The 113,200-nt window shown below is 66.3% G+C and carries 98 protein-coding genes and 1 pseudogene (2 of these 99 only partly in view); 58 read left to right on the top strand and 41 right to left on the bottom strand.

The genetic code is table 11. The features are described from left to right. Positions 1-304: the end of a tetratricopeptide repeat protein gene (locus P5W99_RS02835; protein ID WP_434661703.1), read on the top strand. 482 nt of this gene lie to the left of the window's left edge; 304 of the gene's 786 nt are visible here — the last part of the coding sequence; the start codon falls outside the window, past its left edge; the stop codon is at positions 302-304. A gap of 123 nt (positions 305-427) precedes the next feature. On the opposite strand, the gene P5W99_RS02830 is transcribed toward P5W99_RS02835, so the two are convergent. Continuing rightward, complete coding sequence (locus P5W99_RS02830) at positions 428-688, bottom strand: hypothetical protein (protein WP_434661702.1); 261 nt, start codon at positions 686-688, stop codon at positions 428-430. 276 nt (positions 689-964) lie between these two features. Here P5W99_RS02830 and P5W99_RS02825 point away from each other — a divergent pair, with 276 nt between their 5' ends. Continuing rightward, positions 965-2,122: an MFS transporter gene (locus P5W99_RS02825; protein WP_434661700.1), complete on the top strand. Its 1,158-nt coding sequence runs from the start codon at positions 965-967 to the stop codon at positions 2,120-2,122. Between the two features lie 44 nt (positions 2,123-2,166). Here the strand turns inward: P5W99_RS02825 and fahA are convergent, their stop codons facing one another. Both fahA and hmgA read right to left on the bottom strand, forming a co-directional pair. Further along, positions 2,167-3,495 carry a fumarylacetoacetase gene (fahA, locus tag P5W99_RS02820; protein WP_421042474.1) on the bottom strand — a complete coding sequence of 443 codons (1,329 nt, stop codon included), beginning with the start codon at positions 3,493-3,495 and terminating at the stop codon, positions 2,167-2,169. Continuing rightward, positions 3,492-4,817, bottom strand: a complete 1,326-nt coding sequence (hmgA, locus tag P5W99_RS02815; RefSeq protein ID WP_421042665.1) for a homogentisate 1,2-dioxygenase — start codon at positions 4,815-4,817, stop codon at positions 3,492-3,494. The genes fahA and hmgA overlap by 4 nt, the downstream gene beginning before the upstream one ends. Positions 4,818-5,157: 340 nt before the next feature. Here hmgA and P5W99_RS02810 point away from each other — a divergent pair, with 340 nt between their 5' ends. Then, a complete protein-coding gene (locus P5W99_RS02810; protein ID WP_421042475.1) occupies positions 5,158-5,985 on the top strand; it encodes an EAL domain-containing protein in 828 nt (275 codons plus the stop codon). A gap of 27 nt (positions 5,986-6,012) precedes the next feature. On the opposite strand, the gene murB is transcribed toward P5W99_RS02810, so the two are convergent. Next, the gene (gene murB, locus P5W99_RS02805; RefSeq protein WP_434661697.1) at positions 6,013-7,086 is read right to left on the bottom strand and encodes a UDP-N-acetylmuramate dehydrogenase; all 1,074 of its coding nucleotides are present in this window, start codon (positions 7,084-7,086) and stop codon (positions 6,013-6,015) included. Between the two features lie 283 nt (positions 7,087-7,369). Here murB and P5W99_RS02800 point away from each other — a divergent pair, with 283 nt between their 5' ends. Next, entirely contained in the window at positions 7,370-7,855 is a 486-nt protein-coding gene (locus P5W99_RS02800; RefSeq protein WP_421023147.1) for a YajQ family cyclic di-GMP-binding protein, read from the top strand. Positions 7,856-7,971: 116 nt separating this feature from the next. Here the strand turns inward: P5W99_RS02800 and P5W99_RS02795 are convergent, their stop codons facing one another. The 8 genes from P5W99_RS02795 to queG form a co-directional block, all read right to left on the bottom strand. Then, a complete protein-coding gene (locus P5W99_RS02795) occupies positions 7,972-8,427 on the bottom strand; it encodes an SRPBCC family protein (protein ID WP_421042666.1) in 456 nt (151 codons plus the stop codon). A 55-nt stretch (positions 8,428-8,482) separates the two neighbouring features. Further along, positions 8,483-8,674: a hypothetical protein gene (locus tag P5W99_RS02790; protein WP_434661695.1), complete on the bottom strand. Its 192-nt coding sequence runs from the start codon at positions 8,672-8,674 to the stop codon at positions 8,483-8,485. Between the two features lie 198 nt (positions 8,675-8,872). Then, positions 8,873-10,672, bottom strand: coding sequence for a methyl-accepting chemotaxis protein (locus P5W99_RS02785; protein ID WP_434661693.1), 1,800 nt, complete (start codon positions 10,670-10,672; stop codon positions 8,873-8,875). Between the two features lie 171 nt (positions 10,673-10,843). Next, positions 10,844-11,464 carry a glycerol-3-phosphate 1-O-acyltransferase PlsY gene (plsY, locus tag P5W99_RS02780; protein WP_035526722.1) on the bottom strand — a complete coding sequence of 207 codons (621 nt, stop codon included), beginning with the start codon at positions 11,462-11,464 and terminating at the stop codon, positions 10,844-10,846. Positions 11,465-11,630: 166 nt separating this feature from the next. After that, positions 11,631-12,137 carry a Cys-tRNA(Pro) deacylase gene (gene ybaK, locus P5W99_RS02775; RefSeq protein WP_434661691.1) on the bottom strand — a complete coding sequence of 169 codons (507 nt, stop codon included), beginning with the start codon at positions 12,135-12,137 and terminating at the stop codon, positions 11,631-11,633. A 98-nt stretch (positions 12,138-12,235) separates the two neighbouring features. Next, a complete protein-coding gene (xerD, locus tag P5W99_RS02770; RefSeq protein WP_434662402.1) occupies positions 12,236-13,174 on the bottom strand; it encodes a site-specific tyrosine recombinase XerD in 939 nt (312 codons plus the stop codon). Positions 13,175-13,203: 29 nt separating this feature from the next. Further along, positions 13,204-13,677, bottom strand: coding sequence for a methylated-DNA--[protein]-cysteine S-methyltransferase (locus P5W99_RS02765; RefSeq protein ID WP_421073527.1), 474 nt, complete (start codon positions 13,675-13,677; stop codon positions 13,204-13,206). Positions 13,678-13,724: 47 nt separating this feature from the next. Next, positions 13,725-15,032: a tRNA epoxyqueuosine(34) reductase QueG gene (queG, locus tag P5W99_RS02760; protein ID WP_434662399.1), complete on the bottom strand. Its 1,308-nt coding sequence runs from the start codon at positions 15,030-15,032 to the stop codon at positions 13,725-13,727. A 182-nt stretch (positions 15,033-15,214) separates the two neighbouring features. Here queG and tsaE point away from each other — a divergent pair, with 182 nt between their 5' ends. Together tsaE and P5W99_RS02750 are read left to right on the top strand one after the other, a co-directional pair. After that, positions 15,215-15,784 carry a tRNA (adenosine(37)-N6)-threonylcarbamoyltransferase complex ATPase subunit type 1 TsaE gene (gene tsaE / locus P5W99_RS02755; RefSeq protein WP_421042481.1) on the top strand — a complete coding sequence of 190 codons (570 nt, stop codon included), beginning with the start codon at positions 15,215-15,217 and terminating at the stop codon, positions 15,782-15,784. Further along, positions 15,766-17,352: an N-acetylmuramoyl-L-alanine amidase gene (locus P5W99_RS02750; protein WP_434661688.1), complete on the top strand. Its 1,587-nt coding sequence runs from the start codon at positions 15,766-15,768 to the stop codon at positions 17,350-17,352. The genes tsaE and P5W99_RS02750 overlap by 19 nt, the downstream gene beginning before the upstream one ends. A 72-nt stretch (positions 17,353-17,424) precedes the next feature. Here the strand turns inward: P5W99_RS02750 and P5W99_RS02745 are convergent, their stop codons facing one another. Then, positions 17,425-18,342: an EamA family transporter gene (locus tag P5W99_RS02745; RefSeq protein ID WP_434661686.1), complete on the bottom strand. Its 918-nt coding sequence runs from the start codon at positions 18,340-18,342 to the stop codon at positions 17,425-17,427. Positions 18,343-18,528: 186 nt separating this feature from the next. On the opposite strand from P5W99_RS02745, the gene P5W99_RS02740 reads away from it, so the two are divergent. The 4 genes from P5W99_RS02740 to P5W99_RS02725 all read left to right on the top strand — a co-directional run bounded on the left by P5W99_RS02740 (position 18,529) and on the right by P5W99_RS02725 (position 21,671). Then, positions 18,529-19,413 carry a pirin family protein gene (locus P5W99_RS02740; protein ID WP_434661684.1) on the top strand — a complete coding sequence of 295 codons (885 nt, stop codon included), beginning with the start codon at positions 18,529-18,531 and terminating at the stop codon, positions 19,411-19,413. A 65-nt stretch (positions 19,414-19,478) separates the two neighbouring features. Further along, on the top strand, positions 19,479-20,327 hold the full coding sequence (gene trxA / locus P5W99_RS02735) for a thioredoxin (protein WP_421023106.1): 849 nt from the start codon (positions 19,479-19,481) through the stop codon (positions 20,325-20,327). An 802-nt stretch (positions 20,328-21,129) separates the two neighbouring features. Further along, a complete protein-coding gene (locus P5W99_RS02730; protein ID WP_035526739.1) occupies positions 21,130-21,372 on the top strand; it encodes a type II toxin-antitoxin system ParD family antitoxin in 243 nt (80 codons plus the stop codon). After that, complete coding sequence (locus P5W99_RS02725) at positions 21,369-21,671, top strand: type II toxin-antitoxin system RelE/ParE family toxin (RefSeq protein WP_421073523.1); 303 nt, start codon at positions 21,369-21,371, stop codon at positions 21,669-21,671. Before P5W99_RS02730 ends, P5W99_RS02725 begins: the two co-directional genes overlap by 4 nt. Positions 21,672-21,771: 100 nt before the next feature. On the opposite strand, the gene P5W99_RS02720 is transcribed toward P5W99_RS02725, so the two are convergent. Then, positions 21,772-22,653, bottom strand: coding sequence for a tRNA threonylcarbamoyladenosine dehydratase (locus P5W99_RS02720; RefSeq protein ID WP_434661681.1), 882 nt, complete (start codon positions 22,651-22,653; stop codon positions 21,772-21,774). A gap of 237 nt (positions 22,654-22,890) precedes the next feature. Between P5W99_RS02720 and pdxH the strand changes: the two genes are divergently transcribed. From pdxH to P5W99_RS02705, 3 genes are all read left to right on the top strand, one after another. Then, positions 22,891-23,538, top strand: a complete 648-nt coding sequence (gene pdxH / locus P5W99_RS02715; RefSeq protein ID WP_421042487.1) for a pyridoxamine 5'-phosphate oxidase — start codon at positions 22,891-22,893, stop codon at positions 23,536-23,538. A 204-nt stretch (positions 23,539-23,742) separates the two neighbouring features. Then, the gene (locus tag P5W99_RS02710; RefSeq protein WP_421073520.1) at positions 23,743-24,957 is read left to right on the top strand and encodes a class I SAM-dependent methyltransferase; all 1,215 of its coding nucleotides are present in this window, start codon (positions 23,743-23,745) and stop codon (positions 24,955-24,957) included. A 179-nt stretch (positions 24,958-25,136) separates the two neighbouring features. Beyond that, on the top strand, positions 25,137-26,513 hold the full coding sequence (locus P5W99_RS02705) for a DUF72 domain-containing protein (RefSeq protein WP_434661679.1): 1,377 nt from the start codon (positions 25,137-25,139) through the stop codon (positions 26,511-26,513). Positions 26,514-26,522: 9 nt separating this feature from the next. Here P5W99_RS02705 and msrA read toward each other — a convergent pair whose 3' ends face one another. Next, complete coding sequence (msrA, locus tag P5W99_RS02700) at positions 26,523-27,080, bottom strand: peptide-methionine (S)-S-oxide reductase MsrA (protein WP_421042490.1); 558 nt, start codon at positions 27,078-27,080, stop codon at positions 26,523-26,525. 273 nt (positions 27,081-27,353) lie between these two features. Here msrA and P5W99_RS02695 point away from each other — a divergent pair, with 273 nt between their 5' ends. Further along, positions 27,354-27,878 (top strand): flavin reductase family protein, encoded by a 525-nt coding sequence (locus tag P5W99_RS02695; protein ID WP_421042491.1) that lies wholly within the window; start codon positions 27,354-27,356, stop codon positions 27,876-27,878. Positions 27,879-27,915: 37 nt separating this feature from the next. On the opposite strand, the gene P5W99_RS02690 is transcribed toward P5W99_RS02695, so the two are convergent. Next, positions 27,916-28,419 carry an Lrp/AsnC family transcriptional regulator gene (locus P5W99_RS02690; protein WP_421042492.1) on the bottom strand — a complete coding sequence of 168 codons (504 nt, stop codon included), beginning with the start codon at positions 28,417-28,419 and terminating at the stop codon, positions 27,916-27,918. A gap of 131 nt (positions 28,420-28,550) precedes the next feature. Here P5W99_RS02690 and kynB point away from each other — a divergent pair, with 131 nt between their 5' ends. The 3 genes from kynB to kynA are packed head-to-tail and all read left to right on the top strand — an operon-like array spanning position 28,551 to position 31,481. Next, entirely contained in the window at positions 28,551-29,189 is a 639-nt protein-coding gene (kynB, locus tag P5W99_RS02685; RefSeq protein ID WP_421023095.1) for an arylformamidase, read from the top strand. A 47-nt stretch (positions 29,190-29,236) separates the two neighbouring features. Beyond that, positions 29,237-30,487: a kynureninase gene (kynU, locus tag P5W99_RS02680; protein WP_434661676.1), complete on the top strand. Its 1,251-nt coding sequence runs from the start codon at positions 29,237-29,239 to the stop codon at positions 30,485-30,487. Between the two features lie 10 nt (positions 30,488-30,497). Beyond that, entirely contained in the window at positions 30,498-31,481 is a 984-nt protein-coding gene (gene kynA, locus P5W99_RS02675; protein WP_434661675.1) for a tryptophan 2,3-dioxygenase, read from the top strand. A gap of 100 nt (positions 31,482-31,581) precedes the next feature. Here kynA and purM read toward each other — a convergent pair whose 3' ends face one another. Further along, positions 31,582-32,655, bottom strand: a complete 1,074-nt coding sequence (gene purM, locus P5W99_RS02670) for a phosphoribosylformylglycinamidine cyclo-ligase (protein WP_421042496.1) — start codon at positions 32,653-32,655, stop codon at positions 31,582-31,584. 188 nt (positions 32,656-32,843) lie between these two features. Between purM and hda the strand changes: the two are divergent. The 6 genes and pseudogenes from hda to panB form a co-directional block, all read left to right on the top strand. Further along, a pseudogene (gene hda / locus P5W99_RS02665) lies at positions 32,844-33,563 on the top strand (DnaA regulatory inactivator Hda); the annotation flags it as partial. Positions 33,564-34,183: 620 nt separating this feature from the next. Beyond that, entirely contained in the window at positions 34,184-34,870 is a 687-nt protein-coding gene (locus tag P5W99_RS02660; RefSeq protein WP_421073513.1) for an HAD family hydrolase, read from the top strand. Then, positions 34,867-36,483 carry a polynucleotide adenylyltransferase PcnB gene (pcnB, locus tag P5W99_RS02655; RefSeq protein WP_434661673.1) on the top strand — a complete coding sequence of 539 codons (1,617 nt, stop codon included), beginning with the start codon at positions 34,867-34,869 and terminating at the stop codon, positions 36,481-36,483. The genes P5W99_RS02660 and pcnB overlap by 4 nt, the downstream gene beginning before the upstream one ends. Positions 36,484-36,549: 66 nt before the next feature. Continuing rightward, a complete protein-coding gene (gene folK, locus P5W99_RS02650; protein WP_421073511.1) occupies positions 36,550-37,161 on the top strand; it encodes a 2-amino-4-hydroxy-6-hydroxymethyldihydropteridine diphosphokinase in 612 nt (203 codons plus the stop codon). Continuing rightward, positions 37,158-37,841: a deoxynucleoside kinase gene (locus P5W99_RS02645; RefSeq protein WP_434661671.1), complete on the top strand. Its 684-nt coding sequence runs from the start codon at positions 37,158-37,160 to the stop codon at positions 37,839-37,841. The genes folK and P5W99_RS02645 overlap by 4 nt, the downstream gene beginning before the upstream one ends. A gap of 58 nt (positions 37,842-37,899) precedes the next feature. Continuing rightward, positions 37,900-38,715, top strand: a complete 816-nt coding sequence (gene panB, locus P5W99_RS02640; RefSeq protein ID WP_421023087.1) for a 3-methyl-2-oxobutanoate hydroxymethyltransferase — start codon at positions 37,900-37,902, stop codon at positions 38,713-38,715. Between the two features lie 68 nt (positions 38,716-38,783). Here panB and P5W99_RS02635 read toward each other — a convergent pair whose 3' ends face one another. From P5W99_RS02635 to hrcA, 8 genes are all read right to left on the bottom strand, one after another. Continuing rightward, positions 38,784-39,935, bottom strand: a complete 1,152-nt coding sequence (locus P5W99_RS02635) for an acyltransferase family protein (RefSeq protein WP_434661669.1) — start codon at positions 39,933-39,935, stop codon at positions 38,784-38,786. 402 nt (positions 39,936-40,337) lie between these two features. Next, positions 40,338-42,245 (bottom strand): aminodeoxychorismate synthase component I, encoded by a 1,908-nt coding sequence (gene pabB, locus P5W99_RS02630; protein WP_434661667.1) that lies wholly within the window; start codon positions 42,243-42,245, stop codon positions 40,338-40,340. Between the two features lie 47 nt (positions 42,246-42,292). Then, positions 42,293-43,426, bottom strand: a complete 1,134-nt coding sequence (gene dnaJ / locus P5W99_RS02625) for a molecular chaperone DnaJ (protein ID WP_421023084.1) — start codon at positions 43,424-43,426, stop codon at positions 42,293-42,295. A 314-nt stretch (positions 43,427-43,740) separates the two neighbouring features. After that, a complete protein-coding gene (gene dnaK / locus P5W99_RS02620; protein WP_434661665.1) occupies positions 43,741-45,684 on the bottom strand; it encodes a molecular chaperone DnaK in 1,944 nt (647 codons plus the stop codon). A gap of 248 nt (positions 45,685-45,932) precedes the next feature. Next, entirely contained in the window at positions 45,933-46,505 is a 573-nt protein-coding gene (gene grpE / locus P5W99_RS02615) for a nucleotide exchange factor GrpE (RefSeq protein ID WP_421042506.1), read from the bottom strand. A 518-nt stretch (positions 46,506-47,023) separates the two neighbouring features. Further along, positions 47,024-47,431 (bottom strand): RNA-binding S4 domain-containing protein, encoded by a 408-nt coding sequence (locus P5W99_RS02610; RefSeq protein WP_421044412.1) that lies wholly within the window; start codon positions 47,429-47,431, stop codon positions 47,024-47,026. A 37-nt stretch (positions 47,432-47,468) separates the two neighbouring features. Beyond that, the gene (hemH, locus tag P5W99_RS02605; RefSeq protein WP_421042508.1) at positions 47,469-48,536 is read right to left on the bottom strand and encodes a ferrochelatase; all 1,068 of its coding nucleotides are present in this window, start codon (positions 48,534-48,536) and stop codon (positions 47,469-47,471) included. 235 nt (positions 48,537-48,771) lie between these two features. Further along, on the bottom strand, positions 48,772-49,791 hold the full coding sequence (gene hrcA / locus P5W99_RS02600; protein ID WP_421042509.1) for a heat-inducible transcriptional repressor HrcA: 1,020 nt from the start codon (positions 49,789-49,791) through the stop codon (positions 48,772-48,774). 221 nt (positions 49,792-50,012) lie between these two features. Between hrcA and P5W99_RS02595 the strand changes: the two genes are divergently transcribed. From P5W99_RS02595 to P5W99_RS02580, 4 genes are all read left to right on the top strand, one after another. After that, positions 50,013-50,924, top strand: coding sequence for an NAD kinase (locus tag P5W99_RS02595; RefSeq protein WP_421023078.1), 912 nt, complete (start codon positions 50,013-50,015; stop codon positions 50,922-50,924). 7 nt (positions 50,925-50,931) lie between these two features. Then, positions 50,932-52,611 (top strand): DNA repair protein RecN, encoded by a 1,680-nt coding sequence (gene recN / locus P5W99_RS02590; protein ID WP_434661662.1) that lies wholly within the window; start codon positions 50,932-50,934, stop codon positions 52,609-52,611. Positions 52,612-52,710: 99 nt separating this feature from the next. Continuing rightward, positions 52,711-52,992: a type II toxin-antitoxin system Phd/YefM family antitoxin gene (locus P5W99_RS02585; protein WP_421042511.1), complete on the top strand. Its 282-nt coding sequence runs from the start codon at positions 52,711-52,713 to the stop codon at positions 52,990-52,992. Further along, positions 52,989-53,309: a type II toxin-antitoxin system RelE/ParE family toxin gene (locus P5W99_RS02580; protein ID WP_421042512.1), complete on the top strand. Its 321-nt coding sequence runs from the start codon at positions 52,989-52,991 to the stop codon at positions 53,307-53,309. Before P5W99_RS02585 ends, P5W99_RS02580 begins: the two co-directional genes overlap by 4 nt. On the opposite strand, the gene glnE is transcribed toward P5W99_RS02580, so the two are convergent. Next, positions 53,287-56,136, bottom strand: coding sequence for a bifunctional [glutamate--ammonia ligase]-adenylyl-L-tyrosine phosphorylase/[glutamate--ammonia-ligase] adenylyltransferase (gene glnE / locus P5W99_RS02575; RefSeq protein WP_434661661.1), 2,850 nt, complete (start codon positions 56,134-56,136; stop codon positions 53,287-53,289). The genes P5W99_RS02580 and glnE overlap by 23 nt on opposite strands. Before the next feature lie 210 nt (positions 56,137-56,346). Between glnE and P5W99_RS02570 the strand changes: the two genes are divergently transcribed. From P5W99_RS02570 to aroG, 4 genes are all read left to right on the top strand, one after another. Next, positions 56,347-60,768 (top strand): YhdP family phospholipid transporter, encoded by a 4,422-nt coding sequence (locus tag P5W99_RS02570; protein ID WP_434661659.1) that lies wholly within the window; start codon positions 56,347-56,349, stop codon positions 60,766-60,768. 79 nt (positions 60,769-60,847) lie between these two features. After that, the gene (locus tag P5W99_RS02565; RefSeq protein ID WP_434661657.1) at positions 60,848-61,717 is read left to right on the top strand and encodes a carbon-nitrogen hydrolase family protein; all 870 of its coding nucleotides are present in this window, start codon (positions 60,848-60,850) and stop codon (positions 61,715-61,717) included. Positions 61,718-61,816: 99 nt separating this feature from the next. Then, on the top strand, positions 61,817-63,283 hold the full coding sequence (tldD, locus tag P5W99_RS02560) for a metalloprotease TldD (protein ID WP_421023072.1): 1,467 nt from the start codon (positions 61,817-61,819) through the stop codon (positions 63,281-63,283). Positions 63,284-63,669: 386 nt separating this feature from the next. Then, complete coding sequence (aroG, locus tag P5W99_RS02555; protein ID WP_434661655.1) at positions 63,670-64,743, top strand: 3-deoxy-7-phosphoheptulonate synthase AroG; 1,074 nt, start codon at positions 63,670-63,672, stop codon at positions 64,741-64,743. Between the two features lie 98 nt (positions 64,744-64,841). Here aroG and hmpA read toward each other — a convergent pair whose 3' ends face one another. Together hmpA and P5W99_RS02545 are read right to left on the bottom strand one after the other, a co-directional pair. After that, a complete protein-coding gene (gene hmpA, locus P5W99_RS02550) occupies positions 64,842-66,047 on the bottom strand; it encodes an NO-inducible flavohemoprotein (protein ID WP_434661654.1) in 1,206 nt (401 codons plus the stop codon). 167 nt (positions 66,048-66,214) lie between these two features. Beyond that, positions 66,215-66,871, bottom strand: a complete 657-nt coding sequence (locus tag P5W99_RS02545) for a cob(I)yrinic acid a,c-diamide adenosyltransferase (protein WP_421042518.1) — start codon at positions 66,869-66,871, stop codon at positions 66,215-66,217. Positions 66,872-67,088: 217 nt separating this feature from the next. Between P5W99_RS02545 and P5W99_RS02540 the strand changes: the two genes are divergently transcribed. The 6 genes from P5W99_RS02540 to proC all read left to right on the top strand — a co-directional run bounded on the left by P5W99_RS02540 (position 67,089) and on the right by proC (position 74,338). After that, positions 67,089-68,504 (top strand): FAD-binding oxidoreductase, encoded by a 1,416-nt coding sequence (locus tag P5W99_RS02540; protein WP_434661652.1) that lies wholly within the window; start codon positions 67,089-67,091, stop codon positions 68,502-68,504. A gap of 40 nt (positions 68,505-68,544) precedes the next feature. Further along, the gene (locus tag P5W99_RS02535; protein ID WP_421042520.1) at positions 68,545-70,050 is read left to right on the top strand and encodes an FAD-linked oxidase C-terminal domain-containing protein; all 1,506 of its coding nucleotides are present in this window, start codon (positions 68,545-68,547) and stop codon (positions 70,048-70,050) included. 203 nt (positions 70,051-70,253) lie between these two features. Then, positions 70,254-71,342 carry a glycolate oxidase subunit GlcE gene (gene glcE / locus P5W99_RS02530; protein ID WP_434662397.1) on the top strand — a complete coding sequence of 363 codons (1,089 nt, stop codon included), beginning with the start codon at positions 70,254-70,256 and terminating at the stop codon, positions 71,340-71,342. An 18-nt stretch (positions 71,343-71,360) separates the two neighbouring features. Continuing rightward, a complete protein-coding gene (glcF, locus tag P5W99_RS02525; RefSeq protein WP_421023066.1) occupies positions 71,361-72,590 on the top strand; it encodes a glycolate oxidase subunit GlcF in 1,230 nt (409 codons plus the stop codon). Positions 72,591-72,777: 187 nt separating this feature from the next. Then, entirely contained in the window at positions 72,778-73,500 is a 723-nt protein-coding gene (locus P5W99_RS02520; protein ID WP_421042670.1) for a YggS family pyridoxal phosphate-dependent enzyme, read from the top strand. A 22-nt stretch (positions 73,501-73,522) separates the two neighbouring features. Then, a complete protein-coding gene (gene proC, locus P5W99_RS02515; RefSeq protein ID WP_421023065.1) occupies positions 73,523-74,338 on the top strand; it encodes a pyrroline-5-carboxylate reductase in 816 nt (271 codons plus the stop codon). Positions 74,339-74,421: 83 nt separating this feature from the next. On the opposite strand, the gene ubiA is transcribed toward proC, so the two are convergent. From ubiA to recG, 7 genes are all read right to left on the bottom strand, one after another. Further along, the gene (ubiA, locus tag P5W99_RS02510) at positions 74,422-75,285 is read right to left on the bottom strand and encodes a 4-hydroxybenzoate octaprenyltransferase (protein WP_421023064.1); all 864 of its coding nucleotides are present in this window, start codon (positions 75,283-75,285) and stop codon (positions 74,422-74,424) included. 143 nt (positions 75,286-75,428) lie between these two features. Continuing rightward, entirely contained in the window at positions 75,429-75,917 is a 489-nt protein-coding gene (locus tag P5W99_RS02505; RefSeq protein ID WP_421023063.1) for a Dps family protein, read from the bottom strand. Positions 75,918-75,942: 25 nt separating this feature from the next. Further along, the gene (locus P5W99_RS02500; protein ID WP_421023062.1) at positions 75,943-76,128 is read right to left on the bottom strand and encodes a hypothetical protein; all 186 of its coding nucleotides are present in this window, start codon (positions 76,126-76,128) and stop codon (positions 75,943-75,945) included. A 91-nt stretch (positions 76,129-76,219) separates the two neighbouring features. Next, positions 76,220-77,677 carry a catalase gene (locus P5W99_RS02495; RefSeq protein WP_421023061.1) on the bottom strand — a complete coding sequence of 486 codons (1,458 nt, stop codon included), beginning with the start codon at positions 77,675-77,677 and terminating at the stop codon, positions 76,220-76,222. A 31-nt stretch (positions 77,678-77,708) separates the two neighbouring features. Then, positions 77,709-77,831 carry a hypothetical protein gene (locus P5W99_RS02490; protein ID WP_421023060.1) on the bottom strand — a complete coding sequence of 41 codons (123 nt, stop codon included), beginning with the start codon at positions 77,829-77,831 and terminating at the stop codon, positions 77,709-77,711. Between the two features lie 200 nt (positions 77,832-78,031). After that, entirely contained in the window at positions 78,032-78,991 is a 960-nt protein-coding gene (locus P5W99_RS02485) for a hydrogen peroxide-inducible genes activator (RefSeq protein ID WP_421023059.1), read from the bottom strand. 193 nt (positions 78,992-79,184) lie between these two features. After that, positions 79,185-81,482, bottom strand: coding sequence for an ATP-dependent DNA helicase RecG (gene recG / locus P5W99_RS02480; RefSeq protein ID WP_434661648.1), 2,298 nt, complete (start codon positions 81,480-81,482; stop codon positions 79,185-79,187). A gap of 243 nt (positions 81,483-81,725) precedes the next feature. On the opposite strand from recG, the gene queA reads away from it, so the two are divergent. The 5 genes from queA (at position 81,726) to secF (ending at position 87,893) form a co-directional block, all read left to right on the top strand. Further along, complete coding sequence (gene queA / locus P5W99_RS02475) at positions 81,726-82,799, top strand: tRNA preQ1(34) S-adenosylmethionine ribosyltransferase-isomerase QueA (RefSeq protein ID WP_421073496.1); 1,074 nt, start codon at positions 81,726-81,728, stop codon at positions 82,797-82,799. Between the two features lie 103 nt (positions 82,800-82,902). Next, positions 82,903-84,102 carry a tRNA guanosine(34) transglycosylase Tgt gene (gene tgt / locus P5W99_RS02470; RefSeq protein WP_421042529.1) on the top strand — a complete coding sequence of 400 codons (1,200 nt, stop codon included), beginning with the start codon at positions 82,903-82,905 and terminating at the stop codon, positions 84,100-84,102. Positions 84,103-84,396: 294 nt separating this feature from the next. Then, positions 84,397-84,726, top strand: coding sequence for a preprotein translocase subunit YajC (gene yajC / locus P5W99_RS02465; RefSeq protein WP_035526866.1), 330 nt, complete (start codon positions 84,397-84,399; stop codon positions 84,724-84,726). Positions 84,727-84,878: 152 nt separating this feature from the next. After that, complete coding sequence (gene secD / locus P5W99_RS02460; protein ID WP_434661646.1) at positions 84,879-86,927, top strand: protein translocase subunit SecD; 2,049 nt, start codon at positions 84,879-84,881, stop codon at positions 86,925-86,927. A 15-nt stretch (positions 86,928-86,942) separates the two neighbouring features. Continuing rightward, complete coding sequence (secF, locus tag P5W99_RS02455) at positions 86,943-87,893, top strand: protein translocase subunit SecF (protein WP_421042531.1); 951 nt, start codon at positions 86,943-86,945, stop codon at positions 87,891-87,893. Positions 87,894-88,001: 108 nt separating this feature from the next. Here the strand turns inward: secF and P5W99_RS02450 are convergent, their stop codons facing one another. Continuing rightward, the gene (locus P5W99_RS02450) at positions 88,002-88,484 is read right to left on the bottom strand and encodes a YceI family protein (RefSeq protein WP_421042671.1); all 483 of its coding nucleotides are present in this window, start codon (positions 88,482-88,484) and stop codon (positions 88,002-88,004) included. A gap of 585 nt (positions 88,485-89,069) precedes the next feature. Between P5W99_RS02450 and P5W99_RS02445 the strand changes: the two genes are divergently transcribed. The 6 genes from P5W99_RS02445 (at position 89,070) to P5W99_RS02420 (ending at position 96,986) form a co-directional block, all read left to right on the top strand. Next, on the top strand, positions 89,070-89,921 hold the full coding sequence (locus tag P5W99_RS02445) for a paraquat-inducible protein A (protein WP_421073886.1): 852 nt from the start codon (positions 89,070-89,072) through the stop codon (positions 89,919-89,921). Positions 89,922-89,955: 34 nt separating this feature from the next. After that, on the top strand, positions 89,956-90,618 hold the full coding sequence (locus P5W99_RS02440; RefSeq protein WP_421042533.1) for a paraquat-inducible protein A: 663 nt from the start codon (positions 89,956-89,958) through the stop codon (positions 90,616-90,618). Beyond that, positions 90,611-92,248, top strand: coding sequence for an intermembrane transport protein PqiB (locus P5W99_RS02435; RefSeq protein ID WP_421042534.1), 1,638 nt, complete (start codon positions 90,611-90,613; stop codon positions 92,246-92,248). Before P5W99_RS02440 ends, P5W99_RS02435 begins: the two co-directional genes overlap by 8 nt. Continuing rightward, positions 92,245-93,000 (top strand): PqiC family protein, encoded by a 756-nt coding sequence (locus P5W99_RS02430; protein ID WP_421042535.1) that lies wholly within the window; start codon positions 92,245-92,247, stop codon positions 92,998-93,000. Before P5W99_RS02435 ends, P5W99_RS02430 begins: the two co-directional genes overlap by 4 nt. 246 nt (positions 93,001-93,246) lie before the next feature. Further along, entirely contained in the window at positions 93,247-95,436 is a 2,190-nt protein-coding gene (locus P5W99_RS02425) for a site-specific recombinase (protein ID WP_421042536.1), read from the top strand. A 221-nt stretch (positions 95,437-95,657) separates the two neighbouring features. Further along, a complete protein-coding gene (locus P5W99_RS02420; protein ID WP_421023048.1) occupies positions 95,658-96,986 on the top strand; it encodes a THUMP domain-containing class I SAM-dependent RNA methyltransferase in 1,329 nt (442 codons plus the stop codon). Positions 96,987-97,024: 38 nt separating this feature from the next. On the opposite strand, the gene P5W99_RS02415 is transcribed toward P5W99_RS02420, so the two are convergent. After that, positions 97,025-97,819: a glycosyltransferase family 2 protein gene (locus P5W99_RS02415; protein WP_421042537.1), complete on the bottom strand. Its 795-nt coding sequence runs from the start codon at positions 97,817-97,819 to the stop codon at positions 97,025-97,027. Positions 97,820-98,124: 305 nt separating this feature from the next. On the opposite strand from P5W99_RS02415, the gene P5W99_RS02410 reads away from it, so the two are divergent. Together P5W99_RS02410 and P5W99_RS02405 are read left to right on the top strand one after the other, a co-directional pair. Then, positions 98,125-98,514, top strand: a complete 390-nt coding sequence (locus P5W99_RS02410; RefSeq protein ID WP_421023046.1) for a VOC family protein — start codon at positions 98,125-98,127, stop codon at positions 98,512-98,514. A 188-nt stretch (positions 98,515-98,702) separates the two neighbouring features. Continuing rightward, positions 98,703-99,389 (top strand): helix-turn-helix transcriptional regulator, encoded by a 687-nt coding sequence (locus tag P5W99_RS02405; RefSeq protein WP_421042538.1) that lies wholly within the window; start codon positions 98,703-98,705, stop codon positions 99,387-99,389. A 95-nt stretch (positions 99,390-99,484) separates the two neighbouring features. Here P5W99_RS02405 and P5W99_RS02400 read toward each other — a convergent pair whose 3' ends face one another. From P5W99_RS02400 to P5W99_RS02390, 3 genes are read right to left on the bottom strand one after another with little or no spacing between them, the layout of a single operon-like run. Next, positions 99,485-100,939: an NAD(P)(+) transhydrogenase (Re/Si-specific) subunit beta gene (locus P5W99_RS02400; RefSeq protein WP_421042672.1), complete on the bottom strand. Its 1,455-nt coding sequence runs from the start codon at positions 100,937-100,939 to the stop codon at positions 99,485-99,487. Then, positions 100,939-101,265: an NAD(P) transhydrogenase subunit alpha gene (locus P5W99_RS02395; RefSeq protein WP_413186317.1), complete on the bottom strand. Its 327-nt coding sequence runs from the start codon at positions 101,263-101,265 to the stop codon at positions 100,939-100,941. Before P5W99_RS02395 ends, P5W99_RS02400 begins: the two co-directional genes overlap by 1 nt. Positions 101,266-101,277: 12 nt before the next feature. Continuing rightward, positions 101,278-102,429, bottom strand: coding sequence for a Re/Si-specific NAD(P)(+) transhydrogenase subunit alpha (locus tag P5W99_RS02390; RefSeq protein ID WP_421023044.1), 1,152 nt, complete (start codon positions 102,427-102,429; stop codon positions 101,278-101,280). A 309-nt stretch (positions 102,430-102,738) separates the two neighbouring features. Between P5W99_RS02390 and P5W99_RS02385 the strand changes: the two genes are divergently transcribed. The 3 genes from P5W99_RS02385 to P5W99_RS02375 all read left to right on the top strand — a co-directional run bounded on the left by P5W99_RS02385 (position 102,739) and on the right by P5W99_RS02375 (position 106,338). Next, positions 102,739-103,242, top strand: a complete 504-nt coding sequence (locus P5W99_RS02385; RefSeq protein ID WP_421023043.1) for an NUDIX hydrolase — start codon at positions 102,739-102,741, stop codon at positions 103,240-103,242. A gap of 24 nt (positions 103,243-103,266) precedes the next feature. Further along, the gene (gene mnmA, locus P5W99_RS02380; protein WP_421042540.1) at positions 103,267-104,487 is read left to right on the top strand and encodes a tRNA 2-thiouridine(34) synthase MnmA; all 1,221 of its coding nucleotides are present in this window, start codon (positions 103,267-103,269) and stop codon (positions 104,485-104,487) included. 243 nt (positions 104,488-104,730) lie between these two features. Then, positions 104,731-106,338, top strand: a complete 1,608-nt coding sequence (locus P5W99_RS02375; RefSeq protein WP_421023041.1) for an FMN-binding glutamate synthase family protein — start codon at positions 104,731-104,733, stop codon at positions 106,336-106,338. 72 nt (positions 106,339-106,410) lie between these two features. Here P5W99_RS02375 and P5W99_RS02370 read toward each other — a convergent pair whose 3' ends face one another. Next, on the bottom strand, positions 106,411-107,022 hold the full coding sequence (locus P5W99_RS02370) for a glutathione S-transferase (RefSeq protein ID WP_421023040.1): 612 nt from the start codon (positions 107,020-107,022) through the stop codon (positions 106,411-106,413). A 199-nt stretch (positions 107,023-107,221) separates the two neighbouring features. Between P5W99_RS02370 and P5W99_RS02365 the strand changes: the two genes are divergently transcribed. The 5 genes from P5W99_RS02365 to purH form a co-directional block, all read left to right on the top strand. Then, complete coding sequence (locus P5W99_RS02365; RefSeq protein WP_421073487.1) at positions 107,222-108,700, top strand: aminopeptidase P N-terminal domain-containing protein; 1,479 nt, start codon at positions 107,222-107,224, stop codon at positions 108,698-108,700. A gap of 86 nt (positions 108,701-108,786) precedes the next feature. Beyond that, positions 108,787-110,085: a UbiH/UbiF/VisC/COQ6 family ubiquinone biosynthesis hydroxylase gene (locus P5W99_RS02360; protein ID WP_421073885.1), complete on the top strand. Its 1,299-nt coding sequence runs from the start codon at positions 108,787-108,789 to the stop codon at positions 110,083-110,085. Positions 110,086-110,312: 227 nt separating this feature from the next. Further along, a complete protein-coding gene (dusB, locus tag P5W99_RS02355; RefSeq protein WP_434661640.1) occupies positions 110,313-111,386 on the top strand; it encodes a tRNA dihydrouridine synthase DusB in 1,074 nt (357 codons plus the stop codon). Next, positions 111,383-111,616 (top strand): Fis family transcriptional regulator, encoded by a 234-nt coding sequence (locus P5W99_RS02350; protein ID WP_065065118.1) that lies wholly within the window; start codon positions 111,383-111,385, stop codon positions 111,614-111,616. The genes dusB and P5W99_RS02350 overlap by 4 nt, the downstream gene beginning before the upstream one ends. A gap of 77 nt (positions 111,617-111,693) precedes the next feature. Continuing rightward, on the top strand, positions 111,694-113,200 hold the 5' portion of the coding sequence (purH, locus tag P5W99_RS02345) for a bifunctional phosphoribosylaminoimidazolecarboxamide formyltransferase/IMP cyclohydrolase (RefSeq protein WP_421023037.1). Its footprint extends 59 nt past the window's final position; only the first 1,507 of its 1,566 coding nucleotides appear in the window; the start codon lies at positions 111,694-111,696; its stop codon lies beyond the right edge, outside the window.

Genomic DNA, 113,200 nt, shown 5'->3' with positions numbered 1-113,200 from the left:
GCACGCACGCTCGGCGGCCGTGCGCATGCATTGGGAAACGGGCGGCTACGATGCGGTGCTGCACTGGTATCTGGACGACCTGCTGGCGCGACGGCGCAGGCAATACACCTCACCCTTGCTGATTGCCGAGGCCTATGCGCGGCTCGCCCAGCCCAAGGAAATGTTCCAGTGGCTGGACGCGGCGCTCGCCGAGCGCAGCTCGCGCCTGTGCGAGTTGCGCATGAATCCGTGGTTCCAGCCGTATCGCGCAAGCGGGCGCATGCGGCACATCGAGCAGCACATTGGCGACGGGTCCATGCACTGAACTGCGCGAAGGAACGGCTCTTAAGCGGTCCTCACGGACGCACAAAGGGCGCTTTTTCAAGCGCCCTTTGTGCGTCTATTGGCCGGTTCGGCCGGGGTTTCGTTCGAGGTCTCCGTGCTCGTCTCAATTGCCGTGATAGAGGTCATTGTTCAGGCGGTCGCGCTCACCCGACTTGATCGAGCGTTCCAGGTCCTGATACACCTGCGCATGCGACATCGATAGCGGCGCCCCCGCGGCGCTAGTGGTCATGGGCATACCGCCCACGTCCTGCGAAGCCGACGGCCCGCCCTGGGACGGATCGGACGACGTATCGGCAAGCGCGATTCCTGCGAAGAAAGCGGCCGAGCAGGCCACTGCGATGCGTACGGTGCTCATCGTGTTCATGTCATCGCTCCAGGAGAAAAGCGCATGCACCCCACCCGCCATGCGCAACGCGGACGAAACCAGTAGTCCCCCCGCAAGCTGAAGAGTGGGCATTGCACCGGATAACGCGCACTGGATCGTAGGCCAATGGTGCGGCCCGTCTGCGGGGCGCACCATGGACGCAACCTGAAGAAATCGTCAAGGCCATCCGCAGCAGGACGCTGTTACGTAAGAAGAACGCAAGCCACGCGGAACGCTCGCGCCGCGCCAACCGCGCCCGTAGTAGGATCTCGCCCGATGAAAACCATCTTCACGCGCGACTTCCTCGCACTGATCCTGAGCGTGGCCGTGGTCGGCCTCGGTTCCGGCGCAACCCTGCCGCTCACCGCCCTCGCCCTCACCGACGCCGGCTACGGCACCGCCATCGTCGGCTTGCTCACCGCCGCGCAAGCGTTCGGCGGGCTGCTCGTGGTGCCGGCCACGGCGTGGATCTCCACGCGCTTCGGCTCGCGCCAGGTGATCGTGGGTTCGGTGCTGGCCGCCGCCGTCGCTACCGCGCTCATGCAGCTCGGCTCGAACCTGTGGCTCTGGGCGCTCTTGCGCATGGTCTGCGGCGCGGCGCTGATGCTGCTCTTCACCATCAGCGAAGCATGGGTGAACGAGCTCGCCGACGACTCCAATCGCGGCCGCGTGGTCGGCATCTACGCGACTACCTTCACGCTGTTTCAGATGTCCGGCCCGGTGCTGGTGAGCCAGATCGAGGGATTCACGGCGTGGCGCTTCGCGATCTGCGGCGCAATCTTCCTCGTCGCACTGCCGACGCTTGCCGCCATCCGCACGAGCGCACAGACCGCCGACCTGCACGAACCGCACGGCAGCTGGCGCCATATCCTGCCGAAGATGCCCGCGCTCATCGTCGCCACGGGGTTCTTCGCGCTCTTCGACACGCTCGCGCTCTCGCTCTTGCCGCTCTTCGCGATGGGCCACGGCATCGACAGCGAAACGGCGGTGCTGTTCGCCTCGGTCGTGCTGCTCGGCGACACGACGATGCAGTTCCCGATTGGCTGGCTCGCCGACCGGCTCGGCCGCCAGCGCGTGCACGCGCTGATGGGCGTGCTCGTGGCGGTGCTCTTGCCGTTGCTGCCATTGGCGGTCGCGGCGCCGTGGCTGCGCTGGCCCCTGCTTTTCGTGCTGGGCGCGGCGGCAGGCTCGATCTACACGCTCGCCATCGTGGCGTGCGGCGAGCGCTTTGAAGGCGTGGCGCTGGTATCGGCAAGCGCGCTCGTGAGCGCCTCGTGGAGCGCGGCGAGCTTCGGCGGGCCGATCGTCACCGGGGCACTGATGGAGCGCGCAGGTCGCGACGCCATGCTGTGGGTGCTGTTCGCATGTGCATTGGTGTTTCTCGGGACGCTGCGCTGGGAACGCGCGCGGGGAATCATACGCGCGAAGGCTTGATGAGCCGACGCTGACGCCAAGCCGGCGTCGGCGCGCTCACCTTGTTACTTCAACGCCGGCAAGATCTTGCCGACGCACTCTCCGAAACCCACGCGATAACCTTCGCCCTGGCACCAGCCCGCGAGCGTGAGTTCGTCGCCGTCTTCGATGAAGCCGCGCGTGCCGCCGCTCTTCAATTCAAGCGGATGCTTGCCGTTCCACGTGAGCTCGAGCAGGCTGCCGAACGAATCGGGCGTGGGGCCCGAGATCGTGCCCGAGCCCATCAGATCGCCCACGCGCGTGTTGCACCCGGCCACCGTGTGATGCGCGAGCTGCTGCGCCATCGTCCAGTACATGTGACGGAAATTCGTGCGCGCGATCGAGGTGGCCTCGCTCGCCCCTTCGGGGCGCAGCAGCACTTCGAGCGCGATGTCGAACGCATGATTGCCCGCGTGGCGCAGATAGTCGAGCGGCTGCGGCTCCTGCGCCGGCTGCGCGACGCGAAACGGCTCCAGTGCGTCGAGCGTCACGACCCACGGCGAGATCGTGGTGGCAAAGGTTTTCGCATTGAACGGCCCGAGCGGCACATATTCCCACTGCTGGATATCGCGCGCGCTCCAGTCGTTGAGCAGCACCATGCCGAAGATATGCGCCTCAGCGTTCTCGCATGCGATCGGCTCGCCAAGCGCATTGCCACGCCCGACGATGAAGCCCGTCTCCAGTTCGATGTCGAGCTTGCGGCACGCGCCGAACACCGGACGCTCCTGGTCGGGCAGCTTCAGCTGGCCATTGGGGCGGCGCACCGGCGTGCCGCTCACCACCACCGACGAAGCGCGCCCGTTATAGCCGATCGGCATCTCGGACCAGTTCGGCAGCAGCGCATTCTTCGGATCACGAAACATCGAGCCGACATTTGTCGCATGCTCCTTCGACGAATAGAAGTCCGTATAGCCGGGAATCTCCACGGGCAGATGCAGCTTCGCATCGGCGAGCTTCACGAACGCGCGTTGGCGCAGACCCGCATCGTCGCGCAGCGTGGCGCCGCTCGTCGTGTCGCGCGCGAGCAGCGACGAAAGCTGCACGCGCACGCTGCGCCACGCATCGCGGCCAAGCGCGATGAAATCATTCAGCGAGGCACGCGCGAAAACGTTCTCGCTCCCTGGGGATCCGGCCGGCACGCGCAGCAATCCGGCCTCGTTCAGCACCGCCAGGTCCACGACCGAGTCGCCGATCGCCACGCCCACACGCGCGCGCTCCTGGCTTGCCGTGCTGAACACGCCGAAAGGCAGGTTCTGGATCGGGAAATCACAGGCCGCATCGTTTGCGCTTTCGATCCAGCTCTTGCGCTGCGGATCGAGCGTTGCCTGCACATCGGCGGGAATGGGATTGCTCATTGCTGCTCCGGATTGAAGTGTTTCTTGAGGCCTTGCCAGCACTCGTAGTAATGCGCCTGCAGTTGCGCCGTTTCGAGCGCGAAGCGCGTCGGGCGAATCAGCGTGCGGGTTTCGAACATGAACGCCATCGTGTCGGCGACCTTGTTGGGTTTGCTCGTATCGATGCTCGAAGCCTTCTCGAAGGTCTCGGCATCGGGGCCGTGGCCCGTCATGCAGTTGTGCAGGCTCGCGCCGCCCGGCACGAAGCCCTCGGCCTTCGCGTCGTACACGCCGTGCACGAGGCCCATGAACTCGCTCGCGACGTTGCGGTGGTACCAGGGCGGACGGAAGGTGTTCTCGGCCGCGAGCCAGCGCGGCGGGAAGATCACGAAGTCGATCGCGTCGACGCCCGGGGTATCGGTGGGCGACTGCAGCACGAGGAAGATCGACGGATCCGGGTGGTCGTAGCTGATCGAGCCGATGGTGTTGTAGCGGCGCAGATCGTACTTGTACGGCGCGTAGTTGCCGTGCCACGCGACCACGTCGAGCGGAGAATGACCGATGTCGGCGCGCCAGAGCTCGCCGTTCAGTTTCGTCACGAGCTCGAACTGCCCTTCGCGGTCTTCATAGGCCGCGCGCGGCGTGAGGAAGTCGCGCGGGTTCGCCAGCCCGTTCGAGCCGATCACGCCCAGGTCGGGCAGACGCAGCAGCGCGCCGAAGTTTTCGCAGATATAGCCGCGCGCCTCGCCATCGGGCAGTTCGACCGTAAAGCGCACGCCGCGTGGAATCACCGCGATCTCGAAGGGCTCGACGTCGAGGCGGCCCATCTCCGTGCGGATGGCAAGGCGCCCTTGTTGCGGGACGATCAGCAGCTCACCGTCGCTGTTGTAGAAGAAGCGGTCGGTCATCGGGCGGTTCGCCGCGTACAGATGAATCGCACAGCCGCTCATCGAGGCCGCCGAGCCGTTGCCGGCCATCGTCACCCAGCCGTCGATGAAATCGGTCGGCGCCGTGGGCATCGGCAGCGGATCCCAGCGCAACTGGTTGGGCGGCGTAGGCGGCACGCCGCCGAAATCGGCGACGAGGCGCGACGCGCGGCCTTTGCCAGCATCGATGCCATCGACGCTCGTGCGCGCGGCAAGCGGCGTAAACGGCTGATGCACCGCGCCCGGGCGGATCCGGTAGAACCACGTCCGGCGATTGTGCGCGCGCGGCGCGGTGAAGGCCGTGCCCGAAAGCTGCTCGGCGTAGAGGCCATAAGCGCAGCGCTGCGGCGAATTCTGGCCATCAGGCAAGGCGCCGGGCAGCGCCTCGGTCGCAAACTCATTGCAAAAGCCGCTCATATAGCAATCGGCCGCCGTATCCGACCCGCTTTTTCCCGGTGCTGTCTGGGTTACGTCCCGCAAGGGTGCGTTCATCACTGTCTCTCCACGTTTTACCGGCGAAGTTTGCCGCGCAATTTACGAATAGTAAAACGGATTATGATTAGTGAAATTACATGTAAACCCTGGTCTCCTCGGACGCGGCCCGGAAATGCGTCTCTGCGTGGATATCGTTATCACTAATCGGTGCATGCCGAAGCGTCCCAGGCTGCTACCATCAGGCCATACGGCCCTGTCGCCGCGACAACCCAACCGGCGCGGGCCGCCCGCGCGTTCCCCGTTACGCCACATTCATCGCGTCATGATCGCTCCAACCATTCCTGAGCTCGTCGCCCGTGCTGCCAATCACCCATTTCTCGGCGAGCACCTGACAATGGGCAGCGGCACGCATCACGCGGAGGCCGTCGCGCACCGCAATGGCGTGGAGCTCCTGAGTGCCTACGAGCCGATCTACGACATCAGCGTGCACGGCGGCGTGCAGTCGCTCACAGCGGACCTCTCATTGGCTTCGCGCTTCGGCGACGAACTCGGCTTCCAGGCGGTGACGCTGCGCGAGCACGACGGCAAGACCGAGCTCTTCGATCCGTTCGCCACCACGGTCGACGACCGAGAGCTCGTCGCGCTCGACCGCTGCGTGCGCGCGCTCCACGCGATCAACTTTCTCGGCTCGCAGCAGCACGGGCTGCTGTTTCTGCGCGTGCACGAGCAACTGCTCAAGAGCGTGAAGTACGACCACGGACGGCACTTTTCGAATGTGCTGGTCTCGTTCGGGCTGAACCCGGGGCGCGTGGTGATCGAATTGCCGGCGGCGGCGGTCGCGCACCGGACCTTCGTCGGTTATCTGACGAAGAGCTATCAGCGCTATGGGTTCAAGGTGGCGGGCAATCTGCCCAATGCGGGGCAGATTCTTTCCGTGTCGGACATGGCGCGGCTCGACTTCCTGAAGATGGATGCGAGCGCGGCGCTGCGCGATTCGATGGTGAAGCCGCTGGTGAGCTACGCGGCGCGGCTGCGCATTCCGCTGATCTTCAATCGCGTGGTGGACGCCCCGCAGTTCGAGCAGTTGCAGCAGTACGACGTGCGCTTCGTGCAAGGGCCCGTCTTCGCCACGCAGCACAGCGCGGCGTAGTGCCGGTACACGAAGGGTTGCGAGGGTCTACAGGCTGAGAGGTTCCTGCTCCAGCTCCACGCCGAAGCGCTCGAACACGTCACGGCGGATCGCCTGTGCCAGCTCGAGGATGTCGTTGCCGGTGGCGCCGCCGAGATTCACGAGCACGAGCGCCTGCCGCTCATGCACGGCCGCCCCGCGCAGCGTGCGGCCTTTCCAGCCGCATTGATCGATCAGCCAGCCCGCGGCGAGCTTCACGCGGCCATCCGCCTGCGGGTACGAGACGATGCGCGGCTCGCGCACGACGAGCGAGTCGAACTGCTGCGCGTCGATCACCGGATTCTTGAAAAAACTACCCGCATTGCCAAGCGCGAGCGGATCGGGCAACTTCGCGCGGCGCACCGCGACCACGGCGTCGAATACGTCGCGCGCGCACCGCGCCTCCGACAGCCCGCGCTGCGCAAGCTCGCGCGCGAGGTCGGCGTAACCGGCGTTGGGCCGCCACGCCTTCGGCAAACGGAAGCTCACCGAGGTAATCAGGAAATGGTCGCGCCCTTCCTGCTTGAAAAAGCTGTCGCGATAGCCGAACCGGCAATCCGCGGCGTCGAACTCGTACGGCGTGCCGGACTCGATCTCAATCGCGCGCACGCTAGCGCAGCGCTCGGCCATTTCCAGTCCATAGGCGCCGATGTTCTGAATCGGCGCCGCGCCCACCGTGCCCGGAATCAGCGCGAGGTTTTCGAGGCCCGGCATGCCCGCGTCGAGCGTCCACGCCACGAAGTCGTGCCAGTTCTCGCCGGCGCCGGCTTCGACATACCAGGCGTCGCTGTCCTCGCGCGTCACGCGCTTGCCCGCCAGCGCGACGAGCAGCACGAGGCCATCGAAGTCGCGCGTGAGCACGACATTGCTGCCGCCGCCCAGCACCAGCCTGCGCAGGCCCTGGGCACGCGGATCGCGCACGGCGGCGGCCAGATCGGCCTCGCTCTCGATGCGGCAGGCAAAGCGCGCGCGCACGTCGAAGCCGAAGGTGTTGTGCTCGCGCAGCGGGTAGCCGGCGGCAAACCACACCGGGGACGGAACGACGGACGTGGGGCAAGCAGGCATCGAGGATGGATGTGACACGAAAAGACCGGAGACGAAAAAACGGGCGCTGAAAACGAACGACACACAAAAGACACAAGCCGGAAAACTCAAACCCGCGCGATGCGAAGCAGCAGGCACGCCGGCTGCGAAGCCGCCGGCACACAACGCCGCGCAGCCTTGGGCAAACGCGGCGGCGCCGGTAAAATGGCGTCGGTCCGTGATTATAGCGAGTACAGGGCGCCGCACCGGCGAGCCCCGCTGCGGCCCGCGAGCCGCACAATACGTGCCGCTCGTGCACCACTCGCACTTTTGGGAGAAAGCAATGCCATCGTTTGACGTCGTCAGCGAAGCCAACATGATCGAAGTAAAGAACGCCGTCGAGCAATCCAACAAGGAGATCTCCACGCGCTTCGACTTCAAGGGCTCGGATGCGCGCGTCGAGCAAAAGGAACGCGAACTGACCGCGTTCGCCGACGACGATTTCAAGCTCGGCCAGGTCAAGGACGTGCTGGTGTCGAAAATGGCCAAGCGCAACGTGGACGTGCGCTTCCTCGACTACGGCAAGATCGAGAAGATCGGCGGAGACAAGGTCAAGCAGGTCATCACGGTGAAGAAGGGTGTCTCGGGCGACCTCGCCAAGAAGATCGTCAAGCTCGTCAAGGAAAGCAAGATCAAGGTTCAGGCCAGCATCCAGGGCGATGCCGTGCGGGTAGCCGGCACCAAGCGCGACGACCTGCAAAGCGTGATTGCCATGCTGCGCAAGGACGTGACCGATACGCCGCTCGACTTCAATAACTTCCGCGACTGATTCGTCGCGCCTGGCCGCATGTTTTGCGGCCAGGCGCGGCTTTCCGCGGTTTTTCACACGATCGCTCGCCACGAGGCGGCACGCGCCGCCTCGCTCTCACGCCCCCTTCTGTCTGCCTAGTCGCTCGTCGTGACGAGCGGCATCAGCGTCTCGCCCGTCTCCAGCAGCGTCTTGAGATTCGACAGGATGCGCGGCCAGCCGCCCGACACGGCCTCGATGAACTTCGAGCCCGGACGCTCCATGCGATGCGTAACCGTGAGCTTCACGGCGTACTCCACCTGCTCGATCTGCAACGTGCACAGGGAATCGCCCTCGGCGTTCAGTTCCGGGCGGAACATGTTGCGCCAGCGGATCACGAGACGATGCGGCGCGTTCGACTCGACGATCTCGCCCGAATCGGACACCCGGCCATCAGAAAAGCGCAGCGACCACGGCGAGCCGGCCTGCCAGTCGCACTCGTGATGCATGCCGAACCAGTACCGCTCCGTGAACGCGCGGCTGGTGAGCGCGTCCCATAGCCCTTGTGGCGTGGCGCGCATGAACGTGACGTAGACGAACACGGATTCGCTCACCGAGCCGCTCGTGGCGCCCTTTTCGCTCTTTTCAACCTTGCCACTCACGTGGCCCTCACTGCTGCTCATGATGGCTACCTCCGTTTCCTTCGAGTGCGCGGCTGGGTGCGACGAGTGCATCCGCAGCACGCCAGTCGAGGTCTCCTGAGCGCACAAGGCAGGCGGCTACTTGTGCGGCAACCGCGGCCGGACTTTCCCGTGCCGCCCGGGTCGCGGCGTCGAACTGCTCGTAGCTGATATCGACCATGTGTGCAGTTCTCCATGCTGCAATACTTTGCCATTCCCTGCACAAGCGCCCGACTTCCGGTTCGATCGCGCCAGCAAGGCGCGCGGCCCGCGTCAACACGCAGGCGAAAAAAACGGCGCCGTAGCGCCGTCCCTTTCCTGCCGTTCTCTCGCACACCTTCCCGCGACTGGTGGCGTGCTCAGGCGTGCTCAAGCATGCTCAATCGAGCCTGAACTGCCCCACCGTCTGCGCGAGGTTTGCGGCCTGTCCGCGCAGCGCAGCGGCGGCGGCCGTCGACTGCTCGACGAGCGCCGCATTCTGCTGGACCATCTCGTCAAGCTGGCTCACCGCGCGGTTCACCTCCTGGATGCCGCGCGTCTGCTCGCCGGCTGCCTGGGTCACCTCGGAAATGATGGTGGTCACGTTCGACACGTTCGCAAGGATCTCGTCCATCGTCTCACCAGCGCTGCGCACGAGTTGCGAGCCCGAATTCACGCTCGCCACCGTCGACTCGATCAGCGCCTTGATCTCGCGCGCGGCCTGCGCGCTGCGCTGCGCGAGGCTGCGCACCTCGCCCGCCACGACTGCGAAGCCGCGCCCCTGCTCGCCGGCGCGCGCCGCCTCCACCGCCGCGTTCAGCGCGAGAATGTTGGTTTGAAAAGCAATGCCGTCGATCACGCCGATGATGTCGGCGATCTTCACCGAGGCGTGCTCGATCGCGCCCATCGTGTCCACCACGTCCGAAATCACCGCGCCGCCGCGCGAGGCCACCGCCGAGGCCGACGACGCCGTCACGTCCGCCTGCTGCGCCGCGTTGGCGGACTGCGCCACCGTCGCCGTGATCTGCTCCATCGAGGCCGCCGTTTGCTGGAGGCTCGCCGCCGCCGATTCGGTGCGGCCCGAGAGATCGACGTTGCCTGCGGCGATCTCGTCGCTCGCCTTGCGCACCGATTCGCTCGCATCACGGATGTGGCGCATCACGTCGCGCAACTTGTCCATGAACGCGTTGAACGCGCGCGCGATCTGCGCGACTTCGTCGTCGCCCGCCGCGGGCAGGCGCTGCGTGAGATCGCCCTCGCCCTTGCCGATGGCGTCCATCGCATCGCGTACGCGCGAAAGGCGCTGGAACGACACCGCCGTCACCGCGCCGACCACCAGCGCCGCCACCACCGCGATCACCACCAGCGCGGCGAGCGAGGCCGTGAGGAGCGAGCGCATGCCCGCCGTGGCCTCGGCGCGATCGAGCGCGACCACCAGGCGCCAGTCCGTGCCCGCGATCGGCTGCGCGCGCATCAACCGGGCATCGCCGCCCGCCTCGACCACGAGCGGCGCACGCGCCGCGAACAGCGCGGCCAGCTTGTCGCCCGTGAGCGCGGGCGCAATTTCGGTGACGGGCTTGAGCGTGAGCTTCGCGTCGTTGTGCGCGACGATCTGGCCCGCGCTGTCGATCAGCATGCCGAAGCTCGCGGGCGTCGGACGAATCGCGCGCACGTTGGCGATCACGCTGTCCATGACGACGTCGCCGGAAACGACGGCCTTCACGGCGCCCTCGCGAATCACGGGCTGCGCGAACGACACCACGAGCTTGCCCGTGGCCGCATCCACGTACGGCGGGGTCACCACGCCCTTGCCCGCCGCCACCGCCTGCTGGTACCAGGGCCGGCCGGTCGGATCGTAATCGGCGGGAATGCCGGCGCTGTTGGCGAACTTCGCGCTCTTGTCGGGGTAGCCCACGTAGACGTCCAGGAAGCCGCCGGCGGCGGCGACCTGCTTGAGCATGGGCACGGGATCGGGTTGCAGCACGGCGTCCTGCAGGGAATCGATCATGTGCGCATGGCTTGCGACCCATTCGCCGATGCCCCGCGCGTGGCTGTCCTCGACGGCCGTGAGCGTGGCGTCGATCGAATCCCGGTTGTGCGAATCTGCAACGATGTAGTCGAGCGCCGTGTTGGCCGCCAGCGCGGTGACGACGATAACGACGCATAGCGCGACGATGCGCGCCCGAATGGTGGTGAACATAGAACGAAAGGCGCCGTATGAAGATGAGTGAATCGAGCTGCGGTATCGATCTGCGATACCTGCGGCAAAAATCGAAGATCCACGCGTTTACGGCGTCCAGCGCACAAGACTTGAGCCCGGTTTATCGGAGCGCGCGCAACGACGCGGCCCCTTCCCGGTTTCCTTTCCGGTTTATTTGCTTGCCGCGGCTTTCTTCTTGTCGCCGATACGGCTCTCAGTGCCGCTCACGAGCTTCGAGATATTGGTCCGATGGCGCCAGAACAGCAGCACGCTCATCGCGAGAATCGCGAGCGCCATCACGTGTGCACCGAACATGAGCACGCAAAAGAACGGCGCGAACACCGCGGCCGCGAGCGCCGCCAGCGACGAATAGCGCGTGAAGAACGCGACGATCAGCCAGGTGAGCAGCGTGGCGCCCCCCAGCACCGGGCTCACGGCGAGCAGCACGCCCGCGGCGGTCGCTACGCCCTTGCCGCCCTGGAAACGGAAGAACACCGGATACAGGTGGCCGAGGAACACGGCAATGACCGACACGGCGACGGCCGTCTCGCCCAGACCGAAACGCGGCCCGAAGCGCATCGTGAGCCAGACCGCGAGCCAGCCCTTGAACGCGTCGCCGATCAGCGTGAGGATGGCGGCCTTCTTGTTGCCGCTGCGCAGGACGTTGGTCGCGCCCGGGTTGCCGGAGCCATAGGAGCGCGGGTCGTCGAGGCCCATGACGGCGCTCACGACCACGGCAAAGGAAATCGAGCCGATCAGATAGGCAGCAACGGCAACAAACAGGTTGTACATGCACGAAACCCGAAGGAAGAAAAACAAAGCGCGGCGCCCCGGTGCGGATAAGCGGGGGTTGCACGCGCGAAGACGCTCATTCTACCGAAGCGCGGGCGGCTCTTGCCGCCACCCCAGGGCAATCAGGGAACGCGGGGGGTGGCCTGCGCGTGCCCGGACACCGCCATCACTCAACTCCGGGCGTCGCTACGCTTGCGCACTGCACCGGTTTAGCCCCCAGCAGCGCCGTGAGCACGGCGGGCGCAAGGCTCACGAGATAGCCGCGCCGGCCGCCGTTGAGCCAGATCTGGTCGAGTTCGAGAATGCTCGATTCGACGTACACGGGCATCGTTTTCTTCGTGCCGAACGGCGAGGTGCCGCCCACGAGGTAACCCGAGTGGCGGTTCGCGACCTCGGGCTTGCAGGGCTCGACGCGCTTGGCGCCGATCTGCCGCGCGAGGTTCTTGGTGGAGACCTTGCGGTCGCCGTGCATGAGGACGATTAGCGGCTTCGCGTGCTCGTCCTCCATCACGAGGGTCTTGACGACGCGATGCTCGTCCACGCCGAGCTGGCGCGCGGATTCGCCCGTGCCGCCGTGCTCGACGTACTCGTAGGGATGCTCGCCGAACACCACGCCCGCGCGGCGCAGCATCTGCGTGGCGGGCGTTTCGGAGACATGTTTCGATTTGCTCATGGCGCGCATTTTAATGTGCAACGGCGCCCCGTGGTGGCGTTGCAAGCGGCGTTGCAAGCGGCGTTGCATGTGCCGTTGAAGGCCCGCACCACGGCACCCTACCCGCGCGGATGATGCGCTTCGTGCAGTTGCCGCAAACGCTCGCGCGCGACGTGCGTATAGATCTGCGTCGTGGAGATGTCGCTGTGGCCGAGCAGCAGTTGCACCACGCGCAGGTCCGCGCCGTGATTGAGCAGATGCGTGGCGAACGCGTGGCGCAAGGTGTGCGGCGAAAGCGGCGCGTGCACGCCCGCGTTGAGCGCGTGGCGCTTGATGATGTTCCAGAACTGCTGGCGCGTCATGCCCTCGGCGCGCGCGGTGACGAACAGCGCATCGGCCGGGCGCGCGCCGAGCAGCGCGGGCCGCGCCTCACGCAGATAGCGGGTGATCCATGCCGCGGCCTCTTCACCGAACGGAATCAGGCGCTCCTTCGAGCCCTTGCCGAGCACGCGCACGACGCCTTCGTTCAGGCCCACCTCGACGGTCTTGAGCGTGACGAGCTCGGTCACGCGCAGGCCGCTCGCGTACATCAACTCGAGCATCGTGCGGTCGCGCAGGCCGAGCGGCGTGGCCACATCGGGCGTGTTCAGCAACGCTTCGACCTGCGCCTCGGTGAGCGTCGACGGAAAGCGGGGCGCTTGCTTCGCCGAGCGCACGCGCACGGTCGGGTCCACGCTCACGCGCCGCTCGCGCAACGCCCAGCCGAAGTAGCGCCGGAATACCGAAAGACGGCGGTTCGCCGAGGTCGATTTGTCGTCCTTGCGGCACGCGCTGTAGGCGAGCAGATCGTCCTCGTGCACCGTGTCGAGGCCGTGCGAGCGCGCCTGCGCGAGCCACTCGGCAAAGAGGCGCAGATCGCGCCGGTAAGCGTCGAGCGTATTGCGCGAGAGGCCATGCTCGAGCCACATGGCGTCGCAGAAGGTGTCGATGGCGAGCAGGCTTGCGGAAAGCGCCTGCGCGCAGGCTGGAGCCAGCGCGGGAGCTTCGGCTTCCTGCATGCCGTTCATCGCGCCTGTCATCGCGCCTGTCATCGGATCTTTACGCCTTCATGGTTGAGCAGCCAGCGCTTCACGTCGCGAAAGAAGCCGTCGCCGCCGTGATGCGCGAAGCCGCCGATGCCGCTCGCCGACACCACGCGGTGACACGGAATCACGATCGGAAAAGGATTCGAGCCGCAGGCCTGCCCCACCGCACGCGCGCTGATGCTGCCGATGCGCTTCGCGAGCGTGCCGTAGGTGAGCACCTCGCCCGCCCCGATCGCGCTGATGCCGCCCCATACGCGGCGCTGAAACGCCGTGCCAAGCGGCGCGAGCGGCAAGTCGAAGTCTGTTTGCGCGCTCGCGAAATAGCGCGTGATCTGCGCGGCCGCGCGCTCGGCGAGCGGGCAGTCGGGCGCGAGCGCACGTGTGGATTCGGGCAGATAGACGATCTCGCGCACCGCGCCATCGCCGGTGCGAATGCCGACCTTGCCGAACGGCGCTTCGATTACTGCGTTGAACATCGCTTCTCCTTACCTCGATCCCGTGCAAGCTCGATACGTGCGCCAGTCTAAGCCGCTTCCAGCGCCCATTGCACATGCTCGCGCACCAGCGCAGAAGCATCGTGCTCGCGCGCGCGCAACGCCGCCACGATCGCCGCCCGGCCTTCCTGCCGATCCTGCCGATCCTGCCGATCCTGCCGATCCTGCCGATCCTGCCGATCCTGCCGATCCTGCCCGTCGTGGCCGTCACGCGGCGCACGCAGCGCATTGCCCATCGCCACGGCGAGATTGCGCAACCACGCCTCGTGGCCGATGCGCCGGATCGCGCTGCCCTGCATGCGCTCGTCGAACTGCGCGGCACTCCAGCCGAAAAGCTCGACGAGACTCGCCCGGTCGAGCCCGTGGCGCACATCGAAATCCGCGACCGGCGCGGCTTGCGCGAATTTGTTCCACGGACACACGAGCTGGCAGTCGTCGCAGCCGTAGACACGATTGCCGATCAGCTCGCGCAATTCCAGGGGAATGCTGCCCTTCAATTCGATCGTCAGATAGGAAATGCAGCGCCGCGCATCGACGCGGTACGGCCCGACGATCGCCCCCGTCGGGCAGGCGCCGATGCAGCGCGTGCAGCTGCCGCAATACGCGCCGGGCTGCTCGGGCGCTCGCGAGGCGCGATCCCGCACGCCCTGCACGTTCTGCACCTGCACGTTCTGCACCTGCACGTGTTGCGCCGCGTCCGCATCGGTGGGCAACGGCACGTCCACGTAGATTTCGCCGAGAAAGAACAGCGAGCCCGCATCGCGCTGCAACAGCAAGGTGTGCTTGCCGCGCCAGCCGATGCCGGCCTTCTGCGCGAGCTCGACTTCGAGCACCGGCGCGGAATCGGTGAACACGCGAAAGCCAAACGCGCCGATCTCGGCCTCGATGCGCTCGGCCAGCTGCTGCAGCCGCGCGCGCAGCACCTTGTGATAGTCGCGGCCGCGCGCGTAGATCGACACCACAGCCGCGTGCGGATCGTTCAGCCGCGCGCGCTCGTGCTGCCGCCAGTCCTCCGAAAGCATTTTGTCGGCGAGCGTGGCGGCGGGCAAATAGGCCATGCGCGCAGTGATGACGCGTCGCGTACCGGCCACAAGCTCTGCGGGCCTTGCGCGTTTCATCCCATGTTTGGCCATATAATCCATCTCGCCATGGCAGTCTGCTTCGAGCCACGCAGCAAGGCCCGCCTCGGCATGAGATAGATCGGTGTCGCTGATGCCGATCGCACCGAACCCCAGCTCGCGTCCCCATGCGCGGATGCGATCCGCGAGTGCGGCCAGCGCCGCTTCATCGAGCGGCGCAGTCTCATCGCGCGGCGCTAACCTGCCGGCTCCCGACATGGCAACGCCCGCTGCAGCCGCTTGTGCTGTCGACTGCGCAGCCAACGGCGCGGGCGAATTCGCCGACGTCTCGACCGGCGTGCGCGCATCGACCAAATCGTGCGCTTCGTGCTGATCGTGCGAATTGTCGTGCATCGGGTTCGAAGGGGAATGCGAGGGATTCATTACGCTATTTTACGAGAATGCCCGGAACACCCGACATGCCCGGACACGACCACGCGAGCCTGCCTGGCGCGCCCATTCTGCTCGAACGCCGCTTCGCGCTCGCGGATGAAGCCGCCACCGATGCGTTCGGCGCGCGCTTCGCGCACGCGCTCGAAAGCCTGCGCACGCAAGAATCTGACCCTGCGCAGTTCCGCGGCCTGCACGTGCAGCTTTTCGGCGACCTGGGCGCGGGCAAGACCTCGCTCGTGCGCGCCGCGCTGCGCGCGCTCGGCCATGCCGGACGGGTGCGCAGCCCGACCTATACGCTCGTCGAGCCCTATACGGTGGCCACGGCGAGCGGGGAACTCCAGCTCTATCACTTCGATCTCTATCGTTTCAGCGACCCGGCCGAATGGGCCGACGCCGGCTTTCGCGAATATTTCGCGCAAGGGGCGGTGTGTCTCGTCGAATGGCCGCAACGCGCGGGTGGCCTGCTCGGCGTGCCGGACCTCGTGTTCCATCTCGAACCGGGTCCGTACGGTGAAGGCCGCGTGCTCACCGCGTACGCATACAGCGCATCAGGAAAGGCATGTCTAGAAAGATGTTAATCAAACCGTTCCGCTCGATCGAATCCGCGGCCACCGCCACCCACAACTGGCGGCGCAGGCAGATTCTGAAAGCGGGCGCGTCCACGCTGATGCTCGGCCTCACGGTCGCGGCGCCACGTCTCGCGTGGGCAGCATCGGTGATCGGCGTGCGCGTGTGGCCCGCGCGCGACTACACGCGCGTCACCATCGAGTCGGATCAGCCGCTGCAGAACTCGCAGCAATTGCTGCAAGGCCCCGACCGGCTCGTCGTCGACCTGAACGGCCTCGACCTCGACGACGCGCTCAAGAATCTCGTCTCCAAGATCACGCCGAACGATCCGCAGATCCAGGCCGTGCGCGTGGGCCAGTATCAGCCGCACGTGGTGCGCATGGTGTTCGACCTCAAGGGGTCGGTCAAGCCGCAGGTCTTCAATCTGCAGCCCGTGGGTTCGTACAAGTACCGGCTCGTGTTCGATCTCTATCCGGCGGTCGCGCCCGATCCGCTCATGGACCTGCTCGCCCAGACCGAGCACAAGCAGCAGCAGCTCGACTCGCGTGAAGCGATGGGCAACCAGGCGCCGCCTGCACCGCCCTCCACGCTCGCGGGTCCCAACAACCCGCCCGTGCACGATAACAGCGATGCCTTTTTCGAGCGCTACGCACAGAACGATGCGGGCGCCACCCTGCCTGGCACGCCGGGCACGCCAGCAACGCCGTCCTCGCCGCGCCCGACGGTGCCGCCAGTCGTGCCGCCGGCGACGATCCTGCCGCGCCCGAAGCCCGCGCCGAAGCCGCCCGTCATCGCGCAGGACAACAACAGCGGCCCGGCGGACGACAACTATGGCTTCACCACGCCGAAATCCAGCAAGGGCGGCACCACGCGTCTTCTGACGGTGGCGATCGACCCCGGCCACGGCGGTGAGGATCCCGGTGCAATCGGCGGCGCAGGCACGTACGAAAAGCACATCGCGCTCGACATCGCGAAGAAGCTGCGCGTGAAAATCGACGCGCAGCCCAACATGCGCGCGATGATGACGCGCGACGCCGACTTCTTCGTGCCGCTGAACGTGCGCGTGCAGAAAGCGCGCCGCGTGGGCGCCGACCTGTTCGTGTCGATCCACGCCGACGCGTTCACCACGCCGGAGGCGCGCGGCTCGTCGGTATTCGCGCTTTCCGAGCACGGCGCGTCGAGCGCGGCCGCGCGCTGGATGGCGAACAAGGAGAACTCGTCGGACCAGATCGGCGGAATCAACGTGAAGACGGCGGACGCATACGTGAACCGTGCGCTCTTCGATATGTCGACCACGGCGCAGATTCGCGACTCGCTGCGCTACGGCGGCTTCGTGCTCAACGAAGTCGGCTCGATCAACAAGCTGCACAAGGGCTCGGTCGAGCAGGCGGGCTTCGCGGTGCTCAAGGCGCCCGACATTCCGTCGATCCTCGTGGAGACGGCTTTCATCAGCAATCCCGAGGAAGAGCAGAAGCTCAACGACAACGCCTATCGCGACAAGATGGCGAACGCCATCCTCAAGGGCATCACGCGCTACTTCGCGGCGAATCCGCCGCTCGCGAAGAGCCGGATGACGTAAGCCAGGCCACACGAGTTGCCGCGAACTTCCGAAGCGAGCGGCAAGTGGCGACCAAGCGGCGAACGTCTGCGTTCAGGAACGCGCGGCCAGCATCGACGCCAGCCGCGCCCCGACCCGCCCGCCGAACACATTCACGGCCAGCCCGGCCATCACGAGCGCCGCGCCGCCGATCTGGGCGGCGGAAAGTCGCTCGCCGAGCAGCAGCGCCGCGGCCGCCAGCCCGACGATCGGCACGAGCAGCGAAAACGGCGCGACCTGGCTTGCCGGATACTTCGAGAGCAGCCGGCTCCAGAGGCTGTAGCCGAGTATCGTGGCCACGAACGCGAGATAGATGATGGCGCCGATCGAATCGACGCCGATGCCGCCGAGCGCCGCCTCGATGCGCTGCGGCCCCTCGATAAGGTACGAAAGCGCGAGAAACGGTAGCGGCGGAATCAGGCTCCCCCACACCACGAGCCCGACGAGATCCATTTTCCCCGCCTTCTTCGTGACGATGTTGCCGAGCGCCCACATGCAGGCCGAGCACAGCGTAAGCAAGAAGCCGGCCACAGTCATTGCCTGCGCGCCCGGGCCCGCGGCCGCGGAAGACGATTGCAGGCCGATCACCGCCAGCCCGCACGCCGCGATCAGCAAACCGAACACGTTCTGCGCGCGAAAGCGCTCGCCAAGGAAAATCGCCGCGAACACGAGCGTGAAGAACGCCTGCGCCTGCAGCACGACCGAGGCGAGCCCGGCGGGCATGCCCACGTACATGGCCGTGAAGAGAAACACGAACTGGCCAAACGAGATCGTCGCGCCATAAGCGAGCAGCCAGCGCAGCGGCAATTTCGGGCGCTTGACGAACAGCACCGCCGGAAACGCCGCCAGCAGAAAGCGCAACGCGCCGAGCAACAGCGGCGGCACGCCGTGCAGCCCCACCTTGATCACCACGAAATTCACGCCCCACGCGAGTACGACCACGAGCGCACTCAGCAAGTCCTTCGGTGACATCTCCGGCTCCGCTTATTGTTCAGTCGAGACCGCAAGTTTACCGGCCAGCGCGCGCTCGTGCTCGCGTCGCGCGCGGCGCACCGGCGAGGCCGGCGTTAGAATGAGCGCCTGCTCGCGCGCCGCGCCCTCCGCACGGCCCTTCGCCGTGCCTCCATTCGTGCCGTCCGACTCATCAAGGAAGTGTTCATGTCCTCATCGATCAAAGCGGTTCTCAAGCCCCATCAGCGCGACATCGGCAATCTCTATGTGCGCCGCGTGCTGCCCGCGATGGCCGCGCGCCTCGTCGGCCCGTTCATCTTCTTCGACCACATGGGGCCGGCCACACTCGCGCCCGGCGCCGGCGTCGACGTGCGCCCGCATCCGCATATCGGTCTCGCCACCGTCACCTATCTGTTCGACGGCGCGCTCATGCATCGCGACAGCATCGGCTCGGCGCAGAAGATCGTCCCCGGCGACGTCAACTGGATGACGGCCGGGCGCGGCATCGTCCATTCGGAGCGCACGCCCGACGAAGCGCGCCAGACCGGCTTCACCATGCACGGCATCCAGACCTGGGTGGCGCTGCCGCTCGAGCACGAAGACACCGAGCCGTCGTTCTTCCATCACGCCGCCGACACGCTGCCGAACCTCGAGCGCAACGGCGTCTCGATGCGCGTGATCGCGGGCACGGCGTTCGGCGCAACCTCGCCCGTCGCGACCTTCTCGGGCACGCTCTACGTGGCCGCCGACTTCGCGCCCGGCGGCACCATCGCGCTCGACGCCGAGCACGAGGAGCGCGGCGTCTATCTCGTCGAAGGCGACCTGTCGATCGACGGCACGCCGCTCGAGCAATACACGATGGCCGTGCTGGAACCGGGCGAAACCGTCACGCTCGCGAGCACCGGCGGGGCACGCGTGATGCTGCTCGGAGGCGAGAAGCTCGCGGGCGAGCGCTTCATCGAATGGAATTTCGTCGCCAGTTCGCGCGAGAAGATCGAGGTCGCCAAGGACGCGTGGACACGCCAGGAAATGGGGCACGTCCCCGGCGAGACCGAATGGATTCCGCTGCCCGAAAAGAAGCCGCAGCATTGAAGCGCGCCGATCCGCCCTCATCTTATGCCCATCGTGCGTAATGGATTTTTCCCAACGAGGACCTGATGGATACCACCCTGGCCACTTTTGAAAAGGACGTGATCGAAGCGTCGGCGCTCGCGCCGGTGCTGGTCGACTTCTGGGCGCCCTGGTGCGGCCCGTGCAAGACGCTCGGACCGTTGCTCGAAAAACTCGAAGCCGAATACGCGGGCAAATGGAAGCTCGTGAAGGTCAACGTCGACGAGAACCAGGAGCTCGCCGCGCACTTCCAGGTGCGCAGCATTCCGCACGTGGTGGCGTTCGCCGACCAGCAGGCGGTCGACCAGTTCATCGGCGTGCTGTCCGAAGGCCAGCTGCGCGAATTCCTCGACCGGCTGATTCCGGATTCAGCGCTTGCCGCGCGCGAGGCCGCCCAGCAAGCGCTCGCCGAAGGCCGCCGCGAGGATGCTTATGAGGCGCTGCAAGCCGCGCTCGCATTCGACCCGGGCATGGAAGACGCCCGCATGGACCTGATCGAGCTGCTGCTCGCCGACAACCGCGCCGACGAAGCGCACAAGGAAGTCGAGCTGCTCTCGCCCAAGACCACGCAGGGCATCGACGCGCGCTTTAACGCGCTCAAGACGCGCCTCGACGCGATCGACGCCGCCGCCGACCTGCCGCCCACCGACGCGCTCGAAGTCCGCGTGGCCGAGCACCCCGAGGACCTCGAAGCGCGCTTCGACCTCGCGAGCGCGCTGATCGCGCGGCGCAAGTACGCGGGCGCGCTCGAACACCTGCTCGAGATCGTCAAGCGCGACCGCGCGTTCCGCGAGGACATTGGCCGCAAAACCATGCTCTCGGTGTTCGATCTCGCGTCGCATCAACCGCAGCTCGTGAGCGAATGGCGGCGCAAGTTGAGCGCTACGTTGAACTGAACTGAGGGAGTGGGGCCGGCCTGTCGGTGCAGCGCTCCAACAGGGAAGTTCCGGGACCGAAAACCTGGAGATTCGGTCGTTCCGCCCGGAATTCCCTAAGCCCGGACCAGAAATTGCGCCCCCATCCTTGCAATAAGATCTTGCGGGGTCGCCGGACGATCAGTTCCAGCTCCCGGAGCGAGCGTCCCCGTCAATATCCGAGGGCGCTAACGCAGTTGAGAACGCCTCGCGCACCACGTCCTCGATACGGGCGACGACCTCATCCGGCAGATGTTTGTACGTTTTGCGTTCGTTCGAGAAGGGCCGCCCACCCGGCGACGCCGTCACATGCGAAGCATCCTCGCCAGGCGCGTACTTCCACAGTCGTGTAGTTGGGCGGGAAAAGCCATTCAGCACATTCAGGGATCCATCTGCCCGACGCAGGAGGACTGCGGAGACCGGCACAATGGCCCCGCCCTTCAGGCGTCGCGCCCCTGTTAATGACGTGGTGGATAAGAAAGCGGTGAATGCGGCCATTGCCATCCAGAAATGCATGCAGGAAAACAATCCAAAGGCCCACAGGCGGGAGCACATCTGGACACCGATATCCGCCGGTGTCCGGATGGCGTTGATGAAAGCTGCCCATGTTCGTCCGACGCGAAAATGCCTTACAGGTACGCCAGTTGTCGGCACGTTCGACGCTGTTCGGTCCGATCCGAACAGGGTTCGGGCTGCCTTGCCGCATCGGTCCCGCGATCATGTTCGGGCAACGTCTGGCATCGAATACCAGAAATTGGTATTCTTCGCAGAGGAGGTGCGAGTCATGAGCAAAAGCACATCGTTCACGCTCGGTGAGCATTTTTCGGAATTCGTCGATGACCGCGTACGCAGCGGCCGCTACAGCACGGCCAGCGACGTTGTCCGAGCCGGCTTGCGCTTGCTTGAGACTGAGGAAGCGAGGCTGGAGGCGCTGCGCAACGCTCTGATCGAAGGCGAGCATTCTGGGCCGTCGCGACCGTTTGATTTTCGCAAGTACGTCGCGGGTAAGCGGAACAAGGCCGCATGAGAGCGTATGTTCTCTCTCCGGCGGCCGAGCGCGACCTTGACGAGATCTGGGATTACACGGTCGCCAGATGGGGAGAGTCGCAGGCTGAGCGTTACATTCTGAGCATCGAAAGCGCTATTGTCGGTTTGGCCGACGGCACTCAGCCAAGTCTGTCTGCCGAAGAGGTGCGGGAAGGCTACAGGAAAGCGCTGGTTGGAATGCATGTCGTCTTTTTCAAGCAATCGCCGGCGCTGATCGACGTGATCCGCATCCTGCATCAACAGATGGATATTCCAGCCAGGCTCGGGGACGACAATTAGGCGCAGTGTGATTACCAAAGTCACTGATGCGCAGGGTCGGAATGTATGGCGAGGCTGGGTGCGGCTTCGACGCAATCGGATATACGCGGTCAAGACGGCGTCAGCGCGCAGCCGCCCCATGCGCAAGCGCGCGCAGCACATACGCCGCCGCCGCAAAACCGAAGCTCGCCGTCACGCACACGCTCGAACCAAAGCCCGCGCAATTCAGGCCCACGGGACCGTGGTGGCCCGGCGAAGCGCTCACGTGCTCGGCCTCGTTGTCGATGTCACACACCGCCGCTTCGGGATAGATGAGCGGCTCGTCCGAATACACGGCGCTCACCTTGAAACGCGCCTTGGGGCCGCGCGGAAAACCGTGATGCTTGCGCAATTGCCCGCGCACCTTCGAGAGCAGCGGATCCTGAATCGTGAGCGCGAGATCGTCGATGCGAATGCGCGTGGGATCGAGCTGGCCGCCCGCCCCGCCCACCGTGATGAGCGGCACGCGATGCTCGACGCACCAGGCGATCAGCGCGGTCTTGGTGCGCACGCTGTCGATGGCGTCCACGATGAAATCGAAGCCGCCGCCGAGCAGCGCATCGAAATTCGAAGGCTCGACAAAATCCTCGACGAGCCGCACGTCGCAGGCCGGATCGATGAGCTTGATGCGCTCGGCCATCGCCTCGACCTTCGGCTTGCCGTAATTGCCGTCGAGCGCGTGAATCTGGCGGTTGGTATTGCTCTCCGCAACGTTGTCGAGATCGATGAGCGTAAGCGTGCCGATCGCGCTGCGCGCGAGCGCCTCCGCGACCCACGAGCCCACCCCGCCAATGCCGATCACGGCAACGCGCGCGCGCTCGAAGGCCGCCAGCGCGGGTGCGCCGTAAAGCCGCGCCACACCGGCGAAGCGGCGCGCCCGGTCGGCAACATCGGTTGAAGCGGGCGCGGTAAGATCAGCAAGGCCGGTCGAACCGGCTGCGGCGGAAAGCGGAGTACTGGACATGGCGATAGCGGGTCGAAAACGGACCGATCGCGCACTGCCACGGTCCCAGGCAGCCGGTATTTTGCCCGATCGCGACCAAACGCGCGCGCCCTGCCCATGTGCCACCGCCTTGCCACCGCCTTGCCACCGCCTTGCCACCGCCTTGCCACTGCTTTGCCACCGCTGTGCCGCAACCTTCGCAGAACGTTCGCGCCGTCTTCTATATACTTGTCCGCATTGAAGCGTTTGCATAAAAAAATGACCTCGCTCGCCCACCTCCGCAAGAATTACTCACTCGGTTCGCTCGACACCTCCGACGTCGACCCCGACCCGATCCGCCAATTCCAGACCTGGTTCAACCAGGCGCTCGATGCCAGGCTGCCCGAACCCAACGCGATGACCGTCGCGACCGTCGACCAGGACGGCCGCCCCGCCGCGCGCATCCTGCTGATCAAGGCCGTGGACGAGCGTGGCTTCGTTTTCTTCACCAACTACGAAAGCCGCAAGGGCCGCGAGCTTGCCGCCAATCCGCACGCGGCGCTGCTGTTCCACTGGATCGAGCTCGAGCGCCAGGTGCGCATCGAAGGCCGGGTCGAAAAAACCAGCGATGCGGAAAGCGATGCGTATTTCCACTCTCGCCCGCTCGGCTCACGCATTGGCGCGTGGGCCTCGGAGCAGAGCGAGGTGATCGGCAGCCGCGCCGAGCTCGAAGCGCGCGAGCGCGAGATCAGCGCGCAGTACGGCGAGCAACCGCCGCGTCCGCCGCATTGGGGCGGCTACCGGCTCGTGCCGAGCGCCATCGAGTTCTGGCAAGGACGTCCGTCGCGGCTGCACGACCGCATCCGTTATACGCGGGACAATGCACGGGACGGCTCAGCGTGGCACATCGAGCGGCTCGCGCCCTGAGCGGACCGGACAAACCGGCGTACGTCCCGAAGGTTCCATCAGCCTGATCCGCAATACCACGCAGCACTGTGCAGCACCCTGCAACACCCCAGCATCACGCGCGCCGCGGCGCAGCGCCGGTCAGTCGGTTTTGCCTCGTAACACGCCTTGCAATTCGCTTTTGTCTTTGAGCCTCAATCGTTCATCTGACACGGAGAGAAACGCATGTTCTGGGAGAAAAAACTCGCTCAATGGGTCGACGAAGTGCGCCACAAGGCCAACCTGCCCGCGCGGCTCGTGCTGTGGAGCGGCCAGCAGTATGACTTCGGCCACTTCGCCGCCCCGCAGGTCACGCTGAAGGTCAATAGCGCGGCAGCGCTGCCGCTGCTGCTCGAACCGAGCCTCGACAATCTCGGCGAGGCCTACGTGAAGGGCAAGATCGACATCGAAGGCAAGCTCGCCGACATCATCGCCATCGGCTACTCGCTCGCGCACAACACCATCACGAGCGCAGGCAAGCTCGCGCGGGTGCGCCGCTACTTCACGCACTCGAAGCACTCCGACCAGAGGGCCATCCAGTACCACTATGACGTCTCGAACGCGTTCTACAAGCTGTGGCTCGACGAGAACATGGTCTATTCGTGCGCCTACTTCGAGAACGGCGACGAAGACCTCGCCGCCGCGCAGCTCAAAAAAATCGACCACATTCTCACCAAGATCCAGCTGCAGCCGGGCCAGACGCTGCTCGACATCGGCTGCGGCTGGGGCGCGCTCGTGCTGCGCGCCGCGCAGAAGTTCGGCGCGCGCTGCGTGGGCGTGACGCTCTCGCAAAACCAGTTCGACCTCGCCACCGAGCGCGTGAAGGCCGCGGGCCTCGCCGATCGCATCGAGATCCGTCTGCAGGATTATCGCGACATTCAGGGCCAGTTCGACCGCATCACGAGCGTAGGGATGTTCGAGCACGTCGGGCGCAAAAACCTGCCCGGCTATTTCACCAAGGTGCGCGAGCTGCTCGCCGACGAAGGCATCGCCATGAACCACGGCATCACGTCGACCGATGCCGAGAGCGGCGAGGCGGCGCTGGGCGCCGGCGAGTTCATCGACCGCTATGTGTTCCCCGACGGCGAGCTGCCGCACATCGGCCTCGCGCTCGAAGCGGCGCAGCGCGGCGGTCTCGAGGCGGTTGACGTGGAGAGCCTGCGCCGTCACTATGCGCACACGCTCGGAATCTGGGCGGAGAACTTCGAGGCACACGCCGAGGAAGCGAAAATGCTTGTCGACGACGAGAAGTTCCGCATCTGGCGCGTCTATCTGGCCGGCTGCGCCTACGCGTTCGAGCACGACGACGTGTCGATCTACCAGATCGTCTGCCGCAAGGCCGGCCGCAACGCGAATACGCTGCCGTGGTCGCGCCGGTATATGTACGAGAAGCCGCTTTGACGCGGCTTTGGCGTCAGGCAGGTAGGGTGGCAGCCGCGCTACTGCGTTCGCGCCGGACGTAGCCGGACGTAACCGGACGTAGCCTGACGTTTTGCCGGACGGCGCGCATCGGCTCGGCCCACCCACGCGCGTCGCTGCGAGCGGCTTCGGCTACGCGATCGCCATCACGACTCACACGCATGAACGAAAGCGACGACGGCCTTTTCGGGGCATTGGAAAACGATAGCTCCGGCGCGGGGCGCAACCCGGCGCAGGCCTCGCCGCGAACGGGCGCCACCGGCCGCCGCACGCCGCGGAGCACGCGCGAGAACTCGCCACCCGATACCCAGACGGACCTGTTCGGCTTCGTGCCGCCCGAGCCATCGGCGGGGCGTGCGGCGCGCAGAAACACCGATGCCGACGCATCCGCGACAGAAGCCGACGACAGCGCACAGCAGACGATTACGGCAAAGCCCGCCAAAGCGCCGAAATCGACGCCCGCCGCCGACTCGCCCGCCCCGCGCCGCCGCGCGAAAGGCGTGCTGCCGGCGGTTCCCGGCCAGGACGTGCTCGACCTCGCCGCGGAGCTGCCGCCGGGTGTGCGCCTGGGCACGTCGTCGTGGTCGTTTCCGGGCTGGCGCGGCATCGTCTACGGCGACGACTACAGCAATTCGAAGCTCGCGCGCGATGGGCTCGCGGCCTATGGCGCGCATCCGCTGCTGCGCTCGGTGAGCATCGACCGCTCGTTCTACGCGCCGCTCACCGTCACCGATTACCTGCGCTACGCGCAGCAGGTGCCGGACCACTTCCGCTTCATCGTGAAGGCGCCCGCGCTCATCACCGATGCGAGCGTGCGCGGCGATCGCGGCGAGCCCGTCTCGGCCAACCCCTGCTTCCTGAACGCCGATCTCGCCGCGCGCGAATTCGTCGAGCCGTGCCTTGCGGGGCTCGGCGCGAAAGCCGGTGCGCTCGTGTTCCAGTTCCCGCCGCTGCCCGATCAACTGCTTGCGGATCCAGCCGCGTTCATCGAGCGTCTCGTGGCGTTTCTCGCCGCGCTGCCGCCACTGCCCGCAGCTGCTTCGGCACCGCCGGCAGACGCCGAAGCCGGCGAAGCGGCGTCAAGCGGCGCACTCCCCAGCGACCGCCCCTGTTACGCGGTCGAGATCCGCGACGGCATTCTGCTCACACCGCGTTTCGTGCGCGCGCTGCGCGCCGCGGGCGTGCGCTACTGCGTGGGATTGCACGCCCGCATGCCCGACCCGCTGCGCCAGGCGGCAGCGCTCGCGCTGATGGACGGCGAAGCGCCCGCAGGCCCGCTGATCGTGCGCTGGAGCCTGCACAGCGGCTTCAAGTATGAGCAGGCGAAGGCGCGCTACGAGCCCTTCGACAAGCTCGTCGACGAAGACCCCCACACGCGCGACGCCCTCGCCGAACTGGCCGCGCGCTATGCGATCGCCGGCCAGCCGGTGCTGATCACGACCAACAACAAGGCCGAGGGCTCGGCGCCGCTGACTTGCGCGAAGCTCGCGCGCGCCATCGTCGACGAGATGCTGCGCATGCGCGGCGACGGCGCCTGAAGCGCTACGTCACTCGGCCTTGAGCCGGTGCGCGAACTTCTGGCGGAACTTGGCCACCTTGGGCGCCACCACGAACGCGCAATAACCCTGATTCGGGTGCTGCGCGAAGTAGTTCTGGTGATACGCCTCGGCCGGGAAATAGTTGCCGTCGAGCGGCAGCACCTGCGTGACGATCTCGCCGTCGTACACACCCTCGGCTTTCAACTCGCGAATGGCCTGCAGCGCCGTCTCGCGCTGCGCCTCCGAGTGCGTGAAGACCACCGAGCGGTACTGGGTGCCGACGTCGTTGCCCTGACGGTTCAACTGGGTCGGATCGTGAATCGCGAAGAAGATGTCCAGAATCTCGCGATAGCCGATCTTCGCCGGATCGAAATCCACTTTCACGACTTCGGCGTGGCCGGTGTCGCCATCGCACACCTGCTCATAGGACGGGTTCGGGGCATGGCCGCCCGCGTAGCCCGATTCCACCGCCATTACGCCATCCACGCGCAGAAAAACCGCTTCCAGGCACCAGAAACATCCGCCGCCGAGCGTGGCGGTTTCGATCGTCTGAGTCGTCTGAGTCATGCTGAACTCTCCATTGTTGCCGCGCGGGCCCTCCCGCTTCGGGGTCCTCGCACATTTGCGGGGATTGCCGCTCCGTCCCTGCGCCGTCTCGCGCAACCAGGCCGATGAGCCGTCGCCCGCCGCTTTTCGTTAAAATTGGGACAATTCGCCGAAATTACACATGACGTTCACATCGACTTCCGCTTGCGCCGCCGGTACCGCTCACGCCGCGTGCGCCGCCATCCCCGTCCAGCCCGCGCCGGACACGCGCCCCAATGACCGGGGCCTGCGCTCATGACCCGCCGCGCCAGCCCGCCCAACTTCGACGACGGCGCGTTCCGCCGTGCGCTCAGCCAGTTCGCCACTGGCGTGACGGTCATCACGACGCGCGCGCCCGACGGCCAGCTGATCGGCATCACCGCGAGCTCGTTCAACTCCGTCTCGCTCACGCCGCCGCTCGTGCTGTGGAGCCTCGCCACGCGATCGGCTTCGATGCCGGTGTTCCGCAGCAACAGCCATTATGTGGTGAATGTGCTCGCCGCGTCGCAGCTCGACCTGTGCAAGCGCTTCGCCACCGTGAAGGGCGACCGCTTCGAAGGCGTCTCGCACGCGGCCGGCGACTCCGGCATGCCCGTGCTCGACGGCGCCATCGCCTGGTTCGAGTGCCATAACCGCAGCCGCTACGACGAAGGCGATCACGTGATCTTCGTCGGCGAGGTGGAGCGCTGCGGCGTTCGCGAACCCGGCAAGGACGACCAGGGCAGCGCCGCGCCGCTCGTCTTCCACGGCGGCGCATTTCACCAGCTGCAACCGCTCTAGACCCGCTCCAGGCACGCCAAACGCAACCGAAGCGGCGTTATGAAGCCTTCGGCTCGCCGCGATGGGCGATCAGGTCGACCGGCAGCCCCGCCTCGACCTTGAGCGTCGTGAGCACGATATTCGAGCGGATATCCATCACGCCCGGCGCCTTGTAGAGCTTGTTGAGCACGAAGTCCGAGTAGTGCTTGAGGTTGTGCGCGAGCACCCGCAGCAGATAGTGCGTCTCGCCGGTCACCACGTAAGCGCCCACCACTTCGGGCCAGTCGCGCAGCGCAGAGACGAAGCGCTCGTGCCAGCTCTCCTGGTCGTTGCGCATCGAGACCTGCACGAAGGCCTCCATTTCGAAGCCGAGCACTTCCCGATTCAGGCACGCGCGATAGCGCTCCACCACGCCCTGCTCCTCCAGCAGGCGCAGCCGCCGCAGGCACGCGGAAGGCGACAGCGAAATACGCTCGGCCAGATCGAGATTGCTGATGCGCCCCTCGTTCTGAAGTACGGCAAGAATCCGGCAATCGGTCGCATCGAGCGAGATAGCGTTCATATTTGGTCCCCTTTCCCCTTTTGAATCAAATTATGTGCCAAGAACTGTAGCGTACGACGTTTTTTTCGCAAGCACATTTCGCGACGAGTTGCCTATCATTCGAAAAACATTGAGACAACCTCGTCAACGCGATGAACGACCTCTGGGACATTTCCCCGCCCATCCGCCCCGAAACGCCCGTCTGGCCCGGCGACACGCCCGTTGGCGTCGAGCGCGTCTGGCGCATGGAAGCCGGCTCGCCGGTCAACGTGGCGCGCGTGACGCTTTCGCCTCACACCGGCGCGCACACCGACGCCCCGCTGCACTACGACGAAGCGGGCGCGCCCATCGGCGCGGTGCCGCTCGACGCCTATATCGGCGCGTGCCGCGTGATTCATTGCGTGGGCGCCGCGCCGCTCGTGCGGCCCGAGCATGTGCAAGCGGCGCTCGCTGGCATCCCGCCGCGCGTGCTGCTGCGCACCTACGCCAAGGCCCCGCAGGAGCGCTGGGACAGCGCGTTTTGCGCCGTCGCGCCCGAGACGATCGACCTGCTGGCTGAGCACGGCGTGCGCCTGATCGGCATCGACACGCCCTCGCTCGACCCGCAGGAATCGAAGACGATGGACGCGCACCACCGCATCCGCGCGCACCGCATGGCGATTCTCGAAGGCATCGTGCTCGACGCCATCGCGCCCGGCGACTACGAACTGATCGCGCTGCCGCTGAAATTCGCCACGCTCGATGCCAGCCCCGTGCGCGCCGTGCTGCGCACGCTGCACGAGCGCCAATGAACCTTTGCTACCTCCGACCCAACACCTCACTGCCCCGAAGAACCCCCATGAACGACCGTAACGAAGCCCTGGCGCTCGATCGCGCCGATCCGCTCGCCGCGCTGCGCGAGCAATTCACGCTCGCGCCCGAAACCATCTATCTCGACGGCAACTCGCTCGGCGTGCCGCCGCGAGCCAGTGCCGCGCGCGCACAAGCCGTGATTGGCGGCGAATGGGGCGAGGGCCTCATCCGCAGCTGGAACACGGCGGGCTGGTTCGCCATGCCGCGGCGCCTCGGCAACAAGCTCGCCCCGCTGATCGGCGCGGCGGAAGATGAAGTCGTGGTCACCGACACCATTTCCATCAATCTCTTCAAGGCGCTTTCCGCCGCGCTGCGCGTCGCAAACGCACGCGATCCCAAGCGCCGCGTGATCGTCTCCGAGCGCTCGAATTTCCCGAGCGACCTGTACATCGCGCAAGGCCTCATCGAGCAGCTCGACCGCGGCTATGAACTGCGCCTCGTCGACGACCCGAGCGAGCTGCCCGCTGCCATCCGCGAAGACGTGGCCGTCGCGATGATCACGCACGTGAACTACCGCACCGGCCAAATGCACGACATGCGCACGCTCACCGAGCACATTCACGCGCAAGGCGGGCTCGCGCTGTGGGACCTCGCGCACTCGGCGGGCGCGGTGCCCGTGGATCTGAACGGCGTGAACGCCGATTACGCGGTCGGCTGCACGTACAAGTACCTGAACGGCGGCCCGGGGTCGCCCGGCTTCGTGTGGGTGGCCAAGCGCAACCAGGACACGTTCTCGCAGCCGCTTTCGGGCTGGTGGGGTCACAAGTCGCCGTTCGAGATGAACCCCGTCTACCGACCGGACAACGGCGTCGGCCGCTATCTGTGCGGCACGCAGCCGATCGTTTCGATGGCGCTCGTCGAATGCGGCCTCGACGTCTTTCTGCAGACCGACATGCAGGCGATCCGCCGCAAGTCGCTCGCGCTCACCGACCTCTTCATCGAACTCGTGGAAACGCGCTGCAAGGCATACCCGCTTACGCTCGTCACGCCGCGCGAGCATGCACAACGCGGCTCGCACGTGAGCTTCGAACATCCGCACGGCTATGAAGTGATGCAGGCGCTGATCGCGCGCGGCGTGATCGGCGACTATCGCGAGCCGCACGTGCTGCGCTTTGGCTTCACGCCGCTGTATCTGCGTTACGTCGATGTGTGGGACGCCGTCGAGACCCTGCGCGACGTGCTCGCGACCGAAAGCTGGCGCAAGCCCGAATTCGCCGCACGCGGCGCGGTGACCTGAGGAGCCCGAGATGACTGATCACATGCACATTCCCGGCGTGCCCGACACCGATTCCGCCCGCACGCCTTCCAGCGCCCCGAATGCCAGCCCGAATGCCAGCGAGCCCGCGCGCGGCGGCTGCCCGTTCGGGCATGGCGCAGCGGCTGCCGCCGCGCCAGTCGCTGCGCAGCCAGGCGAAGGCTGGCACGACGCGCAGCTCGACTTCTCGAAGTCGATGAGCTATGGCGATTACCTCTCGCTCGACTCGGTGCTCAACGCGCAGCATCCGCTCTCGCCCGATCACAATGAGATGCTGTTCATCGTCCAGCATCAGACGAGCGAGCTGTGGATGAAGCTCGCGCTCTACGAATTGCGCGCGGCGCTCGCGTGCGTGCATCGCGACGAACTGCCTCCTGCGTTCAAGCAGCTCGCGCGCGTCTCGCGCATTCTCGAACAGCTGGTGCAGGCATGGAATGTTTTGTCCACGCTTACGCCGTCCGAGTACACGGCGATGCGGCCGTATCTGGGCGCTTCGTCGGGGTTCCAGTCGTATCAATACCGGCAGATTGAGTTTCTGCTGGGCAACAAGAATGCGCAGATGCTCAAGCCGCACGAGCATCGGCCTGAGGTGCTTGCGCAGGTCAAGGCCACGCTAGAAGCGCCTTCGTTTTATGACGAGGTGATTCGCCTGCTGGCGCGGCGCGGCTTTGCGATCGCGCCGGAACGCCTCGCTCGCGACTGGACGCAGCCGACGCTGCACGATGCGTCGGTGGAAGCGGCCTGGCTCGAGGTCTATCGCAATCCTTCGCAGTACTGGGATCTGTATGAAATGGCCGAGGAACTCGTCGATCTCGAGGATGCGTTCCGGCAGTGGCGGTTCCGCCATGTCACGACGGTCGAGCGGATTATCGGCTTCAAGCAGGGCACCGGCGGGACTAGCGGCGCGCCTTATCTGCGGAAGATGCTGGATGTCGTGCTGTTTCCGGAGCTTTGGCATGTGAGGACGGTGTTGTAAGGCCACGCACACCACCAGAAATGACTTCGCGCCGGCCGGCGGGGCTTTGGTAAGCCCGCCGGACCGGCGCGAATGTTTTGTGCCGCCAGGAGTGCGCGCGTCAAACCACTACAGTCTGCGCCTCGCCTTCCTTGCTCTCACGCACCACGCCAATCTTCCACACCTGCTCGCCCGCGGCAGCCAGCAGCGAAGCCGCCGCGTCGGCCTGATCGGCCGCCACGATCACGGCCATGCCGATGCCGCAGTTGAACACGCGGTGCATTTCCGCATCGGCCACGCCGCCATGCTTCTGCAGCCACGAGAACAGCGGCGGCAGCGGCCATGCCGCGTGGTTCAGCTCGGCGGTGAGGCCTTCGCGCAGCACGCGCGGGATGTTCTCCACCAGACCGCCGCCGGTGATGTGCGCCATGCCCTTCACAGCGATGGTTTCCATCAGCTTGAGCAGCGGCTTCACGTAGATGCGCGTGGGCGCCATCAGCGCGTCGGCCAGCGAGCGGCCGTCGAAGTCGGCGTTCATGTCCGGGTTCGCACGCTCGATGATCTTGCGCACGAGCGAGAAGCCGTTCGAATGGATGCCGCTCGACGCGAGACCCAGCACGACGTCGCCGGGGACGATCGTGCTGCCGTCGATGATCTTGCTCTTCTCCACCGCGCCAACCGCGAAGCCCGCGAGGTCGTATTCGCCGTCGGGGTACATGCCCGGCATTTCCGCCGTTTCGCCGCCGATCAGCGCGCAGCCCGAGAGCTCGCAGCCCTGGGCGATGCCCTTCACGACCGTGGCGGCCGTGTCCACATCGAGCTTGCCGCAGGCGAAGTAGTCGAGGAAGAACAGCGGCTCGGCGCCCTGCACGAGGATGTCGTTCACGCTCATGGCGACGAGATCCTGGCCGACCGTGTCGTGTTTGTTCAGATGAAACGCGAGGCGCAGCTTGGTGCCCACGCCGTCGGTGCCCGACACGAGCACGGGCTCCTTGTACTTCTTCGGCACTTCGAAGAGCGCGCCGAATCCGCCGATGCCGCCCATCACGCCTTCGCGCAGGGTCTTCTTCGCAAAGGGCTTGATGCGATCGACGAGCGCGTCGCCCGCGTCGATGTCCACGCCCGCGTCACGGTAGGAGAGGCCTTGCTCCTGCGCTTGGTCCTGATTAGCGGGGCCGGATTTCGGTTGATTCATGGGGAAGAGGCAGAAGGTCGGTAAAATGCGATTTTAACCGATTGACGGCTCCCCGCCGCCGCCTGCGTGAGGACACGCGAGTATTTTGGTAGTAGCGGCGCGGGCTCGTCGGCCGGAAACCACGTTTTGTCGCCGAACCTGCCTATTTTCAAGCGATAACTGACACACCGCCTTCGGCCAGACACACCGTGCAGCGACAGCTAACGCTCGATCTCGGCACCCCGCCGCCATCGACCTTCGACAACTTTCATACCGGCGCCAATGCGGAGCTGGTCGCGCGGCTGCGCGGGCTCGACGCCGCGCTCGCGGCGGGCCCCGACGTCGACCCGAAGACCGACCGCACGTTCTATGTCTGGGGGGAGCCCGGCAACGGCCGCTCGCATCTGCTGCACGCGCTCGCGTTCGAGGCGCCGCCCGGCCACGTGCGCTACATCGGGCCGACGAGCGGTCTCGCCGCCTTTACGTTCGATGCGCGCGTGCCGATTTACGCGGTCGACGACTGCGACGCGCTCTCGGGCGCCCAGCAGATCGCCCTGTTCAATCTCTTCAACGAGGTGCGCTCGCACCCGAACACGGCGCTCGTCGCGACCGGCAACGCGCCGCCGATGGGGCTCGCCGTGCGCGAGGACCTGCGCACGCGCCTTGGCTGGGGTCTCGTGTTCCACCTCGCGCCGCTCTCGGACGCGGGCAAGGCTGCCGTGCTCAAGCAGGCGGCGCGCGAGCGCGGCATCAATCTCGCCGACGACGTGCCCGCCTACCTGCTCACGCACTTCCGGCGCGACATGCCGAGCCTGATGCGCCTGCTCGATGCGCTCGACCGCTTCTCGCTCGAGCAAAAGCGCGCGGTGACGCTGCCGCTGCTGCGCACGATGCTGGCGAATAGCGAGGCGGGGCCGGGCGAAACGGATGATGCCGCCGTTGCGCGCATCGAAGCCGCAACGGCCGCTGACCATCTGGACGAGGCCAGCACGACGCCGCAGACGGAAGAACACAACGCGTCCGCGCCTGCCGGCGACCATGCGCAAGGCGTCGAGCTGGAGCTATTTCCGTCTCACGACACACCGAACGCTGCAGCCCCGGCGGAGCTGCCCAGCGCTGCGTACGAAGCGCCGCGCGCGCCCGCGCTGCAACCGCGCGCGCCGCTCGGCGCGCCGCCGTTCCAGCCGCCGACCGACAATGTCGAAGGCGAACTGGGGGCCAGATTCCGCGACGTCGTCCACCGCGAGCTGGGCGCCGAACTCCAGGGTGAAGTGGAAGCCGATGTCAGCGGCGAGATGAACGGCGAGCTCGATGGCGACCTCGATCCCTCCACCGAGCCTGCCGATCCCGCCACGTCCACCGAGCCCGCCACGTCCACCAAGCCCGCCGATGCTGCACCGCCCGGCGCCACGCCCGAAGCCCCGCCCGCCGGGCCCGCGGTGGCGCATCCACCGGCGCCGGCGCCGGCGTCCGAACCCTCTTCCGTATCGCCGGACGCCGCAGCCGGCGCCGGCAACGGCTTCACCCGCTTCAAGTAAAATGAGCGCCCATGGCTAATCTCGCACTTTTTGATCTCGATCACACGCTGATCCCCACTGACAGCGACTACGAATGGGGCCGCTTCATGGTGAAGCTTGGCATCGTTGACGCCGAACGCTTCGCGGAGCAGAACGACCGCTTCTACGCCGACTACAAGGCCGGCCAGCTCGACATCCAGGCGTACCTGCTCGCCATGCTCACGCCGCTCGCGAAGTATTCGCGCGCGCAGTTGAAGGAATGGCACGACCAGTACATGCACGAGGTGATCAACCCGACCATCGTGCCGGCCGCGCTCGAACTCGTGAAACAGCACAAGGAAGCGGGCGACCTCTGCTGCGTGGTCACGGCCACCAACGAATTCATCACGGCGCCCATCGCCGGGGTGTTCGGCGTGGACAAGCTGATCGCCTGCGAAGTCGAAACCGTGGACGGCCATCCGGCGTCTGCCTTCACCGGCCGACCGACCGGCACGCCGAGCTACCGCGAGGGCAAGATCGTGCGCGTGGAGGACTGGCTGGCCTCGCTCGGCAAGCGCTGGTCCGATTTCGAGCACAGCTACTTCTATAGCGACTCGCACAACGACATTCCGCTGCTCGAAAAAGTCACCGACCCGATCGCGACCAACCCCGACGACACCCTGCGCGCGCATGCGCAACAAGCAGGCTGGCGCATCCTCGATTTGTTCCAGGCATCGTGATCAAGAAATTCATCCGCAAACTGTTTGGCCAGGACGACACTTCCGCGACCCAGGGCGCCCCGGCCAGCGACACCGCATTGGCTGCGGCGTCGCATGAAAGCGAAGCCGCGGGCGAGGCCACGACGCGCCCGCGCCGCAAGACGGTCACCGCGAAAAAAGCCACCAGGCCCGGCGCGGGCCAGGGCGCCGGCGACCCGGCCACGCCCGTCGTCCTCCCTGCCGACATCCACGGCATCGATCCCTCGCTCATCTCGCGCAACGCAGTGCGCGTGACCGACGGCCTGCAGCAAGCAGGCTTTCGCGCGTTCATCGTGGGCGGCGCGGTGCGCGACCTGCTGCTCGGCGTCGCGCCCAAGGACTTCGACGTGGCCACCGACGCCACGCCCGATCAGGTGCAAAAGCTGTTCCGCCGTGCCCGCATCATCGGCCGGCGCTTCCAGATCGTGCACGTGCAGTTTGGCCAGGAGATCATCGAGGTCTCGACCTTCCGCGCGCTCGTGGACGCTCCGCCCGCCGAGGCCGCCGGTGGAGCGGGCCACAAGCGCCTGCGCCGCGACGAGCTCGACCGCAAGACCCACCACGTGGACGCGAGCGGCCGGGTCCTGCGCGACAACGTCTGGGGCGAGCAGCACGAAGACGCCACGCGCCGCGACTTCACGATCAACGCGATGTACTACGACCCGGCCACGCAGACGGTGCTCGACTATCACAACGGCATGGCCGACATGCGCGCGCGCCTGCTGCGCATGATCGGCGACCCGGCCACGCGCTTCCGCGAAGACCCGGTGCGCATGATGCGCGTGGTGCGTTTCGCGGCGAAGCTCGGCTTCGAGATCGAAGCCCACACGCGCGCACCGATCCAGGAGCTCGCGGACCTCATCAACAACGTGCCGGCGGCGCGTCTGTTCGACGAGATGCTCAAGCTGCTGCTCTCGGGCCACGCGCTCGAGTGCCTCAAGTGGCTGCGCAAGGAAGGCCTCCATCACGGCCTGCTGCCCCTGCTCGACGTGGTTCTCGAGCAGCCGCAGGGCGAGCGCTTCATCACGCTCGCGCTCTCGAACACCGATGCGCGCGTGCGCGCGGGCAAGCCGGTCTCGCCGGGCTTCCTGTTCGCGACGCTGCTGTGGCACGACGTGCAGCAGCGCCTGCAGCAATACACGGCCGAGGGCGAATTCCCCGTGCCGGCGCTGCATCGCGCGATGGACGACGTGATCGACGCGCAGACCGAAAAGCTCGCGATCCATCGCCGCTACTCGTCGGACATGCGCGAGATCTGGGGCCTGCAACTGCGCCTCGAAAAACGCGGCCGCAGCGCGATCAAGCTGCTGGAACACCCTCGCTTCAGAGCGGGGTATGATTTCCTCCTGTTGCGCTGCGAATCGGGCGAGCTCGACGCCGAAGTGGGCCAGTGGTGGACCGACTTCATCAGCGGCGACCCGGCTGCACGCGAGACGCTGCTCGCCCAGGGCGGCAGCAAGGAACGCGCGCCGCGCAAGCGCCGCCGCCGTGGCGGCGCGAAGAACCGCAAGACGGGCGAAGCCGCAGCGGGTGCCGAAAGCGCCGCAGCGGACTCCGCCCATGGCGGGGGCAACGACGAGCCGCACGAGGACTGAAGCCATGCAGCATGCAACCCGGCTCGGCCAGGTCGAATGCACTCGCGCAACACAGGAAGTGAAGCCATGACAGTTGCCTGGCTCGGAATCGGCGCGAATCTGGGGGATGCTCGCCAGACCCTCAAGGACACGGTGGTGTGTCTCGCGCAGCAGCACACCATCACCGTGCTCGCCAAATCGAGTCTGTACCGCACCGCGCCCATCGACGCGGGCGGCGACGACTATTTCAACTGCGTCGTGAAGCTCGATACACGGCTAACGGTGCGCGAGCTGCTCGGCCTGTGCCATCGCATCGAGCATCACTTCGGCCGCGAGCGTCCGTTTCGCAACGCGCCGCGCACGCTCGACATCGACATCCTGCTGTACGGCCAAGCGATCATCGACGAGCCCGACCTGATCGTGCCGCATCCGCGCATGACGGGCCGCGCGTTCGTGCTCGCGCCGCTCGCCGAGATCGATCCCGAGCTCGCCATTCCGGGCCAGGGCGTGGTCAGCAGCTTCTTGCCCGCCGTCGCGCAACAGCGCATCGAAAAATTGAAGCCGCTGTGCCAGTGTCTCGCCGACCCCGAAGCGGGCAAGTCCACGGGCGTTGCGGCCGATCCCAGCGATTCCAGCGATCCCAGCGATTCCGCCGCCTCCGCCGATAACACGCCGCGCTCCTCGGGCCCCTGCCAATGAGCACGCCGCTGTCTTTCGCCACCACGGTCTCCGCACGGCCCGCGGCGCTCCAGTACATCGCGATCGAAGGGCCGATCGGCTCGGGCAAGACGCCGCTCGCGACGCGTCTGGCCGAGCGCTGGTCGATGCAGACGCTGCTCGGCTCGCGCGCGGACAACCCGTTTCTCGAGCGCTTCTACCGCGACACGTCGCGCCACGCGCTGGCCGCGCAACTCGCGGTGGCGCTGCAGCGCGAGCATCTGTCGCGACAAGTGGCCGCGCAGCTTGCCGCCGGCACCCCGCTCGTGACGAATTTCCTTGCCGAGCGCAATGACCTGTTCGCGCGCCTGACGCTCGCCGAAGAAGAGCTGCAGCTATTTCAGGCACTCGCCGCGCGCCTTTGCGTGGTGTCGCCGCCGCCCGACCTCGTGGTGTATCTGCAGGCGAGCCCCGAAGCGCTCTATGCGCGCATCCAGAAGCGCGCGGTGGCGGCGGAGCAGCACATCTCCGAGACCTTCCTGCGGGCGCTGTGCGACAGCTACAACGAATTTTTCTATCATTACGACCGTGCGCCGGTGCTGACCGTGGGCGTCGAAAATCTGAACCCGCTCGACTCCGACGCGGACCTTGCGCTGATCGTCGAGCGTATCGAATCGATGCGCGGCCGCAAGGAATCCTTCGTCAAAGGCACGTCGCTTTGAGCGGCGCGCCGTCCGGCACTTCCCCTCCCTGATGGACTAACGGACTCTCGGACTCCCCATGACTTACCTGCAGGAAACGAGCCGCAGCGCGGTCACCGTGCCCAAGCTCCAGGCGATGCGCGACGCCGGCGAGAAGATCTCGATGCTCACGTGCTACGACGCGAGCTTCTCGGCGCTGTGCGACCGCGCAGGCGTGGACACAGTGCTGATCGGCGACTCGCTCGGCAATGTGCTCCAGGGCCATGCCACGACGCTGCCCGTCACCATTGACGACATCGCCTATCACACGGCCTGCGTCGCACGTGCGCAACCGAAGGCGCTGATCATCGCCGATCTGCCGTTCGGCACGTTCGGCACGCCCGAGGACGCCTTCGCGAATTCGGTGAAGCTCATGCGCGCGGGCGCGCAGATGGTGAAGATCGAGGGCGGCGAGTGGCTCGCGCCCACGGTGAAAATGCTGGTCGAGCGCGCGGTGCCAGTGTGCGCGCACATCGGCCTCACGCCGCAATCGGTGCACGCGTTCGGCGGCTTCAAGGTGCAGGGCAAGACCGATGCGGCGGCCGTGCAGCTCGTGCGCGACGCGCTGGCGCTCGAAGCTGCGGGCGCGCAGCTCGTGGTGATCGAGGCGGTGCCGGCGACGCTCGGCGCACAAGTCACGAAGCAGTTGCGCATTCCGACCATCGGCATTGGCGCGGGCCTCGATTGCTCCGGCCAGGTGCTCGTGCTGCACGACATGCTCGGCATTTTCCCCGGCAAGCGTCCGCGCTTCGTGAAAGACTTCATGGCGGGACAGCCCGATATCGAGTCGGCCGTGCGCGCCTATGTGAAAGCCGTGAAGGAAGGCACGTTCCCGGGGCCTGAGCACGCGTTCTGATGCGGCTGCGACCCTTTAGCGGCTGCGACCCTTTAGCGGCTTCGAGCCTTCAGCCCACGGCCGAAGGCTTACTTTGTCGCGGCAATGATCCGCTTGCCCAGCGCTTGACCGGGCAGTTCGACAAACCGGTACCCCAGCACCGAAAGAACAAGTGTCAGCAGCACGCACGTCAGGGAGAAAAGGCCTGACGGCACGAGAGATCCGGCCAGACTCATGGCAAATGGATGGAGGAGATAGGTCGAAAAACTGATGCTGCCCAGCCATCCGGTAAGGCGATTCGAGATAAGCGGGGAGCGCCGAATCGCCGGAACGCAAGCGACCAGCAAGAACAGAGCCGGCGCAACCAGCCAGGGAATCAGCGCTTCGTACAAGCTGATGTGCGGATGATGAAAGTAGCCAAAGGAGACGAGGTTTGACATCGCCATGGTGATGCTAAAGACACCCGCGTCGATGTAAAGGCGACGTGGCGTCAAGCTGCCCTCCTGAGCGTGGAATACCCGGCAGCCCAGAATCGCTGCGTACACCAGGCCAATACGGGCGAGCGGAAGGCGATGCCCGATCAAAAGAGAAATGCAGCACAAGAGCAGTTCCACAACCGGCGCGATGACGATCAGCTTGTCGTCGAACCGACGGCCGAAGCTCAGCAAAGCCAAAGCGAAGACTGCATACCAGGCGAACTCGATGCTGAGAGTCCATGTCACGCCCAGAAGGGCCTGCGCACCGAAATAGTCCTGAACGAGCAAAAGGTTGACCACCCAGGTACGAGCCGCGACAACTCTTACGTCGGAAAAGGCCGTGAGATTCGAGCCGTAGCCAAGGAGTGCCAGGAGAGCAAAGGCAACGAGCACGAGCGGGTAAATGCGGAAGACGCGTCGAATCACAAACGTCTTGAGATCGAACCGGTGCCCCGCCGTCATGGGAATCACGAAACCGCTCACAACGAAAAACAGGACCACCCCAAACACACCCGGCGATAGCATTGCCGTAGCCCACGCACCGAATTCTCCGCTCTTTTCAGCGATGTGCTGAAAGAGCACTGCACCCGCAGCAATAAATCGCAATGTGTCAAGAAAAGCCAGGCGCGCTGTCGTGGCCGCCCGCCGACTCGTCGCAGTCGGATCCGTCGTGGCAGAAGGGACCGACGCCTGAAACATATCGCCCTTTCCCACTCGTCCCGAAAATGGCTCCGCGGCGCAAACCTGAGGCTGATCGTCGGGCATGATAGCGTCCTGAAACACGACAAAACGCCCTCGTGGGTCACACCGGCACCATACTTGCGGTTGGCCAAGCGACCAGAGGATTGAGTATCGATCAACGGGTCTGCGGCACGAATGCGCTTAATCGACGGGTTTCAGGCATCGCTCATGAGGGACATCATCAACAAGCGAAGCCACCGCGCCGGGAGCCGCTTCGGAAACCGGTGTCACGCCGTTCATATGCGTGGATTGTGTCCGGTCTTCGGCCGTGGCGAATGTTCGCCGTCGCTCATACCGCGTTCGTCGACGAAATATCGAAAGGTTGCGACAGGGCGTAAATCTGGGCGTAGCGTCATCAACGCGGACGGAGCCAATTCGTAGTTCGGACGGCTTTGAGCGCTTCTGGAGCCTCACGCCGTTAGCGAATCAAACGCGTATCAAGCGCGCCGGCACGGCCCCGCGCAGCGCATTGGTCAGCATGAGCGCCTCGGCGTTGAGCACGTCCTCGCGCGTGAGCACACGCTCGCGCGCCCCGAATGCCGCGTCGTCGAGCAGCACGCCGCGCATCACGCCTGGCAAGAGCCCCGACGAGAGCGGCGGCGTCCACCACTTGCCGGCGAGCTTCACGAACACGTTCGAGCGCCCGCCTTCGGTCAGCTCGCCGCGCTCGTTGAAGAACAGCATGTCGAAGCCACCCTGCGTTTCGGCCTCGCGCCATGCGCGGTCGAACTCGGCACGCCGCGTCGACTTGCGCAGCAGCAGCGCATCGCCTGACGCAACTGGCGCGAAGCCGTGATCCGGCGCGAGCAGCACGCCAACAGTGTCGTGAGCGAGCGGCGCAAGCGGCGCACTGGTCAGCGTTGCCACTCCGCTCTTGCCGAGCGCGAGCCGCAGCCGATGCGGCACGTCCGCTTCCGAGAACGCGGCGCACGCCTCAACAAGACGCTCGCGCAACGCTTCCACATCGCACGGAAAACCGAGCCAGGCCGCGCCCGCCGCAAGCCGCGCGAGATGGCGCTCGATATGACGCACGCCCTGCGCGCGCGTCGCATACATCGTTTCGAAGAGTTCGATGCCGGGGTCGGCCTCGGTGAGAAAACGCGCTTTCAAGCGGCACTCCTCGTATTCATCGGCCGCTACACTATCCAGCACGATGCCCGCGCCCACGCCCATCTCGCCGCGCCGCATTGCGCCATCGCCGCCGCTGGGGGCGTCGAGCGTGAGCGTGCGGATCACGACCGAGAGACAGAAGTCACCACAGGCCTCGCCTTCGCCAGGAGCGTCCAGCCAGCCGATGGTGCCCGTGTAGAGCCCGCGCGGACCGTGCTCGAGCGCCTCGATCAATTCCATCGTGTGGTGCTTGGGCGCGCCCGTGATCGAGCCGCATGGGAACAGTGCGCGCATCGCGTCGGCGAAGGTCGTGCCGGGGCGTAGTTTCGCCTGCACCGTGGAGGTCATCTGCCAGACCGAGGCATACGGCTCCACGCTGAAGAGCGCGGGCACGCGCACCGATCCCGTCTGCGCGACGCGTGACACGTCGTTGCGCAGCAAGTCGACGATCATCACGTTTTCGGCGCGATTCTTGGGGTCGCTCGCGAGGAATTGCGCGGCGGCAGCATCTTCGGCGGCATCGGCGCGACGCGCGGTGGTGCCTTTCATCGGCTTCGCGCGCAACGTTTCGCCGTGCTTCTCGACGAACAGTTCCGGCGAGCACGAGAGCACCCAGCGATCGCCCGGCAACGCGATGAGCGCGCCGTAACGCACGCGCTGGCGCTCGCGCAGGCGCCGGTACAACGCCACCGGTGCGCCGAACGCCTCGAAGCCCAACCGGTACGTGTAGTTGATCTGATACGAGTCGCCGATGCGCAGCGCGTCCTGCACCGCACCGATGTCGCGCTCGAAGCGCTCGCGCTCGACGCCCATCGTCACACCGGCAATGCCAGCCGGCGCGGGGGCCGCGCTGCCCTCGCGCGCGGCGAGCCACGCGTCGGCCTCGTCGCGCGAAAGCCGCTCGCAGCGCGCGAACAATAAAAAACGCAGCGCGGCGTGGCCGTGCTGCGTTTGGCTGGATGAGGCGTCGCGCTTCGCGAATTCGAGCGCGCGCCCGAATTCGTAGTCGCCGAGCACGAGCGCATGAAGGGCCGCGCCTGCTCCTGCACTCAATGCTGCATTGACTTCGCGGCACGCCGCGTCGAGATCCGCGGCGCGCTCGCACGCGATCTCGCGCACGAACCCCGTGTACAGGCGGCTCGAACGGCTCGCCGCCGTCGAGTCGCCATCGTCGAGCAGCGCGAAAATCGCGTCGCTGGCCGCGCCGCCTTGATTCACTGCCATTGAACGTTACCGCCTGCCTGCTACCGCACGAAATCCCGACGCGTGCATTAATCGAAGAAGCTCTTTACGCGGTCGAACCAGCTCTTGCTCTGCGGACTGTGGCGCGAGCCACCTTCCACGAGCGACTTCTCGAACTGCTGGAGCAAATCGCGTTGCGGCTCGGTGAGCTTGACCGGCGTTTCGACCTGCACATGCACGTACAGATCGCCGGCGATGCTCGAACGCAGGCCCTTGATGCCCTTGCCGCGCAGACGGAAAGTCTTGCCCGACTGCGTGCCCTCGGGCACCGTGAAGCTCGCGCGGCCTGCCAGCGTCGGCACTTCGATCTCGCCGCCGAGCGCCGCCGTGGTGAACGGAATCGGCATCTGGCAATGGAGGTCGTCGCCGTCGCGCTCGAAGACCGCGTGCTGCTTGATGTGGATCTCGACATAGAGATCGCCCGACGGCCCACCGTTGATGCCCGGCTCGCCGTTGCCGGCCGAGCGAATGCGCATGCCGTCGTCGATGCCCGCCGGAATCTTCACTTCGAGCGTCTTGGTTTCCTTCACCTTGCCCGCGCCGTGGCAGTTCGTGCAAGGCTCGGGAATATAGGAGCCCGTGCCGTGGCACTTCGGGCAGGTCTGCTGGATGCTGAAGAAGCCCTGCGACATGCGCACCTGACCCGAACCGTGACAGGTCGGACAGGATTCAGGCTTGGTGCCGGGCTTCGCGCCCGAGCCGTGGCAGACGTCGCAGCTGCTCCAGCCCGGCACGCGAATTTGCGTCTCGTAGCCGTGCGCCGCCTGCTCCAGCGTGATTTCCATGCTGTAGCGCAGGTCCGCGCCGCGATACACCTGCGGGCCGCCGCGCGCGCCACGGCCACCGCCGGCCGCCTGGCCGAAAATATCGCCGAAGATGTCACCGAAAGCGTCCGCGAAACCGCCGAAGCCCTGCGCACCCGCGCCGCCCATGTTGGGATCGACACCCGCATGACCGTACTGGTCGTAAGCCGCGCGCTTTTGCGAGTCCGACAGCATCTCGTAGGCTTCTTTCACCTCCTTGAAATGCTCTTCCGCATCCTTGCTGTCCGGATTGCGGTCGGGGTGATACTTCATCGCAAGCTTGCGATACGCCTTCTTGATTTCGTCGTCGCTCGCGTTCTTCGCGATGCCCAGAACCTCGTAGTAATCCCGTTTCGCCATATCGGTTCAACGCCGGCCGCGTGCCTCGCGGCACGCGCCGGCTCCTCTTGAATGCTGGATCTCGTGACCCGTTTGCCGCTCCTTCGCACCTTCCGCGCGCGGGCGCTTTCGCGCCCCGGCGGCCCCTGCAAGAGAACGGCCTCCATAAAACAAATGTGCCCGGAGAGCCTAAAGGCCCGCCAGGCGATGCAATGCCGAAGCGCATCGTAACCGATGCGGCCGGGCTTGGGTCGGCTCAGTCTTTTCGATCCGGGCCGCTGATCGAAGCATCCGGCGCGAAGCGCGCCGGATGCCCTGGCCCTGAACGAGCAGAATTAGTCCTTCTTGACTTCCTTGAACTCGGCGTCGACCACGTCTTCGGCGGCATGCTGCGGGTTGGCTTCGGCGCCCGCGGCACCTGCAGCCGCACCCGCCGCGCCTTGCGCCGCCTGCATGTCGGCGTACATCTTCTCGCCGAGCTTCTGCGATGCTGCCGACAGCGCCTCGACCTTCGCTTCGATCGTCGCCTTGTCGGCCGACGTGTCCTTCAGCGTGTCTTCGAGTTCCTTCAGCGCGGCTTCGATCTTTTCCTTCTCGCTGGCGTCGATCTTGTCACCGTACTCGGCCACGGCCTTCTTCGTGCTGTGAACCAGCGCGTCGCCCTGGTTGCGTGCGTCGGCCAGCTCACGCAGACGGTGATCTTCTTCCGCGTTCGCTTCGGCGTCCTTCACCATCTTCTCGATTTCGGCTTCCGACAGGCCCGAGTTCGCCTTGATGGTGATGCGGTTTTCCTTGCCGGTCGCCTTGTCCTTCGCGCCGACGTGCAGAATGCCGTTCGCGTCGATGTCGAAGCTCACTTCGATCTGCGGCACGCCGCGCGGTGCGGGCGGAATGCCTTCGAGGTTGAACTCGCCCAGCAGCTTGTTGCCAGCCGCCATTTCGCGTTCGCCCTGGAACACCTTGATCGTCACGGCGCCCTGGTTGTCGTCGGCCGTCGAGTAGACCTGTGCGTGCTTGGTCGGAATCGTGGTGTTCTTGTTGATCATCTTCGTCATCACGCCGCCGAGCGTCTCGATACCGAGCGAGAGCGGGGTGACGTCGAGGAGCAGCACGTCCTTGCGGTCGCCCGAGAGAACCTGGCCCTGAATCGCAGCACCCACGGCCACGGCTTCGTCCGGGTTCACGTCACGGCGCGGATCCTTGCCGAAGAACTCCTTGACCTTCTCCTGCACCTTCGGCATACGCGTCTGGCCGCCGACGAGAATCACGTCGTCGATGTCGCCGACCTTCACGCCCGCGTCCTTGATCGCCACGCGGCACGGCTCGATGGTGCGCTCGATCAGGTCTTCGACCAGCGCTTCGAGCTTGGCGCGCGTGATCTTGAGGTTCAAGTGCTTCGGACCCGAGGCATCCGCCGTGATGTACGGCAGGTTAATTTCGGTCTGCTGGCCCGACGACAGTTCGATCTTGGCCTTTTCGGCAGCTTCCTTCAGGCGCTGCAGCGCGAGCACGTCCTTCGAGAGGTCGACGCCCTGCTCCTTCTTGAACTCGCTGATGATGTAGTCGATGATGCGCTGGTCGAAGTCTTCGCCGCCGAGGAACGTGTCGCCGTTAGTCGAGAGCACTTCGAACTGCATTTCGCCGTCAACGTCCGCGATCTCGATGATCGAGATGTCGAACGTGCCGCCGCCCAGGTCGAACACGGCGATCTTGCGGTCGCCCTTTTCAGCCTTGTCCAGACCGAACGCGAGCGCAGCCGCGGTCGGTTCGTTGATGATGCGCTTGACTTCCAGACCGGCGATGCGGCCGGCGTCCTTGGTGGCCTGACGCTGGCTGTCGTTGAAGTACGCGGGAACCGTGATCACGGCTTCGGTGACCGGCTCGCCGAGGTAGTCTTCAGCGGTCTTCTTCATCTTGCGCAGCACTTCGGCCGACACCTGCGACGGCGCGAGATTGTTGCCATGCGCCTGGACCCATGCGTCGCCGTTGTCGTGCTTGACGATCTTGTAGGGCATCAGGTTGATGTCCTTCTGCACTTCCTTCTCGTCGAAGCGGCGGCCGATCAGGCGCTTGACCGCGTACAGCGTGTTCTTCGGGTTCGTGACCGACTGACGCTTGGCCGGCGCGCCGACCAGCACTTCGTTGTCGTCCATGTAAGCGATGATCGACGGCGTCGTGCGAGCGCCTTCCGAGTTCTCGATCACCTTGACCTGATTGCCTTCCATCAGCGCCACACACGAATTGGTGGTGCCGAGGTCGATGCCGATGATTTTGCCCATTTTGTCAATTCTCCAGATTTTGATCGCTGTGCGTTCGCCGCGTCTCGCGCGGTGCGGGGGCGTTCGCCTCAGCTCAATTCGGTTTGTTTCAGTTCACTGTTGCCCAAATAGGTGCCGCAAGGATGTTTTCAAGAGCTTTGGGCTATGAATTCGTTAATTTTTTTCGATCGGCGGCGTGTCGCTCGAAACAGCGCCGCCCAGACTTTCCAACGCCTTACAAAACAACGGCGAATCGACCGGCAGACGCCTTACTTCGGCTGCGAAACCGTGACCAGCGCCGGGCGCAGCACGCGGTCGGCAATCACATAACCTTTTTGCAGCACCGCGACGACCGTGTTCGCCTCCTGCTCCGAGGGCACCATCGAGATGGCCTGATGGCGATGCGGGTCGAACTTCTCGCCCACCGGGTTGATCTGCATTACCTTGCCCTTCTCGAGCGCGCCGATCAGTTGCTTGAGCGTCAGCTCGACGCCTTCGTTGACCTTCGCGAGGTCGTCCGAACCATGCGCCAGCGCGGCTTCGAGGCTGTCCATGACCGGCAGCAGATGCTCGGCGAAGCTCTCGATGGCGAACTTGTGCGCCTTGGCAACGTCTTCCTGACCGCGGCGGCGGACGTTCTCCGTCTCGGCCTTGGCGCGGATGAATGCATCCTGCAGCTCGGCGACCTTCGCCTGGGCCTCTGCCAGCGCTGCTTGCGCGTCGCCTTCGGGCGCCTGCGCGGCGCCTTCGGCCGCAGATTGTTGCTGCTGAGCAGCGGCTTGCGACGCCTCGTCCGCGGGCGTGGGGTTCTGGCTCGTCGGGTTCTCTTGCGTGTTTTCCATGTCGCTGAACGTCGTTGAATAGTAAAAGGGGAAACAAGGCGCGGACCGTTCCGGCCAGCTCGTTTGCTGCGCCGGCGAGCGTTGCGCCAACGCTACAGCCGCCTTGTCCATCGCGACAGCACGTGGGTGCCGGATCATTTATTTCAAGGGCGTCGCGCGGTTTTTTTATCCATGGATCAAACCGCCGAAATCGCTCGTTACAACCATTACTGCAGTGCCGCAACAATGAAATTGAGTACGGGGCAACCCTGGCCTACACTCAGGAACAGGTGCTGCTCACAGGGCATTTACCCTGAGTCCGGCACCGCACTGATGGGGCCCTGCTGTTGCGTCTGTGGCCCATGTATTGGCCGTTTTGCAGCTTTTCTTCCCTTGGGGGAGTACCGTGAAACTGACCTTTGCCATCTCGGTGGTCGCGTTGGTACTCATCGCCGGGACCACCACCATCTGCATGTCCGGCGTCGTGAACGACAATACGACGGAATACGGGGGCGTTCACGCCACAATGGAGGCGCTCTTCAATCCTCACGCGAAAGTTTGTCGATAGTGCGACGGTCGCGCTTGGTGGGCCTGCCGTGCAGCACGGCGGCGGGCTCGCGAAAGAGCCGCCTGCGCTCCTGTTCGGCCGTGCGCTGCGCGCGGCCGGCCTCTGTCTCCGCATAGAGCGTCTGGGCGATGCTCGCCGGGCCGCGCACCTCGCAGATGCCGAGCACCTGCACCTCCCATACCGCGTGATCGATCTCGATCTTCACGAAGTCGCCTACGCGCACGTCCCGGGAAGCCTTCACGACATCGCCGCCGATCCGCACGCGGCCCTTGCCGATGGCGTCCGACGCCTGCGAGCGCGTCTTGAAGAAGCGCGCGGCCCAAAGCCATTTGTCGATGCGCAGACGCGCGCCGGGTTCGGTCGAAATCTTGTAATTCATGGATGCTTCCTGATTGAGCGCCGCTAAAGTCCCGCGCTCAGGCCGTCGCGCCGGCTGGAACCGGCGCCCGCACCGGCCAGCCCTGCAGGTTCTGCGCAACGATTTCGCCGAGCGCTGCGATCCACGCAGGCGACGCGTTCAGGCACGGAATACGGTGGAACTCCTTGCCGCCGCCATGCAGGAACTCGTCGCGGACCTCCATGCCGATTTCCTCGATGGTCTCGAGGCAGTCCGCCGTAAAACCAGGGCAGAACACGTCGGCGCGACGCACGCCGCCCTGTCCGAGCTCCTTGAGCGTCGGCGCGGTATAGGGCTGCAGCCACTGCGCGCGCCCGAAGCGGGACTGGAACGTGACGCGGCATTCCACCGGCGTGAGTTCGAGCGCATGCATGAGGAGCGAGGCCGTCTGCTGGCATTGATCGTGGTACGGGTCGCCGAGATCGAGCGTGCGGCTCGGCACGCCGTGAAAACTCAGCACGAGGCGATCTCCCGCCGCGAAGTCGGGGCGGCCGTGCGCCTGCCAGTACTCCCGCACCTGAGTCGCGAGCGCCCCGATATAAGCCGGATGGTCGTGGTATGCGCGCACCGTGCGGATTTCCGGCTGGTTGCGCATGCGCCGCAGCTTGGCGAACGCGGCGTCGAAAGCCGTGGCCGTGGTCGACGCCGAGTATTGCGGATACATCGGCATGAGCAAAATGCGCTCGGCGCCGGCGAGCTTGAGCTGGCTGAGCATCGCCGCGATGTCGGGCGTGCCGTAGCGCATCGCATGGTCCACAAGCACGGCGTAGTCGTTCAGATGCAGCAGATGGCGCAAGCCGTCGGCCTGCTTCTGCGTGTGCACGCGCAGCGGGGAGCCTTCGGGCGTCCAGACCGCCGCGTACTTCTTCGCCGACGAACGGCTGCGAAACGGCAGGATCAGCCCGCGCAGGATGACCTGCCAGATGGGCGCGGGAATCTCGACCACGCGCGGATCGGAAAGGAACTGCGCCAGATAGCGGCGCACGGCGCGCGGCGTGGGCGCGTCGGGCGTGCCCAGATTGATGAGCAGCACCGCGACGCGATGCGCACCGGCTGACTGCAGGGGTCGCTCCAGGTCGAAACGCATAGGCGGTCAGGGACGCCGCGCTTCAAGGCGCGGCAAAGGTTGCACCAGTGCGCATTATAGCGGGCGTGACTGGATACGCCGGGCCGGCTCCAAAGCCCGCTCACGAGGCGCGGGATGCACCGCGGCGGCGCACGCCAAACCCCCACCGTTAGCCATTCGGCCAGTGGCGCGCGGCCCGGCTTTGGGCGATGATCGGTGCAAAGGGAAACGCGGGCAAACCGCGCGGCAAGCGCTTTCAGCTCTGGCTAAGCGTGAGCGAGAGCAGGCGCGCGGTGATGTCCACGATCGGAATCACGCGGTTGTAGGCCATACGCGTCGGGCCGATCACGCCGAGCGTGCCGACAATCTTGCCGTTCACTTCGTAGGGCGCGGTCACCACGCTCATTTCCTCGATCGGCACGAGGGTCGACTCGCCGCCAATGAAGATCTGCACGCCCTGGGCGTGGCTCGACACATCGAGCAGCTGCAAGAGACTCGTTTTCTGGTCGAACACGTCGAAGAGCTTGCGCAGGCGCGCCATGTCCGACGACAGATCGGCCACTTCGAGCAGGTTGCGCTCGCCGGAAATGAGCACGGTCTCGCCGGTATCGGTTTCGTCGGTGCTCGCGGTCACGGCGGCGTGCATGAGCGTGGTCATGTCGCCGCGCAGCGCGTCGATCTCTTCGCGCAGGCGCCGCCGCACCTCGTCGAACGAAAGTCCGGCGAAGTGCGCGTTGATGTAATTGGAGGCTTCGATGAGCTCGGAAGGCGTGAAGTCGCGCTGCGTCGCCATGATGCGGTTCTGCACGTCGCCTTCGGGCGTCACGATAATGAGCAGGATGCGCTTGTCCGACAGGCGCATGAACTCGACCTGCTTGAACACGTGCGTGCGCCGTGGCGTGAGCACCACGCCCGCGAACTGCGAGAGATTCGAGAGTACGCTGGCCGCCGCCGCCACCACCTTCTGAGGCTCGCCGGGGCGCAGCGTGGTCTTGACCGCCCGCGTGAGCGCGTCGTCGTCGGCCGAGGGCTCGACAGTGAGCAGGGTGTCGACGAACAGGCGATAGCCGCGCGGCGTGGGCACGCGCCCTGCCGAGGTGTGGGGGCTCGACACAAGCCCCAGCTCCTCGAGGTCCGACATCACGTTGCGGATCGTCGCCGGGCTCAGCTCCAGGCCGGAAAAGCGCGACAGCGTGCGCGAGCCGACCGGCTGACCCTCGGCGATGTAGCGCTCGATCAGCGTTTTGAGGAGGGTTTGTGCGCGAGGGTCTAGCATGACTGAAAATTCTAGCCTAATGCCGGGTTGGCGGCGAGTCCGCCCGCGCTCGCGCCCGCGGCCGGGCCGCCCGGGAACCGTGGCAGCCTGTGCACTGTTTTGGCCGGTCTGTCATCGCCGCGTCACGCCGGCCTGCAAAAAAGGGGCGCAGCCCCTGCCCACGCCCCGTGGGCAGGGGCTGCCAGGTTCTTTTCGAGACCCGACTATGGTGTAATGCCGGCATGCAGATCCAGAAGATCCAGAGCCAGTTCAAAACGGTTGCGCTCGTCGGGCGCAGCAATACGCAAGGCATCGGCGAGCCGCTGATGGCGCTCGCCCACACGATTTCGCAGCGCGGCTTCGACGTGGTGTTTGAAGCGCACACCGCCCAGCAGATCGGCGCCACCGGCTATCCGGCGCTACAGATCGCCGAAATTGGCGCGCGCGCGGACGTGGCCGTGGTGCTCGGCGGCGACGGCACGATGCTCGGCACCGGCCGCCAGCTCGCGCCCTACCGCACACCACTCATCGGCATCAACCACGGGCGTCTGGGCTTCATCACCGACATCCCGTTCGCCGACATGCAGGAAGTCGTGCCGCAACTGCTCGCGGGCAGCTTCGAGCGCGAGGAGCGCTCGCTGCTCGAATCACGCATTACGCGCGGCGGCGACCCGATCTACCACGCCCTTGCGTTCAACGACGTGGTGGTGAACCGCAGCGGCGTTTCAGGCATGGCGGAGTTGCGCGTGCACGTGGACGGCCGCTTCATGTACAACCAGCGCTCGGACGGGCTGATCGTCGCCACGCCCACAGGCTCGACCGCCTATTCGCTCTCGTCGCAGGGGCCGCTGCTGCATCCGCAGTTGCAGGGCATCGTGCTCGTGCCGATTGCGCCGCACGCGCTCTCGAACCGCCCGATCGTACTGCCCGATGACTGCAAGGTCAGCATCCAGATCATCGCGGGACGCGACGTCAACGTGAACTTCGACATGCAGTCGTTCACGGCCCTCGAACTCAACGACGTAATCGAGGTGCGCCGCTCGCGCCATACCGTGCCTTTCCTGCACCCGGTCGGCTACAGCTATTTCCGGACCCTGCGCCAGAAGCTGCACTGGAACGAACACCCCTCGCTGCAAGACGACCCGGAAGACTGACGCCGCCATGCTCCGCCATCTTTCGATCCGCGACTTCGTGATCGTCGCCGCGCTCGACCTCGAATTCGACAACGGCTTTTCCGTTTTCTCCGGCGAAACCGGCGCGGGCAAGTCGATCCTGATCGACGCCCTTGCGCTCACGCTCGGCACGCGCGCCGACGCAGGCGTGGTGCGCACGGGCGAAAGCCGCGCCGACATCACCGCCGAGTTCGACGCCCCGCCGCACGTGGCGCAGTGGCTCGACGAGCAGGCGCTCGCCACGCCCGACGGCGAGGACACCGTGATGCTGCGCCGCGTGGTCGACAGCGGCGGGCGCTCGCGCGCGTTCATCAACGGCACGCCGGCCACGCTCGCGCAGCTGCGCGAAGTGGGCGAGCGCCTCGTCGACATCCATGGCCAGCACGCGCATCAGCTGCTCATGCGCCCCGACGCGCAGCGCGAGCTGTTCGACACGCACGCGGGCCTGGTCGACACGGCTGCCGCCGTCACGCGCGCGTGGCGCGCCGCCCGCGACGCGCGCCTCGCCGTGCAAACCGCGATGTCGCGCGACCGGGAACTCCAGCTCGAGCGCGAGCGCCTTGCCTGGCAACTCGCCGAACTCGACAAACTCGCCCCGCAGCCCGGCGAGTGGGAAGAGGTGAACGCCGAGCACGTACGGCTCGCGAATTCGGCGAATCTGATCGAAGGCGTGCAAGGCGCGCTCGCCGCGCTCTCCGAATCCGACGAGGCGATGATCTCGCATCTGAATTCGATCCTCTCGAAGCTGCGCGATCTCGCCGAAGTCGATCCCGCGCTTGGCGACGCGCTCGCCGCGCTCGAACCCGCCGCGATCCAGTTGCAGGAAGCGGCCTACTCCCTCTCCCATTACGCCCAACGGCTCGATCTCGATCCGCAACGGCTCGCGCAGGTCGAGCACCGGCTCGACGCGCTGCACTCGGCGGCACGCAAGTTCCGACTGCAGGCCGAATCGCTGCCCGAGGAACACGCGGCGCGCCGCGCCCAGCTCGCGGCGCTCGACGCCGCCTCCGACCTCGACGTGCTGCGCGCGGCCGCCGACAAGGCGCACGAGGCGTATCTCACCGAGGCCCGCGCGCTTTCGAAGTCGCGCGCGAAGGCCGCCAAGGCGCTTGGCGCGGCGGTCACGCAGGGCATGCAGGAATTGTCGATGGCGGGCGGCAGCTTCGAGGTCGCGCTGGTGCCGCTCGGCAACAGCGCGAACGGCGAGCCGATCGGCGGCGCGCATGGTCTCGAGCAGATCGAATTTCGCGTGGCCGGCCACGCGGGCGTGCCGCTGCGCCCGCTCGCGAAGATCGCCTCGGGCGGTGAACTCGCGCGCATCAGCCTCGCACTCGCCGTGATCGCGAGCGCCGCGAGCCCCACGCCCACGCTGATCTTCGACGAAGTGGACACCGGCATCGGCGGCGGCGTCGCCGAGGTGGTCGGGCGCTTGCTGCATCAGCTCGGCCGCCAGCGCCAGGTGCTGTGCGTCACGCACCTGCCCCAGGTTGCCGCGCGCGGCGATCACCACTTCCAGGTCTCGAAGTCCGGCGACGGCAACGGCGGCACGGTCTCGGTCGTCACGCCGCTCGACAGACCGGGCCGCGTGGAGGAAGTCGCGCGCATGCTCGGCGGGCTGGAGATCACGGCCACCACGCGGCGGCACGCGAAGGAAATGCTGGCAGCTTGAGCTATGTCCCGGCAGACCGATGCAACCCTGAATATCGCGCACATTCAGTCCGAATCTGGGACTATATTCAGTCTTGGAAAGTCCATATCCGGAATGGAAATGAAGCCGAGCCACGTCAAGCCCATCAGCTATTTGAAGAGCCACGCAGCGGAAATCATTCGCGAAATCGCCGAAAGCGGCGAGCCGATGCTTATCACCCAGAATGGTGAAGCCAAGGTTGTCGTGCAGGACGCTCAGTCCTACGAAGACATGCAACAGACGTTGGCGCTTCTGAAAATTCTCGCCTTGGGCCGCAAGGAAATCGAAGCAGGCCAGGTTGTCCCGGCGAGCGAGGTGTTCGCCGAACTTGAGCAAATGGACAAAGACGACGGCCTTGCATGAAGGTCGTCTTCCTTCAATCCGCTCGCACCGATCTGCAACAGCTCAGGCGCTATCTGGTCACCAGGTTCGGCGGGCAGGTCTGGCGCGAAGCACTCGCGCGCATGAAGCGCGATGTGGCGCAACTCGAGTCTTTTCCGCAAAAAGGCTCGATTCCACCTGAACTGGACGAACTCGGCACTCCGAACTATCGGCAAGTCGTCAGCGGCATGTGCCGCATCATCTACGAGATCGACGACCAAACCGTCAATATCCACCTGGTCGTCGATATCCGAAGAGATTTGAAAGACGTCCTGGCTAATCGTCTTTTGAGACCTTAGCCAGCTCCCCAAACACCCGCTTCCAGAGCGCCAGCACGGCTTGGCGCTCGCGCTCGACCCGCGCGGAATCGACGCGAGCCGCCTCCATGCCGTCGAGCCTTAACTGGTGCTGGAGCTTGCGATAGAGCCGGTAAGCCGAGCCGATCGTGTCGGCCTCCTCCTCGCTCATCAGCCCAAAGCGCGAGACCTCGCGCAGGAGCGCAATATTGCCCGTGTTGCGGATCAGCTCGGGGTCCTGCGCCGCGTGCAGCAGCACCCAATATTGCACGAGGAATTCGATATCGACCATGCCACCGCGGTCGTGTTTCAGATCGAATAGCTCGGTGCGGTTCGGGTGGCCGTCTTGCACGCGCTGGCGCATTTCGACGATCTCCTGGGCGAGCAGCGCCGCATCGCGCGGCGTCGTGAGCACCTGCACGCGAATCGCTTCGAAAGCATTGCCGATGTCTGCGTCGCCCGCCGAAAAACGCGCGCGCGTGAGCGCCTGGTGCTCCCACACCCATGCGGTATTTGCGGCGTCGCCCTCGCGCAGCTGGTAGCGCCGGAACGAGCCGAGATCGGTGACCAGCAGCCCCGATTCGCCGTTGGGCCGCAGGCGCAGATCGACGTCGAACAGCGTGCCCGCGCCCGTGGAAGTCGTGAGCCAGGTGATGAGCCGCCGCGCGAACGTCGCGTAAATCTCCGAGGCGCGCTCGTCCTCGTCGTCGTAGAGGAAGATGAGATCGAGATCCGACGCGTAGCCCAGTTCCTTGCCGCCGAGCTTGCCGTAGGCGATCGCGGCGAAGCGCGGCACCTCGCGGTGGCGCTTCGCGAACTGCTTCCACACGGTTTCGATGGTCACGTCGAGCACCGCGTCCGCGAGCTCGGAGAGCCGGTCGCTCACGTGCTCGACCGACAGCCGGCCCGCGAGGTCGTTGAGCAGGATGCGGAACACCTCGGCCTGGTGCGCGTGGCGCAGCAGGTCCATCTGCTGCTCGACGTCGGCAGCGGCCGCCAGGCGCGCGCGCAGCAGACGCGAAAACGCCGGCCAGTCGAACGGTGTGGCGACCGCTTCGTCGTCGAGCAACTCGTCGAGCAGTTGCGGATGGCGGACCAGATAGCCCGCCGCCCAGCGCGACGCGCCCAGCACCTTGAGCACACGATTGAGCGCATCCGGATATTCGGTGAGCAGTGCGAGATACGCGCCGCGCCGGATCACGGCTTCGAGCAGATCGAACATGCGCGCGAGCGTGTCGCCGCGCCGCTCGCGCGGCTCCAGCGTGCGCGCCGCTTCGAGCGCGCGCTGCGCGACGCTGTCGAAGCGCTCGCGGCTTTTCTCGGGCAGCCCCGTATAGCGCGACGACTGCCACAGCCCGCGCAGGCGCGCGAGCAGCGGCGCGGGATCGTCGATGCCGAGTTCCGCGAGGCGTTCGAGCAGCGTGCCGTCGGCGCCCTCTTCGGTTAGCGCGTCGCTCCAGACCCAGGCGGCCGCGCCGTCCCCGGGCACGCCGCGGCCGCTGTCGCCGCTCACTTTGTCGGAGAAAATCTGGTCGAACTGGCGCTCGACCTTCTCGCGATGCGCATCGAGCACCGCCATCAGCGCGGCGTAGTCATCAAAGCCCATCGACTTCGCGAGCGCCACGCGCTCTTCGGGATCGATGGGCATCGCGTGGGTCTGCGCGTCATCGCGGTATTGCAGCCGGTGTTCGAGCTCGCGCAGGAAGTTATAGGCGCTCGTGAGCTCGCCGCAGACCTCGGGCGCGATCAGCCCGCGCGCCGCCGCGTAGCCGAGCACCGCGAGCGTCGGGCGCACCCGAAAGCCCGCGTCCTGGCCGCCGCGAATCAACTGGAACACCTGCGCGCTGAACTCGATCTCGCGGATGCCGCCGCGCCCGAGCTTGATGTCGTCGGCCTTGTCGGGGCGCATGGAGGCGCGGCGCTGCGCTTCATGGCGGATCTGCATGTGCAGCGAGCGGATCGCGCTGATCACGCCGAAGTCCAGATAGCGCCGGTAGACGAACGGCTTCACGAGCCCTTCGAGCTGCGAGGCGAGCCGCAGCGCGCTTTCGCTCGACGTCTCCGAGACGAGCCGCCCCTTGATCCACGCATAGCGCTCCCACTCGCGGCCCTGTACGTAGAAGTACTCCTCGAGCATGCCGAGGCTGCATACGAGCGGACCCGAGTCGCCGTTGGGGCGCAGCCGCATGTCGACGCGAAACACGAAGCCGTCCGCCGTCACGTCGGAGAGCGCGCCGATGAGGCGCTTGCCCACGCGCGCGAAGAAGTCCTGGGTGGCGATGGGCGAGCGCTGGCCGCCCGTGGTTTCGCCGTCGTCCTCGTAGACGAAGATCAGGTCGATGTCCGACGACACATTGAGCTCGCGCCCGCCGAGCTTGCCCATGCCCACCACGCCCAGCGTCAGGCGCTCGCCGTTCGGCCCGCGCGGCTCGCCGAAGACCGCCTCGAGGTCCGCGCTCACGACCGCCAGCGCGCGCTGGATCGTCAGTTCAGCGAGATCGGTCATGGCGCCGGTGACCTCGACGACATCGGCCGCGCCGGCGAGGTCGCGCTCCATCACCGCGCAGATTACCTCGGCGCGCAACTGGCGCAGCGCCTTCTTCAACTGCTCGTCGGTGAGCGGCGCAGCGGCGACGGGGGTGGCATTATCCGCATTGGCCGGGCCGCCGCGCGCCTCGTCGCACAACGCATCGAGCCGCGCGGACAGCGTCGCGCGCGTGAGCGGCGCAGCCGCAAGCGCCTGAACCTGATCGGCCAGGCCAGCGCGGGCCGCATAGGCACGCGCCGCATAACGCGAATATTGGGAACTCAGAAGGGAAATGTCAGTCATGGTGGATCTTTGCCCGGCTCGTGGAGCGGGGGTTGGGTGGAGGATGGGTCAACACCGGCATTGCGTGAGCCGCCCCCGCCGCCGTGCCAAAAACCCCGTGCACCAGCGCGCGACAGGCCATCCCGGCTTCCCCGGATGGCCGGCTCCATGGCCCCCTGTGATACATTTCGACGTCAGAACGCAACGCTACCATACCCCACCCGCCGCAGCATGTCCGAGCGTAACGACCCCGCGGGCCAGCATCAAACCGGACATGCCAGCCGGGAAAATGCAGGCGTGGGCTCACAGCACCATCACCCTGTCCTGCGCCACACGTTCCGCGTGCTGGCCGGCATCGCACTCGTCCTTTATTTCATCGTCGCGGTGCTGCTGCTCGGCCTGCGCTATGTCGTGCTGCCTTACGTGGACGATTTTCGTCCGCGCATCGAAAAGCTGGTCTCCGAGAAGATCCACGCCGAGTTTCGCATCGGCAAGCTCTCGCCTCACTGGTCGGGCTTCCAGCCCGGCATCGACGTCGCGGGCCTGACGATCCGCGACCGCCACGGCAACCTCGCGCTGAACGTCCCGCACGCAACGGCCGCGGTCTCGTGGCGCTCGCTCGTGAGCTTCGAGCTGTTGCTCTCCAGCGTCGTGGTCGAGCGCCCCGACGTGCTGATCGCGCGCGAGGACGACGGCATGCTCACGGTCGCCGGCGTGCCGGTGCCCACGGCGCATACGGGCAACGCCACCTTTACGACCTGGCTCATGCGCCAGCAGGCCATTGTGCTGCGCGGCGGCACGCTGCGCTGGCACGACGCCACGCGCGACGCGCCCGAGCTCAAGCTCTCGGACATTCGCCTCGCCATCCTCAACGACGGCTACGACCACCGCGTCGCGCTGCAGGCGCCGGCCGAGGGCACGGTGCTGCACGGGCCGCTCGACTTCCGCGCGCACTTCCGGCACGCGCGCAACGCGCAGGCGGGCAAGCCGCTCGACTGGAACGGCGACGCCTACGTCTCGACCGGCCCCGTGGACCTGCCCACGCTGGCGCGCTACATCGCCTTGCCGCTCACGACCTATGCCGGGCGCATCAACAATGCAATCTGGGCGCACTTCGAGGCGGGCCGCATCAAGTCCGCCGACGGCGTGCTGAGCGGCAACGACATCGCGCTGCGCGTGAAGGCGACCCAGCCGCGCCTCGACCTGCCGGTCGCGCAATTCAGTTGGCGCATCGCGGCCGAGCCCGGCGACTACACCCTGCAAATGCGCGATTTCCATGCCGAGCTCGGGCAACCGCCGCTCGACGACGGCACGCCGCTCACGCGCTCGCTCGCGTTTGCGACGCTGGACGGACATATGCGCCAGCAGTCGCTGCAGCACGGCCAGCTCCTTTCGGTCAATGGCGACCGCATCGATTTGGGCATCCTCGCCGAATTCATGCGCGCGCTGCCATTGCCGGGGCGCGTGCAGAACGCGCTCGTGCGCTTCAATCCGCAAGGCGTGATCGCCAATTACGATCTCGCGCTGGAGCGCGCAAGCCCCGAGGGCGGCGAAGCGGCCGCCGAGCAGCGCGACAAGAGCGTCGAGCCCATCGTCCACTATCGCTTCAAGGGCGACCTGCAAGGCATCAGCGTGGCAGCCCAGGAGCCGGGGCCCGGCCTCACGCCGCGCGGCCATCCGCGCGCGGGCCTGCCCGGCATCGAGAACCTCTGGGGGAAAATCGACGCCGACGAATCGCGCGGCTCGCTACACCTCGACACGGCCGCAAGCACGCTCACGCTGCCGGGCGTATTCGACGATCCGCGCCTGAAGTTCGACCGCCTGTGGGGCGCCATGACCTGGACGATCGCCGCGCAGCGCCAGCCCGGCGACAAGCTCAAGGCGTTCGCGGTCAACGTGAGCGAGCTGGGCGTGCAGAACGCCGACGCGCGCGCGAGCATGACCGCGCACTACACGAACCCCGGCCACGGACGCGGCGCGCTCGACCTCGTCGCCAAATTCGATACGGCGCAGGTCAAGGCCATCGCGCGCTATCTGCCCACCAGCATCCCTGAGAAGACCCGCGTCTATCTGGGCCACGGGCTGCAGGCGGGGGTCTCGAAAGGCGGGACCATCGAGATCCATGGCGATCTCGCCAAATTCCCCTACTCGCGCGACCCGGAGGCGGGCCAGTTCCGCATCGTCGCGCCGTTCCAGAACGGGCGCTTCGAGCCGACGCCGTTTCCGCCGCGCACGCTGCGCAACGGCGCGCCGAACGTCTGGCCCGCGTTCGACGGCATCGACGGCGTGTTCCAGCTTCACGAGAACAAGCTGCGCTTTGACGTCGCGCGCGGTCATTACCGCAACTTCGTGCTGCGCGACGTGACCGGGCGCATCGACGAACTCGGCATCAAGGGCTCCGATATCGTGATCGAGGGCGCGGGGCGCGGGCCGCTCGCGGACCTGCTCGATTATGCGGACAACAGCTCGATCGGCGCGATGTCGAAACACGCTACCGAGAAGGTGCAGGCGCAGGGGCCGGCCACGCTCGCGCTCAAGCTCACGATCCCGCGCAAGCCGATGCCCACGGTGAAGGTGGCTGGCGCCATCGGCTTCGAGAACGACACGCTCACGGCCAATAACGTGCCGCCGCTGTCCAGCCTCACCGGCAAAGTGCACTTCACGAACCGCAGCGCGCAGGTGGAGCGGCTCACGGGACGCTTCCTTGGCGGCGAGGTGCGCGCGAACGGCGGCCTGAGCGATGACGGCCGCTATCACGTGAACGTGGCCGGCAACGTGGCCGTCGACGCGGCGCGCGGGCTGAACCTGCACGGCACGGCGGCGGCGGTGCTTGGCCGCTTTTCGGGCTCGGCGCCGTGGTCGCTCTCGGTGGCGGGCGAGCGCGGCCATCTGCCCGACGTGAAGGCGCACTCGGATCTGACCGATCTCGCGATCGACTTGCCCGCGCCATTCGGCAAGACCGCGGGCGCGCCCATGCCGCTGCGCTTCGAGCTGCAGCCCGGCGCCGGCGACGGCAGCGACACGGAGACGACGGCCGCCGCCGACGTCCCGCTGTACGAGCATGCCGATCTCACGCTCGGGCCGCTCGCGGCGCGCTACGTGCTGCGCCGCAATCCGGGCCACGTGCCAGGCGTGGTGCGCGGCGTGATCGCCATGAACCGGCCCGCCGATCTGCCCAGCGAAGGCGTGGTCGCGGTGGTCGACGTGCCCACCTTCAACGCCGACGCATGGCGCGGGGTGGCGCAGGAGCTGCGCGGCAGCGCGGCAGCAAGCGAAGCCGCGGCTGCAGCGGCGCCGCCCGCATCGCAGGCGGCGGCAAACGCCCGCCCGCCACAACCCGCATCGCAGACAACGGCGAGCGCCGGGAACACCGCAAGCGCAACGAGCACAACAAGCGCGCCACAAGCCGCATCGACAGCAAGCGCCGCAAGTGCCCCAAGCGCCGAAAGCCCAACCACCGCGCCCGTCCCCGGCGGCGCGTTCGCATCCTATCTGCCCTCGCGCTTCGCGGTCCACGTCGGCATGCTCACGCTGCTCAAGCGTCACTGGGAAAACGTGATCGTGGGCGCCACGCGCACCGGCAAGCAATGGCAGGCCAACGTCGCGTCGAATCAGGTCTCGGGCCACGTCGCGTGGAAGCCGGGCCCCGTGGCGGGCTCGCCCGGCACGCTCGAAGCGCAGCTCGCCCGCCTCGTCGTGCCCGCCGCGACCGAGAACGATCTGCTCGGCCAGGCCATGTCGCAGCGCGCCCAGAACATGCCGTCGATCGACCTCGTCGTGAACCAGCTCATCGTGCGCGACCACGACTTCGGCCGCCTGCAGATGAGCGCCCACAATTACGTCGACAATGGCGTGCCGGTCTGGCAGCTCGACAACCTCGACATCGCCAACCCTGACGCGCACTTCACCGCGACCGAGAACTGGCGAGCCGTGGGCGACGAAGCGCCCCCCGCCGACACCGCGGGCGGCGCGAGTGAAACGCCGCGCCGCACCGTGCTCGACTTCCACCTCGACCTCAAGAACGCGGGCTCGCTGCTCGAACGCGCGGGCGTCGCGCATGTGGTCAGGGGCGGCCAAGGCACGTTGAGCGGCAAGCTCGCGTGGCGCGGCGGCCCGACGGCGCTCGACTATCCGACGCTCGAAGGCAGCCTCGCGCTCGACCTGCACCATGGCCAGATTCTCAAGATCAATCAGGGAGTGGCGTCGCTGCTCGGGGTGCTGAGCCTGCAAAGCTTCGCGCACTTTCCCGAGATGGATTTCCACGACCTGTTCGGGCCGGGCCTGCCGTTCACGAGCGTGACGGGCACCGGACAGATCCAGAACGGCGTCGGCCGCACCGACGACTTCAAGCTCGTGACTGCGCCGGGCCGCGCGCAGATGGCCGGCACCATCGACCTCGCCCACAAGACCCAGGATCTGCGTGTGCACGTCGTGCCCACGGTGAGCGCCGGCGCGGGCGTGATCGCCGCGACGATCATCAACCCGTTCTTCGGGCTTGGCGCGCTGATCGCCGATGTCGTGCTCCTGCATACCGTCGAAGTGGCATTCGCGCGGACCTATGCGATCACGGGTTCGTGGTCCAAACCGCATGTCGAGCGACTGCCGGACGATCAGGGTAAGATGAATACGCCGGTTCCGGCGGCGGCGCATTGAGCGGCGCAGTGGCTTGCCGCGCGCCTTCGTGCCGTGCACCGCAACCGGAACCCCCCGTCTCTCTTCTCAAGAGCCGTCGATGAGCCATCCCCCCTCTCCCGCAACGCACGTCCCCAGTGGTCTCAGTGATTCTGGCAGCACGCGGTTTCGCGTCGCCGCGTTGCAGATGGTCAGCACGCCCGATCGCGAGCGCAACCTGGCCGACGCCGAGGGCCTGATCGGAGAGGCCGCCAGTCAGGGCGCGCGCCTCGTGCTGCTGCCGGAATACTTCTGCTTCATGGGCCACAAGGACACCGACAAGCTCGCCATCCGCGAACCTTACGAAGACGGCCCGATCCAGCGCTTTCTCGCCGCTGCCGCGAAGCGCCACGGCGTCTGGATCATCGGCGGCACGCTGCCGCTGAAAGCGCCCGAAGAAAACCGCGTGCTGAACACCACGCTCGTGTTCGATCCGAGCGGCGCGGAGCGCGCACGCTACGACAAGATTCACCTCTTCAGCTTCGAAAAAGGCGCCGAATCGTTCGACGAAGCGCGCACGATCCGCCCCGGCGCCGAGGTGCGCACCTTCGACGCGCCGTTCGGCCGCGTCGGTCTGTCGGTCTGCTACGATCTGCGCTTTCCCGAGCTTTACCGGCGCATGGGCGACTGCGCGCTGATGGTGGTGCCGTCGGCGTTCACTTACACCACGGGCCGCGCGCACTGGGAGACGCTGCTGCGCGCCCGCGCGGTCGAGAACCAGTGCTACGTGCTCGCGGCGGCGCAAGGCGGCCAGCACGAGAACGGCCGCCGCACATGGGGCCATAGCATGCTGATCGACCCGTGGGGCGAGATCGTCGACGTGCGCGACGAAAACCCCGGCGTGGTGATCGGCGACATCGACCTGGAACGCATGGCCGCCGTGCGCGCAAGCCTGCCGGCCTGGCGGCATCGCGTGCTGGGCCACCCCTGAGACGCCATCCACGAACCGTAAACGAGGCGCTTGAATTCAAGGCGTTTCACCCGAACCTATTCTGACAGACACCGCTAACTGAGATTGCTAACTGAGCGCATGAACATCATCGAACCCGGCATCCGCAATCTGGCGACCGCGAAGGACCTGCTCCTTACGCCCTACGGCCTCGACGAGGCAGTGCTCACGCGCACGCTCGGCGAGATTTTCACGCACCGCGTCGACTACGCCGACCTCTACTTCCAGACCACGCGCAGCGAGGCCTGGAGCCTGGAAGAAGGCATCGTCAAGTCGGGCAGCTTCAGCATCGACCAGGGCGTGGGCGTGCGCGCCGTGTCCGGCGAGCGCACCGCCTTCGCCTACTCCGACGACCTCTCGCCCGAGGCGATCCGCCAGGCCGCCATCGCCACGCGCTCGATCGCGCAGGCCGGCGGCGGCAAGCAGAAGATCCAGGCGGCCACCTCGCTCAAGGGCATCGCGGGCCGCGACCTCTACCTGCCCGCCGATCCGCTCAACTCGCTCGACGCCACCGAGAAAGTGAAGCTGCTCGAGCGCATCGAGCAGATGGCGCGCGGGCGCGACCCGCGCATCAGCCAGGTGATGGCCGCGCTCGCGGGCGAATACGACGTGGTGCTGGTCGCGCGCAGCGACGGCGCGCTCGCCGCCGACATTCGCCCGCTGGTGCGCGTCTCGGTCACGGTGATCGCCGAGCAGAACGGTCGCCGCGAGATCGGCAGCGGCGGCGGCGGCGGTCGCTTCGACTACGCGTATTTCACCGACGAGGTGCTCTCGAAGTACGTCGACGATGCCGTGCACGCGGCGCTGGTCAATCTGGAAGCGCGTCCGGCCCCGGCTGGTGCGATGTCGGTGGTGCTCGGCCCGGGCTGGCCCGGCGTGCTGCTGCACGAAGCCATCGGCCACGGGCTCGAGGGCGACTTCAACCGCAAGGGCTCGTCGGCGTTCGCGGGACGCATCGGCGAGCGGGTGGCGGCCAAGGGCGTCACCGTGGTCGACGACGGCACGCTGCCCAACCGCCGCGGGTCGCTGAACATCGACGACGAGGGCAATCCCACGCAGTGCACGACGCTGATCGAGGACGGCATCCTCAAGGGCTACATCCAGGACTCGCTCAACGCGCGCCTCATGAAGATGCCCGTGACCGGCAACGCGCGCCGCGAGTCGTACGCCGCGCTGCCGATGCCGCGCATGACCAACACCTACATGCTCAACGGCGACAAGGATCCGCAGGAGATCATCGCCTCGGTCAAAAACGGGCTCTACGCCGTGAACTTCGGCGGCGGCCAGGTCGACATCACCAACGGCAAGTTCGTGTTCTCGGCCTCCGAGGCCTACATGATCGAGAACGGCAAGATCACCTACCCCGTGAAGGGCGCGACGCTGATCGGCAGCGGCCCGGAATCGCTCAAGTACGTGAGCATGATCGGCAACGACATGCGCCTCGACTCGGGCGTGGGCGTGTGCGGCAAGGAGGGCCAGAGCGTGCCGGTGGGCGTGGGCCAGCCGACGCTGCGCATCGATCGCATGACGGTGGGCGGCACGGTCTAAGCGTCCAGAACTGCAGGATTCATGCGCTGCGATGCGGAAAAACCGCATCGCAGCGCGGATTTTCTGCAGCCAGCGCTGGCAGTGCGCGGATCATCCGCATTTTTTCACAGCCCAGCTTGTCAGCCACGAGAAGCTCGGGTTATAAAGGCATTTACCCTTTTCGACGTAACGAACGTTTTCGAGTCCGAATCCGCCATGTTCGCCACGAAGTTTTATTTTTACTTTTTTTGGTATCTCAGACCGCTGGCGGATCGAGAGGGTTGACAGTACGCGCAGGAACCCGAATACACGAAAAACCGCCAGCAAAGCCTGGCGGTTTTTTTTCGCCCCACAGTTTCGTCATCGAGCACGACGCACGCTACACACCGGATCAGGAGAAAACGACCATGCCCCCGCACAACACCGACGATGTCCGCATCCGCGAACTCAAGGAACTCACGCCGCCCGCTCACCTGATCCGCGAATTCCCGTGCTCGGAAGCCGCCTCCACGCTGATCTTCGAGTCGCGCCGCGCCCTGCACCGCATCCTGCACGGCATGGACGACCGCCTGATCGTGATCATCGGGCCGTGCTCGATTCACGACACCAGGGCCGCGCTCGAATACGCGAACAAGCTCGTGGAGCAGCGCACGCGCTTCAAGAACGAGCTCGAGATCGTGATGCGCGTGTACTTCGAAAAGCCGCGCACGACGGTGGGCTGGAAGGGCCTCATCAACGATCCGTACATGGACAACAGCTTCAAGATCAATGACGGCCTGCGCACCGCGCGCGAGTTGCTCGTCTCGATCAACGAGCTCGGCCTGCCGGCGGGCACCGAGTACCTCGACATGATCAGCCCGCAGTACATCGCCGACCTCGTTTCGTGGGGCGCGATCGGCGCGCGCACGACCGAGTCGCAGGTGCACCGCGAACTGGCCTCGGGTCTCTCGTGCCCGGTCGGCTTCAAGAACGGCACCGACGGCAACGTCAAGATCGCCGTGGACGCGATCAAGGCCGCCTCGCAGCCGCACCATTTCCTCTCCGTGACGAAGGGCGGCCATTCGGCCATCGTCTCGACGGCCGGCAACGAGGACTGCCACGTGATCCTGCGCGGCGGCAAGACGCCGAACTACGACGCGCAAAGCGTGGATGTCGCGTGCAGCGACATCGGCAAGGCGGGCCTCGCCGCGCGCCTGATGATCGATGCGAGCCACGCGAACAGCTCGAAGAAGCACGAGAACCAGATCCCCGTGTGCGCCGACATCGGCCGCCAGGTCGCGGCGGGCGACGAGCGCATCGTCGGCGTGATGGTGGAGTCGCACCTCGTGGCGGGCCGCCAGGATCTCAAGGAAGGCTGCGCGCTGACCTACGGCCAGAGCATCACCGATGCCTGCATCGGCTGGGACGAAAGCGTGGGCGTGCTCGAAGGGCTCGCCGAAGCGGTCAAGCAGCGCCGCGTCGCGCGTGGCAGCGGTAACTGAGCCGCTTTTTCGCGCTGCAACGAAAAATGCCCCGGCGCTGAACTGCACCGGGGCATTTTTTTGTCCGCGGGAAACGCGGCTGCGAGCGCCGCAGTGCTTCAGTCGAGCATGCCCGAACCGAAGATCTCCGTGTAGATGCGCGCGGGATCGACGCCGCGAGCGACCAGCGCGTCGCGCTGCGCGCGCATGAACGCGACCGGGCCGCAAACGTAGTAATCGGCATCCGGCAGGATCGCTTCGGCGGCGATGCGATCGAGCTCGACGCGGCCTTCGAAGTCGTAGTCGATGCCCACGCGGTCCTGTGCGCCCACTTCTTCGTAGAACACCGCGACCTTCACGTTCGGATGCTCGGCCGCGGCGCGGCGCATCCACTCGCCGAACGCGTGCACGTCACGGTTGCGGCAGGCGTGCACGAAGGTCACCTTGCGCTCGCTGCGCTCGGCCAGCAGCGTGGCCAGCATCGACGCCATCGGCGTGATGCCCACGCCGCCGCTCATCAGCACGACCGGCGTGGCCTTCTTGCGATCGAGCTTGAATTCACCCATCGGCGCGCTCACGTGCACGACCGCGCCTTCCTCCACGCCGTCATGCATCAGGTTCGAGACGTGGCCCGGCTCGACTTCGCCGCGGCCGTCCTCGCGCTTGACCGAGATGCGCAGCCAGCGGCCGTGCGGTGCGTCGGAGAGGCTGTACTGGCGCGGCTGGTCGACGCCCAGCTTGTCGACATAGCGCGTCACGCTCACGTACTGGCCGGGCTCGAAGCCGCCCGCGGGCGCGCCATCCGCGGGCGCGAGGTAGAACGACGTGATCTCGTCGCTTTCGACGTGCTTGCGCATCACCTTGAACGGACGGAAGCCGCTCCACGGCGCGGCTTCGTAGAGCTTCGCCTCGGCGCCGATCATGATGTTCGCGAGCTGCTCGTAAGCCACCGCCCACGCGTCGAGCGTGGGTTGATCGACGGCGTCGCCCAGCACGTCCACCACCGCGCCCAGCAAATGCCGCCCGACGATCGGATAGTGCTCCGGACGGATGTTCAGGCTCGCATGCTTGTTCGCGATGTGCGAGACCGCGCCGCCGAGCGCTCCGAGGTTGTCGATGTTCGCGGCGTAGGCATAGACCGCGCGCGCGAGCGTCTCGGGCTGGCTGCCGCTCTTCTGGTGCGTCTGGTTGAAGAGGTTCTTCAGTTCCGGATGGGCATTGAACATCCGCGTGTAGAAGTGCTTCGTGATGGTGGTGCCGTGTTCGGCGAATACGGGCGCGGTGGCCTTGACGCGGGCGATCTGGTCGGCGGTAAGCGCAGTCATTGAGGCTTCTCCTTGTTAAACATGCAACTACGATACATGTTTAATGAGATACGCCGCCCCAGGCATTTTGTCGCACCACAGCATTTTCCGCGTGGCGGGATGCGGGCAGCATGGGCGGTCCGGCTTTGCAGGCCGGCCGCCCGTATTCCACGCCCGTGTCGGTCCCGTTATTTGCTGGAGCCGGTGTCGGGCTCGCTGCCCGGTTTATCCGCTGATTCACCCGACGCCGCGCCGCGGTCGTGACGCCAGAGCACATCGGCGCCGCCGGCCGCGCGGTTGAGCACGCGCGCGAGCACGAACATCAGGTCGGAGAGCCGGTTCACATAGCGGCGCGGCGTTTGCGCGAGCGGCGCGGCCGATTTCCCCGCCCCGTCTGCCCCACCCGCCGCGCTCGCGTCCTGCGCCGCGCCGAGCGCGACGATCATGCGCTCCGCGCGCCGGCACACGGTGCGGCAGACGTGCGCGAGCGCCGCCGCGCGCGAGCCTCCCGGCAAGATGAACTCCTTGAGCGGCGGCAGCGTGGCGTTGTACTCGGCCAGCCAGCCATCGAGGCGCTCGAGGTGCGCGTCCGTGACGATGGTGTGCCCGGGCATGCACAGCTCGCCGCCCAGGTCGAACAGGTCGTGCTGGATGTCCGTGAGCGCGGCGCGCACGTCGTCCGGCAGCGTCTCGCACAGCAGCACGCCGATGTGCGAATTCAGTTCGTCGACCTCGCCGATCGCAGCGATGCGCGCGTCGTCCTTGCGCACGCGGCTGCCGTCGCCGAGGCCCGTCGTGCCGTCGTCGCCGGTACGCGTGACGATCTTGCTCAGGCGGTTGCCCATGGTATGTCTCTCCGAATAGCAAACAGATTGAAGCGCAATTGTGCCGAACCCGGCCTGCATGGGCCAAGGCCTGTTTGCGGGCCTGTTTGCGGGCCTGTTCGCGGGCCTGTTCGCGGGCGAGCCGTGGGCAGCGGACCGCGTCCTCAAACGTTGGGCGTAAAATGAACCGCGCTCCGAATTCCACCACGCGTTACGTTCAAATGAAGGAGACCCCCGCGTGAATCATCCCGCGCCGCCGGCCTTTGCACGCCGCCCGTTCCCCACCGATCTCCTCGACAAACTGCGCAGCGCGTTCGGCGAACGCGTCTCCACGTCCGAAGCCGTGCGCGCGCATCACGGCCGCGACGAATCGCGCTTCGACCCGCAACTGCCCGACGCCGTCGTGTTCGCGCAGAACACCGAGGAAGTCCAGTCGATCGTGAAGCTGTGCGCGCAATATGGCGTGCCCATCATTCCCTACGGCAACGGCTCGTCGCTCGAAGGCCATCTGCTCGCGGTGCAGGGCGGCGTCTCGATCGACCTCTCGCAGATGAACCGCGTGCTCTCGATCAACGCCGAAGACCTCACCGTCACCGTGGAGCCCGGCATCTCGCGCAAGGCGCTCAACGAAGCGCTGCGCGACACCGGCCTCTTCTTCCCGATCGACCCGGGCGCGGATGCGAGCATCGGCGGCATGTCGGCAACGCGCGCTTCCGGCACCAACGCCGTGCGCTACGGCACGATGCGCGAGAACGTGCTGGGCCTCACCGCCGTGCTTGCAGACGGCCGCATCATCAAGACCGGCACGCGCGCGCGCAAGTCGTCGGCGGGGTATGACCTCACGCGTCTCTTCGTGGGCTCCGAAGGCACGCTCGGCGTGATCACCGAAATCACCGTGCGGCTTTATCCTCAGCCCGAAGCGGTGTCGGCGGCGGTATGCGCGTTTCCTTCCATGGCCGAGGCCGTGCGCACGGTCATCGAAACGATTCAGATGGGCGTGCCGATCGCGCGCGTGGAATTCATCGATTCGCTCGCAGTGCGCGCGATCAATCGCCACTCGAACCTGACGCTGCGCGAAAAGCACACGCTGTTCTTCGAGTTCCATGGCACCGAAGCTGGCGTCGCCGAACAGGCGCAGCTCGTGCAGGAACTGGCCGCGCAAAACGGCGGCGAGGGCTTCGAATGGGCGACCCGCCCCGAAGACCGCAGCCGCCTGTGGAACGCGCGCCACAGCGCCTACTTCGCGATGCTGCAACTGCGGCCCGGCTGCCGCGCCGTGACGACCGACGTATGCGTGCCGATCTCGCGCCTCGCCGAATGCGTGGTGGAGACGGAGGCCGACCTCAAGGCCTCGCCGCTGCCCTGCCCGATCGTGGGCCACGTGGGCGACGGCAACTTCCATGTCGCGATCCTGATCGACCCGGACAAACCCGAGGAAATCGAGGAAGCCGAGCGCCTGAACCACCTGATCGTGCAGCGCGCGATCAGGATGGACGGCACCTGCACGGGCGAGCACGGCGTGGGCCTGCACAAGATGGACTTCCTCGTGGAAGAGCATGGCGCCGACACGGTCGACACGATGCGCGCCATCAAGCACGCACTCGATCCGCACAATCTGATGAACCCCGGCAAGATCTTCAGCTGGGCGGCATAACACGCGGTCAACAATCATCCTGCATGGGAGCGGAGAAGACATGAACGCACCGGAGGCGAAGTTGCCGGAACTCACGCCGGAAGTGCTCGCGCAGCGACAGCGCGAAGTGGTTCAGGCGTTGATGGCGGTGCTGCCGGCGCACTGCCTGCTGCACCGCGAGGAAGACACGGTAGCCTATGAATGCGACGGTCTTGCGGCCTACCGGCGCCTGCCGCTTGCCGTGGCGCTGCCGGAAACGGAATCGCAGGTGCAGCGCATCGTGCAGATCTGCCGGCGCCTGGACGTGCCTGTCGTGCCGCGCGGCGCGGGCACGGGCCTCTCGGGCGGCGCCATGCCCATCCGCCACGGCATCGTGCTCTCGCTCGCGCGCTTCAAGCGCATTCTCGAAGTCGATCCCTACGCGCGCACGGCCACGGTGCAGCCCGGCGTGCGCAACCTCGCGGTGTCCGAAGCGGCCGCGCCTTACGGCCTCTATTACGCGCCCGATCCGTCCTCGCAGATCGCCTGCACGATCGGCGGCAACGTCTCCGAGAACTCGGGCGGCGTGCATTGCCTCAAGTACGGCCTTACGGTGCACAACGTGCTGCGCGTGCGCGCGGTGACGATGGATGCCGAGATCGTGGAATTCGGCTCGCTCGCCCCCGACGCGCCAGGCCTCGATCTGCTCGCGGTGATGATCGGCAGCGAGGGCATGTTCGCCATCGTCACCGAGGTCACGGTCAAGCTGATTCCGCGCCCGCAGACGGCGCAAGTCATCATGGCGAGCTTCGACGACGTCGTGAAAGGCGGCGACGCGGTGGCGGGCATCGTTGCCGCAGGCATCATTCCTGCCGGCCTCGAGATGATGGACAAGCCCGCCACGCGCGCCGTGGAAGAGTTTGTCAACGCGGGCTACGACCTCGACGCCGCCGCGATTCTGCTGTGCGAATCCGATGGCACCCCCGAGGAAGTCGCCGAGGAGATCGCGCGCATGACGGTCGTGCTGCGCGAGCACGGCGCGACCCGCATCCAGATATCGCGCACCGAGGAGGAGCGGCTGCGGTTCTGGTCCGGCCGCAAGAACGCGTTTCCGGCGGCGGGCCGCATTTCGCCCGACTATTACTGCATGGACGGCACTGTGCCGCGCCGCGCGATCGGACCGCTGCTCGCGCGCATCCACGAAATGGAAACGCAATACCGGCTGCGCTGCATCAACGTGTTCCATGCGGGCGACGGCAACATGCACCCGCTCATCCTCTTCAACGGCAACGACCTCGACGAGTGGCACCGCGCCGAGGCGTTCGGCGCGGATATCCTCGAAGCCTGCGTGGAACTGGGCGGCACGGTCACGGGCGAGCACGGCGTGGGCATCGAGAAGATCAATTCGATGTGCGTGCAGTTCTCGCGCGAGGAGCGCGACGCGTTTCATGCCGTGAAGCACGCGTTCGACCCGGCCGGCCTGCTCAATCCCGACAAGGGCATTCCCACGCGCGCGCGCTGCGCCGAATACGGCAGGATGCACGTGCGTGGAAACCTGCTGCCGCATCCGGATCTGCCGCGCTTCTAGACCGCGCTTCTAAACCGCACCTTCAGGCCGCGCTTTCAAGCCGCTCTTTCAAGCCGCATTAGCAGGTCCGGCGTGCGCACCGCGAGCCGGTGCGCACGCTGAAATGCAGGATGCATGACCCATGCGGGCCTGCCCCGGGTTGCCAGAGTGAGGCGCGTCAGTACAATCGAGCGAACCACAACGACAAACGCGCCATGGAAATCATGGAAGAGGACGATATCGTCACGACGTGGTCCGAGCGCATTCGCGCGGCCACCGCGGACGGACACACGCTGCGCATACGCGGCGGCGGCACAAAAGACTGGTATGGCCAGACACTCGAAGGCGAAGTGCTGGATACGCGCTCGTACCGGGGCATCATTTCTTACGACCCGGCCGAGCTCGTCATTACCGCGCGCGCCGGCACGCCGCTCATCGAAATCGAGCACGCGCTCGCGACGCACGGCCAGATGCTCCCCTTCGAGCCGCCCCACTTCGGCCCGCAGGCCACCTTCGGCGGCTGCGTCGCCGCTGGCATTGCCGGGCCGCGCCGCGCAAGCGCGGGTGCCGCGCGCGACTTCGTGCTGGGTGCGGTCGTCATGAACGGCCACGGCGAGGTGCTGCATTTCGGCGGCCAGGTCGTGAAGAACGTGGCCGGATACGACGTCTCGCGACTGATGGCAGGCTCGCTCGGCACGCTTGGCCTGATTCTCGAGCTATCGGTGAAAGTGCTGCCCGTGGCGCAAGCCGAGACCACGCTCAAGTTCGACATGAACGGCACGGACGCCGTGCGCAAGCTCAACGAATGGGGCGGCCGGCCGCTGCCGATGACCGCGAGCGCCTGGCGCAACGGCACGCTGGCCGTGCGCCTCGCGGGCGCGGAGGCTGGTGTGAAGGCCGCGCGCACGCTGCTGGGCGGCGAAGTCGTGGATGCCGTGGAAGCCGAGCGCTTCTGGGCGGGACTGCGCGAGCAGACCGACCCGTTCTTCGCCTCGATCGCGCCAGGCGCCGCGCTGTGGCGTCTCGCCCTGCCCTCGATTGCCGAGCCGTTGCAACTGCCGGGCACGCAACTGATGGAATGGGGCGGCGCGCAACGCTGGTGGATCACCGAAACCGATGCGCAAACGGTGCGCATCAGCGCGAAGCAGGCCGGCGGCCATGCCACGATGTTCCGCACGGGGGCCAACTACGACCGCAGCGCCGGGGTGTTCACGCCGCTGCCCGCGCCGCTCATGAAGATCCACCGCGGCCTGAAGGCTGCGTTCGACCCGGCCCGCATCTTCAATCGCGGACGCCTTTATTCCGACTTCTGACAAGACCTTCACGCCGCAATGCAGACGAACCTCGCGGACTTCATTCGCAACACTCCCGACGGCGACGAAGCCGACGCGATCCTGCGCAAGTGCGTGCACTGCGGCTTCTGTACCGCGACCTGCCCGACTTATCAGTTGCTTGGCGACGAGCTCGACGGCCCGCGCGGACGCATCTATCTGATGAAACAGATGGTGGAAGGCGCGCCGGTCACGAAAAGCACGCTCACCCACCTCGACCGCTGCCTGACCTGCCGCAGCTGCGAAACCACCTGCCCTTCCGGCGTGCAATACGGCCGGCTCGTGGAAGTGGGCCGCAAGCACGCCGAGCAGATGGTGTCGCGTCCGTTGCGCCAGCGTCTCGTGCGCCGCTTCCTCGCGGGCTTCCTGCCCAGCCGCATGCTGTTCTCGCCTACCATGCGCGTGGCCCAGCAAATGCGCGCACTGCTGCCGCGCCGCCTGCGCGACAAGGTGCCGGTGCGCCAGCGCGCGCTCGCATGGCCCACCACGAAGCACCCGCGCAAGATGCTGATGCTCGCGGGCTGCGTGCAGCCTTCGATGATGCCGAACATCAACGCGGCCACGGCGCGCGTGCTCGACGCGCTCGGCATCGAAACCGTGGTGGCGCCGCAAGCCGGCTGCTGCGGCGCGATCCGCCTGCATCTGGGCTACGTGGACGACGCGCTCCACGACGTGCGCGCGAACATCGACGCCTGGTGGCCGTACGTCGAGCAAGGCGTGGAAGCGATCGTCATGAACGCCTCGGGCTGCGGCGCGACGGTCAAGGAATACGCGCACCTGCTGCGCAACGATCCGGCCTATGCGGACAAGGCGCGGCGCATTGCCGGGCTCACGCGCGATCTCTCGGAGATCCTGCCCGCGTTCCAGGACCAGCTCCTCGCCGCCACGCGCCGGCGCGGCATTCACACCGTGGCGTATCACCCGCCCTGCACGCTGCAGCACGGCCAGCAACTGCGCGGCGGCGTGGAGAAGGTGCTCGCCGCGCTGGGCATCGACGTGCGACTGCCCGTGGACAGCCACCTGTGCTGCGGCTCCGCCGGCACTTATTCGATCACGCAGCCGCGCCTGTCCTACACCCTGCGCAATCAGAAGGTGGAGCGGCTCAAGGCGCTGGAGCCGCAGCTGATCGTTTCGGCGAACATCGGCTGCATCGCGCACCTGCAAAGCGGCACGACCATTCCGGTCACGCACTGGATCGAACTTGTGGAACATATGCTGGCGGCCAATTGAACCCCGCGGTTTCGATGACGATCCAGCATAGCGAGACGCAACGCTCGCCAACAGTCAGCCAATCGGCGTAGGGCTTTCGACCAGCCGCAAAGCGGATTTCATGCGCCGGGCGCGGTCCGAATGGTCCGTATAATTGCCCTTTCGCACCCATGCGCCACTTGCGGCTGCGCAGCCAGCCTCCATGCCGATGACCGATTTCGCCCACAATCTCGAAGCCGTCCGCCAGCGCATCGCCGCCGCCGCGCGCAATGCCGGCCGCGCGCCGGAATCCGTCGCGCTGCTCGCGGTATCGAAAACCTTTCCGGCACAAGACGTGCGCGCCGCACACGCAGCGGGCCAGCACGCTTTCGGCGAGAACTACGTGCAGGAAGCCGTCGACAAGATCGAGGCGCTCGCCGACCTGCGCGCCAGTCTCGAATGGCATTTCATCGGACCATTGCAGTCGAACAAGACGCGCCTCGTGGCCGAGCGCTTCGACTGGGTGCATTCCGTCGACCGCCTCAAGATCGCGCAGCGCCTGTCCGAGCAGCGCCCGGCCGGCATGGCGCCGCTCAACGTGTGCCTGCAGGTGAACGTGAGCGGAGAGGCCACCAAGAGCGGCGTCGCCCCGCAGGAAGCCGCCCAGGTCGCCCACGCGATTGCCGCGCTGCCGAACCTGCGCCTGCGCGGGCTGATGTCGATCCCGGAGCCCGAAGCCACGCTCGATGCGCAGCGCGCGCCGCATCGGCAGTTGCGCGAACTACTCGACTCACTGCGCGACTCACTACGCGATTCGTTGCGCACCGACGGCCTCACGCTCGACACGCTCTCGATGGGCATGTCGGCGGACCTCGAAGCCGCCGTGCTCGAAGGTGCAACCATCGTGCGCGTCGGCACCGCGATCTTCGGCACACGCGATTACTCCCACTGATTCACTGACGCTCACCATCACCATGAAAATTGCCTTCATCGGCGGCGGCAACATGGCCGCTGCAATCATCGGCGGCTTGATCCGCAAGGGCGTGTCCGCCAGCGACCTGTACGCGATCGATCCCAACGAAGACGCGCGCAAGCGCAGCGCGGATCAGTTCGGCATCCGCACCGGCGCGGCCCCTGACAGTGCGCTCGCCGAATACGACGCCATCCTGCTCGCAGTGAAGCCGCAGATCGCCAAGGCGGTGGCGCAATCGCTCGCGCCGCACCTTGGCGCGCATCAGGTCGTGATCAGCATCATGGCGGGCATCCGCATCGAAGATCTGTCGCGCTGGCTGGACGGCCACGCGCGCGTCGTGCGCACGATGCCCAACACGCCCGCGTTGATCGGCATGGGCGCGACGGGCCTCTGTGCCGGCAGCGGCGTCGACGCGGCAGGCCGCGAACTGGCGTCGAACGTGCTCGGCGCAGTGAGCCAGACCGTCTGGTTCGACGACGAGAGCAAGATCGACGCCGTCACGGCCATTTCGGGCAGCGGCCCGGCCTACGTGTTCTATTTCATCGAAGCGCTCGAAGCCGCGGCCCGCGAGCTCGGCATGGACGAGCAGCAAGGCCGAGCGCTCGCCATCGCCACCTTCACGGGCGCGGCGCAGCTCGCTCTGCAGTCGGACGAGCCGCCCGCCGTCCTGCGCGAGCGCGTGACGTCGAAGGGCGGCACCACCGCCGCGGCGCTCGCGTCGTTCGACGCGTCGGCCATCAAGGACGCGATCGTGCGCGGCGCTCTGGCCGCCGACGCGCGGGCGAAGGAGATGGGCGAAGAATTCGGCAAGCAGTAATTCGCCGGGCCTGCCAGGCCGCCCACGTAAAAAAGCGCCCATGGGCGCTTTTTTAACAACTGGTCCGGGCGGAGCCGGATCGGCTACATCGCGCCCGCAGCGTAGTGCGCCGCGATCCCCGCAAACAGCGCGCCGCCCAACCAGTTGTTATGGCGGAACGCCGCGAAGCACGGCATGCGCTCGCGGTCCTTGATCAGCGTGTAGTGGTAGATCGCGCAGCCCGCCGCCGCCGCCCAGCCGAGCCAGTACAGCGCGCCCAATTGCAGCGTCGCGCCCACCCAGACGTAGATGCCGAGCGTGGCCGCATAACAGAGCATGACTGCGAGCACGTCGAAGCGGCCGAACGTGAGCGCGGAGGTGCGGATGCCGATCTTGATGTCATCGTCGCGGTCGACCATCGCGTATTCGGTGTCGTAGGCCACCGACCAGAACACGTTCGCGACGAGCATGATCCACGCGAGCATCGGCACCTGATCCTGGATGGCGGCAAACGCCATCGGAATGCCAAAGCCGAACGCGATGCCCAGATACGCCTGCGGAATCGCGAAAAATCGCTTCGTGAACGGATACGACCCCGCCACGAACAGCGCCACCACCGAAAGCTGCTTGGTGAGCGCATTGAGCGGCAGGATCAGCAGGAACGAAACGAACGCGAGCACGATGGCAATCGCCACCGCTTCCCATGCGTGGATGCGGCCCGAGGTGATGGGCCGCTCGGCCGTGCGCTTCACGTGGCGGTCGAAGTCGCGGTCGGCGTAGTCGTTGATCGCGCAGCCCGCCGAGCGCATGAGCACCGTGCCCACCGTGAAGATCACAAGCAGCGAGAGCGACGGATGGCCATTCGAGGCGATCCACAGCGCGTTGAGCGTCGGCCACAGCAGCAGCAGGCTGCCGATCGGCTTGTCCATGCGGACGAGCCGCAGATAGAGCGGGAGTCGGGCGAACATGATGGGAACGGGAAAAACAATGCCGCCTATTGTAGGCGAGAGCGGCAATGCGCCGCCGCCCGCCCATCATCGGGCCCGCAATCGTCCCACACGCCGGCGGGCCGGCATCGATCCCCGCGTCGATCCCCGCATCAAGGCCAGCATCAGCCCAGCATCGAGCGCAACATCCACGCCGTCTTCTCGTGCGTCTGCATGCGCTGCGTGAGCAGGTCGGCGGTCGGCTCGTCATTGGCGGCTTCCGTCGCCGGGAAGATCGCGCGCGCGGTGCGCACCACGGCTTCCTGGCCTTCCACGAGCTGGCGAATCATGTCCTCGGCGGCCGGCACGCCATCGGCTTCCGGAATCGACGAGAGCTTCGCGAAATCCTTGTAGCTGCCCGGCGCGTGCACGCCCAGCGCGCGAATACGCTCGGCGATGGCATCCACGGCCAGCGCGAGTTCGTTGTACTGGGTCTCGAACATCAGATGGAGCGTGTTGAACATCGGCCCCGTGACATTCCAGTGGAAGTTGTGCGTCTTCAGATACAGCGTGTAGGTGTCCGCGAGCAGATGCGAAAGCCCCTGCGCGATCTTCCTGCGATCCTTGTCGCTAATGCCGATGTTCACGTGCTGCACAACAGGTTTCTTGGCCATGAGAACTCCTTTCGGTTATTCGGGCTCAATGGCCCATCAGGGAGACGAGGTGCGCGAGCCCTTGCGTAGCGAGCGCCACCAAGCCGCTCGCCACGATCGCGAAGCCCACCACGCGGCGCACCGTCTGCGTGCCTTCGGCGCGCGTGCGCGCCATGGCGGCTCCGCGGCCCGGGCCCACGGCCTTGAGGGTCATCGTCATCGTTCTGGTCATGATCGTGCTCCTGTGACGTCTTGCCTTGCGTTTAACCTGCCGGGCAGCGGCTGGCGCCAATGCAACGCCGCGCCCCGTCTCTCTTTCGCGACTACCGCGCCGCCTTGCGCGTCTCGGCGAGCGCGGCCATCGCCGCGATCACGCCTTGTGCGTATGCCGGATCGGCGCGGTGGAAATGCTCGATCTGCCGCTGCACGACGTCGTCGGGCACGCCCTCGAAGGCTCGCGCGATATTGCCGAAGAGCCGTTCGCGCTGGCCCGCATCGAACAGGCGGAACAGCGCGCCTGGCTGGCTGTAGTAATCGTCGTCCTCGCGGTGATCGTAGTGATCGACCGCACCCGTCGCGAGCGCCGGCTCGCCGGCCTGCGGACGCTGCGCAAAGTCGCCGAAGCGGCTCGGCTCGTAGTTCACGGTGCCGCCGAGGTTGCCATCGGTGCGCAACGCGCCGTCACGATGAAACGAGTGGAACGGGCAGCGCGGCGCGTTCACCGGAATCTGATGGTGATTGACACCGAGGCGATAACGCTGCGTATCGCCATACGAGAACAGACGCCCCTGCAACAGACGGTCCGGCGAGAAGCCGATGCCCGGCACTACGTTGGCGGGCGTGAACGCGGCCTGCTCGACATCGGCGAAATAGTTCTCCGGATTGCGATTGAGCTCGATCGTGCCCACGTCGATCAACGGGTAATCCTTGTGCGGCCACACCTTCGTGATGTCGAACGGGTTGTACGGAACCCTGGCGGCATCGGCCTCGGGCATCACCTGAATACGGAAATGCCACTTCGGGAAGTTCGCCTTCTCGATCTCGTTGTAGAGATCGCGCTGCGCGGACTCGCGGTCTTGCGCGACCACCTGCGCCGCTTCGGCGTCCGTGTAGTTCTCCACGCCCTGCGCCGACTTGAAGTGGAACTTCACGTAGAAGCGCTCGTTGTTCGCGTTGATGAACGAGAACGTGTGCGAGCCGAAGCCATGCTGCTGCCGATAGTTCTTCGGAATGCCGCGATCGCTCATGACGATCGTGACCTGATGCAGTGACTCCGGGTGACGCGACCAGAAGTCCCACGCGGCGACGTTGCTGCGCAGGTTCGTGCGCGGATCACGCTTTTGCGTGTGGATGAAATCCGGGAACTTGAGCGGATCGCGAATGAAGAACACCGGCGTGTTGTTGCCGACGACGTCCCAGTTGCCCTCTTCCGTGTAGAACTTGATCGAGAAGCCGCGCACGTCGCGTTCGGCGTCGGCGGCGCCGCGCTCGCCCGCGACCGTCGAAAAGCGCATGAAAAGCGGTGTTTCCTTGCCGACTTCGCTAAACACTTTGGCCTTCGTATAGCGCGAGATGTCGTGCGTGACCTTGAGCGTGCCGAACGCGCCGGAACCCTTTGCGTGCACGCGGCGCTCGGGAATCACTTCGCGGTCGAAGTGGGCGAGCTTTTCGATGAGCCACACGTCCTGCAACATCACGGGACCGCGCGGGCCGGCGGTGAGCGAATTCTGGTTGTCGACGACGGGCGCGCCTGCTGCTGAGGTAAGGGTACGGTCGGTCATTCTGGACTCCTGATAAGAGTGAGTAGGTCGCTCAGGCGGCGAGCGCCCGGTCGACGAGCAACGAAAACGCGACAGTACGCAGACCCTTAATGACGCTCGCCGAGGCGGGTGCCTGAGTCATTACGGCGACGGTATTGGGAACGTTGGTTTGCATCGCTTTCTCCAGTTCGTCCTGAGTGGATCGGTGTGAAGAACTTTATCAAACGCTATTGAAAATAGAAATTTGATTTATTTAATCTATCGAATAGGCGTGACTTATTGGGGTCGCACGATAGAAAGCGAAGGGGAAAGTCGGGAAGGTAAGCATGGCCCCACGCGCAATGGACGCGCGGGGCGATAAAACCCAGGCGTGCCTCAAGCCGCCTCGGCGGGCGCTTCGACCCGCTTCACGCCCGGCAGCTCGCAGGCGTGAATCGCATCGACAATCGCCTCGATTGCCGGCATCCGCGTGAAGCTCTTGCGCCACGCCAGCACGACGCGGCGGTCCGGCACCGGCTCGTCGAACGGCACGTACGAAAGCAGGCCCGAATCCACGCCGCCCGCATGCGGCTTCACCTCGGTGACCGACATGCGCGGCAGCACCGTGATGCCCACGCCGCTTGCCACCATATGGCGGATCGTCTCAAGCGACGAGCCTTCGAAGGTCTTCTGGATGCCGTCGGCGTTCTGCGAAAAGCGCATCAGCTCGGGACAGACGCCCAGCACGTGGTCGCGGAAGCAATGGCCGCTGCCGAGCAGCAGCATGGTTTCCTGCTTGAGGTCGTCGGGGTCGATCTTTTCGCGCTGCTCCCACGCATGGCCCGAGGGCAGCGCCACCACGAACGGCTCGTCGTAGAGCGCACGCAGCGTAAGCCCGGTTTCGGGAAACGGCAGCGCCATGATGGCCACGTCGATCTCGCCTTGCTTGAGCAGCTCGATCAGCTTGAGCGTGTAGTTCTCCTGCAGCATCAGCGGCATCTGCGGCACGCGCTTGATCATCTGCTTGACGAGCGTGGGCAGCAGGTACGGGCCGATCGTATAGATCACGCCCAGACGCAGCGGGCCAACGAGCGGGTCCTTGCCCTGCTTGGCGATTTCCTTGATGGCGAGCGTCTGCTCGAGCACGCGCTGCGCCTGCGTCACGATCTGCTCGCCGATGGGCGTCACGCTCACTTCGCTCGTGCCGCGCTCGAAAATCTGCACGTTCAACTCGTCTTCGAGCTTCTTGATTGCCACTGACAAGGTTGGCTGGCTCACGAAGCACGCCTCGGCGGCCCGTCCGAAGTGGCGCTCGCGGGCAACAGCAACGATGTATTTCAGTTCTGTGAGCGTCATTTCTTTGGGGACCAATCAAAAGAGGTGAATCAATAGTTTGTACTTATACACCTATGGCGGTCATTCGCCAATAATCAACACCCCTATGCGGGGCGGGATCACATGAACGCTCAGACGGCACAGCGGCGCGCGGGTTCCGCGCATGTGTCACTTGCGCTGACGACGACGTCCGCAGTCAGCCCCGGGGCCTTCGTCAGGCCTTCAGGTACTGCTCGCGCGCACCGAGCCAGCGGTTCAGATGCTGCGTGACGACGTGCGGCCATTCGCGCAGCAGACACTCCGCCGCGTCTCGCGCGGGGTCGATCAGCCAGGCGTCGTTTTCGAGGTTCGCGAAGCGCAGCATGGCCGCGCCCGACTGGCGCGCGCCGAGGAACTCGCCGGGACCGCGAATCTCCAGATCGCGGCGCGCGATCTCGAAGCCGTCGGTGGTCTCGCGCATGGTTTGCAGCCGCGCGCGTCCGGTCAACGAGAGCGGCCCGCTATAAAGCAGCAGGCACACCGACGCCGCACTGCCGCGCCCCACCCGTCCGCGCAACTGGTGCAGTTGCGCGAGCCCGAAACGCTCGGCGTGCTCGATCACCATCAGTGAGGCGTTGGGCACGTCCACGCCCACTTCGATCACCGTGGTCGCGACCAGCAGCTGCACTTCGTTGCGCGAAAACGCGTCCATCACGGCGGCCTTGTCCGCCGACGCAAGCCGCCCGTGCACGAGCCCGACCGTGAGCTCGGGCAGCGCGGCCACGAGCGTTTCATAAGTCTCCACCGCAGTCTGCAGCTGCAGCGTCTCGCTTTCCTCGATCAGCGGACACACCCAGTACACCTGGCGCCCCGTGAGCGCTGCCGCGCGCACGCGCGCGATCACCTCTTCGCGGCGCGCATCGGAGATCAGCTTCGTGAGAATCGGCGTGCGGCCGGGCGGCAGCTCGTCGATGGTGGAGACGTCGAGGTCCGCGTAATACGTCATGGCGAGCGTGCGCGGGATGGGCGTCGCCGACATCATCAGCTGGTGCGGCTGGAACTCGCGCGCGGGCGCGGCAGCCGTTCTCTGCCCCGTGGCCTGCTCCGGCGTCTTCGCGTTCTGGGCCTTGGCGCGCAGCGCGAGTCGCTGCTCGACGCCGAAGCGATGCTGTTCGTCGACGATCACCAGACCGAGCCGCGCGAATTCCACGGCGTCCTGAATGATCGCGTGCGTGCCGATCACCAGTTGCGCGGTGCCCAGCGCCGCGGCTTCGAGCGCGGCGCGCTTTTCCTTTGCCTTGAGGCTGCCCGAGAGCCAGGCCACCTGCACGCCGAGCGGCTCGAGCCAGCCGCGCAGCTTGCGCGCGTGCTGCTCCGCGAGGATTTCGGTGGGCGCCATGAGCGCGGCCTGATAGCCCGCGTCGATGGCCTGCGCGGCCGCGAGCGCCGCGACGACGGTCTTGCCGCTGCCCACGTCGCCTTGCAGCAGACGCTGCATCGGGTGCGGCTCTTCGAGGTCGCGCGCGATCTCCTCGACCACGCGCTGCTGCGCCCCGGTGAGCGTGAACGGCAGCGCCGCGCGCAAGCGCGCGAGCAGCGCCGTGCCCGAATCGCGTCCGGCCACGTGGCGCGCCATCGCGGGCGCGGCGCGCGTGCGGCGCTCCTCGTGCGCGCGCTTGAGCGAAAGCTGCTGCGCGAGCAGTTCGTCGAACTTGATGCGCGTCCACGCGGGGTGCGTGCCGTCGATCAACTCGTGCTCGTCGGCGTCCACGGGCGGATGGTGCAGCGTCTTCACCGCATCCATCAGTTGCGGCAGATTGAGCGGCGCCAGGAACTCGCGCGCAACGGCTTCGGGCAGGAGTTCAGGCAGCGAGGCGCGCGAGAGCGCATTGTCGATCGCCTTGCGCAGATACGCCTGGCTCACGCCGGCCGTCGACGGATAAACCGGCGTGAGCGCCTGCGGCAGCGGCGTGTCGCCTTCCACGACCTTCACCGCCGGATGCACCATCTCCATGCCGAAGAAGCCGCCGCGCACGTCGCCGCGCACGCGCAGGCGCTTGCCCACGGCCATTTGCGTGACCTGCGAGCCGTAGAAGTTCAGAAAGCGCAGATGCAGTTCGTCGCCGCCCGCGTGCTCCGGGTCGCGCAGCTTCACGAGCAACTGGCGGCGCGGGCGATAGGCGATCTCGTTGTCGAACACCACGCCTTCGGTCTGCGCCATGCCGCCCGGCAACAGCTCGCCGATAGGCGTGAGCGTGGTCTCGTCCTCGTAGCGCATCGGCAGATGCAGCACGAGGTCGATGTCACGCGTGAGGCCGAGCTTGGCGAGGCGGTCAGCGGTTTTGGCGAGCTTGGGCTTGTCCTTGGCCGTAGCGCCCTCGCCGCCCTTCGCTGTGGCTTTGTCGGCGGATGGCTTGCGGACCGCGCGTTTGCGCGGCGCTGCGGTTTGCGGCGCTTGCGGCTCGCGCACGTCGTCGTGCGCTTCGCTCGTGGCATCGGCTTGGGAAATCAATCGGCTAACGGACGAGGGCATGAGCAGCTTCGCAAGTACAATATCGGCTTTCCGGCAAGGCGCGGCGCGTAACGCGCGACCCGCCCGTTCCACGGGCATGTCCCAAACGCGCGGGCACGTCCCGCAATCATAGCCGCTCGCTGTACGCAGGCGGCCATTGCGGCCGCATTTTGGGGCGCAACCGCGGGCCATCGCCCGGCGGTTCATCGGCTCGAAAGCAGCGCACCCCGGGTCTTAAGCCGTATTTCCGTTTCATCAGTCCGCATGTTCAAGCTTTCCGATTTCGACTTCGATCTCCCTGCCGAGCTGATCGCTCAAACCGCCCTGCCCGAGCGCAGCGCGAGCCGTCTGCTGGAGGTGGACAACACCGCGCAGTTGCCACGCCAACCCGCGCGCCTCACCGACCGCCGCTTCGCGGAGCTGCCCGCGTGCATCGCGCGCGGCGACCTGCTCGTCTTCAACGATACCAAGGTGCTCAAGGCGCGCTTCTTCGGCCAGAAGGCCAGCGGCGGCAAGATCGAGGTGCTCGTCGAGCGCCTGACCGGCGCGCGCACGGCGCTCGCGCAGATCCGCGCGAGCAAGAGCCCGGGGCCCGGCACCGTGCTGCGTCTGGCCGATGCGTTCGACGTCACGGTGGGCGAGCGCGTGGAGCCGTTCTACACGCTGCATTTCCCCGACGACTGCCTCACGCTGATCGAGCAATTCGGCCGTTTGCCGCTGCCGCCCTACATCACGCATGACGCCGACGCGAACGACGAGACGCGTTACCAGACCGTGTTCGCGCAAAACCCGGGCGCGGTGGCCGCGCCCACGGCGGGCCTGCATTTCGACGACGCGCTCCTCGCGCGGCTCGACGCGCAAGGCGTTGAGCGCGCCACGCTCACGCTGCACGTGGGCGCGGGCACGTTCCAGCCGGTGCGCGTGGAGAACATCGCCGATCACACGATGCACAGCGAGTGGTATCAGCTGCCGCAATCGCTCGTCGACAAGATCGCCGCCACGCGTGCGCGCGGCGGCCGCGTGATCGCGGTGGGCACCACCTCGATGCGCGCGCTCGAAGCCGCCGCGCGCGATGCGGCGAACGCGGGCCGCGAACTCGCCGCCACGTCCGCCGAGACCGACATCTTCATCACGCCGGGATACCAGTTCCGCGTGGTGGACCGGCTCGTCACGAACTTTCACCTGCCGAAGTCGACGCTCCTGATGCTGGTTTCGGCGTTCGCGGGCATCGAGACGATCCGCGCCGCCTATCGTCACGCGATCGAAGAGCGGTATCGCTTCTTCAGCTATGGTGACGCGATGCTGCTGAGCAGAACCGAAAACGCGCTCAGCGCCTGACAGGGTTCGCACACTTTTCCCAAGCCGTCGCGCGTAACACATACGTGCGACGGCGTTTCACTATCTGCGCCGGACTGTTTTCCGGTTGCACAGGAGTTACCGCATGACCGACGGTCATCAAAGCAACGCACGCGCCGAACACGGCGCATACCTGGGCGAACGCCCGCAAAACGGCCTCAAATTCGAGCTGCTCGGCACCGACGGCCTCGCCCGCCGCGGCCGCGTCACGCTCAATCACGGCGTGGTCGAAACACCGATCTTCATGCCCGTGGGCACCTACGGCACGGTCAAGGCCACGCAGCCGCGCGAACTCGAAGAGATGCAGGCGAAGATCATCCTCGGCAATACCTTCCACCTGTGGCTGCGCCCGGGTCTGGAGACGATCGGGGCGCACGGCGGCCTGCACCGCTTCATGGGCTGGAACCGGCCGATCCTCACCGATTCGGGCGGCTTCCAGGTGTTCTCGCTCGGCGACCTGCGCAAGATCTCGGAAGACGGCGTGCGCTTCGCCTCGCCCGTGAACGGCGACAAGCTGTTCCTCTCGCCCGAAGTGTCGATGCAGATCCAGAAGGTGCTGAACTCGGACATCGTCATGCAGTTCGACGAATGCACGCCCTACGCGACCAACGGCGTGCCCACCACGCACAAGGAAGCGGCCGACTCCATGCGCATGTCGATGCGCTGGGCGAAGCGCTCGATCGACGAGTTCAACGCCTTAAGCAATCCGAACGCGCTGTTCGGCATCGTGCAGGGCGGCATGTTCGAGGATCTGCGCGACGAATCGCTCGCCGGCCTCTCGCAGATGCCGTTCCACGGCTACGCGATCGGCGGCCTTTCGGTGGGCGAGCCCAAGGAAGACATGATGCGGGTGCTCGAGCACATCGCGCCGAAGCTGCCCGCCGACAAGCCGCACTACCTGATGGGCGTGGGCACGCCCGAAGACCTGGTGGCGGGCGTGGCCTCGGGCGTCGACATGTTCGACTGCGTGATGCCCACGCGCAACGCGCGCAACGGCTGGATCTTCACGCGCTTTGGCGACATCAAGATCCGCAACGCCGTGCACCGCAACTCGCTGCGCCCGCTCGACGAGCAATGCGGCTGCTACACCTGCCGCAACTTCACGCGCGGCTACCTGCACCATCTGCACCGCGTGGGCGAGATTCTCGGGGCGCAGCTCAACACGATCCACAACCTGCACTACTACCTCGAGCTGATGAGCGAGATGCGCACGGCCATCGAAACGAAGACGTTCGAGGCGTTCAGGACGCGTTTTGCCGAAAACCGCGCGCGCGGCGTGGATTGAGCGCGGTGCCGTGGCGGAAGTGTTGGCCGCGGCGCTTTCGAAGCTTTCCGATATCGGAATACGACGAGCGCCGCCAGACTTTACAATTGCCTTTCGCCTCGATGGTGCTTCATGAGCGCTTTTCCGGCCACGCCAAACGCGTCGCATCCCGCCCAGGCGGGCTAATACGTGATAACAGCTTGATCGGAAAGCCCATTTTGCGCCGTCGTCGCGTATCTTGCCGGTGGTAGAATACCCGGCTCGCTTTTTGATCGTATCTTTGATCGTAGTGATCGTATAAACGGAGAGACCAACGTGTCGTTCATTTCCAATGCCTTCGCCCAAGGCTCCGCAGTCGGCGGCGCAGAATCGAGCCTGATGAGCTTCCTGCCGCTCATTCTGATGTTCGCCGTGCTGTACTTCATCATGATTCGTCCGCAGATGAAGCGCCAGAAGGAACACCGCAACATGCTCGCCGCCATGGCCAAGGGCGACGAAGTCATCACGAGCGGCGGCATCGTCGGCAAGGTGACCAAGGTTAGCGAAGCCTACGTCGGCGTCGAAATCGCGGACGGCACGGAAATCACCGTGCAGAAGTCGTCGGTCTCGACCATCCTGCCGAAGGGCACGATCAAGTCGCTGTAAGCCTTTAGCGATCGTCTTCTCCAGGCCGCTGCGTTTATCAGTGGCCTTGCGCGTCCGGCCCTGCCGCTGAAACGCCCGCAAGGGCATCATGAAGGCGCGGTCGGACGCGCGCACATCGTGCAGGCCATTTCCCTCCCCCGTTGGGCCAACCAATGAACCGTTACCCCCTCTGGAAATATGTCGTGATGCTGGTGGCGCTCGTCATCGGCCTCGTGTACACATTGCCCAATTTCTTCGGCGAAGCGCCGGCGGTCCAGGTATCGAGCGGCAAAGCCACCGTCAAGCTGGACTCGGGCACGCTCGCGCAGATCGAAGCCGCGCTGCCCGCGAACAACATCAAGGCCGACGACGTCACGTTCGACAACTCGTCGCTGAACGCGAACATCCGCGTGCGCGTCGCCGACACGGACACGCAGCTGCGTCTGAAGGACGTGCTCGCGAAGACGCTGAACCCCGACCCGAACGACCCGAGCTACATCGTCGCGCTGAACCTGCAAAGCGCCTCGCCCCGCTGGCTGACGGCGCTGCACGCGCTGCCGATGTACCTCGGTCTGGACCTGCGCGGCGGCGTGCACTTCCTGCTGCAGGTCGACATGAACGGCGCGCTCAACAAGAAGCTCGACTCCGACGCTTCGGACGCACGCACGATCCTGCGCGACAAGAACATCCGCGACGGCGGCGTGAACCGCGTCGGCCAGAGCGTCGTGATCAACTTCGCCGATCCGGCCGTGGCCGAGCAGGCGCGCAAGGTGCTCTCGGGCTCGAGCGGCGTCGCCGAGCTCGTCTGGGCCACGCAGAACGCGCCCGATGGCGGCGCGCAGCTCGTCGGCACCTTCACGCCGGCCGTGAGGAAGTCGGTTCAGGACGCCGCGCTCAAGCAGAACATCCAGACGCTGCATAACCGCGTGAACGAGCTCGGCGTGGCCGAGCCCGTGATCCAGCAGCAAGGCGACGACCGCATCGTGGTCGAGCTGCCGGGCGTGCAGGACACCGCGAAGGCGAAGGACATCATCGGCCGCACGGCCACGCTCGAAGCGCGTCTCGCCGACCCGAACGGCCTGCATCCGAACCCGTCCGATCCGGTGCCGCCGGGCGACGAGCTCTTCACGCAAGGCAACGTCGGCCCCGTGCTGCTGCGCAAGCAGGTGATCTTCACGGGCGACCGCATCATCGACGCCTCGGCGGGCTTCGACGAGCACAACCGCCCGTCGGTGAACATCCGTCTGGATTCGGCGGGCGGGCGCGCGGTGCGCAGCGTCTCGCGCGACAACATCGGCAAGCCGATGGCGATGGTGCTGTTCGAGAAGGGCAAGGGTGAAGTGCTCACGGTGGCCACGATCCAGTCGGAACTCGGCGACCGCTTCCAGATCACGGGACAGCCCACGCCGCAGGCCGCCGCCGACCTCGCGCTGCTGCTGCGCGCGGGCTCGCTCGCCGCGCCGATGGACATCATCGAGGAACGCACGGTCGGCCCGAGCCTGGGCGCGGACAACATTCGCAAGGGTTTCGACTCGGTGGTCTATGGCTTTGCCGCGATCGCGGTGTTCATGATCTGCTACTACATGCTGTTCGGCCTGATCTCGATGATCGGCCTCTCGGTGAACCTGCTCCTGCTCGTGGCCGTGCTCTCGATGCTGCAGGCCACGCTCACGCTGCCGGGCATCGCCGCCATCGCGCTCGCGCTCGGTATGGCGATCGACGCGAACGTGCTCATCAACGAGCGCGTGCGCGAAGAGCTGCGCCACGGTGCGCCGCCGCAGCTGGCGATCCAGAACGGCTATGCGCACGCCTGGGCGACGATTCTCGACTCGAACGTGACCACGCTCATCGCCGGTCTCGCGCTGCTCGCGTTCGGCTCGGGTCCGGTGCGCGGCTTCGCGATCGTGCACTGCATCGGCATTCTGACCTCGATGTTCTCGGCCGTGTTCTTCTCGCGCGGTCTCGTGAATCTCTGGTACGGCGGCAAGAAGAAGCTCAAGTCGCTGGCCGTGGGCCAGGTGTGGCGTCCGGAACCCGAAGCTGCAGGCGCGCGCGCGCTGGGCGCGTCCGACGCCGGCACCGACACGGGCCGCGCCGTGGCCCAGTCGACCAAGCCGCGCGAAACCGCGAAGGCCGGCGCCAAGGGCGCCGCGCGCGCCAAGCCGGTCGTGCGCCGTCGGAACAATCCTGACGGTTCCGGCACCCCGGGCTCGTCCCGCTGATACGGAGTCAAGAAAATGGAATTTTTCCGCATCCGCAAGGACATCCCGTTCATGAAGCACGCGTTGATCTTCAACGCGATTTCCTTCATCACGTTCATCGCGGCGGTGTTCTTCCTGTTTCACCGCGGCCTGCACCTGTCAATCGAGTTCACGGGCGGCACGGTCATCGAAGTGCAATACCCGCAGGCGGTCCCGCTCGAACCCGTGCGCGACTCGCTCGCGAAGATCGGCTATGGCGACGCCCAGGTGCAGAACTTCGGCACCTCGCGCGATGTGCTGATCCGCCTTCCGATCAAGCAGGGCCTCTCCTCGGCGCAGCAAAGCGATCTGGTGATGTCCACGCTCAAGACCGCGAATGCGCAGGTGCAGTTGCAGCGCGTGGAGTTCGTCGGTCCGCAGGTCGGCAAGGAGCTCGCCACCGACGGCCTGCTGGCGCTCGCGTGCGTGGTCGCCGGCATCATCATCTACCTGTCGTTCCGCTTCGAGTGGAAGTACGCCGTGGCCGGCGTGATCGCCAACCTGCACGACGTGGTGATCATTCTGGGCTTCTTCGCGTTCTTCCAGTGGGAGTTCTCGCTCTCCGTGCTCGCGGCGGTGCTCGCAGTGCTCGGTTATTCGGTGAACGAATCGGTCGTTATCTTCGACCGGATTCGCGAGACCTTCCGACGCGAGCGCAAGATGACCGTCATCGAAGTCATCAACCACGCGATCACGAGCACGATGTCGCGAACCATCATCACCCACGGCTGTACGGAAATGATGGTGCTCTCGATGTTCTTCTTCGGCGGCCCGACGCTGCACTACTTCGCGCTTGCGCTGACGGTGGGCATCCTGTTCGGCATCTACTCGTCGGTGTTCGTGTCCGCGTCGCTCTCGATGTGGCTCGGCGTGAAGCGCGAGGATCTCATCAAGGACAAGAAAGAGAAGTACGATCCGAACGATCCAAACGCGGGCGCCCAGGTTTAAACCCCGCGCGGCGTCGCATACGATCGAGCGCGATCGAACGCAATGGAAAGCAAAAAGCCGGTTCTCGCGAACCGGCTTTTTTTTCGCGCGTTGCTCACTCGTTGGCCGCTACTTGCGCGTGACGACGATGTGAAACTTGATCAGCACTTCGTCCGCAACGGTCGAGGTGTCCTTCCACTCTCCCGTGCCGATGTCGAACGCGAGCCGATGAATGGGCAGCGTGCCGTCGAAGGTCTGCGTCGCGCCCTGCTGGGTGAGCACGACCGGCACCACGACGGGCTGCGTATGCCCCTTGATCGTCATGTTGCCGCTCACGCCGTACTGGTTCGGACCCGTCGGCGTGATCGACGTGGAGACGAAAGTGGCCTGCGGGTAGGCCTTCGCGTCGAACCATTGGGGACCGCGCACCGAGTCGTTGTAGCTCGCGTCGCCGAGATCGTAGCTGCCCGTATCGACCGTCAGGCGCGCCGTGCCCGCCGCCGGCTTCGCCGGATCGAAGTTGATCTGCGCATCGAACTTCGTGAAGCGGCCCTCCACGGGCACGCTCATTTGCCGCGAGACGGCCACGATCGTGCTCTTGCCCGCGTCCATTTGCGCCCAGACCGCGCTGCTCGCGGCCAGCAGCACCGGCACCACGAGCACGCGGGTCACGATGGGCACGGCACGTGCGAGCGCCGCCCGCACCTTGCCCGCGCGCGCCCGGCCTCCAGCCAAACGCGCGATTGCGATCAATGCTTCCATGCTCTTCCCCACCCCGGGCGCCGGGAGCCTCCGTCAATGGTACCCGCCGCCCGCGCGAGCCCTTGGAGGGATGGCCGGTCACTCGGCCGCTCAGAACGAAAGATAACCTGGCGCCGCGCATGCATGCACCTGCGGGATCGCGCATTGCTCCTCACGCGTGATGCAGTGCAACACGAGAGTGCGGCAAGGCCAGCGACGGTAAGCCCGGCTTGCCCACTTGCGCTGGCGCATGACTGGTGCGCGGCCGCCGTACGCAACTGCAACAAACATGGCACACTCTCGCGCCGCTCGGGCGGTGACATGGCCCGCCGCCTCCGCTCGTCGAAGCACGTATTGCCAGCCTCCTTTGGTAACATGGCCGGCAGTGCAGATGCCGTGCCGTTGCGGCACCAGCGCTTTTCGCTCCTTTCACGTCGTTTTGCGTCTTCCGCCCGCATGGCCCTGGACAATCTGATCGCGTGTCACGAATGCGACGCGCTCTACAAAAAGCCTCGCCTGCTCGGGCGACAAAGCGCACGCTGCACGCGTTGCGGCGCCACGCTCTATAGCAGCGCGTCGTCGCAACTCGACCGCATCTGCGCCATCACCGTCGCCGCGCTCGTCACGTTCGTCATCGCCCAGTCGTTTCCCATCATCGAGCTCGATGCCAACGGAATCGTCTCGCAGTCGAGCCTCTTCGGCGCGCTCGTGGTGCTGTGGAACGAGAACATGCAGATCGTCGCGGTGATGGTCTTTTGCGCCACCATCCTTAGCCCGCTCACGGAACTGGTCGCGCTGCTCTATGTACTCCTGCCGATCCGGCGCGGCGTCATTCCACCGGGATTCAACCTCGTGCTGCGCACGATCCAGTTCGTGCGTCCGTGGGGCATGCTCGAAGTCTTCATGCTGGGCGTGCTCATCACCATCGTGAAGATGGTGAGCCTTGCCCGCGTGATTCCGGAAACCGCGCTGTTCGCGTTCGGCACGCTCACGCTCATGATCACCGTGGTCCTGACCTTCGACGCACGCACGCTATGGGACATCGCCGACGACCTGCGCGAACGCCAGCGTGCCGCGCGGCTGGGCGGCGCCGGACCGGCGGACAGCGGAACGGGGTCGGGCGGCGGACCCGACATCGGCCCGGACGGACCAAGCGGTCCAAGCGGTCCAAGCGGTCCAAGCGGACCAAGCGGACCAAACGGCCCGAAGCTCCCGAACCACCCGCTCTCCAGCCCCGAAATTCGCGATCCGGCCGTGCCGAAGCAGCCCGGCGGCAGCGCCGACGCCTCTGGCTTGAGCCCGCGATGAACCCAACGAACCCCCAGCGCACCGAGGCAACCCGATGAAATTCGTCACCGCCAGCGACGCCGGCCTCGTCTCCTGCCACGCCTGCGGCCACGTGCAACCGCGCGAGCGCCAGGCCGCCCATATACGCTGTGCGCGCTGCCACTCGCCGATGCACGTGCGCAACCCCGACAGCCTCACGCGCACCTGGGCGCTGCTGTTCGCCGCCGCGATCCTGTACATTCCCGCGAATCTGCTGCCGGTGATGCACACGGCCTCGCTCGTCGGCGACGAGGACGACACCATCATGAGCGGCGTCGCCTACTTCTGGACCTCGGGCGACGCACCGCTCGCGGTGATCGTCTTCATCGCGAGCATTCTTGTGCCCATGCTCAAGCTCTCCGTGCTCGCGCTGCTTTGCATCACGGCGCAGCGCCGCTCCCGGTGGCGCCCCGCCGAGCGCACGAAGCTCTACAGGCTCGTCGAGTTCATCGGCCGCTGGTCGATGCTGGACGTGTTCGTTGTCACACTGACCGTCGCGCTGGTACGCTTCCATTCGCTTGCGGTGATTACGGCGGGACCCGGCGCGATTGCGTTCGGCTCGGTCGTGGTACTGACGATGCTGGCGTCGATGCAGTTCGATCCGCGCCTCATCTGGGATCCGGTAGACGAAGACAAACAGCAACCGCCGCAACACTCTCAGGATCGCCCTCATGAATAGTCCGCAAGGACCGAACCCGCCTTCAGGAGGCGGCTCGCTGCCGCCTGACCTCCCCGAGCCGGACATCGTCAAGCCGAGGCGCTGGCTCCCCTCCCTCGTCTGGATCGTGCCGCTCGTCGCGGCGCTGATCGGCATCGCACTCGTGGTGAAATCGGTGACCTCGCGCGGCCCGACCATCACGATCAGCTTCCTGAGCGCCGAGGGACTGGAGCCTGGCAAAACCAAGGTCAAATACAAGGACGTCGACATCGGCTCGGTACGTGCCATCAAGCTTTCGCCGAATCTCTCGCGCGTGCTGGTGACCGTGGAGCTCACCAAGGACGCCGAAAAATTCGCCAAAAAGGACAGCCACTTCTGGGTTGTGCGCGCGCGCATCGGCGCGAGCGGCGTCTCAGGTCTCGGCACGCTGCTCTCGGGCTCCTACATTGGCGCCGACCCGGGCCGCTCGGAAGATACCGCGAGCGACTTCGTCGGGCTTGAGACGCCTCCCGCCGTGACCATCGACGAAAAGGGCCACCGCTACACGCTGCATAGCGAAGCGCTCGGCTCGCTCGACATCGGCACGCCCATTTTCTACCGGCGCATCCAGGTGGGCCAGGTAACGGGCTACTCGCTCGACAAGGACGGCAACGGCGTCACGGTGCAGGTGTTCGTGAGCGCGCCCTACGATCAGTACGTGGGCACCAACACGCGCTGGTGGCACGCGAGCGGCGTAAATGTGCAGCTCGATTCGAACGGCATCAAGATCAACACGCAATCGCTCGCGACCGTGGTGGTAGGCGGCCTCGCGTTCCAGGCGCCGTCGGGTCAGGGAATGGGCCCGCAGGCACCCGACAACTCGACCTTCACGCTCGCCGCCGACGAGGCCGAAGCCATGCGCGAGCCGGACGGCGCGCCGCAGCGCGTGGTGATGTACTTCAACCAGTCGCTGCGCGGCCTTTCGGTAGGCGCACCAGTCGACTTCCGCGGCATCGTGCTCGGCCAGGTGACGGGCATCGGCATCGAGTACGACCCGAAGGAGCGCAACTTCACGATGCCGGTGACGATGGACCTGTATCCGCAACGCCTCGCACGACGCATTCACGGCGAGGCGCCCGTACCGGGCACGCCGCAAGGCCAGGAGCTCGTCAAGCGGCTGGTCGCGCGCGGCCTGCGCGGTCAGTTGCGCACCGGCAACCTGATCACCGGCCAGCTCTACGTCGCGCTCGACATCTTCCCGAAGGCGCCAGCCGCGAAGGTGGACTTCGACCACGTCCCGATGGAACTGCCGACGATCCCGAACTCGCTCGAGGAACTGCAGGCACAAGTCGCCGACATCGCGAAGAAGCTCGACAAGATCCCGTTCGATCAGATCGGCAACAACCTGAACGACTCGCTGAAGAACGCGAACGAGTTGTTCGGCAAGGTCAACGACGAGATTCTGCCGCAGATGCGCGGCACGCTCGACCAGGCGCAGAAGACCTTCAACGCCGCGCAGTCCACGCTGCAGCAGGATTCGCCGCTGCAATCGGACGTGCATCAGGCGCTGCAGGAACTCACGCGCACGCTGCAATCCCTCAACGCGCTCTCCGACTATCTGGAGCGTCATCCCGAATCGCTGCTGCGCGGCAAATCAGGAGACAAGCCATGACGTTTCGCCGGCTCCCCCTGCGGCTCCCGGCAGCCCCGGCCCCAGCCCTCTCAGCACTCGCCCTCGTGGCCGCGTTCGCGGGCTGCGCCTCGCCCGGCAGCCGCTTCTACACGCTGAGCCCCACTGACGACGCCGCGCACGCGAGCGTCGCCTCGACCACGGGCAATCAAGCTTTGCTCGTGGCGGTGGCACCGGTCGACGTCCCGCCGCAAGTCGCGAAGCTGCAGTTCGTCGTGCAGAACGACGCCAACCAGGTCAAGGTGCTCGAGCAGGAACGCTGGGCCTCGCTGCCCGGAGACGAAATCCGCCGCGCGCTCTCCGGCGATCTCACCCAGCAGCTCGGCGCCATCGACGTGTACGGCTCGCCGCATCCCGAGGGCGTGCCGGTCTATCGCGTGAGCGTGAACGTGCAGCGCTTCGAATCGTGGCCGGGCTCGCATGCCCTCATCGACGCGGTCTGGAGCGTGCGCGCACTCGACTCACAGACGGTCATGACCTGCCGCAGCGTGCTCAACGAACCCGTCGGCGACGGCTATGACGCGCTCGTAGTCGGCCACCGGCGCGCGGTGGCGGCGCTCTCGCAGGCCATCGCGAGCGGCGTGCGCACGCTCGCCGCCGCGCCGCAGGCGAGCGCGACGTCCAGCACCAGGACCACGGCGAAGAACGGCGCGAAGGCCTCTTCCGCGCACCTGCCGCCCGCGACCAGCATCGCCTGCCCGCAGGCCGTGTCCACCGCCGCAACGGCCGGCTGAGTCCCAGCGCGGGCACCCGAGCGGACGCGGCCCGCCGCGTCCGTATTCGCGTTCCCTCCGGCTCCGGGCATGCGCAATAGTACACGCTAGGTGCCCACCGGCTTGGCCTCCGCCCCTGTGCGCCAACGTCCACGCCGAGCTCTCGCGCCCTATGGATGGTCCCGGAGCCGATGTCGCTGGCCAACCACCCTCCCGCTTCAGCGGGTTAGTTCAATGTCGCTTTACCCTACTGCCTGACGCATTGGTATGTTTCGTTCGCTCAAGACGCTCTGGAAAAAATGGCGCGCTTCGCGCAGCGCAGTTCAGCAACTCGATGCGCTGCTCGCCATCGCGGATGCCGATGCCCCCTACGCGGAACGCAGCGACTGGCTGATCGAACTCGCACACTGGATCCACCGGCGCGGCCAGCTCGACGCCGATGCCATCGCAGCCGCCGCCAGCGCGCCCGATGCGCCGCTGCGCGCGCCGCCCGAGCATGCGCGCGTGCGCTACCTGCTGCACGTGCTGGACCGCAATCCGGCATGGAAGGCCAACGTCGGCGCGATGGTGCGCAAGCTGCTGCGCGAAAGCGACAGCATCACCCTGCTCTGCGACGCAGGCATGCCGGTCCACTCGAACCTGTTCGGCGCGCTCGTGGGCCGGATGCAGGCGCAGTTGATCCCGCCCGCGCCGAACCGCCGCGACCTCGCGGCGCTCTTCACGCTGATGTTCCCGTCGACCCACGACCCCGAGTGGATCGCCACACTGCCGCGCGACCTGCTCGCCCGGCTGCGGACCCTGATCGCCGAGCCCGGCGCGGTGCAGCCGGAAGCGGCGGTCGAACCCGCCGTCGTCCCGGCCCAGCTTCCCGACGAAGACGGCGCGGGCGCCGCGCGCCTTGTCGCTTCAGCAGCGCTGCCCAACGAGTTCTCGCTGGACCTGCTCACGGCGCTGCACAACCTGACCTGCCAGATCAGCTCGACGGGTCTCTCGCCGACGGTGCGCAGCCGCCTTTCGAACGAAGACGCGCACGTCGCCGTCGAAAAGCTGTCGTTCTTCCGCCTCACGCGCGCGATGCTCGCAGTGGAAAACGCACGTGACGCGGGCAAGCCCACGCGGCTGCTGCAGGAAGTGACGTGGCTGCGCCTCTTGCTCGACGACTGCCGCAAAGCCACCGACGGCGTCTTCGCGCATCTCTACCGCCACGGCGTGCGCGTGGACACGGTGTTCCAGGTCCAGCGCATGCGCATGCGCATCGTGCGCGCGGAGCGTCTGCTCGACGCGTGGATGGCCGCCGACGATCCCGCGACGCAGGCGCGCCTCGTTGCCGATCTCGTCCGCGCGAACCAGAAAAGCCAGAGCATGGCCCACCTCGTGCGCAGCAACTTCGCGCTGCTTTCGCGCAAGGTGGTGGAGCTCTCCGCCGACACGGGCGAGCATTACATCGCGCGCGACCGTGCCGAATACCTCACGATGCTGCGCATGGCGGCGGGCGGCGGCCTCGTCACGGCGGTGACGGTCTTCGTGAAATTCGGCATCACGGGCGCGCACCTGCCCGCGATGATCGAAGGGCTCTTCGCGGGTATCAACTACGCGCTGAGCTTTCTCGTCATGCACTTCTGCCACTTTTCGCTCGCGACCAAGCAGCCCGCGATGACCGCGCCCACGCTCGCGCGCGAACTCGACGGTGCCAACGAGCCCGCGGGGCGCGCGCGCTTCGTGTCGTCGGTGGTGGCGCTGATCCGCACCCAGGCCGCCGCCGTGCTCGGCAACGTGCTGCTCGTATTCCCGGCCTGTCTCGCGATCCAGCTCGCGTTCGGCTGGCTGTTCCACGCGAACCTGATCGCGCCGGAGAAGGCGCACGCAACGCTCCAGTCGTTCTCGCTGATCGGCCCGACGCCGTTCTACGCCGCGCTCACCGGCGTGCTGCTGTGGGCGTCGAGTCTGTTCGCCGGCTGGGCCGACAACTGGTTCGTGCTGCATCGCGTCGAGGACGCGCTCGCGTGGAACCGGCGCCTGCGCATGACGCTGGGCGCACCGGGCGCCGCGCGCCTCGCACGCTTTTGCCGCGTGAACGTGGCGGGCGTATGGGGCAACGTCGTGCTGGGCATGATGCTCGGCCTCGTGCCGGCGATTGTTTCGGCCGTCGCGTTCCACTTCGAAGTGCGCCACGTGACGCTCTCGGCGGGCTCGATCGGCGTGGCGCTCGGCGTGCTCGGCACGGCTGCGCTCAAAACCGGCGAGCTCTGGTGGGCCGTGGCCGGCGTGGCGAGCATGGCCGTCCTCAACGTGACGGTGAGCTTCGCGCTCGCGCTGCACATGGCGGTGCGCTCACGCGACCTCGGGCGCCAGGACGTGCGTCCGCTCATGCGTGCGTTCTGGCGGCGCGTGACGCGCCATCCGATCGATCTGGTGTGGCCGATCCGGCGGGGGCGCGGCGCGAATCAGGAGGGCTGAAAGCCAATGAACGGCATCGTGCCGTGAGCTGACGGACGATAAGACGGGATGGGCGTGGAAAACGCCCCGAGCATTGGCGCGGCATGCAAACCCAGTGGAATCTTTGGCAAGTCCGCCGGCCCTCGCGTGAGAATCAGGCCGCTCGCACGGCCAGCCGCCTGAAGGGACTCACGCCAACCCGCGTACAATAGCGCCTTCCTCGCAGCGTCCCCTCTCTTCTCATGTCTTTCGATTTCTTTGCTCCCTGCCCGCGCGGCCTCGAAGCCCCGCTCGCCGCCGAACTGGCCGAAATCGCGCAGCGGCGCCTGCCGCCCGGCGCGCTCCAGGTGGGCGCCGAAGTGCCCGGCGGCGTGCATTTTCGCGGCAACTGGGCCGGCGGCATGGCCGCGAACCTGCATTCGCGCATTGCCAGCCGCGTGCTCCTGAAAATCGCCCAGCGGCCCTATCGCGGCGAGCAGGACATCTATGCGCTCGCGCGCGAGCAGCAATGGGAAAAATGGTTCTCGCCGAACGAGACCATCCGCATCGACATCACCGCGATCAAGTCGCCGCTGCGCAGCCTCGAATTCGCCACCCTGCGCGTGAAGGACGCGATCTGCGACCGCATGCGCGACAAGGCCGGCGCGCGCCCCAGCGTCGATACTGCCTATCCCGACGTGCGCGTGTTCGCCTTCCTCACCGCGAACGATTGCACGCTCTACCTCGACACCTCGGGCGAGCCGCTCTTCAAGCGCGGCTGGCGTCTGGACAAGGGCGCCGCGCCCCTGCGCGAGAATCTCGCCGCCGGCATCCTGCGCCTCACGGGCTGGACGCCCGAGATGCCGCTCTATGACCCGATGTGCGGCAGCGGCACGTTCCTGGCGGAAGCCGCCCAGGTCGCGCTCGACATCGCGCCGGGGCTGTCGCGCAGCTTCGGCTTCGAGCGTCTGAAGCAGGCCGACACCGCCGCGTGGCGCCATCTGAAGAGCGAGGCGAACACGTTGCGCAACACCGCCATGAGCCGCGCGACGGAGCTGCGCATTTTCGGCAGCGACATTTCCGACGTCATGCTGGAGAAGGCGCGCGCCAACTTCGCGCGCGCGGGTCTTGGCGAGGTGCCGCTCAAGCAGCTCGATGCGCGCAACATGACGCCGCCCGCAGAAGGCAACGGGATTCTCGTGGCGAATCCGCCGTATGGCGAGCGTATCGAGGTGCGCGGGCGCAACGCGCGCGGCGAAGCCCGCGCGCCACGCAGCGACGACTACGAGGAGCAAGAGGCCTTCCGCCGCGTCCATACCGACGCACCCGACGCCGAATTCTTCCAGGCGCTCGGCGACGCGCTCAAGCAGCGCTTCACGGGCTGGCGCGCGTTCTTCCTGACCTCGGACCGCAAGCTGCCTGGGCAGCTGCGTCTGCGCGAAGCGGCCAAGACGCCGCTCTTCAACGGCGCGCTCGAATGCCGCCTGTTCCGCTTCGACCTGATCGCGGGCAGCGTGCGCCAGCGCCCTGCCGGCGCCGGCCAGGACGCCGCCGCTGGCAAGAACCCGGACAGCGCCGGCCCAAACAGCTAACGAGCCGCACGATGTAACCCCTGCGCCGCGTCCGCGTTTCAGACGCGCGCAGGCCCGACCGCCGCTCCGCCCGGTTCGACGGGCAGCGGATATCCTTGGTACTCCGGAAAGAGTCTAGGCAGCAGGAAGACCGGCAGCGAATGCCGCGAAAAGCAGCGCGACGTGGAAGCCGGGTGAATCAGATGCAGGCAGCTCGCCTGGGTGTCGTCGGCGGCGAGCACTTTCTGTCCCGACTCCACCACGCGGCGGATGAAGCTCTCGTCTTCGCCGAGGTTGACGTCGTCAAAGCGCGCGATGTCGAAGAGCGCCTTGCGGTAAACGTATGCGAAGCCATAGAAAAGAATGAAATCGGCGCCGATCTGCATCTTCTCGTGGAAGGTCACCGTGCCCACTTCCTTGCCCTTGAGCACGTAATGCAGGCCCACGCGCGCATTCAGGTCCATATAGCCCAGAAACTGCGTATGCGGCGCGTACATCCAGAACGTCGATAGCTTCATGAGCTGCGCGCCGCTTTCGCGCAACAGCCGCGCCATGGTCGCGAGATAGTGCGAGGCGTAATGATCGTCGTCGTCGAAATGGGCGATCAACTCGCCGCGCGACTCGCCCACGAGGAAATTGCGCTTCGCGCCGATCGACATGGGCGTCTTCGACCAGTAGTAGCGCACGCGCGGGTCGGTGTCGGCGAGTTGGCGCATGAAGGCGCTGGGCTGGGGGCTGTCGTCGAGCACGAGCCACTCCCAGTCGACCTGCTGACGCGCCACACAGCGCGCGATCGCCGGCAGAAAGGCCTCGCGGTTGGCCGTGGGCGTGATGATGGAGATGTTTGGAGACATGAAGCGCAAGGCAGGCCACGAGCCGCCGGATCGAGAGAACAAGGAAGAATCAATCCGTCGATTACAGCAGATTTGCGCGCGCCTCTCTCTCGAAAACGCCTGCCGGCATGGCGCGGCGCAGCGCGGTGAACGTGCTGTCAAAGCTACTGACAACACGTTGTCAGTAGCCCCACGGCACACTCCTTCCTACGCCAGCCCGCGCGACATCAAGTGCGTTGCGGGCAGGCCGGCGCCACGGCATCCCGCCAGCCGCCGCCATTTCACCGCATCCGCCATCGACACCATTGGCATCCGAGGAGCGCATCATGTCGACCGAAGTTTCCCGTGTCATCTCGTGGTTCGAAATCCCCGCACACGATCTGGACCGTGCCGCCACCTTTTACGAAACCGCCCTTGATACGTCGCTGCAGCGCGAAGTGGTCGGCGGCGTGCCGATGGCGCTGTTCTCGCATACGGAAGCCGAAACCGGCGGCTGCATCGTGTTTAATCCGCGCGACGCCAAGCCGGACCCGAAAGGCGTGCTCGTGTATCTGAACGCGCAGCCGTCGATCACGGCCGTGCTCGAGCGCGTGGAAAAGGCCGGCGGCAAGAAGCAGGGCCCTGCCGTGGAGCTGCCCAACAACTACGGCTATATCGGCTTCTTCATCGATACCGAAGGCAACCGCGTCGGCTTGCACGCTGCCAAGCTGGGCTGAGCGCTGGGGCGCTATCATCCTCGGGACCGTTTCCGGTCATGCTTGCGGCCACACGGTTCTTCGCTGTCCGGACCGGCCGTTTTAAGCGGCCGTTTTAAGCGGCCGTTTTAAGCGGCCATCCCAACTGGCCGTCCGAGCTGCCCGTCCGAACCCGTCGACCGTTCTGGCCCACCCCCAACGACCCACCCATGACCCGCCGAGCCGACCGCCTGTTCCGCATCGCCGAGCTGCTGCGCGGCCGCCGTCTCACCACCGCGCAGCAGCTCGCGCAGTGGCTCGAGGTGTCGCCGCGCACCGTCTATCGCGACGTGCGCGACCTGCAGCTTTCGGGCGTGCCGATCGAAGGCGAAGCGGGCATCGGCTACCGGCTCGCGCGCACGGCAAGCCTGCCGCCGCTCACCTTCACGGCCGACGAGCTCACCGCGCTCGCCGTGGGCGCGCGCATGGCCGAATCGTGGGGCGGCGCGGTGCTCGCGGGCGGGGCGCGCGGCGCGCTCGCGAAGATCGCCGCGGCCATGCCCGCCGACAAGCGCGCGGTGCTCGAACGCATCGCCGTGTTCGTGCCGTCGTATCACGTCGATCCCGCGTATTCGGAGAAAGTGGACGCGCTGCATCGCGCCGTCGATTCGCGGCTGGTGGTGCGCTTCGCGTATTGCGACCGCATCGGCGCGCATACGCAGCGGCGCATCTGGCCGCTCGGGCTCGTGTACTGGGGGGCGCAGTGGACAATCGGCGCGTGGTGCGAAATGCGGGAGGATTTCCGCAACTTCAACATCGCGCGGATGAACGACGTGGAAGTGCTCGAGCCGTTTCCCGACGTGAGCGGGAGACGGCTCGGCGATTATTTGCGGCGCGTAGAAGCACCGTCGACGTAACACCGCGCGGGGTACGCGTGACGGTCTGATACAGGCGTAAAAAAAGCGCGCATCGCTGCGCGCTTTGTGTAGCCAGGAAACTTCGGCGATGGCGCTTATTCCACCGCCTTCACCATCTCCTCGATCACCTTCTTCGCGTCGCCGAACACCATCATGGTCTTGTCCATGTAGAACAGTTCGTTGTCGAGACCGGCATAGCCCGCCGCCATCGAGCGCTTGTTCACGATGATCGTGCGCGCCTTGTAGGCCTCGATGATCGGCATGCCCGCGATCGGCGACTTCGGATCGTTCTTCGCCGCCGGATTCACCACGTCGTTCGCGCCCAGCACCAGCACCACGTCGGTCTGGCCGAACTCGTTGTTGATGTCCTCCATCTCGAACACCATGTCGTAGGGCACTTCCGCTTCCGCGAGCAGCACGTTCATGTGGCCCGGCATGCGGCCCGCCACGGGGTGAATGGCGTAGCGCACGTCCACGCCCTTCTCCACCAGCTTGTCCGTGAGCTCCTTCAAGGCATGCTGCGCGCGCGCGACCGCCAGCCCGTAGCCCGGCACGATCACGACGCTCTCGGCATTGCCCAGCATGAACGCGGCGTCGTCGGCCGAACCCGACTTCACCGGACGCTGCTCCTGCGCGCCGGCCGACGACGCCCCACCCGCCTCGGCGCCAAAGCCGCCCAGCAGCACGTTGAAGAACGAACGGTTCATCGCGTGGCACATGATGTACGAGAGAATCGCGCCCGACGAGCCCACCAGCGAGCCCGCGATGATCAGCATCGCGTTGTTCAGCGAGAAGCCGATACCCGCCGCCGCCCAGCCCGAGTACGAGTTCAGCATCGACACCACGACGGGCATGTCCGCCCCGCCGATCGGGATGATGATGAGCACACCGAGCGCGAACGCGATCGCCGTCATGATGATGAACGGCAGCCACGACTGCGTGAGGAAGAACAGAATGCCGAAGCCGATCATGCCCAGCGCGAGCATCAGGTTGATCAGGTGCTGCCCCGGATAAACGACCGGGGCGCCCTGGAACAGGCGGAACTTGTACTTGCCCGAGAGCTTGCCGAAGGCGATCACCGAACCCGAGAACGTGATCGCGCCCACGAAGGTGCCGATGAACAGTTCGATGCGGTTGCCGTAAGGCAGGAAGCCCGGATACGGCGCGTCCTCGGCCACGAGCCCGAACGCGGCCGGCTCCGAGACCACCGCATACGCGATGCACACCGCCGCGAGACCGATCAGCGAGTGCATGGCGGCAACGAGCTCCGGCATCTTGGTCATCTCGACGCGCGCGGCCACGAATGCCCCCAGGCCGCCGCCCACCACCAGTGCCCCGAACAGCAGCCCGAGGCCGAGCCCGAGGTTCGAGCCGAACTGGGCCGACTGCTTCGCAATCAGCGCAACCGTGGTGAGAATGGCGATGGCCATGCCAACCATGCCGAACATGTTGCCGGCGCGCGCGGTGCGCGGGTTCGAGAGACCCTTGAGCGCCTGGATAAAGCAGACCGACGCCACCAGATAGAGCAGCGTAACGACGTTCATGCTCATCATGCGCCCTCCTTGCTGCCGGACGCGGCCTTCTTCGGCTCCTTCTTGCGGAACATTTCGAGCATGCGCCGCGTGACGAGGAAGCCGCCGAACACGTTCACCGCTGCGAGCAGCACGGCGAAGGTGCCGAAGAACTTGCCCGCGCCACCCACCGTGAGGCCGGTCGCCAGCATCGCGCCCACGATCACGATGGCCGAGATCGCGTTGGTAACGGCCATGAGCGGCGTATGCAGCGCGGGCGTGACGTTCCACACGACGTGATAGCCCACATACACGGCCAGCACGAAGATGATCAGGTTGATGACGGTATGGTTGATCAGTTCCATTGCCGGGTCTCCTCAGGTCTTGCGCGTGACGGTGCCGTCGCGGGCCAGCAGCGTGGCCGCGACGATGTCGTCCGCGAGATCGATATTGAGCGCGCCTTCCTTCGTGACGATCAGCTTCAGGAAGTCGAGCAGGTTGCGCGCGTAGAGCGACGAGGCATCGGCGGCCACCATCGACGCGAGATTCGTGTAGCCGCAGATCTGCACGCCGTGGTGCGTGACCACCTTGTCTGCTTCGGTGAGCGGACAGTTGCCGCCGCGCCGGCCGGTGGCCGGATCGGCGACGGGGCCGCGCCCGGCCGCGAGGTCGATCACGACCGAGCCCGGCTTCATCGCCTGCACGGTGTCGGCGGGCAGCAGCGTGGGCGCGTCGCGGCCCGGGATCAGCGCGGTCGAGATGACGATATCGGCCTGCTTCGCGCGCTCGTGCACCAGCGCCGACTGGCGCGCGAGCCACGAGGGCGGCATCGGGCGCGCGTAGCCGCCCACGCCCTGCGCCGCTTCGCGCTCCTCATCGGTTTCGTAGGGCACGTCGATGAATTTCGCGCCCAGCGACTCGATCTGCTCTTTCACCGCCGGACGCACGTCCGAAGCCTCGATCACGGCGCCCAGACGCTTCGCGGTGGCGATCGCCTGCAAGCCCGCCACGCCCGCGCCGAGGATCAGCACGCGCGCGGCCTTCACCGTGCCGGCCGCCGTCATGAGCATCGGCATGAAGCGCGGATAAAGATTGGACGCCACGAGCACCGCCTTGTAGCCGGCAATGTTGGCCTGCGAGGACAGCACGTCGAGACTCTGCGCGCGCGTGGTGCGCGGCGCGGCTTCGAGCGCGAACGCCGTCACGCCCGCTTCGGCGAGCTTCTGGGCATTTTCCGCATTGAAGGGATCGAGCATGCCGACCAGCACCGCACCGCGCTTCATGAACGCGAGCTCGCTGACCGAGGGCGACTGGACCTTGAGCACGAGCTCGGCGCCGAAGGCGGCGGCCGCGTCGGCGATCTGCGCGCCCGCGGCCGTGTAGGCCTCGTCGGGAAAGCTCGCGCCAACGCCGGCGCCTGCCTGAATAGTGACCGTGTGACCCTGCGCGACGTACTTCTTGACTGTCTCCGGCGTCGCGGCCACGCGGGTTTCGTTCGCCCGCGTCTCTGCGGGCACTCCGATATGCATCGCTGTTTCCTCCTCGACCTGCTTTCTTTCTAATCTGGCTCTAATCGAGCGGAGTGAAGCCGGCGAGGCCCGCCGGCTTTCTATTGCAACGGCAAACTGCCGCACCACTTTAACCGAAACCGCGAGCGCGACTGAAGCCGAAATTGCGCGTTTTTGTGCACTGCACACAACACTTTTAGATGTCCGACCGGACGGTCGACGATACCCCGCATAGGGCGCCTTCGTGTCCCCATGCGCACTGGATAGCGGGACCGGGCGCGCGATCCGGCCCCCGGCAGTCTTGGGCGGGTGCCGGTAAAATAGCGGCCCATGAATGATGAAACCTGGGCACCCCACGTCACCGTGGCGTCAATCGTCGAGCGCGACGGGCGCTTTCTGCTCGTCGAGGAGCACACGCCGGCCGGCTTGCGCCTGAATCAGCCCGCCGGGCATCTGGAAGCCGGCGAGACGCTCCACGAGGCGGTCGTGCGCGAAACGCTCGAAGAAACCGCTTATGCGTTCGCGCCCGAGGCACTGGTCGGCATGTACATGACACATTTCGGCAAGCCCGGTGAAAGCGGCACGACATATCTGCGCTTCACTTACTGCGGCAGCGTCGCGAGCGAGCCGCAGCCGCGCGCGCTCGATCCGGACATCGTCCGCGCGCTGTGGATGAGCGCCGATGAGCTGCGCGCCGCGAGCGCGCGCCACCGCACGCCGCTCGTCATGCAATGCGTCGACGATTACCTCGCGGGCAAGCGCGTGCCGCTCGATTTCGTGCATACCCACGCGGTCGGGCCGAAGGCAGGTCCGAAAGTGAAACCCCGGGATTGAAAGCAGCAACAAGGCAGCAGACAAATGAGCAAACGTAAGGTCGTGGTAGGCATGTCGGGCGGCGTCGATTCGTCGGTTACCGCATGGCTGCTCAAGGAGCAGGGGTTCGACGTCGTCGGTCTCTTCATGAAGAACTGGGAAGACGACGACGACGGCGAGTACTGCTCGACGCGCCAGGACTGGATCGACGTGGTGTCGGTCGCGGACCTGATCGGCATCGACGTCGAGGCGGTCAACTTCGCCGCCGAGTACAAGGACCGCGTGTTTGCGGAGTTCCTGCGCGAATACTCGGCGGGCCGCACGCCGAACCCCGACGTGCTCTGCAACGCCGAGATCAAGTTCAAGGCCTTCCTCGATCACGCGATGTCACTGGGCGCGCAAACCATCGCCACGGGCCATTACGCGCGCGTGCGTCAGAACGAACGCAACGGACGCTTCGAACTGCTGAAGGCGCTCGATCACACGAAAGATCAGTCGTACTTCCTGCATCGCCTGAACCAGGCGCAGCTTTCGAAGACGATGTTCCCTCTGGGCGAAATTCCCAAGACGAAGGTGCGCGAGATCGCCGAACAGATCGGCTTGCCGAACGCGAAGAAAAAGGATTCGACTGGCATCTGCTTCATTGGCGAGCGGCCGTTCCGCGATTTCCTGAACCGCTATCTGCCCACGAAGCCCGGCCCGATGATGACGCCCGAAGGCAAGGTCGTGGGCGAGCATATCGGCCTCGCGTTCTATACGTTCGGGCAGCGCAAGGGCATTGGCCTGGGCGGCAGCAAGGACGGCAGCGGCGACCCGTGGTTCGTGGCGGGCAAGGACATGGCCGCCAATACGCTCTACGTCGTGCAGGGCCACGATCATCCGTGGCTGCTCGCGCACGAGCTGCGCGCGGGCAATGTGAGCTGGGTCGCGGGCGAGCCGCCCGCCGACGGCCATGCATGCGGCGCGAAAACGCGTTACCGCCAGGCCGACGCGCCCTGCACGTTCAAGGCCGCGTGCGTAGATGGGGAAAGCGGCGAAGGCCAGTTCGCGCTGCACTTCCCAAGCGCGCAATGGGCCGTGACACCGGGCCAGTCGGCGGTGCTCTACGACGGCGACGTGTGCCTCGGCGGCGGCATCATCGAAGCCGTGACGACGCTGGAGCCCCATGTGCCCGCCATGCCGCCCCCCGTCGCGCCGAAGAAAAAGCGCACGCCGCGCAAGAAATCGGCACAGTTCGCTGCCTCGGCCGCGCGAGATTTGGCTTAATTTCTGGCTTAAGGCCTGACACGAGCGCACTCGCGCGGCGCACCCGGCGCCGCGCGTTTTTCCCTCCTTACGATCGTACGATCGGCCCCTTCGGTTTCACGCCGGCTTTTTGTCTTCCTGCCGGCCAGATTCACCAACTTGCGGCATCATTCGGGCACCGTCGCGCCTCACCCGGGCGCGGCCGGCGCGCGCGGCCGCAACCCGCCTCGCGCAGCGAATCAAAAGATCGAGGAGTCCCCACCCATGTTTTCCCGACGTTACCTTGCCATGTGGTGCGCGGTGCTGCTGCTGGCAGCCTGCGTGCTTGCAGCGGCGCTCCATCATCTGTCGTGGCTGTGCGCCGTCGTGCCGGCGCTCATCGTCGCGCTCGGCATCTGGGACATGACCCAGCAGCGCCACGCCATCCTGCGCAACTATCCGCTCTGGGGTCATCTGCGCTTTCTGTTCGAGTTCGTGCGTCCCGAAATCCGCCAGTACTTCGTCGAAGACGACACCGACGAAAAACCCTTCTCGCTCGTGCAGCGCAGCGTGGTCTACCAGCGCTCGAAGAACGTCGTCGACAGCCGCCCGTACGGCACCGAGCTCGACGTGAAGGCCGTAGGCCACGAGTGGATCAGCCATTCGCTCGCGCCGACCAAACTCGCGGGCAGCGACTTCCGCGTGCTGGTGGGCGCGCAGCGCGCGCAGCCGTATTCGATGTCGATTTTCAACATCTCGGCGATGAGCTTCGGCGCGCTATCCGCCAACGCCATCCGCGCGCTCAACCTGGGCGCGAAGAAAGGCGGCTTCGCGCACGACACCGGCGAAGGCTCGATGTCGAAATACCACCGCGAGAACGGCGGCGACATCATCTGGGAAGTCGCCTCGGGCTACTTCGGCTGCCGCAACGACGACGGCACCTTCAGCGCCGAAAAATTCCAGCGCCTCGCCCAGGAGCCGCAGGTGAAGATGATCGAGGTGAAGCTCTCGCAGGGCGCGAAGCCGGGCCACGGCGGCATGCTGCTGGCCGCCAAGGTCACGCCCGAGATTGCCGAGACGCGCGGCATTCCGATCGGCCAGGATTGCGTCTCGCCCGCGCGCCATTCGGAGTTCTCCACGCCGCGCGGCCTGCTCGAATTCGTCGAGCGCCTGCGCAAGCTCTCGGGCGGCAAGCCCACCGGCTTCAAGCTGTGCATCGGCCACCCGTGGGAGTTCTTCGGCATCGCCAAGGCCATGCTCGAAACCGGCATCTTGCCCGACTTCATCGTCGTGGACGGCGCCGAAGGCGGCACGGGCGCCGCGCCCATCGAGTTCACCGATCACATCGGCACGCCGCTGCAGGAGGGCCTGCTGCTCGTGCACAACACGCTCGTGGGCATCGGCCTGCGCGACAAAATCAAGATTGGTGCAAGCGGCAAGATCATCACCGCATTCGATATCGCCAAGACGCTCGCGATCGGCGCGGACTGGGTCAACTCGGCGCGCGGCTTCATGTTCGCGGTGGGCTGCATCCAGGCGCAGAAGTGCCATTCGGACCGCTGCCCCACCGGCGTCGCGACCCAGGACCCGGCGCGCCAGCGCGCACTGAACGTGCCGGACAAGGGCGAGCGCGTCTACTATTTCCATCGCAACACGCTGCACGCGCTGCAGGAAATCCTCCAGGCCGCGGGACTCGAGAGCCCCGCCGATCTGCGCGCGCATCACATCGTGCGCCGTGTTTCGTCGTATGAAGTCAAGCTGATGTCGGAACTGCTCAAGTACCTGAAGCCTGGCGACCTCATCGAAGGGCGTTACCGCTATCAGCTGTACGAGAAGTGGTGGCCGGTCGCGCGCAGCGATTCGTTCGTGCCGGATATCGACAAGATGGGCTGACGCCCAGATGGTTGCGCGCGCAACGTCATGGCGGCGTGCGCGCGTCCTGCGTAACGAGGTGTTTGACGTGTTTTACGCCTGCGGCACGGTATCGGCGAACGACGGCCGCTGCATGAGCTTGTCGAAATGCCGGGCGAGATTCGGATGCGGCTCGCGCCAGTCGAGCTCCGGCATGCGGAAGTCGAGATAGCCGAGCGCGCAGCCCACCGCGATGTCGGCGAGCGTGTAGCGGTTGCCCGCGCACCACGCATTGCCCGCAAGACCCTTGGCCATCGCGTTCAAGCCCTCGCGAATCTTGCGCTGCTGGCGCGCGACCCATGCCTCGCTGCGCTGCTCGGGCTCGCGCTGCGTGCCTTCCAGGCGGATCAGCACGGCGGCGTCGAGCATGCCGTCGGCGAGCGCCTCCCAGCACCGCACCTCCACGCGCTCGCGCCCGCCCTGCGGAATCAGCTTGCCGACCGGCGAGAGCATGTCGACGTACTCGCAGATCACGCGCGAATCGAACACGGCTTCGCCGTCCTCCATCACGAGACACGGCACCTTGCCGAGCGGGTTGAAATCGTGAATTGCCGTGTCGGCGCCCCACACGTTTTCAAGCACCAGCTTGTAGTCGATTTTCTTTTCGGCGAGCATGATCCGCGCCTTGCGGACGTACGGGCTGCCGAGCGAACCGATAAGTTTCATCACACCTGCCTTTTCTGGAATCCGGCGAAAGTATACGTTGGAATGCCCTGATTCTGACGGGTCGCCTTCGCTAGCAGCAGATTTCTCCGATCAGCGTTGTCGGCTCGATGCAACAACGCACGCGAGCGGTCCCCGGCGACGCGCGTGCTGCACAGAAGCCACTGCGCAGGCGCAACTACGCAGGCGCTACAATCGCAAGATGGACACGACCCTCACGGAAAGCGCCTCGGCCGCCTCGCGCGCCGCAGCCGATGCGCCGCGCGGCCCCGATGGCGGCGCCGCGCTGTACCGCGCGCGCCGCGAACGCGTGCTCGCCGCGCTGCGCGCCAAAGGCGGCGGCGTGGCGCTGGTGCCCACCGCGCCCGAGGCGCTGCGCAACCGCGACACCGAATATCCGTATCGGCACGACAGCTACTTCTATTACCTCACCGGCTTCACCGAGCCCGAGGCGCTGCTCGTGCTCGACGCGAGCGCGGGCGAGAACCAGCCCGCCACGATCCTGTTCTGCCGCGCGAAGAACGTCGAGCGCGAGACGTGGGAAGGCTTTCGCTTCGGGCCCGACGGCGCGCGCGAGGCATTCGGCTTCGACGCCGCGTTTGCCGTCGACGATATCGACACCCAGGTGCCGCGCCTGATCGCCGATCGCCCGGCGCTCCATTACGCGCTGGCGGCCTCGGAGCGCTTCGACGCGCAGGTCAAGCGCTGGATCGACGCCGTGCGCGCGCAGTCGCGCAGCGGCGTTGCCGCGCCGGCTGCCGCGTACGACCTCGTGCCGCTGCTCGACGACATGCGCATCGTCAAGGACGCACACGAGCTCGACACCATGCGCCGCGCCGCGAAAATTTCGGCGCTCGCGCACGTGCGCGCCATGCAGGCGTGCCGCGCCGGCATGCGCGAATACGAGCTCGAAGCCGAGCTGCTCTACACGTTCCGCAAGCACGGCGCGCAGGCGCCCGCCTACGGCTCGATCGTCGCGACGGGCGCGAACGCCTGCGTGCTCCACTACCCGGCCGGCAACGCGGTGGTGCGCGAAGGGGACCTGATCCTGATCGACGCCGCCTGCGAGCTGAACGGCTACGCCTCGGACATCACGCGCACCTTTCCCGCGAGCGGGCGCTACACGAGCGCCCAGCGCGAGCTCTACGAGATCGTGCTCGCGGCTCAGCAGGCCGCCATCGACGCCACGCGCGCGGGCGTGAACTTCGAGGCGCCGCACGAGGCCGCCGTGCGCGTGCTCGCGCAAGGGCTGCTCGACACGGGCATCGTGGACAAGCAGCGCTGTGCCAGCGTCGACGACGTGATCGCCGCGCGCGCCTACGCGCGCTTCTATATGCATCGCACCGGGCACTGGCTCGGCATGGATGTGCACGACGCGGGCGACTATCGTGAGCGCGGCGAACGCGACGCAAATGCCGCCTCTGCCAATACCAATGCCAATGCCCCTGCCGCCGCCGCGCCGCCCTGGCGCACGCTGCGGCCCGGCATGACGCTCACGATCGAGCCCGGCCTCTACGTGCGCGCCGCCGAAGACGTGCCCGAGCGCTACTGGGACATCGGCATCCGCATCGAGGACGACGCCATCGTGACCGCCGCCGGCTGCGAGCTGATCACGCGCGACGTGCCCGTGGCCGCCGACGAAATCGAGGCGCTGATGCAGGACGCGCGACGCGGCGCGTGAGCGCACTTAAAAAGCCAACGATCTGAAGCGAACGCAGCGACATGAATGCAGCGAACACCCCGGCAGGCGGGGCCACGAGCGGGATGATGAGCGGGACCGCAAGCGCAGCCACGCACGCGCCCAACGAATATGACGTGATCATCGTCGGCGCGGGTCCGGTCGGGCTCGCGCTCGCCGGCTGGCTCGCGCGGCGCAGCGCGACGGCGGCCCTCTCGGTCGCGTTGATCGACGCGCGCGAACCCGACGACAGCGCCGGCGACCCGCGCGCCATCGCGGTCTCGCAGGGCAGCCGCACGCTGCTGCAGGCGCTCGCGTGGCCGCAGGACGCAACGCCGATCGAGCGCATCCACGTCTCGCAGCGCGGCCACTTCGGCCGCACGCTGATCGACCGGCACGACTACGACCTGCCCGCGCTTGGCTATGTCGCGCGCTACGGCGCGATCGTGCAGTCGCTCGCGCAGGCGGTGCGCGGCACGCGCGTGCACTGGCTGCACCACACGCACGCGCACGAACCGGTCGTCGAACACGACGGCGTGACGCTGCCCGTGCAAAGCGCGGGCGTCATGCGCACGCTGCGCGCGCGCATTCTCGTGAACGCGGAAGGCGGGCTCTATCGGGCGCAAACCGCGCACCAGCCGCCGCGCACCGGCACGGACCGTAACGACGAACAAGGCGAAACCGCCGATGCTTCGGGCGAGGCCGGCTCCGCCACCGCCACGGACACGGACACGCGCAAGCGCACCCGCGACTACGGCCAGACCGCGCTGGTCGGCGTGGTGACGGTTTCTTCGCCGCAGCCGCATGTGGCTTGGGAGCGCTTCACGAACGAAGGCCCGATCGCGCTATTGCCGATCGGCGGCGTGCGCGGCGCGGACTACGCGCTCGTGTGGTGCTCGTCGCCGGTCGAGGCCGAGCGCCGTGCCCAGCTTTCCGACGCCGATTTCCTCGCCGCGCTCGGCGCCGCCTTCGGCACGCGGCTGGGGCGCTTCACGCAGATCCATGGCCGCGCGGCGTTCCCACTCGGCCTGAACGCGCTCGACACGCTGGTGAGCGGCAACAACCGCATCGCGGCCGTGGGCAACGCGGCGCAAACGCTGCATCCGGTGGCCGGCCAGGGCCTGAATCTCGGCCTGCGCGATGCCCACGCGCTCGCCGACGCCCTTGCGCAACACGGCGCGACCCCGCATGCGCTCGCCGACTTCGCGGGCCGCCGCGCGTTCGACCGCCGCATGACGATCGGCGCGACGGACATGCTCGCGCGCCTGTTCACCATCGACTTCGCGCCGCTCGCGGCGCTGCGCGGCCTCGCGCTCACGGCGCTCGAGCTCGCGCCGCCGATGAAGACGGCGCTCGCGCGGCAGATGATGTTCGGGCAGCGGAATTAACAGGACGAATCGGCGCTCACTCTGAAAGGGTCGAATCGCGTTTCATATCAAGGCGTTGCGCCCGAGCCTTGGCCCGTCTGCCAGAACAACACCAGGGTCCACAAGCCGAGACCGCCCATCTCGTTAACGCTAAAATATGCGTTTCCCCTTTTCGAGCCGCCGCCGCGCCGATGCCTTCGACGTCCATCGAAGCCAGCCGGGCGCGCTGCCGCTTTCGTCCGTGCATCATGTTCACAATTGGCCGACACACCCTGCGCAACAACCTGTTCGTCGCCCCCATGGCGGGCGTGACGGACCGGCCGTTCCGTCAGCTGTGCAAGCGGCTGGGCGCGGGCTATGCGGTCTCGGAGATGGTCGCGTCCAACGCGCAGCTCTGGAAGAGCGAGAAGACCATGCGCCGCGCCAATCACGCGGGCGAGGTCGAGCCCATCGCCGTGCAGATCGCCGGCGCGGACCCGGAGATGATGGCCGAAGCGGCGCGCTATAACGTCGCAAACGGCGCGCAGATCATCGACATCAACATGGGCTGTCCGGCCAAGAAGGTCTGCAACGTGGCGGCCGGCTCCGCGCTGCTGCAAAACGAGCCGCTCGTCGCGCGCATCGTTAAGGCCGTGGTGGACGCCGTGGGCGTCGGCCCCGACGCCGTGCCCGTCACGCTCAAGATCCGCACGGGCTGGGACCGCGAGCACCGCAATGCGCTCACCATCGCGCGCATTGCGGAAGACAGCGGCATCTCCATGCTCACCATGCACGGGCGCACGCGCGCCGACCTCTATCACGGCGAAGCGGAGTACGAAACGATTGCGGCGGTGAAGGCCGCCGCGCGCATTCCGGTGGTCGCCAACGGCGACATCACGAAGCCGCAGAAGGCGCGTGACGTGCTCGCCTTCACGGGCGCCGACGCCATCATGATCGGCCGCGCGGCGCAGGGCCGCCCGTGGCTCTTTCGCGAGATCGAGCACTTTCTGTCGACCGGCGAGCTGCTGCCGCCCCCGCGCGTGAACGAGATCCAGGCGATCATGAACGAGCACCTCGAAGACCACTACGCGTTTTATGGCGAATTTACGGGTGTGCGTACTGCGCGCAAGCATATCGGCTGGTACACTCGCGGCCTTTGCGGCGCCAATACCTTCCGGCATCGCATGAACACGCTGGACACCACGCGCGACCAACTCGCCGCCGTCAACCAGTTCTTCGACGAGCAAAAGGCCGTTTCCGAGCGCCTCGTCTACGTCGACGACGAAACCGGCGCCGATGGCGCAAGCGGCGAGCGCGAACCCACCGATCGACTGGCAGCATGAGCAAGCACAATATCGAACAATCCGTCCGCGAGAGCCTGGGCATGTACTTTCAGGATCTCGACGGCAGCAACCCGCACGACGTCTACGAAATGGTGATGGCGTGCGTCGAAAAACCGATGCTCGAGGTGGTGCTCGAGCAGGCAGGCGGCAATCAGTCGCTGGCCGCCGAGTATCTCGGCATCAACCGCAACACGCTGCGCAAGAAGCTTCAGCAGCACGGCCTGCTGTAACGGCCGTCGCCGCTCATCAGGGCGGTACTGGACTTCCGGCGCGGACTCCTCGATCCCTCGGCAACTTCTCCCCCATCATGATCAAGCAAGCGCTCATCTCCGTTTCCGACAAGGCCGGTATCGTCGATTTCGCGAAATCGCTGTCGGACCTCGGCGTCAAGATCCTGTCGACCGGCGGCACCGCGAAACTGCTCGCGGACGCGGGTCTCTCCGTCACCGAAGTGGCCGATTACACCGGCTTCCCGGAAATGCTCGATGGGCGCGTGAAAACGCTGCACCCGAAGGTCCACGGCGGCATCCTCGCGCGCCGCGACCTGCCCGAGCACATGGCCGCGCTCGAAAAGCACGACATCCCGACGATCGACCTGCTGGTGGTGAACCTCTACCCGTTCGTCCAGACGATCTCGAAAGAAGAGTGCTCGCTCGAAGACGCGATCGAGAACATCGACATCGGCGGCCCGACCATGCTGCGCTCGGCGGCGAAGAACCACCGCGACGTGACCGTCGTGGTGGATCCCGCCGACTACGCGAAGGTACTGGAAGAAATGCGCGCGAACGGCAACGCCGTGAGCTACGCGACCAACTTCCGCCTCGCGACCAAGGTGTTCTCGCACACGGCGCAGTATGACGGCGCGATCACGAACTACCTCACGAGCCTCACCGAAGCGCTCGAGCACAAATCGCGCAACACCTACCCGGCCGTGCTGAACCTCGCGTTCGACAAGGTCCAGGACCTGCGTTACGGCGAAAACCCGCACCAGAGCGCCGCGTTCTATCGCGATCTTGCGACGCCGGCTGGCGCGCTCGCGAACTACACGCAGATCCAGGGCAAGGAACTCTCGTACAACAACATCGCCGACTCGGACGCCGCGTGGGAGTGCGTGAAGACTTTCGACGCCCCCGCCTGCGTGATCATCAAGCACGCGAATCCGTGCGGCGTGGCCGTCGGTGCTGACACGCTCGAAGCGTATTCGAAGGCGTTCCAGACCGACCCGACCTCGGCGTTCGGCGGCATCATCGCGTTCAACCGCGAAGTGGACGAAGCTGCGGCGCAGGCAGTCTCGAAGCAGTTCGTCGAAGTGCTGATCGCGCCGTCGTTCTCGGCAGCCGCCAAGGCCGTGTTCGCCGCGAAGCAGAACGTGCGTCTGCTCGAGATCGCTTTGGGCGAAGGCCATAACGCATTCGACTTCAAGCGCGTGGGCGGCGGCCTGCTGGTGCAATCGCTCGACGCGAAGAACGTGCAGCCGCACGAGCTGCGCGTGGTGACCAAGCGCCACCCGACGCCGAAGGAAATGGACGATCTGATGTTCGCGTGGCGCGTCGCGAAGTTCGTGAAGTCCAACGCCATCGTGTTCTGCGCCAACGGCATGACGATGGGCGTGGGCGCGGGCCAGATGAGCCGCGTGGACTCGGCGCGCATCGCCAGCATCAAGGCCGAGAACGCGGGTCTGAAGCTCGCGGGCACGGCCGTGGCGTCGGATGCGTTCTTCCCGTTTCGTGACGGCCTCGACGTGGTGGTCAACGCGGGCGCGACCTGCGTGATCCAGCCGGGCGGCTCGATGCGCGACGACGAGGTGATCGCCG

The organism is Paraburkholderia sp. A3BS-1L, assembly GCF_051125215.1.
Classification (GTDB): domain Bacteria; phylum Pseudomonadota; class Gammaproteobacteria; order Burkholderiales; family Burkholderiaceae; genus Paraburkholderia.
The sequence above is the reverse complement of the archived record's forward strand: the minus strand, read 5'-3'. Positions and strand labels throughout refer to the sequence as shown.

What these genes read in the sequence shown, in the direction of transcription:
- P5W99_RS02710 (WP_421073520.1), top strand. Translation starts at nt 23,743, where the DNA reads ATGTTCTGGGAGAAAAAACTCGCTCAATGGGTCGACGAAGTGCGCCAC.
- recN (WP_434661662.1), top strand. Translation starts at nt 50,932, where the DNA reads ATGCTCCGCCATCTTTCGATCCGCGACTTCGTGATCGTCGCCGCGCTC.
- P5W99_RS02350 (WP_065065118.1), top strand. Translation starts at nt 111,383, where the DNA reads ATGAGCAAGCACAATATCGAACAATCCGTCCGCGAGAGCCTGGGCATG.
- pdxH (WP_421042487.1), top strand. Translation starts at nt 22,891, where the DNA reads ATGACCTCGCTCGCCCACCTCCGCAAGAATTACTCACTCGGTTCGCTC.
- panB (WP_421023087.1), top strand. Translation starts at nt 37,900, where the DNA reads ATGACTTACCTGCAGGAAACGAGCCGCAGCGCGGTCACCGTGCCCAAG.
- P5W99_RS02565 (WP_434661657.1), top strand. Translation starts at nt 60,848, where the DNA reads ATGAGCCATCCCCCCTCTCCCGCAACGCACGTCCCCAGTGGTCTCAGT.
- secF (WP_421042531.1), top strand. Translation starts at nt 86,943, where the DNA reads ATGGAATTTTTCCGCATCCGCAAGGACATCCCGTTCATGAAGCACGCG.
- P5W99_RS02825 (WP_434661700.1), top strand. Translation starts at nt 965, where the DNA reads ATGAAAACCATCTTCACGCGCGACTTCCTCGCACTGATCCTGAGCGTG.
- glcF (WP_421023066.1), top strand. Translation starts at nt 71,361, where the DNA reads ATGCAGACGAACCTCGCGGACTTCATTCGCAACACTCCCGACGGCGAC.
- P5W99_RS02520 (WP_421042670.1), top strand. Translation starts at nt 72,778, where the DNA reads ATGACCGATTTCGCCCACAATCTCGAAGCCGTCCGCCAGCGCATCGCC.
- dusB (WP_434661640.1), top strand. Translation starts at nt 110,313, where the DNA reads ATGTTCACAATTGGCCGACACACCCTGCGCAACAACCTGTTCGTCGCC.
- mnmA (WP_421042540.1), top strand. Translation starts at nt 103,267, where the DNA reads ATGAGCAAACGTAAGGTCGTGGTAGGCATGTCGGGCGGCGTCGATTCG.
- P5W99_RS02490 (WP_421023060.1), bottom strand. Translation starts at nt 77,831, where the DNA reads ATGCAAACCAACGTTCCCAATACCGTCGCCGTAATGACTCAGGCACCC.
- P5W99_RS02570 (WP_434661659.1), top strand. Translation starts at nt 56,347, where the DNA reads ATGTCCGAGCGTAACGACCCCGCGGGCCAGCATCAAACCGGACATGCC.
- P5W99_RS02765 (WP_421073527.1), bottom strand. Translation starts at nt 13,677, where the DNA reads ATGTTCAACGCAGTAATCGAAGCGCCGTTCGGCAAGGTCGGCATTCGC.
- P5W99_RS02390 (WP_421023044.1), bottom strand. Translation starts at nt 102,429, where the DNA reads ATGCATATCGGAGTGCCCGCAGAGACGCGGGCGAACGAAACCCGCGTG.
- P5W99_RS02745 (WP_434661686.1), bottom strand. Translation starts at nt 18,342, where the DNA reads ATGTCACCGAAGGACTTGCTGAGTGCGCTCGTGGTCGTACTCGCGTGG.
- P5W99_RS02505 (WP_421023063.1), bottom strand. Translation starts at nt 75,917, where the DNA reads ATGGCCAAGAAACCTGTTGTGCAGCACGTGAACATCGGCATTAGCGAC.
- P5W99_RS02370 (WP_421023040.1), bottom strand. Translation starts at nt 107,022, where the DNA reads ATGAAACTTATCGGTTCGCTCGGCAGCCCGTACGTCCGCAAGGCGCGG.
- kynA (WP_434661675.1), top strand. Translation starts at nt 30,498, where the DNA reads ATGACTGATCACATGCACATTCCCGGCGTGCCCGACACCGATTCCGCC.
- P5W99_RS02485 (WP_421023059.1), bottom strand. Translation starts at nt 78,991, where the DNA reads ATGACGCTCACAGAACTGAAATACATCGTTGCTGTTGCCCGCGAGCGC.
- P5W99_RS02645 (WP_434661671.1), top strand. Translation starts at nt 37,158, where the DNA reads ATGAGCACGCCGCTGTCTTTCGCCACCACGGTCTCCGCACGGCCCGCG.
- queA (WP_421073496.1), top strand. Translation starts at nt 81,726, where the DNA reads ATGTTCAAGCTTTCCGATTTCGACTTCGATCTCCCTGCCGAGCTGATC.
- purM (WP_421042496.1), bottom strand. Translation starts at nt 32,655, where the DNA reads ATGAATCAACCGAAATCCGGCCCCGCTAATCAGGACCAAGCGCAGGAG.
- P5W99_RS02595 (WP_421023078.1), top strand. Translation starts at nt 50,013, where the DNA reads ATGCAGATCCAGAAGATCCAGAGCCAGTTCAAAACGGTTGCGCTCGTC.
- P5W99_RS02435 (WP_421042534.1), top strand. Translation starts at nt 90,611, where the DNA reads ATGAATAGTCCGCAAGGACCGAACCCGCCTTCAGGAGGCGGCTCGCTG.
- dnaK (WP_434661665.1), bottom strand. Translation starts at nt 45,684, where the DNA reads ATGGGCAAAATCATCGGCATCGACCTCGGCACCACCAATTCGTGTGTG.
- P5W99_RS02830 (WP_434661702.1), bottom strand. Translation starts at nt 688, where the DNA reads ATGAACACGATGAGCACCGTACGCATCGCAGTGGCCTGCTCGGCCGCT.
- ubiA (WP_421023064.1), bottom strand. Translation starts at nt 75,285, where the DNA reads ATGTTCGCCCGACTCCCGCTCTATCTGCGGCTCGTCCGCATGGACAAG.
- P5W99_RS02740 (WP_434661684.1), top strand. Translation starts at nt 18,529, where the DNA reads ATGTCCTCATCGATCAAAGCGGTTCTCAAGCCCCATCAGCGCGACATC.
- glnE (WP_434661661.1), bottom strand. Translation starts at nt 56,136, where the DNA reads ATGACTGACATTTCCCTTCTGAGTTCCCAATATTCGCGTTATGCGGCG.
- P5W99_RS02585 (WP_421042511.1), top strand. Translation starts at nt 52,711, where the DNA reads ATGAAGCCGAGCCACGTCAAGCCCATCAGCTATTTGAAGAGCCACGCA.
- P5W99_RS02785 (WP_434661693.1), bottom strand. Translation starts at nt 10,672, where the DNA reads ATGTTCACCACCATTCGGGCGCGCATCGTCGCGCTATGCGTCGTTATC.
- kynB (WP_421023095.1), top strand. Translation starts at nt 28,551, where the DNA reads ATGAACGACCTCTGGGACATTTCCCCGCCCATCCGCCCCGAAACGCCC.
- P5W99_RS02385 (WP_421023043.1), top strand. Translation starts at nt 102,739, where the DNA reads ATGAATGATGAAACCTGGGCACCCCACGTCACCGTGGCGTCAATCGTC.
- tsaE (WP_421042481.1), top strand. Translation starts at nt 15,215, where the DNA reads ATGCCCGGAACACCCGACATGCCCGGACACGACCACGCGAGCCTGCCT.
- aroG (WP_434661655.1), top strand. Translation starts at nt 63,670, where the DNA reads ATGCCCCCGCACAACACCGACGATGTCCGCATCCGCGAACTCAAGGAA.
- P5W99_RS02535 (WP_421042520.1), top strand. Translation starts at nt 68,545, where the DNA reads ATGAACGCACCGGAGGCGAAGTTGCCGGAACTCACGCCGGAAGTGCTC.
- queG (WP_434662399.1), bottom strand. Translation starts at nt 15,032, where the DNA reads ATGTCGGGAGCCGGCAGGTTAGCGCCGCGCGATGAGACTGCGCCGCTC.
- P5W99_RS02440 (WP_421042533.1), top strand. Translation starts at nt 89,956, where the DNA reads ATGAAATTCGTCACCGCCAGCGACGCCGGCCTCGTCTCCTGCCACGCC.
- glcE (WP_434662397.1), top strand. Translation starts at nt 70,254, where the DNA reads ATGGAAGAGGACGATATCGTCACGACGTGGTCCGAGCGCATTCGCGCG.
- P5W99_RS02730 (WP_035526739.1), top strand. Translation starts at nt 21,130, where the DNA reads ATGAGCAAAAGCACATCGTTCACGCTCGGTGAGCATTTTTCGGAATTC.
- msrA (WP_421042490.1), bottom strand. Translation starts at nt 27,080, where the DNA reads ATGACTCAGACGACTCAGACGATCGAAACCGCCACGCTCGGCGGCGGA.
- P5W99_RS02720 (WP_434661681.1), bottom strand. Translation starts at nt 22,653, where the DNA reads ATGTCCAGTACTCCGCTTTCCGCCGCAGCCGGTTCGACCGGCCTTGCT.
- P5W99_RS02545 (WP_421042518.1), bottom strand. Translation starts at nt 66,871, where the DNA reads ATGGGCAACCGCCTGAGCAAGATCGTCACGCGTACCGGCGACGACGGC.
- P5W99_RS02690 (WP_421042492.1), bottom strand. Translation starts at nt 28,419, where the DNA reads ATGAACGCTATCTCGCTCGATGCGACCGATTGCCGGATTCTTGCCGTA.
- secD (WP_434661646.1), top strand. Translation starts at nt 84,879, where the DNA reads ATGAACCGTTACCCCCTCTGGAAATATGTCGTGATGCTGGTGGCGCTC.
- ybaK (WP_434661691.1), bottom strand. Translation starts at nt 12,137, where the DNA reads ATGAGCAAATCGAAACATGTCTCCGAAACGCCCGCCACGCAGATGCTG.
- P5W99_RS02415 (WP_421042537.1), bottom strand. Translation starts at nt 97,819, where the DNA reads ATGTCTCCAAACATCTCCATCATCACGCCCACGGCCAACCGCGAGGCC.
- P5W99_RS02395 (WP_413186317.1), bottom strand. Translation starts at nt 101,265, where the DNA reads ATGGAACTGATCAACCATACCGTCATCAACCTGATCATCTTCGTGCTG.
- folK (WP_421073511.1), top strand. Translation starts at nt 36,550, where the DNA reads ATGACAGTTGCCTGGCTCGGAATCGGCGCGAATCTGGGGGATGCTCGC.
- P5W99_RS02425 (WP_421042536.1), top strand. Translation starts at nt 93,247, where the DNA reads ATGTTTCGTTCGCTCAAGACGCTCTGGAAAAAATGGCGCGCTTCGCGC.
- P5W99_RS02405 (WP_421042538.1), top strand. Translation starts at nt 98,703, where the DNA reads ATGACCCGCCGAGCCGACCGCCTGTTCCGCATCGCCGAGCTGCTGCGC.
- P5W99_RS02360 (WP_421073885.1), top strand. Translation starts at nt 108,787, where the DNA reads ATGAGCGGGACCGCAAGCGCAGCCACGCACGCGCCCAACGAATATGAC.
- P5W99_RS02430 (WP_421042535.1), top strand. Translation starts at nt 92,245, where the DNA reads ATGACGTTTCGCCGGCTCCCCCTGCGGCTCCCGGCAGCCCCGGCCCCA.
- hmpA (WP_434661654.1), bottom strand. Translation starts at nt 66,047, where the DNA reads ATGACTGCGCTTACCGCCGACCAGATCGCCCGCGTCAAGGCCACCGCG.
- P5W99_RS02580 (WP_421042512.1), top strand. Translation starts at nt 52,989, where the DNA reads ATGAAGGTCGTCTTCCTTCAATCCGCTCGCACCGATCTGCAACAGCTC.
- P5W99_RS02800 (WP_421023147.1), top strand. Translation starts at nt 7,370, where the DNA reads ATGCCATCGTTTGACGTCGTCAGCGAAGCCAACATGATCGAAGTAAAG.
- dnaJ (WP_421023084.1), bottom strand. Translation starts at nt 43,426, where the DNA reads ATGGCGAAACGGGATTACTACGAGGTTCTGGGCATCGCGAAGAACGCG.
- xerD (WP_434662402.1), bottom strand. Translation starts at nt 13,174, where the DNA reads ATGCAGGAAGCCGAAGCTCCCGCGCTGGCTCCAGCCTGCGCGCAGGCG.
- P5W99_RS02725 (WP_421073523.1), top strand. Translation starts at nt 21,369, where the DNA reads ATGAGAGCGTATGTTCTCTCTCCGGCGGCCGAGCGCGACCTTGACGAG.
- grpE (WP_421042506.1), bottom strand. Translation starts at nt 46,505, where the DNA reads ATGGAAAACACGCAAGAGAACCCGACGAGCCAGAACCCCACGCCCGCG.
- P5W99_RS02495 (WP_421023061.1), bottom strand. Translation starts at nt 77,677, where the DNA reads ATGACCGACCGTACCCTTACCTCAGCAGCAGGCGCGCCCGTCGTCGAC.
- trxA (WP_421023106.1), top strand. Translation starts at nt 19,479, where the DNA reads ATGGATACCACCCTGGCCACTTTTGAAAAGGACGTGATCGAAGCGTCG.
- kynU (WP_434661676.1), top strand. Translation starts at nt 29,237, where the DNA reads ATGAACGACCGTAACGAAGCCCTGGCGCTCGATCGCGCCGATCCGCTC.
- P5W99_RS02400 (WP_421042672.1), bottom strand. Translation starts at nt 100,939, where the DNA reads ATGAGCATGAACGTCGTTACGCTGCTCTATCTGGTGGCGTCGGTCTGC.
- hrcA (WP_421042509.1), bottom strand. Translation starts at nt 49,791, where the DNA reads ATGCTAGACCCTCGCGCACAAACCCTCCTCAAAACGCTGATCGAGCGC.
- P5W99_RS02810 (WP_421042475.1), top strand. Translation starts at nt 5,158, where the DNA reads ATGATCGCTCCAACCATTCCTGAGCTCGTCGCCCGTGCTGCCAATCAC.
- P5W99_RS02610 (WP_421044412.1), bottom strand. Translation starts at nt 47,431, where the DNA reads ATGAATTACAAGATTTCGACCGAACCCGGCGCGCGTCTGCGCATCGAC.
- P5W99_RS02365 (WP_421073487.1), top strand. Translation starts at nt 107,222, where the DNA reads ATGGACACGACCCTCACGGAAAGCGCCTCGGCCGCCTCGCGCGCCGCA.
- tgt (WP_421042529.1), top strand. Translation starts at nt 82,903, where the DNA reads ATGACCGACGGTCATCAAAGCAACGCACGCGCCGAACACGGCGCATAC.
- P5W99_RS02695 (WP_421042491.1), top strand. Translation starts at nt 27,354, where the DNA reads ATGACCCGCCGCGCCAGCCCGCCCAACTTCGACGACGGCGCGTTCCGC.
- P5W99_RS02705 (WP_434661679.1), top strand. Translation starts at nt 25,137, where the DNA reads ATGAACGAAAGCGACGACGGCCTTTTCGGGGCATTGGAAAACGATAGC.
- pabB (WP_434661667.1), bottom strand. Translation starts at nt 42,245, where the DNA reads ATGGCAGTGAATCAAGGCGGCGCGGCCAGCGACGCGATTTTCGCGCTG.
- hmgA (WP_421042665.1), bottom strand. Translation starts at nt 4,817, where the DNA reads ATGAGCGGCTTTTGCAATGAGTTTGCGACCGAGGCGCTGCCCGGCGCC.
- tldD (WP_421023072.1), top strand. Translation starts at nt 61,817, where the DNA reads ATGAACATCATCGAACCCGGCATCCGCAATCTGGCGACCGCGAAGGAC.
- hemH (WP_421042508.1), bottom strand. Translation starts at nt 48,536, where the DNA reads ATGCGTTTCGACCTGGAGCGACCCCTGCAGTCAGCCGGTGCGCATCGC.
- P5W99_RS02660 (WP_421073513.1), top strand. Translation starts at nt 34,184, where the DNA reads ATGGCTAATCTCGCACTTTTTGATCTCGATCACACGCTGATCCCCACT.
- P5W99_RS02790 (WP_434661695.1), bottom strand. Translation starts at nt 8,674, where the DNA reads ATGGTCGATATCAGCTACGAGCAGTTCGACGCCGCGACCCGGGCGGCA.
- P5W99_RS02635 (WP_434661669.1), bottom strand. Translation starts at nt 39,935, where the DNA reads ATGCCCGACGATCAGCCTCAGGTTTGCGCCGCGGAGCCATTTTCGGGA.
- fahA (WP_421042474.1), bottom strand. Translation starts at nt 3,495, where the DNA reads ATGAGCAATCCCATTCCCGCCGATGTGCAGGCAACGCTCGATCCGCAG.
- P5W99_RS02375 (WP_421023041.1), top strand. Translation starts at nt 104,731, where the DNA reads ATGTTTTCCCGACGTTACCTTGCCATGTGGTGCGCGGTGCTGCTGCTG.
- P5W99_RS02500 (WP_421023062.1), bottom strand. Translation starts at nt 76,128, where the DNA reads ATGACCAGAACGATGACGATGACCCTCAAGGCCGTGGGCCCGGGCCGC.
- proC (WP_421023065.1), top strand. Translation starts at nt 73,523, where the DNA reads ATGAAAATTGCCTTCATCGGCGGCGGCAACATGGCCGCTGCAATCATC.
- P5W99_RS02450 (WP_421042671.1), bottom strand. Translation starts at nt 88,484, where the DNA reads ATGGACGCGGGCAAGAGCACGATCGTGGCCGTCTCGCGGCAAATGAGC.
- P5W99_RS02445 (WP_421073886.1), top strand. Translation starts at nt 89,070, where the DNA reads ATGGCCCTGGACAATCTGATCGCGTGTCACGAATGCGACGCGCTCTAC.
- plsY (WP_035526722.1), bottom strand. Translation starts at nt 11,464, where the DNA reads ATGTACAACCTGTTTGTTGCCGTTGCTGCCTATCTGATCGGCTCGATT.
- P5W99_RS02410 (WP_421023046.1), top strand. Translation starts at nt 98,125, where the DNA reads ATGTCGACCGAAGTTTCCCGTGTCATCTCGTGGTTCGAAATCCCCGCA.
- P5W99_RS02750 (WP_434661688.1), top strand. Translation starts at nt 15,766, where the DNA reads ATGTCTAGAAAGATGTTAATCAAACCGTTCCGCTCGATCGAATCCGCG.
- P5W99_RS02420 (WP_421023048.1), top strand. Translation starts at nt 95,658, where the DNA reads ATGTCTTTCGATTTCTTTGCTCCCTGCCCGCGCGGCCTCGAAGCCCCG.
- recG (WP_434661648.1), bottom strand. Translation starts at nt 81,482, where the DNA reads ATGCCCTCGTCCGTTAGCCGATTGATTTCCCAAGCCGATGCCACGAGC.